Below are 113,308 nucleotides of genomic sequence, written 5' to 3' on the forward strand. Positions count from 1 at the left end.
CCTCGCGCAGTATATTTTGGATTTGCCGTTCTGATAAGCGATGACGCTGCCGGCGTTCGACACACGCAGCGGATACTGCGCGGCGTCAAGCGTCCTGTGCTGTACGCCGACCTGGGCGCGGATCGCTTCTTCCAGCGCTTCCGGCGTGCTGTCGAGCACGGCGGCGATGAAGACCATGGGGTGGGTGTCGTCGCTGACCATCAGGTCGAGCACCTGCTTGCCCCAGAGGGTGGCCTCGCCCTTGAACCAGAGCGCCCCGCCCTCCTGCTTCTTGGCCGGGCCGAAGGCGGTCGTCAGGTAGCTGTGGAAATAGACGTTCTCGAGCTGGCTGCGGCAGAGCAGCGCGCTGCCGATCACGGGGCCGAAGGTCGAGGGCAGCGCCCAGGCGCCGGTGCAGGCGAGCGCCAGCAGCGCGCCGGCCGCAGCGCGGCGCGACATCACAGCTTCGACAGCCAGTTGCGGTTGGCGGCGATTTTCGCCTTGGCCGAGGCCGGCAAGGCTTCGTAGCAGCCGGGATGCTGCTTGAGCGCCGCCTCGCGCACCTCTTTCTCGAGGCCGTTCACGATGAACACATAGACGGTGGCCCCTTCGCTGTTCTTGCGGGTGCCCATGTAACGAATCACTGGTTTCTCCTCTATCGACACCGCATTATGACACCTGCCGCGCCTGTGGGCAGCGCCGCAGCGGTTCAGGACGCCGCGGCACGCACCGGCCGCCAGGCCGTATTGTTGTGCTCGAGCCACGCATCGACCAGGGCGCGATTGTCGTGCTGCCAGGGATGGAAGGACGGCTTGAAGTAATCCAGCGCCGGTTTCGGCAGGTGCCAGGCCAGTCCATGACGGCCAAACCAGATTTTCAGCGCATGGCCCCAGGTGCGCGGCTTGAACAGCTGGCCGTCGCGGTGCAGGTTGAAGGCCGTCTGCAGGAAGGTCTCGAAGGCGAACATCGCGCTCACGTGCACGAACCACAGCACGCGGCGCCAGTAGCCGCCGCCGGCGGCGCGGTAGGCGTCGAAAGCCACGCCCTTGTGTTCGGTTTCCTCGACCGCATGCCAGCTCCAGACGGTGCGCATCGGTTCTTCGGCGCCGTCGAGCCACTCGGGATAGCGCAGCACGCCGTCGGCCAGCATGGCCGTGTGATGTTCGAGCGCGCAGGTGATCGCCAGGCGGTTGAGCACGCCCATGCGGTCGATGCGGCGCATGCGCTTGCGCGTGGCCGCCTCGCGCGTGTAGGGCAGTCCCTGGCGTTCGAGCTCGCGGTTGTACTGGACGTGGATGTGGCGGTGGGTCGCTTCCTGTCCGATGAAATCCTTCACTTCGGCACGCAGCTTGGGGTCGGTGAGGCATTCCTGCGGCACGGCGCGCACGGCGTCGATGAAGAGCTGCTCGCCGAGGGGGAAACTCATCGACAGGGCATTGAACAGCTGGGTGCGGTAGGCGTCGCCGCCATTCCAGTGGCGGCCGAAGCCCTGCGACAGGTCGACGGCGATTTTTCGGACAGTCAGCGTGGACATGGTGGTTCCTCTTCCTGGGCTGGGCGCGCCGTTCGGCGCCGGATTTTGAACGTTTATACCGCGATTTTGCACGTCTATCGGTTGGGCTGCACGCACCAGCCCGGTTTGACCTATCGTGGGGGCTCTGCCTCACAAAAACAACAGGGACACCCATGCATACCCGTACCAAGCACACCGCCCTCGCCGCCCTCTGCCTGTGCGCCGGTTTCGCCGGCATGCAGCCAAGCGCGGCCGACGAGCGCCGCCCGGTCGCCGTCGACAAGCGCCCCGTGGCTGCCTTCAATGCGATCGAACTGGCCGGGCCCTTCCGCGTCATCGTCACCGAGGGCGCGCCGCGCCTGGAATTGTCGGGCGATCCTCAAGCGCTGGCCGAGATCGAGACCGAGGTACGGGGCGGCACCCTGGTCGTGCGCCAGCGCTCGCGCACCAGCTTCGGCATCCATTTCGGCAAGCGCGAGCGGCCGGAGACGGTGGTGCGGATCGGCGCTTCCGGCCTGGCAAGCCTGGTCAACAAGGGCAGCGGCGAGGTCGAACTCGAGGCGCTCAAAGGCGAGCGTTTCGTGCTCGGTTCGCACGGGCCAGGCGACATCCGCGCCCGCGGCGGCGTGCGCAGCTTCGAGGTCAACAGCAGCGGCAGCGGCGACCTCGACCTGCGCCAGGTAAAGGCGAACACGGTCGCCTTGACGATGTCCGGCCCCGGCGACGTGCGCCTGGGCCCGGTCGAGAACGACCTGACGGCGCGCGTGGGCGGCTCGGGCGACCTGGAGGCGCTCGAATTGCGGCTGGCCCAGGCCGTGGCCAGGGTCAGCGGCCCCGGCAACGTCCGCCTGCACGGTACGACGCGCGACCTGCAGGCCGAAGTCACGGGGTCGGGCGATCTCGACGCCTGCGACCTGCAGGCGGAAAAGGTGACGAGCCTGCAGCGCGGGCCGGGCAACGCCTGCGTTGCCGGCAATATCCGCCAGTTCGAGGCCGAAGTGCACGGCTCGGGCGACCTGGAAGCGCGCGGCCTGCAGGCGCGCCGCGCCGTGCTGCGCATGAACGGCCCCGGCAACGCCACGCTCACCGGCAGCGCCGACGAGCTGCGCGCGAACCTCGACGGCTCGGGAGAACTCGACGCCGGCGGCCTGACGGTGCGCAGCGCCACGATCCACAGCGGCGGCCCCGGCGACGTGGCGCTGGCGCGCGTCACCGAGTCGCTCGACGCCGCCCTGCAGGGCTCGGGCGACCTGCGCGCCAGCGTCGACGGCAAGCGCGTGGCGCTCAGCATGCGCGGCCCCGGCAACGTCGAACTCGACGGCCGCGCCGAGCGCATCGTCGCCGAACTCTCCGGTTCGGGCGCGCTCCACGCGCGCCGCCTGACGGTGCGCCAGTCCGACATCCAGGTGCGCGGCCCGGGCAGCGCGGCCGTCAACCAGGTGCGCGAGTCCGGCGGCGAGCGGCGCGAGGAGCTGGTGCAGGTCGAGCGCGGCGGCGGCCGCCGGCGCGACTGACGCCTCCGCGGAGGCCGCCAGGGCGGCGTTGCAAGGCCTTGCTTGTACCCTCGTACTCTCGTACTGTCTTCGGCCTTGCGCCTTGCCCTGACGACCCCGGCGAACGCGTCTGATCCTCTGATCCTGGATGCTTCACCGCGGCGGCGCCGTCCACAGCGCGCGATAGGTCTCGGAGCGGTTGAGCACCGAGGCGTGCAGCTCGTCCAGCCGGTGCGGCGGCGGCCCCGTGGCGTGCCGGTTGAAGCCGCTGTAGCCCAGGCCCAGCCGTCCGCCCTCGACCGTGAACCCGTTGAACTCGAGGATGCTCGGCAGGAAATCGAAATGCACCAGCTGCCTGCGGTTGGGCGCCGGCGCGTTTTCACCGACGAAGGCGTTGAACAGCAAACGCTCGGGCAGGCGCTCGAGCTGGTTCGAGAGCGGATTGTGGCGCGCCAGGTGGTCGCCCAGGATCACGATCGTCGTGTCGCGCAGGTAGCCGCGCGCGGCGACATCGTCGACAAAGGCGGCGATGTCGGCGGCGGCGCAGCGGATCACCCCCGCGAAGCCCGCATGGCCGCGCCGCGCGCAGGCGGGCGACAGGTGGCCGCCCGGCTCGTGGCTGTCGACGGTGAGCAGGGTCAGGTTGAAGGGCCGGCCGGCTGCGTGCAGCTGGCCGAGCTTGTCGCGCGCACGGTGCAGCAGGTCGCCGTCGAACAGGCCCCAGCCATTCATGGCCCGTTCCGGCACACCCTGCCCCAGCCAGTCCTCCCGCCCCAGCACCTCGTGGTAGCTGTGCGCGCGCAGGAATTTTCCTTTGCCGGCAAACAGGGGCGAGCCGCCGCCCATGAACACGTTGCGGTAGCCGTGCCCGGCCAGGATGTCGCCGAGACAGGTCGCCCTGGGCAGGAAGGACTGCACCAGCTCGCCTTGCGTGTTCTCGTCGAAGACGGTGACGCGCTTGAGCGGCAGCGCGCACTGGGTTGCGACGATGGCGGCGATCGTCCAGCCCGTGCCCGGCACTTGCGGAAAGGCCTCGAAGCGGCTGGCCTCCAGCGCCGTCAAGGGCGCGATCAGGTCGCCGCCGAAGACCCGGGAATCGGCATAGCCCGCCTCCAGGCTTTCGACATAGATGAGGACGAGATTCTTCGGCCGCACGGCGTGGATGGCGACGTTGGATGGCGCCACGTAATGGCGGCCGAAATAGTCCGGCCCGGCGTTCGAGGCGAGGTAATCGACGATCGACAGCTGGTTAGAGCCAGAGGGTGCTGGCCGTCAGCAGCGCCGCCGCCGGCAGGATGGCGCGCATGCGAAAGGAAAAACGCCTGCGGCCGGACACCGCCCAGCGCTCGGCCGCCAGCACCAGCGGCAACAGCAGCAGCGGCGCCAGCACGCACCAGCGCACGAAACGGCGCAGCACAGCTGGATCCGAGGAGGCCAGCCCTTCCGCGCCGAACTGCAGGTGATAACTGATCTGGTCGATGTCGGGCTTGCCGAAATAGCGGTTGATCCAGTAGTTCGAACAGAACAGCAAGATGGCGACGAGATAGCTGCCCGTCCGGATCAGCAGGAAGGCCCGGTGTGTCGGGGAGCCGGTAAGAATCTTCATCGCTGGCCTGGTTTCGATAACCGAGCAATTTTCGATGGGCAACCATTTAAACGGGGTTCAAGGAAGTAAATCCGTGTTAGTCAGTTGTAAGCGTATTGATGACTTGCGCGCATGCGTGGCGTCACCGGACACGGCGGAACCAAATCGTGCGCGCGCCGTCGCAGGCAATAAAAAAGCACGCTGTCCGTGAAGACAGCGTGCTTTTTTGTACTCGGAGGGAGCTGCGCTAGCCGCTCGGGGCCGGCTCGGCGCTACGAACTCATCCCCGCACCGGCATCGAGGGCGCCATCAAGGTAAACCCCTTCAGCGGCAAGCGCATCGACACGGCCGCTGCCGCCAGCAGCAAGAAACCCGCGCTGCCGAAGGCGATCCAGTGCGTACCGAAGCGTTCGAAGGCCCAGCCGCCGAGCCAGGAGCTGAGCATGGCGCCGACCTGGTGGCCGAGATAGGCCGTGCCGTACATCACGCCCACCAGGCGCACGCCGTAGATATCGGCCAGCATGGCCGAGGAAGTGGCGATGCTGCCGGCCCAGACCAGGCCGCCGATGGCCGCGGCGATATACAGCTCCCAATGGGTGCCGACCACCAGCAGCGCGAAGAAGCCGAGGCCGCGCACGAAATAGATGGCGGCGAGGATGTTGCGGCGCGGCGTGCGGTCGGCCAGCCGGCCCAGCACCAGGGTGCCGAGGATGGCGACCAGGCCGATCAGCCCGACCCCGTAGGAACTGGTCATGGCGTCGAAGCCGTGATCCATCAGCATCGGCACGCCATGGGTGCCCAGCAGGTTCATGCTGAAGCCGCAGGCGAACAGGCCGAACACGATTTTCCAGAACGGCGCGGTACACATGGCGGCGCCCAGGCCCAGGCTGGCCTGTGGGATCGGCACAGCGGGCTTCGGCCCGGGCGGCGTTTGCTGCGGCACCAGATCCGTGTGCGGCGGCGCGTCCTCGCGGATGACGAACAGCGCCGCCGGCAGCGTGACCAGTGCAAATACGACGGCGAAACCGATCAGCGTCTGCTGCCAGCCCACGGCGGCAATCGCATAGGTGAGCACCGGGGTCAGCACCGCCATACCCGCCATCGAGCCGGTCGACAGGAAGAACAGCGCCATGCCGCGCTGGCGCGTGAACCAGCGGCTGATCACCGGCGTCAGCGCCACGGGACTGGTGAAGCCAAGGCCGAAGGAAAGGCAGATGCCGAAGGCGAACAGGAAGGACAAGGGCGTGCGCGCCGTCACCGACCAGACGGTGGAGAGGATCACGATCGCCGTCCCGAGCAGGAGCACGGCGCGCGTGCCGTAGCGCCCGACCAGGTAGCCGGCCAGCGGCATCGCCAGGCCGTAGCAGAGCATGCCGGCGCCGATGATCGAAGCCAGCAGGCTGCGGCTGAAGCCCAGATCCTGCGCCATCGGCAGGAAGAAGGGGCCGATCCCGAGGCGCATGCCCACGGTCAGCATGGTGAGCAAGGTGGCGGCGGCGACGATGTTCCAGCCGAAGTACCAGGGCAAACGGTTCATGGTGCGGTGTCGGGGCGAAGGCGGGCGAGCATGGCGGCGCCGATGGCGTGCTCGCCTGCGGCATCCAGCATGGCGGCGGCGCCGGCGACGTCGCGCGCTTCCCTGTTCTGGCTGAGCTTGAACTTGCCGTAGAGGCGCGTGATCTCGATCTCGATGCCGACGATGGCCTCCAGCAGCCCGTCGATGAAGCCGGCGGGCGCGTCGCCCATCTTCCAGGGCACCGGCTGGCCCGCTTCGTGGGTGCGCGTCAGGCGCGCGAGGACGCTGCGCACAAAGCGCTCGTCGTCGCGCACCCGGATGCGGCCATAGGCGTGGACGACCATGTAGTTCCAGGTCGGCACGTGCTTGTGGGTCTCGTGCTTGCTCGGATACCAGCTGGGCGAGATGTAGGCGTCGCCGGCGCGGAAGATGGCCAGCACCTCGTCGCCATCGGACACGTCCGCCCACATCGGGTTGGCGCGCGCCATGTGTGCGCTCAGCACGCCCCGCGCGCCGCTCGCGGCGTCGAGCTCGAACGGCATGTGGTTGGCGTCGAGGCCGGCCGCGCCGTGCGTGACCAGCGTGGCGAAGGGGTGCTCGCGCATGAACGCGTGCAGCACGTCGACGCGCTCCTCGTTGAAGTGGGCTGGTACGTACATCCCGGACTCCCTGTCTCGTTCTGGTTCTTGTTGAACTGCCATTATGCAGAAGATCGGGACGGTCGGCCCGGTTCTCCCCTTTTTACATGTCCGCGCCGTCGTCGCCCTGGGCCTCGCCCGGCACGTAGCGCAGGATGTCGCCGGGCTGGCAGTCGAGGCGTTCGCAGATCTTTTCCAGCGTCGAAAAGCGCACCCCTTTCACCTTCCGCGATTTCAGCAGGCTCAGGTTCTGCTCGGTGATGCCGACATAGGCGGCCAGCTCCTTCGATTTCACCTTGCGCTGGGCCAGCAGCACGTCGAGCTCGATCACGATGGCCATCAGACGAAACCCTCGTTGTCTTCGGCCAGCCGGCGCGCCGCATGCATCATCGCGGCGACGACGAAGAACAGGGCGCAAATCAGCACCAGCATCAGCTCCTCCGATGACACGCCGACCTTCACCTGCCGGGTGCCGGCGCCGAGCCCGAAGCGCCACACGAGCGCGCGCAGCGCCGGTTCGATCACCGTCAGCACCAGGGCGCCCAGGAGCGAAGCCGCGAAGGCCTTCATGTGGCCGACGGTGGCCAGCGCGAACATCCGCCCGCCGGTGCAGGCGCGCAGCATGCGGTCGATGCGCAGCAGCGCATGGCCGAGCAGCAGCAAGGCCGGCAAGGCGCAGACGGCGCCGGCCCAGCGCAGCCCGGGCGCCAGGCCCGCTACGGCGCCAGGTTCCATGCCGCGCGGCCAGAAGGCAACCGCGACCGCGCCCAGCTGCGTCGATTCGGGCAGGATCCAGGAGAAGAGGAAGTACATGAGCTGGAACAGCGCAAGTACGGCTGCCAGCACCCGCACCAGCCAGATATACCGGGTCATTGACTTATCGTTATTCATTAACTTATTATCGTTTTATAGTAATATTTTAATCAACTACAATCATTATAGCGGAGACTCCATGCGTACCTGGCTGCTGGCGGCAAGTCTGACCTCATGTGTGGTGCTGGCCGGATGCGCGCAGGTGCGCGTCACCGAGCGCCAGTTCTTTCGGCCCGATGCGCCGGGTGCCGTCAAGGAGCGCCTGGCCAACCCGGCCGTGCGCGCGCTGGCGGTGCCCGGCCAGGACGGCACGATGCTGAACGGCGTCCTGCTCGAGCAGCCCGGCGCGCACAACACCGTGCTCTACTTCGGCGGCAACATGTTCCATCTCGACCGCCACGGCGACCAGCTCCTGGCCATGCTGGCCCCCTGCGGCAGCAACCTGGCCGTGTTCGACTACCGCGGCTATGGGCGCAATGGCGGCAAGCCCAGCGTCGAGCACCTGCGTACCGACGCGCTGGCCCTGTTCGACGCCGTCAACGCGCGCCATCCCGGCCGCGTCGTCGTGCACGGCCAGTCGTTGGGCAGCTTCATGGCGGCCTATGTCGCGGCCATGCGGCCGGTGCTGGGGACGGTGCTGGAAACCACCGCCACCAGCGCCGAAGACCTGGTCGCCTCGAACATTCCCTGGTACGCCCGGCCTTTCGTGCGCATCGACCTGGAAGCCTCGCTGCGCCAGGTCGACAACCGGGTTGCCGCCGCCCGCTTCCAGGCCGCGAGCCTGGTCATCGTGGCCGGCCAGGACAAGATGACGCCGCCGCGCCTGGGCAAGCAGGTATTCCACGCCATCCCGCGCTCCGACAAGCAGTTGCTCCTGCTGGAGCAGGCCGGCCACAACGACGCCCTGCGCACGGACGCCGCGCGCAATGCCTACTGCGGCTTCGTGCGCGGACGTCAGCCATAAAAAACTGCTGCTCAACCATACCAGTTGCTAGCCAGCGCCGGCAGCACCTTCCCATAGCAGAAAAGACGCGCGGAAGGCGCCGCCAAGCGGGGCCCGCACGATAAAAACAATACCAATTAAATACCTGTTGACAGGCTCAACCCGCTTCCCTATAGTGCCCTGACCTCCCCCGGCACTCATATTTCCCATGATCGAATACCTCATCGGCGTCGATGGCGGCGGCACCGGCACCCGTGTGCGCCTGGCCGATCCCAACGGCGCCGAACTGGCGCAAGCATCCGGCGGCCCCTCCGGCCTCTCCCACGGCATCGACAAGGCCTGGGTCACCATTCTGGCCGCCATCGGCGAAGCCTGCGCCGTGGCCGACATCGGCTCCCCTCCCCTGTCCTCGATGGCGATCGGGCTGGGCCTGGCTGGCGTGCACAACAAGGACTGGGCGGCGCAATTCGTCGCCGCCGATCCGGGTTTCGCCGCACTCGTGCTCGACACCGACGGCTTCAGCACCCTGATGGGCGCCCATGGCGGCCAGCCAGGCGCGATCGTCGCGATCGGCACCGGCAGCGTCGGCGAAGCGATGCGGCTCGACGGCGCCAAGGTCGAAGTCGGCGGCTGGGGATTCCCGGCGGGCGACGAGGCGAGCGGCGCCTGGATGGGCCTGCGCGCGCTGAATCACATCGAACAGGTACTCGACGGCCGCGTGGCCGACGGGCCGCTGGCGCGCGACGTGATCGCGGCCTGCGGCGGCAACCGCGACGCGGTGCAGATCTGGCTCGGGCGCGCCAACCAGACCGCGTATGCGGGCCTCGCGCGCTTCGTCGTCCAGCATGGCGACACCGACCCGGTCGCGCGCGCCATCCTCGAACACGCCGGCCGCGAAGTGGCCAGCATCGCCGACGCGCTCGACCCGGGCCACACGCTGCCGCTGGCCTTGTGCGGGGGCCTGGGCGAAGTGCTGCTGGCCTGGCTGCCGCCCGACACCCGCGCACGCTGCCTGCCGCCGCAGGGCGATTCCGCGCGCGGCGCCCTGCTCATGATCGAACGCCACCTGGAGCGCACCCGATGAAAGGCAATATTCTCACGCCCGATGGCTGGATCCACGGCGAACTGCACTTTGGTGCGCGCATCGAGGCCATCGACGGCCAGCCGGCCGATCCCGAGGCCAACGGCGACGTCTTCATCCTGCCCGGCTTCATCGACGTCCACGTGCACGGCGGCGCCGGGCGCGACATGATGGAAGGCGGCGACGCGCCCCACGTGATCGCTGCCCTGCACGCCAAGCACGGCACCACCAGCCTGCTGGCCACGACCATGACGGCGCCCCCGGAAGACATCGAACGGGCATTGACTGCCATCGGCGCGGCCTGCAAGGAGCGCGGCCGCAATGAAGCGCGTATCCTCGGCGTGCACCTGGAAGGCCCCTACATCAACGCCGCCAAGCTGGGCGCCCAGCCGCCCTTCGCCAAGGAAGCGACGCTGGCCGAGATCGAAGCCTATGAGGCCCTGGCGCCGATGCGCGTGATCACGGTCGCGCCCGAGATCCACGGCCACCTGGAACTGGTGCGCCTGCTGGCCGACCAGGGCGTGCGCGTGCAGATCGGCCACACCAGCGGCTCCTACGAAGACGGCGTGGCCGCGCTCGCGCATGGCGCGGCCGGCTTCACCCACCTGTTCAATGCCATGCCGGGCCTGCACCACCGCGAGCCGGGCATGGTGGGCGCAGCGCTGGCGCATGCGCAGTACGCCGAGATCATTCCGGATCTGCTGCACGTGCATCCGGGCGCGATCAAGGTCGCCTTGCGTTCGATTCCCCACCTGTTCTGCGTGACCGATTCCACGGCGGCCGCCGGCATGCCCGACGGCGAATACATGCTGGGACGCCAGGTCGTCCACAAATGCATGGGCGGCGTGCGCCTGGCCGACGGCACCCTGGCCGGCTCGACCCTCACCATGGACGGCGCGCTGCGCAACCTGGTCAAGATCGGCCTGCCGCTGGCGGAAGCTTCGCGCCGCGTCTCGACCAATGCCGCCGACTACCTCGGCGAAACGCAGCGCGGCCGCCTCGCGCCCGGCTGCCATGCCGACTTCGTCGTGCTCGACCGCGACCTCAACATCAACGCCGTGTATATCGAAGGAGAAGCGCTGTGACCGCCCCCGAAACCTCACTCATGCTGCAGGAAGCCATGTCCGCCGGCGACTGCGTGGCCCTGCAACTATCGCAGGACGGCGAGCGCTATGCCGAACTGGGACGCACCCTGCGTTCGACGCACTTCCACAGCGCCGTCACGGTGGCGCGCGGCAGCTCGGATCACGCTTCCAGCTATGTCGCCTACCTGATCATGTCGCGCATGGGACGCCTGGTCACCTCGCTGCCGATGTCGCTCGTCACGCTCTATAAGTCGCCGCTGGCGACGGCGGACACCCTGGCGATCTCGATCTCGCAATCGGGCCAGAGTCCGGACGTGGTCGAGCCGATCAAGTATTTCCGCGACGGCGGCGCCACCACGGTGGCGCTGGTGAACGACGCCGACTCGCCCCTGGCCCAGACCGCCGCCTGGACGATGCCCCTGCATGCCGGCAAAGAGCAGAGCGTGGCCGCGACCAAGAGTTTCATCACGAGCCTGGTCGCCGGCGCGCGCCTGGTGGCCGAATGGCAGGACGACGCCGAACTGCGCGCGGGCCTGGCCGCCCTGCCGGATGCCCTGCGCGCCGCATCCCAGGTGGACTGGTCGGCGGCCATTGAGGTGCTGGCGCCGGCGCGCAACATCATGGTGGTCGGTCGCGGCATCAGCTTCCCGGTCGCGCTGGAAGCGGCCCTGAAATTCAAGGAAACCTCGGCCCTGCAGGCCGAAGCCTTTTCCGGCGCCGAGATCAAGCACGGCCCGATGGCGCTGATCGAGGACGGCTACCCGCTGCTGATCTTCGCCACCCGCGGCCCGGCGCAGGCCGGCCTGGTGGCCCTGGCCGCGGAGATGCGCGGACGCGGCGCGCGCGTGCTGCTGGCCGCGCCCGAGGACATCGCCGAGCGCGACCTGATTCTGCCCGTCGCGGCCACGCCCGACCTCGACCCGATCGTCGCGATCCAGGCCTTCTATGTGATGGCCGCCCGCCTGTCCAAGGCGCGCGGCATGGATCCGGATCGCCCGCGCCACCTGAGCAAAGTCACGAAGACCAACTAAGGCAACCAAGCAAACCAAGAAGATGCAGACTACCGACGAACTGAGGAAACTGGCCGGACAGCTGATCATGGTGCGCCTGTTCGGCACCGAACTGGACGCCGAGACCGCCGCCTTCCTGGCCCGGAACCGGGTGCGCGGCGCGTGCCTGTTCCGCCAGAACATGGTCGACGCAAGCCAGCTGACGCGCTTCACTGCCGGCCTGCGCGAAGTGATGGGCGGCGAAGCCCTGATCGCGCTGGATCAGGAAGGCGGCGCCGTGGTGCGCTCGACCTGGGTGCCGGCGCCGCCTTCGGCGATGGCGCTCGGCGCCGCGGACGATCCGATTCTTGCGCGCGAAGTCGGCGCCGCCGTGGCGCGCGCGGTGCGTTCGCTCGGCTTCAACTGGAACTTCGCACCGGTGCTGGACTTGAACAACAACCCGCACAACCCCGTCATCGCCGAACGCTCCTTCGGCGCCGACCCGGCCACGGCGACGCGCATTGCGCTGGCCTGGATGGAAGGCAGCGAATCCGAGGGCGTGGCCTGCTGCGTCAAGCACTTCCCCGGGCACGGCGACACCCACGTCGACTCGCACCGCGACCTGCCGACCGTCGACAAACCCCTGGCAGAACTGGAGCGCTTCGAATTCGCGCCGTTCCGGATGGCGGCGCCCTTCGCTCCCGCCATGATGACCGCCCACATCGTCTATCCGGCGCTCGACCCCGACTACCCAGCCACCATGTCGCGCCGCATCCTGAACGGCATCCTGCGCGAGCAGTGGAATTACGGCGGCGTGATCATCACCGACGGCATGGACATGCACGCGATCGCGCACCGCTACGGCGCCGGCCAGGCCGCCGTGCGCGCCCTGGTCGCGGGCGCCGACATGGTGATGGCGATCGGTTCGCGCGAGACCCAGGAAGAAACGATCGCGGCGATCGCCGCCGCCATCGCCGCGGGCGAACTGCCGCTGGCCGAGGTCGAGGCGCGCCTGGCGCGTCTGAAGCAGCTCGCGGACGCGCACCCGGCCGGCGGCGCGGCGCGGCCCCGTGCCGGCGTCGCCGCGGCCTCAGGCTGCGAAGTCGCGGTGAGCGCGGCACCCGGCGCCGACGAAGCCCCGATCTACAGCACCGACGACGCCGACCGCGCCCTGATGGCGCGCGCCTGGGCGCGCGGCCTGAGCAGCCGCGGCGCCGTGCGCCGTCCGCCGCAGGGTGCGCGCCTGCGCCTGGTGGCGCGCCAGGACGTGGTCAGCGACGGCGTCTCGGAAGCGGGCGTGCCGGCGGCCACCATTGCCGCCTCCCTCGCGCAGCGCTACGACGTCGAGCTGATGACCTTCGCCGATGCCGACAGCTTCGACTGGAACGCGCTGCCGCAGGACGGCCGCTTCACGATCCTCGCCTCGACCTCGCGCCGCCGCTACGGCGCCCACGTACGCGCCACCTGGCGCCCCGACTTGCACCTGGCCCTGTGGAACCCCTACCAGGCGCTCGACGTCGAGGCCCCGGCCCTGATGACCTATGGCTTCGCGGCACCGGCCCTGGCCGCCGTCAACGCCTGGCTGGCGGGCGAGATCGAGGCCACTGGCCATTGCCCGGTGCCGGGCTTCTAGACACCTGTCTCGGCATTGCGTTTCCGTGAATCAAACACGGTAACGCAATGTAACGCCGGCCCCGGCGCGCCCTCGCCTGCGGCACAATTGCGCCGCAGGGTTCCAGGCGTTTTATGGGACAATGTACGTTTGCCCAAGCTTGGCAAAATCACCATCTTGCCGCGGATTTGTACCGCTCATCTTTTTAGAAGGATCATTCATGTCCCAACTCCGCCTTGCTCGCCTGTGCCTGCTGCTGGCTGCCGTCGGCCTGAACAGCGCACCCGCCCTGATGACGAGCGCCCACGCCCAGAAGGAAGCTGCGCCTGCGGCCGCGCCGGCCAATACCGTGCGCCCCGAGCTGGCCAAGCTGCTCGATTCGAACGCGCTGCAGCAGCTGATCGCCGCCAAGAACGCGGCTGAGGTGCAGAACCGCATCACCCAGGCCGAAGCGATCGCCAACCGCACGCCTTACGAGAACTACATTCTCAACCGCATCAAGATGGCGCATGCCTCGATGACGGGCAACAACCAGGGCATCCTGACCGCGGGCGAGGCCGTCATCAGTTCCGGTTTCGAGCCGAAGGATTCGCAGGCGCGTCTGATCCTGGCGATGGGCAACATCCAGTTCAACGCCAAGAACTACGCGGCCGCCACCGAGCAGCTCAAGCGCTATGAAGCGACGGGCGGCGACATGAGCGAAGCCGGCCCGCTGCTGGCGCGCTCGCTGTACCTGAACAAGGACTACGCCGGCGCCAAGACCTACCTGCAGCGCTCGATCGAGCAGACCGAAAAGGCCGGCAAGACGCCGTCGCTGGAAGACCTGAAGCTGATGCTGAGCGCCGTCCACGAGAGCAAGGACACGGCCGGCTACGAGAGCACGGTGCACAAGCTGGTGCGTTACTACCCGAGCGACGAATACTGGAACGAACTGATCCGTGTGAGCGTGATCCGCAAGCCGGGCTTCAGCCAGGACAACTACCTGCCGCTGCTGCGCCTGCAGTTCGCCGCCACCAAGACGCTGCGCGAAGAGGACTACATCGACCTGGCCGAAAGCGCCCTGCGCGACGGCTTCCCGACCGAAGCGAAGAACGCGCTCGACGCCGGCTATGCCGCGGGCGTGCTGGGCAAGGGCGCCAACGCCAAGGCCCACAACGCGCTGCGCGCCCGTGCCGACAAGGGCGCGGCCGACGACGCCAAGAACATCGCCGCGGGCGAAGCCTCTGCCGCCAAGGCCAAGAGCGGCGCCGGCCTGGTCAACCTCGGCTGGGCCTACTCGACCATGGGCCAGCACGACAAGGGCATCGGCTTCATCCAGCAAGGCATCGCCAAGGGCGGCCTGAAGCAGCCCGACGAAGCCAAGCTGCGCCTGGGCGCCGCGCAAGCCAAGGCCGGCCGCAAGGACGACGCGATCAAGACCTTCGAGAGCGTCAAGGCCGGCGGCGGCCTGTCGGATGTGGCCCGCGTCTGGGTCATGTCGCTCCAGCAGCCGGCGGCGGGCGCGGCCCCTGCGGCCACCGCGGCCACGGCCGCGCCGGCAACCGGCGCCGTGACCACGGCGGCGCAGCCAGCGGTCAAGTAAGCTCCGGCTTCTGTAAAAGCAAGAGCGGGCGGACGCGAATGGCGTCGCCCGCTTTTTTATTGCCGCGACCGTTCGGCAGCGAACAGCGGCGCCGGCGCGCTTTGCCGATAATCGGCCTTCATCACAGGAGGTTGCATGGTATCGGTACGCACGGGGCAAGCGCCGCCAAAGCTGGAACGCGAGGAGTTCCGCCGCAAATTCATGGACGGTTTCTTCGACCCGGCCTACGCGCAGGTGTCGAGCGAACTGGCGGCAGTCGAGGAAGTGGCCTGGCAGGCCTACCTGGACAAGCGCAAGGCGCCACGCACGGTGAAAGCGGGCCCCGGCTTCGCCGATCCCGACTACGACCTGTCGATCGAATGGAAGGAAGCGCACGAGCGCCTGCTGGCGGCCGAACTGCACCAGAAGAACCCGGCCACGCCCAGCCGCATCCTCCTGATCAACGCCTCCGCGCGCAACGACGGCAGCTGCCCTGGCGAAATGTCGAAGTCCTGGCGCCTGACAAAGATCGCGCGCGACACGCTGGCCGCGGCCGGCATCGAGACCGACCTGCTCGACCTGTCGCGCCTGACCTCCGACTACGACCGCCACATCCATCCCTGTAAGGCCTGCGCCTCGACCGCCATGCCGCTGTGCCACTGGCCGTGCAGCTGCTACCCGAACCATGCCGAACGCCAGACCGGCGACTGGATGAACGAGATCTACGAGCGCTGGGTGGCCGCGCACGGAATCCTCATCCTGACCCCGGTCTACTGGTACCAGACCCCCTCCACCTTGAAACTCATGATCGACCGCCTGGTCTGCGCCGACGGCGGCAATGCCGACCCGAGTTCGACCCACGGCAAGGACGCGCATAAAGCCAAGGAGATGGAACTGGCCGGCTGGGACTACCCGAAGCACCTGGCCGGGCGCGCCTTCGGCGTCGTCGTGCATGGCGACGTGGCCGGGATCGAAGGCACGCGCCGCTCGCTGACGGACTGGCTGAACTGGATGGGACTGGTCGACGCGGGCAGCTTCGGCACCCTCGACCGCTTCATCGGCTATTACGAGTCGTATGCCGAGAGCCACGAGACGCTCGACCGGGATACCGATGTGCAGGAAGAAGTGCGCAACGTGGCGCGCGCCGTGGCCATGACGGTGGCCGATCTGCGCGCCGGCCGCGTGGTGCCGCCGTCGGCGAAGCTGAAGACGCCGCGGCCGAAATAGAAATAATGTAGGGTGGGCACTCCGTGCCCACGCGGAACTGCATGTGCATGTCGAAATGTGACGCCTGGCTGCGTGGTCTGGTATTCGCACGCTTTGCGGGTGGCACCGGTATAACCGCGTGGGCTCAGAGAGCCCGGTGAAACCGTGATCGATGCCATTGGCATCGATCACCCCTACAAATCAAATAGCGGTCAAGCCACCGTCCACCGACAACTCATGCCCGGTCACGAACGAGGATTGATCGGAGCACAGCCACAGCACCGCATTCGCAATCTCCGCCGGTTCCGCGAAGCGTCCCATCGGGTGTGCGGCGCGCAGTTTCTTTTCCAGGCTCGGCTCGCGCGTGAAGGCGCGCGCCAGCATCGGCGTGCGCACGGCGCCGGCGCACAGCGCGTTGATACGGATGCCCTCTTTCGCATGTTCGAGCGCCGCGCTCTTGGTGAGGCCGGCGAGCGCGTGCTTGCTGGCGGCATAGACCGACTGGCCGGGCGCGCCGACCGTGCCGAAGGCCGAGGACAGGTTGACGATGGCCCCGCTGCCCTGCTTGCCCATCTGGCGCAGCTGGTATTTCATCGACAGCCAGACGCCCTTGACGTTGACGTCCATGATGCGGTCGTAGGCGGCTTCCTCGCACTCGGCCAGGCGCGCGCCCTCCTCGAACAGCCCGGCGCTGTTGACGGCGCAGTCCAGGCGGCCGTAGTGGTGCACCGTCTTGTCGACCATCGTCGCCACCTCGGCCGCGCGCGTCACGTTGACCGGCACGAACAGCGCCTTGCCGCCGTTCTCGACGATCATCGCGGCCGTCGAATGGCCGCCGTCGACGGCGACGTCGGCCACCACCACCGCCGCGCCGGCGCGCCCGAAGGCGAGCGCCACCGCGCGACCGATGCCGCTGGCGGCGCCCGTCACCAGCACGACCTTGCCGGCGAAGCCGATGCCGGCCTGCTGTTGTTCCTGCTCTCTCCTGCCCTTCATGAACCGGCCCACCGTTAGATAATTCCAAAGAGCAACATTCTAACGTCCCGGGCCAGGTTTACCAAGTCATGGCGCTGCGCCGGGTTTCACCGCGGCCTTGTCCTGGTCGCCCGCCATCACCACCGACAGTTTGGCCGGATCGATCGCCTTGCGGAAGGCGGCGTTCAGCTGCGGCAGCGTGACGGCCATCAGCTTGGCCTCGAACTGGCGCGACCACTCGTAGGTGCGGTCGCGGTAGAGGTAGGACGTCCAGCCCGCGGCCAGCGCGCCGTCGTCGGCGCGGGTCTGCAGGCGCTGCTGCATCAGGCCGGACTTGGCGCCGGCCAGTTCGGCCGCCGTGAAGCCGTCCTTCACCGCGCGCGCCAGTTCGGCGCGGATCGCGCCGTCCAGGCGCTGCAGGTTCTGCGGCGCGGCGATGGCGCTGATGCCGAAGGCGCCGGCCCGATCCAGGTCGCCCGCTTCGAGCTGCGAGCCGCCGCCGTAGGACAGGCCGTCCTTCTGGCGGATGCGATCCATCAGGCGCGAGCGCAGGCCGCCCTCGCCGAAGATGTAATTGGCCAGCATCAGGGCCGGATAATCGGCGTCGTCGATGTTCAGGTCGAGATTCAGGCGCGCGGTATAGAAGCCGTTCTCCTTGTCGGGCGTGTTCAGCGTGGTCTTCAGGGGCGCGATCTCGGCGTGGCGGCGCAGCACCGGCGCCACGTTGGCCGGGGCTTTCCACGCGCCGAACAGCTCGTCGACCAGGGGCACGATGGCTTGCGCGTCGAAGTCGCCGACGATCGCCATCTCGGCCGGCACGCTGCCGTAGAACTCGCGGTGGAAGGCGCGCAGCTCGTCCAGGCGCGCCGCGTTCAGTTCGGCCAGGTCGTCGTCGAAACTGTTCGCGTGGCGCACGTCGCCCTTCGGGTACAGGTCGAAATGGCGTGCCAGCGCGCGCGCCGCCACCGCCTGCGGTTCGGCGCGGCTGGCTTCCAGCGCGACCAGCGACTGGCGCCGCAACTGCTCGAATTCGGCCGCCGGGAAGGCCGGCTCCTTCAGCACGTGCGCCATCAGGCGCAGGGCCTCGGGCAGGTGCTCGCGCGTGGTCTGGAAGTGGGTCGGGCCGCCGGCGATTTTCAGGCGGTCGAATTCGTCCGAGAGCTGCTCGCGCGTGTAGCGGCTGGTGCCGCGCATCAGCATGGCGCCGGTCAGTTCGGGCACGGCGCCCTTGCCGAACAGGTTCTTCTCGTCGCCGATGTGCTGGCGCAGATTGACCGTCACCGCCTCGCCGCGGTTCTTTTTCGGCAGCAGCGCCAGCTTCACGCCGCGCGCGGTCGTCAGCTGGGTGCGCTTCATGATGTTGTCCTGGGTCGGCTCGAAATCCTCCGAGACCAGGGTCGAACTGGTGGCCTTGAAATCCTTCAGTATGCTCTCGACGCTGGGCGCCGGCGGAATGGTGGCGCGCTGCGGCGCATCCTCGGGCAGGAAGACGCCGGTGACGCGGTTGTCGCGCCGGAAGTAGCGCTTGGCGACGCTTGCCACCTCTTCGGCCGTGATGGTCTTGATGCGCTCGCGTCCCGTGAAGAACAGGCGCCAGTCGCCCAGCGCGATGGTCTCCGACAGCGCCACGCCGACCCGCTGCGGATCGTTCAGGCTGCGCTCCATCTCGTTCTCGTACATGCGGCGGATGCGCGCCATTTCCTCTTTCGTCGGCGGTGCGGCGCCGAAGCTTTCGACCGCCTCGGTCAGCGCGGCGCGCACCGGTTCGAGCGGCTCGCCCTTCTTGAGCACCGCGCCCACGTATTGCAGGCCAGGCGCGTAGCCGGTCTCGCCGAAGGTGAACACCTGGCTGGCCTTGCCGGTTTCGACCAGTCCCTTGTGCAGGCGTCCGGTCGGCACGTCGCCCAGGATGGCGGAGGCGAAGGCCATCACGTCGCTGTCGTCGTGCAGGCTCGACGGCACCTTATAGCCGAGCATGACGATCTGGACGTCGCCCTGGCGCCGCACGGCGAAACTGCGTTCGCCGTCCTGGGTCGGCTCGACCGTCCAGAAGGCGGGAAGTTGGCGCCTGGGCTTCGGGATGGCGCCGAATTGGCGCGCGATCTTGGCGAGCGTGGCGTTCGCGTCGAACTTGCCGGCGACGAGCAACACCGCGTTGTCGGGCTGGTAGTAGGTGCGGTAGAAGGCCTGCAGGTTCGCCAGGCGCACGTTCTCGATGTCGCTGCGGTTGCCGATCGTCGAGCGCCCGTAGCTGTGCCAGTCGTAGGCCACGCTCTGCATGCGCTTGACCAGCACGCCGGAGGGCGAATTCTCGCCGCTTTCGAATTCGTTGCGCACGACCGTCATTTCGGAATCGAGATCCTTCTGTGCGATGAAGGAACCAGTCATGCGGTCGGCTTCCATCTGCAGCGCCCAGTCCAGGTTCTCCTGCGAGGCCTGGAAGACTTCGTAGTAATTGGTGCGGTCGAGCGAGGTGGTGCCGTTGAAATCCATGCCGCGGTCGGCGAACTGGCGCGTGATGTCGGGGTTCTTCTTCGAACCCTTGAACAGCAGGTGTTCCAGCAGGTGCGCCATGCCGGTCTCGCCATAATTCTCGTGGCGCGAGCCGACCAGGTAGGTGACGTTGACGGTGACCGTGGGCCGCGAGTTGTCCGGGAACAGCAGCACTTTCAGGCCATTCGCGAGCCGGTATTCGGTGATGCCCTCGACCGAAGCGCCGAGGGTGACGCCTTTCGGCAGCGCCGCCTTGGGCGCGGCCAGGACGGCGCCTGGGGCGAGGAAGGTACAGGCGGCAAAGGCGCCCGCGATCAGGTGCGCAGGGAGGCCGCGCTGGCTTCCCGGCAAAGTACGCGTCAAATTCATGTCATCCCGTCGGTTACGTGCGCCGCCTGCTGCGGCGCGCCAGCGGCGATGGTAACAGATGGTTGCGCGGAATGATGCCGCCACGCACTAACTTGGTGCATGGCGGGCGAGCTGACCAATGGCGGGTACGGGCTTAGAGCGCCTAACAAAACCGTCAGGGCAAGGCGCAGCGCCGAAGACAGTACGAAGGTACGACGAGGCGTTGCAACGCAGCCATGGCGGTTTTGTTAGGCGCTCTTAGTGTCTTGCGCGTTTCTCGTGGGCCTGCTGGTTGCCGCTGATCCTCGACAGGTCGCCCATTTCCTCGGCCAGGAATTCGAGCAGCGGTTTGATCACGTCAGCAGCGCTGACGATGCCGGCCAGCGCGCCGTTGCGGTTGACCACCGGCACCCGGCGGATGCCGCGCAGGCGCATATGCTCGATGGTCTGGTAGACGTCGTCTTCTTCGCCGCAGGTCAGCAGGTCGTCGCTCATGATGTCGCCCACCTGCAGGCTGGCGGGGTCGAGTCCGAGGGCGACGACCGAGACCACGATGTCGCGGTCGGTGAGGATCCCGACCGGAATGGCCTCGCCATCGTTGCCGTCGACCACGACCAGGTCGCCCACATGGTGTTGTCGCATCAAGAGCGCGGCGCCCTGGACGGTTTCGTCGCGGCTGCAGCTGATGGTTTGAACGGTGCAGATGTCGCCGATGTTCATGGTGGCCTCCCCTGGCGCTGTCGTCATCGCGGATGGACACGAGCGCGACACACGCGGCGTGCGCGTCAGTCCGTATATGACGCAAGCTAGTGAAGGAACGTGAGGCGCGTTTGATTTGTATCAAACGCTTGATCGAACTCAGGCCTTCTTATCGCCCGGCAGTTCGACGAAACAGGCGTCGACCACTTGCAAGTCGTTGTCCTTGGCGAAATTGACCACGAAGTGGTATGCCAGCGGTTCGGCCTTCTTCAGCTTGTTGTCGACGACCACGGCCTTGACGCCATTGACCATGGTCGGATGGACGTAGGGAGAGAACTGCAGGTGGGCGTGGCGGCCGCCGCTGCCTTCGGGGCGGAAGCAGGACATGACCCCGCACAGGCGCTCCGCCCAGTCGCTGGGACGGAACTGCTTGCCATTGCTGGTGAGGCCCAGGATGAAGAATTCGCCGGCGGCGCCTTCCGTCCCGGTATGCGGTAACTCGGCCATAGTGCTGCTTCGAATGCTGCGTGGAGGAGACGACGGGTATTATATCTTATAGAAGAGTTGGGCACGAGGCTTGTCTCGACAACTTTAAGATACGTGTGTCGGCGCCGCCTCAGCCCAGCCAGACCATACTCGACAGGAGTAGCAACAGGATCATCCATAGTATCAGGGCGCGCCAGACAAGTCCTACCGTGCTTTGCAGTGCGCGCAGGCTCGGCTCCTCGCCGGGCAGCACTTCGGTGTCGGCATCGCTCAGGTCGACCGTGGCGGCGTCGATCGGCAGCAGCTGGGGGGCGTTCTCGTTCGGGGTGCCCAGGCGCACGCCCATGGCGCCGCCGCCGGCGGCCAGGATGATGCCGCGCGATTCGTCGGCCCAGCGGTTGGCGAAATTGCGCCAGGCGTAGATGGCGTCCTCGAAATTGCCGACCACGGCAAAGGCGATGGCGGTCAGGCGCACCGGAATCCAGTCGATCCAGTAGAAGGCCTTGGCGGCGAACTGGCCGAAGGCTTCGTTGCGCATGTGCTCGGGTTCGTTCCAGGCGCGCGCCAGGTATTCCGACACCCGGTACAGCACGGCGCAGGCGGGCCCGGCCGGCATCAGGAACCAGAAGAACACGCCGAACACGCTGCGGTGGGTGGTGATGAGCGACTTTTCGACGGCGATGCGGGCGATCTCGCCGGCATCCATGCCGACCGTGTCGATGCGCGCCCACTCGGCCAGCAGCGTGCGCGCCGTGGCTTCGTCGCCGCTGCTCAGGGCGAGCTGGATCGAGGTGAAGTAATGGCTGTAGTGGCGGAAACCCAGCGTCAGGTAGACGATGGCGACGTTCCAGGCAAAGGCCAGGAAAACCAGGCCGAAATACTGCAGTACCCAATAGACGAGTGCGGTCGGCAATACCAGGATCGCCATCATCAGGAACCAGCCCATGCGGCCATTCTTCGGCTCGCCGGCATTGAACCAGCCTTCGATCCGCATCGCCAGGCCCTTGATGCCGCCGTAGACCTGGTTATCTGCGCGCAGCGGTTTCAGCTGCTCGATAATCAATGCGCACAGAATGGAAAAAAATGTCATGCAAGTCCTTCTTTTGTTATGGCAATACCACGCTGCCCGCTACGATAGCGCAGGTGATCGCCAGAATCAAATCAGGACTTGTAAGTATTGTTAAGCGTGCAAGAGTGAAAAAGCTTGCTACGAATACGGCGAGACGATTCAACGCCGCCATGCATCCTTGATCAGGCGCGCAGGAAGTGAAAGAGGTTGCGTAACATACCCGCCGTCGCCCCCCAAATGAAGAAACGTCCATAGGGCATTGCATAAAAACTGCGGCGCCCCTTCCCTTCCGGCAGCTCGAAGGACATGCGCTGGTGGTGCATGCCGTTCATCAGAAAGGCGAGCGGCACCTCGAAGATCTCGGCCACTTCGCCCGGATCGGCGGTCAGCTCGAAGGGCGGCCTGACCAGGGCGACGACGGGCGCGACGCGGTAGGCGCTGCCGGTAATGTAATCGGGCAGCACGCCGACGATGGAGACATGACGCCGGTGCAGGCCGATTTCTTCTTCCGATTCGCGCAAGGCCGTTTCGATCGGCGAGGAATCGAGTTCCTCGGCGCGCCCGCCGGGAAAGGCGATCTGGCCGGCGTGGCTGCTCAGGTGATCGGTGCGCAGGGTCAGCAGCACGTTCAGGCCCTCGGGCCGCTCGACGATCGGCACCAGCACGGCGGCGCGGCGCAGCTTGAAACCGTGCGTCATCCACGATTCGTCCGGCGTCTCCGGCTCCCAGCGCAGGCGCGCGCGGGCGAAGCGCGCGCGCAGGCCCTCGGCCGTCAGCAAGGCGGGATCGATGGCGGGCTCGCCGGCGATGGCGTCGACCGGCAGGCGGGATGGATCGAGATGCACCTTCACCAAAACGTTTCTCCTGGTTACGACCGGAAGCGGAAAAGAAAAAGGCATCCCGGGGGATGCCTTTTTTCTCGACAGACGCGATTACTGAGCGGCTGGAGCGGCTGCAACTTTGCGCTGTGGCAGCTTTTCTTTGATACGTGCCGACTTGCCCGAACGCTCACGCAGGTAGTACAGCTTGGCGCGACGCACGTCACCGCGGCGTTTCACTTCGATCGAAGCGATCAGCGGCGAATACAGCTGGAACGTACGCTCGACACCTTCACCCGACGAGATCTTGCGAACGATGAAGTTCGAGTTCAGGCCGCGGTTGCGACGCGAGATGACGACGCCTTCGTATGCCTGGGCGCGCTTGCGGTTGCCTTCGACGACGTTGACGCTGACGATCACGGTATCGCCTGGTGCGAAATCAGGAATGGCACGGCCGAGGCGCGCGATTTCTTCCTGCTCGAGTTGTTGAATCAGATTCATTCTTATGACTCCAAAAACCATCTTGCTGGCGCACTGAGACGCAGTCGCGTCGCCCAGTAGAGGATGGGGTTGAACGCAAAGGCAACATGCCCTTGTGTCTCGCACCGAATCGGTGCATTTTCCAGCTTACTCCGCAGGACGGAGCGTCGCCAAAAACTTTTCGTCGGCCGCTGTCAACTGGCCCGCTGCGCGGGCCTCCTCCAACAGTTCCGGCCGTTTCTGCCAGGTCGCCTCCAGCATGCGCTGGCGGCGCCATTTCGTAATCTCGGCGTGGTTCCCGCCCATCAAAACCGGCGGCACCGGCACGCCCTCGTACACATCGGGGCGGGTGTAATGCGGCGAATCGAGCAGCCCGTTGACGAAACTGTCCTCGACCGCCGAGGCATCGTCGCCCAGCACACCGGGCAACAAGCGCACGACCGCATCCATCAGGGCCATCGCCGGCAATTCGCCGCCGGAGAGCACGAAGTCGCCGAGCGAAATTTCCTCGTCGACCACGCGATCCAGCAAGCGCTGGTCGACCGCTTCGTAGCGGCCACACAGGACGACCAGGCCCGGCTCGTCCTTCAGCGCCATCGCACGTGCGTGCGTCAGCGGTTTGCCTTGCGGCGACATGAACACCACGCGCGGCGGCGGCAGACCCAATGCGGCCTGGCGCGCCTTGGCCGCATCGATTGCCGCTTCGAGGGGCTTGGCCATCATCACCATCCCGGGGCCGCCGCCATACGGGCGGTCATCCACGGTGCGGTGGCGATCGGTCGTGAAATCGCGCGGATTCCACAAGCTCAGGCCCCAGCGTTCCTGCTCGAAAGCGCGCCGGGTCACGCCCGACTGCGTCAATGCGGCAAACATCTCGGGAAACAAGCTCACGACGTCGAATTGCATCATGACCTCGCTTCAAGCGGATGGGGCTTAATAATCCAGGCCCCAGTCCAGGGTAATCTTTTTCGACTTCACGTCGACGGACTTGACGAACTGATCCACAAACGGCACGAGGCGCTCGGGCGCCTTGTCGGTTGCTGCCGGATCGCTCATGGGCTCGATGCGCAGAATCGACTGCGGACCGTTGCTCATCATGTCGATCACCTTGCCGAGGGCTTCGCCCTGCAGGTTCACGACATCCATGCCGATCAGGTCGGACCAGTAATACTCGTCTTCCTCGAGCGCGGGAAACGCGGCGCGCGACACATGCACGGCGACGCCCTTGAGCGCCTCCGCCGCGTCGCGGCCCGCCATCCCGACGAGGGTGGCGACCACGTCGCCGCCATGCATCTTCGCAGTCCGTACGGTGACGGAATGCAGGCTCGGTTTATCGAGCCACCAGGTTTTCACGTTCAGCAGCGCATCGGCGTCCGTCGAGAACGGCGTAACGCGGATGGCGCCCATGACGCCATAGGCGCCGGAGACATAGCCGACCTGGGTCAGGTCGTCCGGGGCTTGCGCCCCATTTGCAACTGCGGCAGCTGAATCCACTGAATCGGTCAAACCTGGAACCTTGCTTTAGGCTGCTGGGGTCTGCTGAGCGACCAGGCGAGCAACGGTTGGCGACAGTTGTGCGCCAACGCCTTGCCAGTAGGCCAGACGGTCAGCGGTGATACGCAGGCCCACTTCGGCGCCCGAGGCCATCGGGTTGTAGAAACCGATGCGCTCGATGAAACGGCCATCGCGGCGGTTACGCGAATCGGTTGCAACGATGTTGAAGAACGGGCGCTTCTTGGCGCCTCCACGAGCTAAACGAATAACGACCATAATATTTCCAAAAAGTTGTGCTGGACGGAGAAAGCCGACGATTATAGCGCGCAACGTCGGAGAGCGGCAAGCAATAATGATAAAACGCGGACGACGGGCGCGCAGTCCCGGCCGAATCGCGCATTATCCGCTATTTTTTACGCGACCGCTACCTCCCCCCCCACCCTGCATCCGCCGTGCCCTCCGCCTTGACGCGTTGATACATTGCATTTACATAAAAAGTAATGCTTTTGTCACGTTTATAAACGATACTTTCTGTTTTCGCGTAACACATTCGCGCCCTTTATTTCGGCTACTTCGTTCCGCTATTTCGTTCACTACTCGCTTCTGCATGGCACACAAGAACAAGACGCTCGCGACCGCGCTGGCGCTGACCCTGGGATCGCTGGGGGCGCACCGCTTCTACCTGCATGGCGGCGTCGACCGGATCGGCCTGCTGCACGTCAGCAGCCTGCCGATCGCCGGCCTCATCTTCAGCAATGCCCACACGCTGCATTCCTTTTATGCGCTGCTGCCACTGCTGGTCTCGGCCATCGCCGCCTTCATCGGCGCCCTGGTCATCGGCCTCACGCCCGACGACCAGTGGGATGCGCGCTTCAATCCCAACACGGGCACCCCGTCGCGCTCGAACTGGATCCTGGCCGTGCTGCTGGTGACTACCCTGCTGGTCGGCGCGACGGTGCTGATCGCCACCATTTCACGCCTGTTCGACCTGCTGTACACAGGCGGCGCCTACGGCTAAAGGCAGACGGCAAGCGCATCAGAGTCCGGCCGGCCAGCGGTACTTCGGCAGCACGGCGGGCGCGGCGCCGCTGACGATCACGATTTCCCTGTGCGGCACCAGCTCCAGCTGCGCCGGGTCGCCGGTATAGCGGGTCAGGCGCTCGTTCTCGATCAGGTAGAAGCGCACCGGCCCCGCCAGGCCCGCCGTCCCGTTCACGCCCAGCGGCTGGTTCCAGAGCGCGAAGAACTGGGCCAGCGTGTACTTCTTCGGCACGTCGGCCTCCATGTGCACCATGCCGATCACGTCGTGGGTATGCAATTCATAGGTGCAGCCGCTGCGGCCCACATTGTCCGGCAGCCCGAGCCGCGTTCCCTCCTTGTAGATCGAGATCAGCGAGTGCTGGTGGTAGTTGACGGTGCCGAGGCAGCCGACGCCGCTCACCGGCGCGCGGTTGGCCGGCGCCACCCAGGTGCTCCAGCCGGGCGTGTTGTTGATGGTCGCAGGGACAAGGTCGGTTGCCGTGGCGGCCAGCACGGGCTCCTGGGCGGCCGGGGGCGGCGGGCTCGGCTGGACAGGGTCGGGACTGGTGGCCACCGGCGCCGGATCGGAACCGCCGCCGCAGCCGGCCAGCACGGCCAGGGAAGCGACGAGAAGCAGGGGTAGCCGGGCGCTGCGCGCTGATATTGAAGTCATGATGGGCTCCAGGTATGGATGGGTGAAACGACTTTACGAACGCGGCCGTAATATTCCGCTTAACCTGGATCAAGCTCAGCGGCTTGGGCGCGTTTTGCGTCCGGACATGAAAAAAGCGGCCCGCAGGCCGCTTTCCAATACGCGGACGAGTCGCTCAGAACTGCTCGACGTCCAGCGCCAGCACGCCGGCACTGCCTTCGACGATCGCCGCACGCAGGCCGCCCGCACCCGACAGGATGTGGTCGGCGAAGAAGCGCGCGGTGGCGATCTTGGCGCGCAGGAAGGCCGCGTCGCCTTCACCGGCATCCAGTTTGCGCTGTGCGACCAGGGCCGCGCGCGCCATCTGCCAGCCGCCCAGCACGATGCCGGCCAGCTTCAGGTAGAGCACGGAACCGGCGAACACGCCCTTGATGTCCGACTTGACGTTGGCGACGACGAAGTCGACGACTTCTTCCAGCGCGGCCGAACCGAGTTCCAGCTGCTTGCGGATGGCCGCGAAATCGGCGCCCTGCACTTCCGCCAGCGCGGCTTGCGTTTCGCGTACCTGGGCGATGATCGACTTCGCCACCGCGCCGCCGTCGCGCACCGTCTTGCGGCCGACCAGGTCGTTCGCCTGGATCGCGGTCGTGCCTTCGTAGATCGTCAGGATCTTGGCATCGCGGTAGTGCTGGGCCGCGCCGGTCTCCTCGATGAAGCCCATGCCGCCATGCACCTGCACGCCGTCGCGGGCGACGTTCTCGCTCATTTCGGTCGACCAGCCCTTGATGACGGGCACCAGGTATTCGTAGACGGCCAGGTTGGCTTTGCGGGTGGCTTCGTCGGCATGGTAATGGGCCACGTCCGAGATGCCGGCGCCGACATAGGCCAGCGCGCGCGCGGCTTCCGTCTGGGCGCGCATCGACATCAGCATGCGGCGCACGTCCGGGTGGTTGATGATGGCCACCGGGCCGGCGGAACCCGCCAGGTCGCGCGACTGGATGCGCTCCTTGGCGAAAGCGACCGCCTGCTGGTAGGCGCGTTCGGCCAGGCCGATGCCCTGCATGCCGACGCCGAAGCGGGCCGCGTTCATCATGATGAACATGTATTCCAGGCCGCGGTTTTCTTCGCCCACCAGGGTGCCGATGGCGCCGCCGTGGTCGCCGAACTGCAGCACCGCGGTCGGGCTGGCCTTGATGCCGAGCTTGTGCTCGATCGAGACGCAGTGGGCGTCGTTGCGCGCGCCGGGCGTGCCGTCCTCGTTGATCAGGAATTTCGGCACGATGAACAGCGAGATCCCCTTCACGCCCGGCGGCGCGTCCGGCGTACGGGCCAGCACCAGGTGGATGATGTTTTCGGCCATGTCGTGCTCACCGTAGGTGATGTAGATCTTGGTGCCGAAAATCTTGTAGGTGCCGTCGCCCTCCGGCACGGCGCGGGTGCGCACGGCGGCCAGATCCGAGCCGGCCTGCGGCTCGGTGAGGTTCATGGTGCCCGTCCACTTGCCGGTGATGAGCGGCTCGAGGTACAGGGCCTTCTGCTCGTCGGAGCCTGCCGTCAGCAGCGCCTCGATGGCGCCGTCGGTCAGCAGCGCGACCAGCGCGAACGAGATCGAGGCGGCGTTGAGCATCTCGGTGCATGGGGTACCGACGAGTTTCGGCAGGCCCTGGCCGCCGAACTCCTGCGGATGCTGGATACCCTGCCAGCCGGATTCGCCGAAGGCCTGGAAGGCGACCTTGAAGCCGGCGGCGGTCGTGACCTGGCCGTCGTGCCAGAAGCTCGGCTCCTTGTCGCTCGGATGATTCAGGGGCGCGACGACTTCGCCGCAGAACTTCGCGTTCTCTTCCAGCACCGCTTCCACGGTATCGGTGGTGGCGTCTTCGCAGCCTGGCAGCTGGCTCACCTGCTGCAAACCGGCCAGTTCGTTCAGGACGAACAGCATGTCTTTGATCGGGGCTTGGTAGCTCACGATATCTCCTCAGAATTTTGGACGTAAAACAGGCCACGGCAGTCGGCATGTGCCGAACCAGCGTGGCCTGTGTGGTGCTTTTGTAGGGTGGGCGGGAAACCCGCCCACCCTACCTAAATCAACCGAGTTCCTGCACCAGCTGCGGAATCACTTCGAACAGATCGCCTACCAGGCCGTAATCCGCCACCGAGAAGATCGGCGCTTCCGGATCCTTGTTGATGGCGACGATGGTCTTCGAGTCCTTCATGCCAGCGAGGTGCTGGATCGCGCCCGAGATGCCGACGGCGATGTACAGCGATGGCGCGACGATCTTGCCGGTCTGGCCGACCTGCCAGTCGTTCGGCACGTAGCCGGCGTCGACCGCGGCGCGCGACGCGCCCATGGCGGCGCCGAGCTTGTCGGCCAGCGGTTCGAGCAGCTTGAAGTTGTCGCCCGAGCCCATGCCGCGGCCACCGGAAACGATGATCTTGGCGGCGGTCAGTTCAGGACGATCCGACTTGGCCAGCTCGCGGCCCACGAAGGACGACTTGCCGAAGTCCGCAGCGGCGGCAATCTGCTCGACGGCAGCCGAACCGCCGGTGGCGGCGGCCGCGTCGAAGCCGGTGCCGCGCACGGTGATGACCTTGACCGAATCGGTCGACTGCACGGTGGCGATCGCGTTACCGGCGTAGATCGGACGCTCGAAGGTGTCCGGGGAGTCGACCTTGGTGATTTCCGAGATCTGGGCCACGTCCAGCTTGGCGGCCACGCGCGGCAGGATGTTCTTGCCGTAGGCGGTGGCTGGCGCCAGGATGTGCGAGTAGGAACCGGCAACGGCCAGGATCTGCTCGGCCACGTTTTCGGCCAGGCCGTCGGCGAAGTACGGCGCGTCGGCGACCAGCACTTTCGAGACGCCGGCGATCTGCGCGGCGGCTTCGGCGGCGGCGCCGCAATTCGAGCCGGCGACCAGCACGTGGACGTCGCCACCGCACTGGGCGGCCGCGGTCACGGTGTGGTGGGTTGCGCCCTTCAGGGAGCCATTGTCGTGTTCAGCAATAACGAGTGCGACCATGATGTGTCCTATATTCTTTAGATGACTTTGGCTTCGGTGCGCAGCTTCTGCACCAGCGTGGCGACGTCCGGCACCTTGATGCCTGCCGAGCGCTTGGCCGGCTCGACGACCTTCAGGGTCTTCAGGCGCGGAGCGACGTCGACGCCCAGGTCTTCAGGCTTGATCGTTTCCAGCGGCTTCTTCTTGGCCTTCATGATGTTCGGCAGCGTGACGTAGCGCGGCTCGTTCAGGCGCAGGTCGGTGGTGACGATCGCCGGGAGGCTCAAGGCCACGGTTTCCAGGCCGCCGTCGACTTCGCGGGTCACGGTGACCTTTCCGTCTTCCAGCACGACTTTCGAAGCGAAGGTGGCTTGCGGCCAGCCCAGCAGGGCCGCCAGCATCTGGCCGGTCTGGTTCGAATCGTCGTCGATCGCCTGCTTGCCCAGGATGATCAGCTGCGGCTGTTCCTTGTCGGCCAGCGCCTTCATGATCTTGGCCACGGCCAGCGGCTCGGTGTCACCAGTCGTTTCGACCAGGATGCCGCGGTCGGCGCCGATGGCCATGCCGGTGCGCAGGGTTTCCTGGCACTGCGGCACGCCGACGGAGACGGCCACCACTTCGGTAACCTTGCCGGCTTCCTTCAAACGGGTCGCTTCTTCGAGCGCGATTTCGTCGAACGGGTTCATCGACATCTTGACGTTGGCGATATCTACGCCGCTGCCGTCGGACTTGACGCGGACCTTGACGTTATAGTCGACCACGCGTTTGACGGGTACCAGGACTTTCATAGGTGTGCCTTTGAAAAATTGAAGAGGTAGACTTTGGCTGAGGGCCTAGATTATAAGAGATAAACAGAATCAAGGCTGAATTAAAGCACGATCGTGCGATTTTTGGCTAGAGGGATGCTTCCAAAAATCGCGTTCGTCATGCAAAGGGAATGGGCGGGACATGACCTGCCCCGCCAAAGGCTGTGTTACCTGAGCGTTTTACTTGCGGCGCATCAGGAAAACGAACTCGCCATTGTTGTGCGAGTGGTGCAGCAGCGCGTTGCCGGTCTGCTTGGCAAAAGCCTGGAAGTCGCGCACGGAGCCGGTGTCGGTGGCCGTGATGCGCAGCACCTCGCCGGAGGCCAGTTCGGCCAGCGCCTTCTTGGCTTTCAGGATCGGCAGCGGACAGTTAAGGCCGCGCGCGTCCAGATCCTTCTGGAATTGAATCGTATCGGTATCGAGAATGGTGTCGCTCATCGCATGCCTGCTCAGGTGGTGATCCGGGGTGATACTGGTTGCATACTACTCCAATTCCCGGATTATGACGCGCCGCACCAAAATAGTCACACCTTGTTTCAATTTTGCAACCAAGTGCCTAGCGACATCACAAAGGACTTGCAAAATGGTCATCCCCGGTGCATGGACGCCAGATTGCAGTGCACAGTCGTAATGCGCCTTGGATAAGAGGACGAAAAAAAGCCGCCCTCAGGCGGCTTTCGATACCACGTCAACGGGGCTCAGGCGCGTTCGCCAACCCAGCCCGCGACGCCGGCCAGCGCGCCCGGCAGGCCCGACGGATCGGTACCGCCGGCTTGCGCCATGTCCGGACGGCCGCCGCCCTTGCCGCCCACCTGCTGGGCGACGAAGTTGACGAGTTCTCCGGCTTTGACCTTACCGGTCGCATCCTTGGTCACGCCCGCGATCAGGCTGACCTTGCCGTCCAGGACGCTGGCCAGCACGATGGCAGCCGTGCCCAGCTTGTCCTTGAGCTTGTCCATGGTTTCGCGCAGGCCGGCGACATCCGCGCCTTCCATGGTTGCAGCCAGCACCTTGATGCCGTTGACGTCGACCGCCTGGTTGAGCAGTTCGTCGCCCTGGCCCGCGGCCAGCTTCGACTTCAGCGCGGCCACTTCCTTTTCCAGCAGCTTGACCTGTTCCTGCACCTGGCCGATGCGCGAAGGCAGTTCGTCCGGGCCGGTTTTCAGGGCCGCGGCCGCGGCCAGCAGGCGGGCATTGGTTTGCTGCACCCAGGCCAGCGCGCCCTCGCCCGTCACCGCCTCGATGCGGCGGATGCCGGCGGCGACGCCGCCTTCCGACACGATCTTGAAGAGGCCGATGTCGCCGGTGCGGGTCACGTGCACGCCGCCGCACAGCTCTTTCGACGAGCCGATGTCGAGCACGCGCACTTCGTCGCCGTACTTCTCGCCGAACAGCGCCATGGCGCCATGCTTGACGGCGTCGTCAAACGACATGTGCTGCGCCTGGGTGGCGTGATTTTCCAGGATCTCGCGGTTGACGATCGTCTCGACCTGGGCGATCTGCTCCTGGGTCACCGGCGCGTTGTGGCTGAAGTCGAAACGGGTTTTATCGGGATCGACCAGCGAGCCTTTCTGCTGCACGTGGCTGCCCAGGACTTCCTTCAGCGCCTTGTGCATCAGGTGGGTCGCCGAGTGGTTGCGGATGGTGCGCGCGCGCTTGGCCTGGTCGACCTGCGCGTCGACGGTGTCGCCGACCTTCAGCGAACCCGAACGCAGCACGCCGTGGTGGCCGAAGACTTCGGCCTGGATTTTCAGGGTGTCTTCGACTTCGAACTCACCACCGGTGGCACGGATCAAACCGTGGTCGCCGACCTGGCCGCCCGATTCGGCGTAGAACGGGGTCGTATCAAGGACGACGATGCCTTCCTGGCCCGCTTTCAGTTCCTGCACCGAGACGCCTTCCGAGTACAGCGCCAGCACGTGGGTGTTATGCACCAGGGACTCGTAGCCGACGAACTTGGTCTTCTCGCCCGCGTACTCGACTTTCGCGGCCATCTTGAACTTGCCGGCGGCGCGCGCGGTCTTCTTCTGCTGTTCCATGGCGGCCGTGAAGCCGGCTTCGTCGAGCGTCACGCCGCGTTCGCGGCAGATGTCGGCGGTCAGATCCAGCGGGAAGCCGTAGGTGTCGTACAGGGTGAAGGCGGTGGCGCCGTCGAGGTTCTTGGCATCCTTGGCCAGCTGGGCTTCCAGGATCTTCATGCCGTTTTCCAGCGTCTCGCCGAAACGCTCTTCCTCGGCCTTCAGTACCTGGGCGACGCGCTCTTTCGCCTCCGTCAGCTCCGGATAGGCGGTGCCCATTTCGCCGTTCAAGTCTTCGACCAGCTTGAAGAAGAACGGACGGGTCTGGCCCAGCTTGTGGCCGTGGCGCAGGGCGCGGCGGATGATGCGGCGCAGGACGTAGCCGTGGCCTTCGCTGCTCGGGATGATGCCGTCGACGATCATGAAGGAAGCCGCGCGGATGTGGTCGGCGATCACCTTGAGCGAATTGTTCTCGATGTCCGTGGCGCCGGTTTCGCGCGCGGCGGCCTTGATCAGCGCCTGGAACAGGTCGATCTCGTAGTTGCTGTGCACGTGCTGGAGCACGGCGGCCAGGCGTTCCATGCCCATGCCGGTGTCGATCGACGGCTTCGGCAACGGGGTCAGGACGCCCGACTCGTCGCGGTTGAACTGCATGAACACCAGGTTCCAGATCTCGATGAAGCGGTCGCCGTCTTCTTCCGGCGAGCCCGGCGGGCCGCCCCAGATGTCGGCGCCGTGGTCGTAGAACACTTCGGTGCACGGGCCGCAAGGGCCGGTGTCGGCCATCTGCCAGAAGTTGTCCGAGGCGTAGCGCGCGCCCTTGTTGTCGCCGATGCGGATGATGCGCTCGCGCGGCACGCCGATCTCGTCCGCCCAGATGTTATAGGCTTCATCGTCCTCGAAGTAGACGGTGACGGTCAGCTTCTCGGGCGGCAGCATGTAGACCTTGGTCAGCAGCTCCCAGCAGTACTGGATGGCGTCGCGCTTGAAGTAATCGCCGAAGCTGAAGTTACCCAGCATCTCGAAGAAGGTGTGGTGGCGCGCGGTGTAGCCGACGTTTTCCAGGTCGTTGTGCTTGCCGCCGGCGCGCACGCAGCGCTGCACCGAGGTCGCGCGCGAGTAGGGGCGCGAGTCGAGGCCGAGGAAGACGTCCTTGAACTGCACCATTCCGCTGTTGGTCAACAACATGGTCGGATCGTTGCCCGGCACGAGGGGGCTGGACCGTACGATCGTATGGCCCTTGGACTCAAAGAACTTGAGGAACTTTTCGCGAATTTCGGAAGATTTCATGTTGGTGGGGGCGGAAGGAGCGCAGTGCGATAAATAAAGCAACGATTATAGCAGTCAGTGGTGACTTTATTTACACGCTCCCCGGACGAGGTTTTCGGGGGCTGGCGGCGCCGTTGCCGGAGACGATATCGGGGCGCATGATCGACGCGGGCATGCCCGCCCTACAGTTCGCGCGCTGCGGGGTTTCGTAGGGCGGGCATGCCCGCGTTACCTGCCGATGCGCTCCCTACCGCCCGATGAAATCCGGCCCAATCAAATCGATGCGGTCGGTACAAAACGCCTCCACGCCCCAGGACAGCAGTTCGCGCGCCCGCGCCGGATCGTTGACCGTATAGCAGAACAGCCCATACCCCGCCGCCCTCACCTCCTGCGCCAGCGCCGGCGTCAGGTGCTTGTGGTTGGTGTGGATCGCCACCGCCTCGACCGACTGTGCGCGCCGTTCCCAGTCCGGCGGCAGTTCGCTCATCAGGCAGGCGCGCGGCACCTGGGGCGCCACCTCGCGCGCCGATTCCAGGGCCAGCATGCTGAAGGACGAGAGCAGCGGCACCGCCGCCATGTCGCCGGCCGCGATCTCGTCCGCGAACAGGGCCGCGGCGATGCGCGCCACGGTGCCGCCGGTCTCGATGTCGTACTCGGGCGCAGGCTTGATCTCCATGTTCATCCAGACGGCGTGCGCCTTGCAGAAGCCGGCGAACTCGACGAACAACGGCACCGGCTCGCCCTCGTAGGCGCGCGCGAACCAGCCGCCGGCGTCGAGCAGCGCCAGCTCGGCCGCGTCGTAGTCGTAGACATTCCCGGAGCCGGCCACCGTGCGGCCGAGATAAGGATCGTGCATTACCACCGGCACGCCGTCGCGCGCCAGCATGATGTCGTATTCGATGGCGCGGTAGCCGCGCCGCAGGCCTTCCTTCAACCCAGCCAGCGTGTTTTCGGGCGCCAGCACCCCGCCGCCGCGGTGGGCCAGCACGCGCGGATAGCGCCAGGCGGAAGGAAGCGTCGTCATGCTAGCGGGCGAAAATGCGCGCGGACAGCCAGAGGAAGCCGATGACGTTGGCCGCGGCCGTGCCCCAGAACAGCCGCTGGAAGGAGGCTTTCGCCGTCTTGTGGCGCAGCCACTGCTGGGCCAGCACCCCGCCCGGCCAGCCGCCGACCAGCCCCAGCAGCAGCAAGGTGCGCTCGGGCGTGCGCCAAGCGCCATGGCGGGCGGCGGACTTGTCGACGGCATAGGCGACGAAGCAGGAGACGCTGGTGACGAGGTAAGCAATGGCGATCAGCCAGGGCAAGTCCCAGGCCAGCATGGCGCCCCCATACACGGCGGCAAACAGGAAGAGCGGTAAATAAGGCATCTCGTCAGCTTAGCGCGGCGGGCGCGCTTTTGCTAGCAGGCACCGATGCGGCTGTTTTATTTCCACTCGGTTCGATACCGTACCGAAGCGCGCAATCGTGCGGCCTACCCTCGTCGTTCACTTTGCGTTTCAAGCAGGAGGACGTCATGGCTTTCGATCTAGGAAATCTACTGCAGCAATACATGGGCGGCGCTTCCGGCGCCGACAACACCCGCGCCACGGAAGACTTCGAACGCGTCACCCAGGCCGCGCCGCGCGAAGCGGTGGCCCAGGGCGTGACCCAGGCCTTCCGCTCCGACCAGACCCCACCCTTCCCGCAAATGCTGGGACAGATGTTCGGCCAGAGCAATCCGAACCAGCAGGCGAGCATGCTGAACCAGCTGATCGCCGCCGCCGGCCCTTCGCTGATCGGCATGCTGGCCGGCCGCGGCGGAGCGGGCGGTATGGGCGGCGGCATGGGTGGTCTGGGCGGGTTGGGCGGCATGCTCGGCGGGCTCCTCAACGGGAACAACGACGGCCAGCCGCAGATCACGCCGGAACAGGCATCACAACTCTCGCCTGAGCAGGTGCAAGAGATCGCCCAAAAGGCGGAACAAGAGAACCCTGGCGTAGTCGAGCGTATGGGCGACTTCTATGCCGAGCACCCGAACGTCGTCAAGGGCCTCGGCGGCGCGGCGCTCGCGATTGCCCTGGCCCACATGGCGTCGAACATGCAACGCCGTTAATTTCGCTGTCACACCCACCAACAACAAAGGAGCATCACATGGGCATTCTGAGCAATATCTTCAACAAGATCTTCCCGAACTCGGATTCGGCCAAGAAAGCACAGGCGCAAGCCCAGGCTCAGGCACAGGCACAAGCCCAGGCGCAACGTCCAACGGCTCCGGCCGCGCCTACCGCCGCGCCCGCCGCACCGGCCGCGGCTCCTGCCCCGGCGGCAATGGAACAGGTCGACGTCGAAGCCATCCTGAACCAGAAGCTGCAAGCCTCGGGCCAGAACCTGAACTGGCGCACCTCGATCGTCGACCTGCTGAAACTGCTCGACCTCGACAGCAGCCTGCAGTCGCGCAAGGAACTCGCTGCCGAACTGAACTACACCGGCGACACCAGCGATTCGGCCTCGATGAACATCTGGCTGCACCGCCAGGTGATGAACAAGCTGGCGCAAAATGGCGGCAAGGTTCCTGCGGATCTGAAGGACTAAACGTCCCGCATGATGGTCTGGAGCCGGCACGCGCCGGCTCCATTCTCAATCGGCCAGGCTGGTATTGGCCGGGGTTCCGCACGCGAAACAAAAGCGTCCGAACGCATTCTTGCGCGCCGAGCAGCCGCCGCAGCGGTTGAACAGCCCGATGCCGCAATGCGGGCAAAAGTCGGTAGCGCCGTCCTTCAGATCGACCGGCCGCTCGCAGCCTGGGCAGACGCCTTTGCCCAGCCGGGCCAGGGCCGTGTCGTAGCGCATCGTCTGGCGCCGCTGGGCGTCGGGCAGCGCTTCGCTCTCCTTCTGGCGCGCCAGGTAGCGCTGCAGCGCATCGATCGCATAGCGTCCCGCCACCACGGTGAGGATGATTCCCACGATGTAACGCACATAGCCGCCGTAGCTCGGCAGGTAGGGCACGAGCTCGAAGAAGAAGGCGAACAGGGCGAAGAAGATGAAACCCCAGGCGAAGGGCCAGTAGACGCTCTTGCGCTTGTGCTTGAACAGCCAGCCGGCGATCAGCAGCAGCGGCAGGGTCAGCGCCAGGCGGTAGCCGAAGACGCGCAGCTCCTTGTTGCGGATGGCCTCGCCGTAGCGGGCCGCGGCCGGGCGCTCGAGCGCATCCCAGCGCGCCTCGGCCCGTTCGGCCTGCTGGCTGGCGTCGAGCATGGCCTGGCGCTGTTTTTCGACGGCGGCAAGCGCCTGGCGCTCGCTCGCCACCAGGACGTCGAGCGCCGCGGTACGCTGGATGAGTTCCTGATCCTGATCCGGTCGCGCCGTCGCCTGGCGGGTGGCGCGCCAGTTGTCGAAGCTGGCGCGGGCGGCGTTGGTGTTCGACTGCGCCACGTTGTGCTGTTGATTGGCCTGCTCGAGGTTCAGCCGCGCCGTGTCGCGCCGCTCCTCGGCCTCTTTCAGCTGGGCGCGCACGTTTTCCGCCTCGGCCGGATCCATGAACTGATTGAGCGTCAGTTCGGCTTCCACGTCCCACAGGTTGTCGACGATCTTCCCGCCCAGGCCGATCAGGAAGGCCGCGAACGCGAACGCCACCAGCCACAATGCCCGTTGCAACCACTTCTCGGTCAAGCGCAAGCCCTTGCTCATGATTCCTCCAGTCACTTAAAAGCCGATGTTCAAATGATACGACGGGACGCAGCTTGTCATGCCTCAAGGTCGGAAGCCAAGCGTGGGATGGAGAGGAGCGTAGAGCGATACCGGCGGGGGCGCACGGCGGGATGCGGGATGGCGCGCGCCACCCCGCAACAGAAAAAATCAGCTTAGAAGTAAGACAGGCCCAGTGCGCGGCGCACTTCATCGACCGTGCCGGCGGCCACTTCGCGCGCCTTCAGCGTGCCTTCCTTCAGCATCTGCAGCACTTGCCCCTTGTCCTGCGCGAACTCTTCGCGGCGGGCACGGATCGGGGCCAGCATTTCCTGCAGCACGCTGTCGAGGCGCTTCTTGACGATGCTGTCGCCCAGGCCGCCGCGCGTGTAGTGCGCCTTCATTTCTTCCAGCGCGACCTTGTCGGTATCGAAGGCATCCAGGTAGAGGAAGGCGACATTGCCTTCGACGTGGCCCGGGTCGGACACCTTCAGGTGCAGCGGATCGGTATAGACCTGCTTCACGGCGGCGCGGATCTGGTCTTCGCTGTCGCCCAGGTTGATCGTGTTGCCGAGCGACTTGCTCATCTTGGCCTTGCCGTCGATGCCGGGCAGGCGGCCGATTTCCGGCACCAGGGCCTTGCACTCGACCAGGATGTCCTTGTTCACCAGGCGGTTGAAGCGGCGCACGATCTCGTTGCACTGCTCGATCATCGGGATCTGGTCTTCGCCCACCGGCACCAGGGTCGCCTTGAAAGCGCTGATGTCGGAAGCCTGGCTGACCGGGTAGGTCAGGAAGCCGGCAGGGATGTCGCGCTCGAAATTACGCAGCGCGATTTCCGTCTTGACGGTCGGGTTGCGCTCCAAACGGGCGACAGTGACGAGATTAAGATAATAGAATGTCAACTCGGCCAGTTCCGGCACCTGCGACTGGATGAAGATCGTCGAGCGTGCCGGATCGATCCCGACCGCGAGATAATCGAGCGCCACTTCGACAACGTTCCGGTGTACCTTGCCGGTGTCATCCATATTGTCGGTGAGCGCCTGGGCGTCGGCCAGCATGATGAACTGGCGGTAGTCGTTTTGATAGGCAACGCGGTTGCGCAGGCTGCCCACGAAGTGGCCCAGGTGCAAGGGGCCGGTCGGACGGTCGCCGGTGAGGATGACGGGTGCGGGGGTGGTGCTTGGGGTGCTCATGGCATTTCCTAGTCAGTGCCCCGATCCGCCGCGCCAAAATAAAACGCCACCTGAATCGAGGCGGCGTTCATGTGAGTCACATCTTCTCGTCTGGGCCGCGCGTCGTCAGCGGCGCCACCAGTTGCAAAACGAGAAATGTGGATTGATAGATTTCATGGATGGCATGTTTGCAGGTTGACGACGCAATGTCAACCGCTACCGCAACGAGGGGGAGAGCGGAAAGCCCATCAGTGAAGGACAACGCCATGCAGTCTCGCATGCAATGTGCATGCGGCTTGCCTTGCGCAGTAGAAATCCAAACGGTCGATTTTTCCGAACTTTCTCTTTTCGGCGACCGTCTAAAAGTATTTTGTTGTTAAAATTTTAACAAGTGGTGAAATGATGAATAATACGAGCCCGAACAGCCAACCCCGCCCACTCGAACTCTGGGGCGGTCTCGAATGCACGGTCAACAGAGTGCAGGACGAGTACTTCAGCCAGTTGGATCGCAACGGCCACGCCCTGCGCAACTGCGACATCGGGCGCTTCGCAGCCACCGGCATCCGCGCCATCCGCTACCCGATCCTGTGGGAGCGCACCGCGCCCGAGGGCATCGACAAGGCCGACTGGAGCTGGCCGGACGAACGCCTGCCCGCCCTGCGCGACGCTGGCGTCACCCCCATCGCCGGCCTGATCCACCACGGCAGCGGCCCGCGCGACACCAGCCTGCTCGACCCCGCATTCCCTGAACGCCTGGCCGAATATGCCGGCGCGGTCGCAAACCGCTACCCTTGGCTCGAGTACTACACCCCCGTCAACGAACCCTGCACCACCGCGCGCTTCGCGGGCCTGTACGGCGTCTGGTACCCGCATGCGCGCGACGACAAAAGCTTCATCCAGGCCCTGCTGGTTCAGTGCAAGGCCGTGGTGCTGTGCATGCGCGCCATCCGCGCCGTCAACCCGAACGCCAAGCTGGTACAGACGGACGATCTCGGCAAGACCTACAGCACGCCCGAGCTGGCGGAAGTCGCCGAGTTCTACAACGAGCGCCGCTGGCTGGCATGGGATCTGCTGTGCGGCACCGTCGGCCCCGAACACAAGCTGTGGAACTACCTCACCGGCACCGGCGTCGACGAAGCCGAGCTGCTCTGGTTCCGCGACAACACCTGCCCGCCGGACGTCATCGGGGTGAACTATTACGTCACCAGCGAGCGCTGGCTGGATCACCGTCCGGAGCGCTATCCGCAGCACCACCGCGGCGTGGCCGACGGCATTCCCTGCGCCGACATCGAAGCTTCGCGCGCGCTGGCCACGCCGACGGCCGGCATCGGGCCCCTGCTCACCGAAACCTGGGAGCGCTACCGCCTGCCGATCGCGATCACCGAAGCCCACATCGACGCCAACCGCGAAGACCAGCTGCGCTGGCTGCTCGAGATCTGGCAGGCGGCGCAGGCCGCGCGCGCCAACGGCGTCGACCTGCGCGCCGTCACGGTCTGGTCGCTGCTGGGCTCCTTCGACTGGAACAGCCTCGTCACCCGCAACAATGGCTATTACGAGCCGGGCCCCTTCGACGTGCGCTCGCCCATGCCGCGCCCGACCGCGCTGGCCGCGATGATGCGCGAACTCTCCGGCGGGCAGCCGCTGTCGCACCCGGTGCTGCACGGCCCGGGCTGGTGGCGCCGTCCGGGACGCTTCCTGTGCACGCCGGTCGCCACCCCGGCCGCGCTCACGTCGATCGCCTCCGACGGCCAGCGCCTGATCGGCCGCAACCCGGCGCCGATCCTGATCACGGGCGCCACCGGCACCCTGGGCCGGGCGTTTGCCCGCCTCTGCCAGAAGCGCCACCTGGCCTATAAACTGCTGTCGCGCCACGACATGGACATCGCCGACCCGGCCTCGGTCGAACGGGCACTCTCCCACTACAATCCCTGGGCCGTGATCAACACCAGCGGCTATGTGCGCGTGGACGACGCCGAAAGCGACATCGAGCGCTGCATGCGCGACAACGCCGGCGGCGCCGCCACCCTGGCCGAAGCCTGCGCCCGTCATGGCGTCCATCTCACCACCTTCTCGAGCGACCTGGTGTTCGACGGCCGCAAAGAGCGTCCGTATGTCGAGAGCGATCCGCTCACGCCGCTCAACGTCTATGGCCGCAGCAAGGCCGAATCCGAAGCGGCCGTGCTGGCGGCGCATCCGGGCGCCCTGGTCGTGCGCACCAGCGCCTTCTTCGGCCCCTGGGACAAGCACAATTTCGTGACGCTGGCGCTGAACGCGCTCGAACGCGGCGAGGAGTTCGTTGCCGCCGACGATATGACGGTCTCGCCGACCTATGTGCCGGATCTGGTGCATACCTGCCTCGATCTCGCCATCGACCGCGAAGCCGGGGTCTGGCACCTGAACAATGCAGGGTCGGTCACCTGGTTCGAGCTGGCCCGGATGGCGGCGCAGAAGGCCGGCATCGATGCGTCCACCTTGGTAGCGCAGTCCGCGACCACGCTCGGCATGCCGGCGGCACGGCCAAGCTACAGCGTGCTGACCAGCGAACGCGGCGTGCTGTTGCCGACGCTGGAGAATGCGCTGGATCGCTACCTCGAGCTGCGCAATGTCGCCGATCCGGAGTACGACGAACTGGTCAAGACGGCCGAGACCCGCGTGCCGGCCGCCAGCGGCCATCGCCAGCAAGAGGAGACGCCGGCCGAAGCGGTGGCGGGCCAGGGCTGACCGTGCGACCCGACGCGGCGCGATGAGGCGGCACCGTGTGCACGCCTCATCGCGCCGCGTAGGTCTCCTTGTAGGCCTGCGGCACCTCGTAGGGCGCCAATCCTCCCATCAGCGCCGCCAGCACCAGGCTGGCAAGCAACACACCCATCCCCAACGGCAGGGCCACGATCAGTGCCCGCCCCGGCGGCGCCGCCCGCCGCGCCAGCGCGCAGCCCAGGTGCGCGAACACCGCCGCCAGCGCCAGAAAATAATAGGGTACGAAAAACAGCTGATACGGCCAGACCTGCAGCCCGGCGGCCGCGAAGTGGACGTTGGTGTCCAGATCCAGCACGGCGCGCCCGGCCAGCACGGCCGTCACGTGAATCAGCAGGAACAGCGCCAGGTAGGCGCCGGACAGGGCCTGCAGCCAGGCGAGCCAGCCGGGCCGTCCCCGCCACCCGGCGTGCAGCAGCCACAGGCCGCTGCCCGCCTGCCCCATCACGCACAGCAGCAGGAGCGCTTCCAGCAGCGGCTGGCGGTAGACGGCGCGCGCCGCCTCCATGAAGCGCAGGTGCGCCCCGATGCCGCCGATGGCCGCCGCATGGTTCACTACATGCAGCAGCACGAACAGCGTCACGACGATGGCGCAGCGCCGGTGCAGCGTACGCACGGTCCTCATGCAGGCCTCCGGGTCAGCTGCAAATGCAGAGGCGTGCGCGGGCGCAGCGTGATGTTCATCTCCGGTTCCGGCGGCGCCATCCCGGGCGGCACGGCCACCACGAAGCGCTGCAGGAACATCGCCGCGACCGTCGTCATCTCGGCCAGCGCCAGGTGCTGGCCCATGCACACGCGCGGCCCGGCGCCGAAGGGCATGAAGGCGCCGCGCTCGATGGCCGGTGCGCCGTCGGCGAAGCGCTCCGGACGGAAGGCCTGCGGATCGGGGAACCAGCGCGCGTCGCGCTGCATCAGGCCGAGCGGCACCGTGAACATGGTGCGGGCCGGGAACCGCCAGCCGCCCAGCACGACCGGCTGGCGCGCGCGGCGCGTCAGCAGCACCGGCGCGGCCGGATACAGGCGCAGGGTTTCCTGCAGCGTGCGCGCCAGACAGCCGAGCGCGGGCAGATCCTGCGCGCCCGGCGCCCTGCCCTGCAAGACGGCGTCGACCTCCGCGCGCGCCGCTGCCTGCGCCTGCGGATCGGCGGCCATGCACCAGGCCCACCAGGTGAGTGTCGCGGCCGCCGTCTCGTGGCCGGCCAGGAACGCCGTCATGCATTCGTCGCGCACCGCCTGCAAGGGCCAGTCGGCGGGATGGTCGAGGTGGAGCGTCAGCAGCCGGGTCAGCAGATCCGCCGGCCACTCGGGACGCGCCAGCGCCAGGCGCGCCGCCAGATGGCGTTCGATCAGGCTGCGCAGCACGGCCATCGCGCGGCGCTTGCCGCGCTTCCACGGCATCGCATCGGGCCAGCTCGCGGGCCAGTACATCTCCGCATTGCCGGCGACGGAGACGGCGTGCACGGCGCGTTCGGCCTGGCGCGCGTCGGCGTCGATTTCGCTGGCAAACAGCATGCGCAGGATGACGTCCATGCCGAGCGAAGTGAACGCGCTCTCGATCGGCCAGGGCGCGCCGCCGTCCTGCCAACTCTCGAACGCCTTGCCGGCCGCGGCGCCGATCACGGGCACGAAGGAGTGCACGGCCTTGGGCGCAAAGGCCGGCTGCAGGGCCTGGCGCTTGGCGCGCCAGGCGCCGCCCTCGGCCGTCAGCACGCTGTGCCCGTGCAGCTGCGACATCACGGCGATGCCGCGCTCCCAGCGATCCAGCGCCTCGTGCTGCCCGACCAGCAGTTCGCGCACCAGGCCGGGATCGGTGACGATCACCTGGTGTTCCGGCCAGATGCGCAGGTGGACGATGTCGCCATACTCCTCGCGCCATGCCTGCAGCGCGCCGGGCAGGTCGCGCGACATGCGCAGCAGCAGGCTCCAGCCCGTCAGGCCGGGCGGCGGCCCCGGCGGCCAGCTGCCGGGCGGGTGGGAAGGCCGCGCCGCGGCATCGGAGGCCGCGGCGTGGAAGGGGCAGGCGGAGGTCGAGGTAGGTTTCATATGTCCAGTGTCCGCCGCTTCGCCGCGCCGGTCTTGTACGCAAACGACATGACAATTTGACAGTACTTCCTTGCTATACTCGGCGTTCATGGACTCCGGACTTCCCACTTCGCTCCCCTGCCCGGCGCCGCTCGCGCGCGCGCCCTGCGCCCCGCGCGCACGCGGCGCTACCCATGAATGGCTGCGCCTGGCCCCGCCCGCGCTGCACGGCGCGCTCGTCGCCCTGGTCGGGCGCGACACGCGCCACCTGTCCCTTGACGATGCCCAGCGCCTCTCACACTTCCCCGCCTCGCCGCTGGTGACGCTGTCCTGGTTCCGCGACGCCGACGTCGGCCTGGTCGCGCGCGGCTCGGACGGTCCGCGCTGGCAGCCCTTCGGCGCGCGGGTGATGGTCTCCGGCACCTGGTCGCATCCTGCGGTCAGCTGGGCGCCCACCACCGGCTGCGGTTACATCGCCTGCTTCAATGCCGACGCGGCCCAGGCGCTGTTCGGGCTCGACCTGGCCGCGATCCAGGATCGCTTCGTTCCTGTTGAAAGCGCGATCAGCCCGGCGCTTGCGCCACATTTCGCAGCCTTGTGGGAAGCGCTGTCTGCTACCGCCGACGCCGAGCTGCTGCCGCTGCTGGAAGCCCACCTCACGCGGCGCTGGCAGGCTTTGCAAGGGCGCGATTCGGACGGCGCATCGCTGCGCCAGCTCGGGCGCCACTGGGTCGAGCGCCTGGCCTTCCAGGCCAGCCAATGGGCGCGCGTGCACAGCCCGCGCCACGTCGAGCGCCGCATCAAGTCCTTCAGCGGCCGCTCGCTGCGCGAGTGGAACAGCCTGGTGCGCACCGAGGGCCTGTTCTTCGCCGCGCGCGAGCGCTTCGACGCCGGCCTGCCCTTCGACTGGGCGGCGCTGGCGCAGGACGAAGGTTTTACCGACCAGGCCCACATGATCCGCACCGTGAAACGCATCACCGGCTTTTCGCCGACCGAATTCGCCGACCGCTTCGCCGCCGACGAATCGTTCTGGATGTACCGGCTCTGGGTCTGAGCCGCCACCGTTCCATCACCACTGCAAAGGCTTCTACCCGTGCAAGAGCAACACGCTTTCCCGTTTTTCCGGGAAATCATCCTTTTCCTGATCCTCGCCGGCATCCTCATCCCCACCCTGCAGCGCCTGCGCATCAACCAGGTGCTCGGCTTCCTGGCGGCGGGCGTGGTGGTCGGCCCCTTCGGCCTGGGCCTGTTCGCCGGCGAGATTCCCTGGCTGGCCTGGTTCACCTTCCCGAGCGGCCAGGGCGTGGCGATGCTGGCGGAGATCGGCGTGCTGTTCCTGATGTTCATGATCGGGCTGGAGCTGTCGGCCGCGCGCCTGTGGGCGATGCGCGCCTGGGTGTTCGGCGCCGGCACGCTCCAGGTGGCGGCCAGCGCCGCCCTGATCGGCGGCGCCCTCGTGCTGCTGGGGCAGCCCTTCGCCACCGCCGCCATCCTCGGCCTGGTGCTTTCGCTGTCGTCGACCGCGGTCGTGATGCAGCTGATGAGCGAGCAAAACAGCACCGGCAGCCGCCTCGGCCAGGCGGCCTTCGCGATCCTGATGCTGCAGGATCTGGCGGTGGTACCGATCCTGGTGGTGATCGGCGTGCTGGCGCGCGGCGGCGGCGACGATGCCACGACCCTGGTCTTCCTCGCCCTGGCGAAGGCGGGCGGCGCCATCGCCCTCATCTACGTCGCCGGCCGGCGCGTGATCCATCCTTTGTTCAAGGCCTTCGCGCGCCACCGCCAGCCGGACGTGTTCATGGCGCTGATCCTGCTCAGCACCTTCGGCATTGCGGGCCTGTCGGCGGCGGCCGGCCTGTCGATGGCGCTGGGCGCGCTGATCGCCGGCCTGCTGCTGGCCGAGACCGAGTTCCGGCACGAGGTCGAGCTGATGGTCGAGCCCTTCAAGGGCCTGCTCATGGGCCTGTTCTTCATGACGGTCGGGATGGGCATGGACACGCGCCTGATCGCCGCCGCGCCGCTCGCGCTGGCGGCGGCCGTGTGCGCGCTGGTGCTGATCAAGGCAAGCGTGGTGACGCTGCTGCTGCGCGCCGGGCGCCTGCCCTGGGGCCGCGCGGCCGAGGGCGGCCTGCTGCTGTCCCAGGGCGGCGAGTTCGCCTTCATCGTGCTCGGTTACGCCGTCACGACGAAGCTGCTCGACCCTGGCCTGGGCGCGCAGGTGATGCTGGCCGTCGGCCTGTCGATGTTCATCACGCCGCTGCTGGCGCGGCTTGGACGGGCGATCGGCGACGGCGGCGACCGCCGCGTGCGCGAGCGCGCGGCCCAGCACGACGAGAGCGCGCTGGCTGCACGCAGCGGCCAGATCATCATTGCCGGCTTCGGCCGCGTCGGCCAGCAGCTGGCCAAGCTGCTCACCGCCCAGGGTATTCCCTTCATCGCCTTCGAGAACGACGCCACCCTGGTGTCGAAGCTGCATGCGCAGGGCATCCCGGTCTTTTTCGGCAATGCCGCGCGCCCCGAGCTGCTGCGCCTGGTGAATGCGGAGCAGGCGCCGGCCATCGTGCTCACGATGGACAATCCCGCCTCATCGCTGCAGGCCGTGCGCGGCATCCGCCGCGACTTTGCCGACGTGCCGCTGTTCGTGCGCTCGCGCGACGAGCGCCACGCGCGTTCGCTCAAGCGCGCCGGCGCCACGGTGGTGGTGCCCGAGACCCTGGAGGCGAGCCTGCAGCTGTCCGCCTTTGTCCTCGAATCGATGGGCCTGGACGAACGCACCGTGGACGACATCGTCGACCGCGAGCGCGACCTGTTCGCCGAACAGCTCAACGACGCCGGCCTGCGCGAGCCGGGCCACCGCACCGAGAGCGCTTAGGCGAGCGCCTTTTCCGCCGTGCGCCAGCCCCACCAGGACGCTTCCTCGAACACCGAGAAGCCGGACAGGTCGGCATGCGCGAACAGGATCGGGCCGTCCAGTTCGCGCAGCGCGGCCAGGCCCGCATTCGCACGAAAGCCCGGCGCCGGGATCGCCATCGCATGCGCACGCAGGGTGATGTCGACGCGCTCGACGCAGGGCGCCAGGCGCCAGCCATAGACCGTCTGCAGATCGGCGCCGGCCAGCGCCAGCAGCTCCTCTGGCCGCGCCTTCTGCATCCACGCGCGCGCCTCGGCCGGATTGCGGTCGGACAGCGCGACATAGGCCGTGAACACGCTGCGCTCGGCCGGCTGCACGCGGATGTCCTGGTGGGTCGAGACCACATAGCCCAGGCCCGGCTCGGACTGCACCACGTTGTCCCAGGCCAGCGGCAGGTCGCCGTGGGTTTCATGTTCTTCGCGCGGCGCGGTCTTCATGACGAAGTTCGCCACCAACCAGGGCGCGTAAGCCGGCAGATCCCGCTTCGGATCGAAGCCGAAGCGCGCGATGCCCTCGACCACGCGCGCGGCGACGAACAGCGGCATCGCGCAGATCGCCTTCCTCGCCCTGACCAGGAAGGTGCGCGGCACGCCGTTCTCGAGCCGGAAGCACAGCGCCTCGACGCCTTCCCCGCTCTGCCGCACCGATACTGCCGTGCCAGGACGCCGTTCGATGCCCGAACGCGCGGCGATGCTCGCGACCAGGGGCGCCAGGCCGCCGGGCCAGGTCAGCACGGCGGCATCCTCGGCATTGGCCGCGTGGCCGCTGCGGCCGGCAAAATAATGCAGGCCGGCCCAGGCGGAGATGCGCTCGTAGCGCGCGCCGTAGTCGTCGCGGCAGCAGTAGTTCAGATACCAGTGCAGGCCGGGCGAGCGGTAAGCTTCCCGATCGAGCCAGTCCTTGAAGCTGATGCGGTCGAGCGCCGCGTACATGGGATCAAGCGAGGACAGCGCCGACGGGAACACGAACATGCGCCGCCCGTCGGCCCCGCGCTGCGCGCGCAGCCCTTCCATCGCGGCGAAGAAGCGGCGCTGTTCGGCCAGGTCGGCCGGGGCAGCGCCCGGGATCATGCTGTCCTGCCAGCGCCCGCCGGCCAGCAGGCGCTCTTCCGGCGCGTGCACGAGAAAGCGTTCGTCATAGGTCGGCCGCGCGTCCAGGTGGCCGTGGGTGATGACGCCGGCGTCGTGCAGCATTGCGCGCAGGTGCGTGGCCTCCATCGAGGGCAGCGGCAGGTAGTGGGCGCCCGTCGGGCATTCCAGATCGCCATAGCGCGCACCGGCCGCGTTGCCGAAGGCTTCCGGGCCGTCGATCATCAGGGCGCGCGCGCCCTCCTTCCCCAGCTTCCAGGCCGCGCTGACGCCGGCCACGCCCGAGCCGAGGATGAGGACGTCGGTCTCGAGCACCGTCGATGCTGCCGGCAGCGCGCCCCGGTCGCGCAGGAAGTGCCCCTCTGCGCGGCCCGGGTAGTGCAGGTGCGGTGCGATCTCCTGCCAGCGCGCGAAGCCGGCGGCGCCGCCCAGCGCGGCCAGGCCGGCGCCGCCGGCCGACACCAGGAAGGAACGGCGATCCATCAGCGGATCACCCCGTTCCAGTCCTGCTCGAACTCGTGCACCAGCGACTGCGTGTTCAGGCGGTTCGGCGCCATCGGGCGGCGCTGCATGTCCGGCGGGAAGCTGAACATGGCGCGCGTCGTGTCCGCGTTCAGGTAGCGCAGCGGCAGCGCATAACGTTCCGGCGGCGCGTACTGCGCCTGCGGCGAGGCCATGATGAAGCCCCATTCGCCGAACGAGGGCACGTACAGGTGGTAAGGCCAGGTGCGCATTCCCACTTCGCGCAGGGTGGCGTCAATCGTCCAGTAGGCGTTCGGCGCGAAATAGGGAGAGGTCGACTGCACCACGATCAGGCCGTTCGCAGCCACGTGTTTTTTCAGGATGCCGTAGAAGGGCACCGAATACAGTTTGCCGAGCGCGAAGCTGGACGGGTCGGGGAAGTCGACGATGACCGCGTCGTACAGGGTGTCGATCGTCTTCAGCCAGACGCCGGCGTCGGCGTTCACGACCTTCACGCGCGGGTCGGCGAAGGCATGCGCGTTGAGCTTCACCAGTTCCGGACGGGTGGCGAAAGTGTGGGTCATGGCCGGGTCGAGGTCGACCAGGGTCACCTCTTCGATGTGCTTGTAGCGCAGCACTTCGCGCAGCGCCAGGCCGTCGCCGCCACCCAGCACCAGCACGCGCCGCGCCCACGGCAGCTGCTGCAGCGCCGGATGCACCAGCGCCTCGTGGTAGCGGTATTCGTCGCGCGAGGAGAACTGCAGGTTGCCGTTGATGTAGAGGCGCAGGTCGTCCTTCCAGCGCGTGATCACGAGGCGCTGGTAAGGCGTCGTGCTCGAATAGACGATCTCGTCGCCGAACAGGCTGCGCTCGCCCCAGCCCACCATGCGGTCGGAGAGCATGAAGCCCAGCGCCAGTGCGAACAGCACGGCGCAGGCGCGCAGCACCCGTCCGCCCAGGTTCGCCAGTTCCGCGCGAAAGGCGTACAGCGTCCACAGCGCCACGCCGACATTGAGCATCCCGAACAGGAAGGCCGTGCGCACCAGGCCCAGATGCGGCGCCAGTACCAGCGGAAACAGCAGCGAGACGGCCAGCGCGCCGAGGTAGTCGAAGGTCAGCACCCGGCTCACCAGCTCGGCGAATTCGGTATTGCGCTCGTTCAGGGCGCGCATCACCAGCGGCACTTCCATCCCGACCATCATCCCGATCAGGAAGACCAGCGTGTAGAGCAGCGTGCGGAAGGGCCCGGCCATCCAGGTGAAGGCCATGAACAGCAGCGCGGCCGAGACGCCGCCGATCAGACCGACGGCCAGTTCGATGTCGATGAAGCGCCCCAGCACGTCCTCGTCGCGTACATATTTCGAGAAGTGGGCGCCGACGCCCATGGCGAACAAGTAGCAGCCGATGATGGTCGAAAACTGCAAGACCGAGTCGCCCAGCAGGTAGCTCGAGAGGGCGCCGGCGATCAGTTCGTAGGCCAGGCCACAGGATGCGACGACGAATACCGACAGTATAAGAATTCTTTTGGTCATGAAACGGCTTTTGTTCTAAGATCGCGGTGCGTCATCAAAAAGATAATTTTCTTGGGAGAATCTGAGTGCCCGCCATCCTAGCCTATCTGCTGCACCTCGCGACAGCCATCGCCATGGTCATGGCATTTTTTGTCGTGTACACGCGGGTCACGCCGTATGACGAGGTGCACCTGATCCGAGAGGGGAACGGCGCCGCGGCCCTGTCGCTGGGCGGCACCCTGCTCGGCTTCTCGGTGACCGTGGCCGCGGCCCTCACCTACACCGGCAGCTACTATCAGTTCATCGGCTGGGGCGCGGTCGGCATGATCGTCCAGCTGATGGTCTTCGTCGTCGCCACGCGCCTGCTGCGCATGTCGAAAGACCAGATCGAAGCCAACAACTGCGCCTTCGGCGGCCTGCTCGGCGCCATTTCCTTGTCCATCGGCCTCATCAACGCCGGCAGCATTTCCTAGCGACCGCCTGCCAAAGCCCCCATGGCGGCGTTGCATTGTCTTGCCGTACTAATCGCCTTGCCCTGGGGGCTTTGCCAGACGGTCGAAAACCTTATTGTTTTACGGAGTCCATCATGTCCATCGGTTCATTCATCAAGAAGCAGTTCATCGACGTCCTGCAGTGGAACGAAGAAGTCGACGGCGTCCTCGCCTGGCGCTATCCGATGCAGGACTTTGAAATCCAGAACGGCGCCGTGCTCAACGTGCGCGAATCGCAGATGGCCGTGTTCGTGGACGAAGGCCGCATCGCCGACGTCTTCGGCCCCGGTTCGCACACGCTCACCACGCGCACCCTGCCGGTACTGACCAACCTGAAGAACTGGGACAAGCTGTTCGATTCGCCTTTTAAATCGGATGTCTACTTCTTCAGCACGCGCCTGCAGACCGGCCGCAAATGGGGCACGCCGCAGCCGATCACGATCCGCGACAAGGACTTCGACATGATCCGGGTGCGCGCCTTCGGCATGTACTCGTATCGCATCGCCGATCCGCGCGCCTTCTTCACCGAGATCAGCGGTACGCGCGCCAGCTACACCCGCGACGAGGTCGAAGACCAGCTGCGCGGCATCCTGATGGCGACCATGGCCTCCTCGCTGGGCACGTCCAACGTCGCTTTCCTCGACATGGCGGCCAACCAGGCGCTGATGGCGCAGCAGGTGCGCAAGGATCTGATCGTCGCCTTCGCCCGCTACGGCATCGGCCTGGACGAATTCAATGTCGCCAGCGTCAGCCTGCCGGAAGAACTGCAGGCGGCGCTGGACGAGCGCATCTCGGCCGGCATGAAGGGCGGCCTGGGCGCCGACAAGATGGGCGGCTTCACCCAGTTCCAGGTCGCCAGCAGCATCCCGCTGGCGGCGCAGAACGAAGGGGGCCTGGCCGGCATCGGCGCCAGCGTCGGCGCCGGCGTGGCGGTCGGCCAGGCGATGGCGCAGAGCATGGGCGGCGCCTTCGCGCAGCCGGCCATGCCGGCTGCCCCGGCCGCACCGGCTGCCCCTGCGGCACCGGCGGCCGAGCCGATCGAGGAGCGCCTCGGCAAGCTCAAGGCCCTGCTCGACAAGGGCCTGATCTCCGCCGCCGACTACGACAGCACGAAGGCCGAGCTGCTGAAAAAGCTGATCGGTTAAGCGCGCGTCGATGCAGAACGTTTCCTGTCCTTCCTGCGGCGCACCGGTTCAATTCCGCTCGCACGCCTCCGTCATGGCCGTGTGCGAGTTCTGCCGCGCCAGCATCGTCAAGGACGCCGATGCCGTGCGCGACCTGGGCAAGATGGCGCAGGTGCTGGAGGATTATTCGCCGCTGCAGATCAATGCGGAAGGCGTGCACGCCGGGCGCCGCTTCACCGTGGTCGGGCGCATCCAGCTGCGTTATGCGGACGGGTTCTGGAACGAGTGGTACCTGCTGTTCGACGACGGCGCAGCCGGCTGGCTGGGCGACGCCTCCGGCCAGTACATGCTGACCATTCCGCAGCCGAACGGCTGGACGCGCTGGCCCGCCTTCGGCGACATCCTCCCCGGGAAAACCTACCTGATCGGCGACGGCCACTTCACCGCGGCCGACCGGCGCGAGGCCGACTGCATCGGCGGCCAGGGCGAGCTGCCGTTTCGCGTCGGAGCCGGCTGGAAGGCACGGGTGGCGGACTTCCGCCGCGAGCGCGCCTTCGTCACGCTCGACTTTTCCGACGGCGACGCGCCGCTGCTTTACAAGGGCTTCGCCGTCACCCTGCCCGACCTGAAATTCCAGCTGCTGCGCGACGCCGAGCAGATCAAGGATAGCGCCGGCAAGTACCGCGGCCGCGTCGAGTCCCTGCTCTGCCCCGCATGCGGCTTCGCGATCGGCTACCTGCCCGGCATGGCCAGCAACCTGGTCTGCCCGTCCTGCAGCACGCGCCTGGATGCGGCCACGCCGCAGGTGCAGGTGCTGACCAAGGGCGAACAGGCCGAGCGCCGTGCGATGACGCTGCCTCTGGGCGCGATCGCGAAGATCGGCGACAAGGCCTATCGCGTACTCGGCGCCATGGTGCGCATGGACGAGGAAGGCAGCGAGTGGAGCGAATACCTGATGTTCACGCCCGCGGGCGACTTCTTCTGGCTGGTCGAGACCGAGGAAGGCTGGTCGCGCGCGACGGTGCTCGACGCCTGGCCGCAGCCGGCCGAGCCGGATGCGCTCTCCGTCAGCCTCGACAAGATCGCCTACCGCCGCCTGTACGAGTACGAGGCGACCGTGACCTATGTGATCGGCGCCTTCAACTGGCGCGTGGCGCAGGGCGAGCGCGTGCGCGTGGCCGAATTCGAGCGCGGCACGGCGCGCCTGGCGGCGGAACGCACGCGCGAGGAACTGACCTGGACGCGCTCGACGCCGGTCGCCCTTGACCAGCTGCGCGCCTGGTTCGGCACGGCCGCCCCCAAGCAGGCGGCGCAGCCGGCCAGCGGCGCCGCGTCCGGCAAGGCCGGGATGTGGGACATGATCGGCCGCTCGGTCTTGTGGCTGCTCGGGCTGAATTTCATCCCACTACTGTTTAACTTCTCGGGCGTGTTCTTCCTTCTGGCCCTCGGCGCGCTGGCCCTGGTGCTGCCGCCCATGTTCGCGCCCTGGAAAGAATGAGCGCATGAAAAAATACTATGTCCTCTACGCCGTCGTCGTGGTTGCGGTGATCACCATCCTGTCCTGGGTGTCGATGTTCAGTTCCACCAGCAGCAGCAGCGGCGGCGGCGGCCGCTATTACGGCAGCGGCAGCAGCGGCGGCTATTACGGCGGCGGCGGTCACAAGTGAGCAGCGTTCACCGCCCGGCCGGTCTGCACCTGCTCGCCGACCTGCACGGCATCGCGCCCGAACTGCTGACCGATGCGGATCGCATCGACGTCTTGCTGCGCGAAGCGGCATTGGCCGCCGGCGCACGCATCCTGCACAGCCACTTCCACACCTTCGGCCCCGGCATGGGCGTGACCGGCGTGCTGCTGCTGGCCGAATCGCATATTTCGATCCACACCTGGCCCGAGGTCGGCTTCGCCGCGGCCGACATCTTCATGTGCGGCGCCGCGCGGCCGGATCTGGCGCTCGCACTGATCGAAACGAGCCTGCAGCCGGCGTCGCGCGAGGTGCGGATCGTCGAACGCGGCCGGCTATAATCGCCGCTCGACAAGCTTGGCGAAAACATCATGACCGAATCCGACAACGTAAAAGCTGCGCCCAAGGCCCTGGGCCATATTCGCGTGCTCGACCTGTCGCGCGTGCTGGCCGGCCCCTGGTGTGCGCAGAACCTGGCCGACCTTGGCGCCGACGTGATCAAGATCGAGCGCCCCGGCTGCGGCGACGACACGCGCGCCTGGGGCCCGCCGTATGCGAAGGACGCGAACGGCCAGGACACGGGCGAAGCGGCATACTACCTCTCGGCCAACCGCGGCAAGCGCTCGGTGACGGTCGATATCGCCACGCCCGAAGGCCAGGCCCTGATCCGCGACCTGGCGCGCCATGCGGACGTGGTGCTGGAAAATTACAAGGTCGGGCAGTTGAAACGCTATGGCCTCGACTACGAGTCGCTGAAGGCGGTCAAGCCGGATCTCGTTTACTGCTCGATCACCGGCTTCGGCCAGGACGGGCCGTATGCGCACCGCGCCGGCTACGACTTCCTGATCCAGGGCATGGGCGGCCTGATGTCGGTGACGGGCGAGCGCGACGAACTGCCCGGCGGCGGCCCGCAAAAGGCCGGCGTGGCGCTGACCGACCTGATGACCGGCATGTACGCGACCATCGCCGTGCTGGCCGCGCTGACCCATCGCGACCGTACCGGCGAAGGCCAGTACATCGACATGGCCCTGCTCGACACGCAGGTGGCGATGCTGGCCAACGTCGGCAGCAATTACCTCAACAGCGGCAAGGCGCCCAGGCGCTGGGGCAATGCCCACGCCAACATCGTGCCGTATCAGACCTTCGCGTGCTCCGATGGCCACATCATCGTCGCGGCCGGGAACGACGGCCAGTACCAGAAGTTCGTCGAAGCCGGCGGCCGCCCCGAACTAGCGCGCGATCCTCGCTTCGCGACCAATCCTTCGCGCGTTCAGCACCGCGACGTGCTGGTGCCGCTGCTGGCGGAGATGGTGGCGACCCGCAGCCGCGATGAATGGATCGCGCAACTGGAAGCGGTCGGCGTGCCCTGCGGGCCGATCAACGACGTCGGCGAAGTCTTCGCCAACGAACAGGTGCAGGCGCGCGGCATGGCGGTCGAGCTGCCGCACCCGAGCGCCGGCAAGGTCACGCTGGTACGCAGCCCGATGAAGATGTCGGCCACGCCGGCAACGAGCGACAAGGCGCCACCGCTGCTCGGCGAGCATACCGACGAGGTGCTACGCGAAGTGCTGGAACGGAGCGAGGAAGAGATCGCGGCGCTCAAGGCGCGCGGGGTGGTGTAAGCGGTGTGGAAAACGCCGGCCACGCGTGTTGCGTGGGCCGGCGGAAGCTGCTTAGTGCAGCTGTTTAGTGCAGCTTGTGCTTGAAGTCGGACAGCTCGGCATGCACGCGGGTGACGACCGCCTCCAGATGCGCCGGCACCTGCTTGCTGGAACGGCTGATCCGCTTGGCCTCGTCGCCCATGTCCTCCAGGCTGTCGACGCACTGGACGATGCGCGCCTCATCGTTCGACTGCATCACATCGCGCGCCTGCTTCACTTCACGCGCAATGCGCTCGATACAATCACGCATCTCGGGCGGCGTATCCTGCGACGCCCTGCAGGCCTGCTCGGCTTCACCGATGGTCTGCTGCAGATGGCTGTAACGTTGCTGGATTTCGTTGGCTTGCAGCATGATGACCTCCTGAACATAAAGAGAGCGGATCATTTTAGCGCTGGATCAGGATAAGGTGCGCGCCCCTGCATTATTGCTGACTAAGACTGCGACCGCCGTGCTGGTGACTGACGACCGGCCGGTGACAGCTGGACAAAGCTCATCAATGTACCGTTTCCATCTCGATAACCCCATGTCAGTGACTATGGCTTAGAATAATCAGCTGCGGTCAGATAGACAAATGCTCCGGTTGAGTTATTACAAATGAACCCGTGAACTTTTCCGCCGTTTTTTCAACCTCTCGTGTGCTTTGTATTACCCCTTGCAAAGCAACGACTATAAAAAAATATTATTGATATAAGACCAACGATATTTTTCCCATCTTTATCCATTGACTCACTAACCCTCTCTGATTCTCTGCGCCAACTTGGTTGAAACTAATCTTCTTAATCTCCATCCCATTGCCAGATTGTTTTCCCGTAATCAGAGTTCACGGCTGGAAATCGTTCGCCGCAATGAAAACGGCGGCGTGAATTCGCTGCAGCTGGGGAAAAATAGAACCCTTCTTTCATACATTGTTCACCAGCCATGGCACGCAAGGTCTCCAGTTGCGCTGGTTGCAGTTCAAACCTCAGGGTTTCATACTCATCCTTTACAAGCTCTACATAACACCACCGCGACGGAGCTGAAGTAAAGGCGTTGCGAGCAACCAGACTCGGGGCGAGCTCCGAAGTCTGTGAATCTTCAAAAAACGGATCACCGGTTAGGTCTTGGTTTGACTTATCAAGGACAAATTGAAGCATGGCTTTACCGTCCATCCATAATCCCGCCCTGCCAACTGCTGCTAGTGCGGCTTTTCCTGTGGCATTAAACGTCGTAGCGTCCAATAGCCGACCGCTGGATGAGCCAGTCCATGCAAATTGCAACGCCGCGTCGGGATTGTTCATTGACACGTACACGCCTGTCTTTGGCGGTAATTGGCCACTGTCTGCCGTAAGATCAGAAAGAACCTTTACTTTCGGTAGGACAGGAAATAGAGCTGAATGGCTTTGCCATGCCAAGGTCAACCCAAAGTCGTCCCACCTGGTCGCAGCCGTCGTTCGCTCCATCGTTTCGTCGATGTATCCTGCGTACTTGTATAGTTCTTCGAACATTTCATCAAATTGATTCTGCTCCATCGGGGTCGCCCACTGCATGGAGAATTCGCTAATAGCCCGGGCACACTGGTATGCACCTGTTTTGTGAAAGATGTTCGATCTTTGATCAGCAATGTTCTGTATGACGGACTGCTGGAACTCTCTTAACAAAGGCCAACCATTATTTGCCCAGTTTTCTCCTGTATTACGATTTCCCCATTGCTTACTTCGGAGATATACGTCTCGGCCTTCCGCATCGCTGGTATCGAGAACGTCCTCCACAAAAACTCTTAGCGCATGCACACGATCTCTTAGACCTTCGAGATAACTCAACGAAGCAAAGTGATACAGTAAGATAGCCTGCTTTTTCTGCCATTGGGATAGATCCATCATCAACCTCACATGCATGAATTTTTTAGTGAATATGGAATTCGGGGTGATAACGCGATTATTTTCCCAAAACCGTTGCTTGACCCGGCAGATGTGGAAGACCTATTCTTCCCGAGAAACCAGCCCCTTCGAAATCAGTGTATCCCTAGCCTGTGTCGAACGGCCCACTGATATTTGGATGGGTTATCGATTCACGAATCGATATATAATCCTTTTTTTGCGCACCAGAGAGCTTGTTAAATTCTGCTTGCGATATGGCGTTTCTCAAGATATTGTTTTGACCGCCTTTCAACTGATAGAACCGCACGACATCATTCCGAGGATCTGCTCGGGCAATGTTGAAAACGATCTGTTCCCACCCTCCTTCTAGATGAGATTCCGGCAGAGCGTCTTTAGTTTGCCCAGAAGCTGGGCCTTTCCAGACTTTAAGCGATTCCGCAGGGCGAATGTCGTAAATCACAAATTGACCATTTGCATTCCAATCAGGCCACACCGCGAGAAACTTACGCCACGCCGCTTTGGGATCAGACGAGTTTTGGATGTCATTGAAAACTTTTTCACTAACCCAGCAATCGCTCATCGCCCTGCTATTCGGGGATAAAATCCGGTACAACCGCGCCGGGCCTTTTATCTCAACGCTAACCAATTTATGAAAATACTTGATATTGCTATCCGTGAGATTTGGCCAACCGTCTTTCACCCTGGCATCAACAACCGGCCTAAACGAAGCAACTTTCGCTTGTGACCATTGCAAGGAGGTGCCATCATTGAGCCAGCTGGGGCGCGTTCTTTTATTACGCATTAACGAGATCGCTTTCGCCTCAGGCAATGTCCCTCTGAAATGCACATTTCTTACATTCACAATTCCCTTCTGCTGCTGTAGTGCTTCTCGTTCCAGCTTTATTATGACGGAGTCAAGTACATGTTGCACCGGCTTCAATGCTTCTGCCAGATATTTGTCTGCTAACAGCCGAATTTTTTTTTACTTCCGAAAGAGCCTGCTTCGCTTTACCGCCGAGAATTGGAACAAACTCTACTTTAGAACTCATTGCCTCAACTATACTAACAACCCTATCAAACGCAGACGTAAGTTCGCTTATTTTTAGCTTCGTTCGAACAACTTTTACTTCAGCAGCAAGCCATTTCAAAGCCTCATCGACTTTGTGTTCTTTTAGATATTTTTGCACTTGCCGTCGCCGTAGGAAAGAGATAATCCAGCTCATTGCCGCGTCGACTGCTTCCACTACCTTCTGCCCACCGGTGCGTCTAACAAAACCAAAAAATATTTTAAGTACGCCCTTCACCAGTGAGCCTAACGCTGGAAATAATCCAATAAGCGTCAGCACAAGTGCAACCCAGTTCCACACATCGGTATGATCCCGCGAAAGTTTGCGGCAGTTCGCTATCAGATCCCGCACATCGCATAGCTGATCAACCAAAGGAATCATGGAAATTCCAGCGTCTACCAAGATCTGAGACGTTGACCTGTCTTCGTTGAAATCGCCTTCGACAGCCTCCCAGAACCATACGAAAGGGTTTTTACTGAGCTCAGCAGGTTCACTATCGCCTGTCGCCCATGCCAAGGCGTCACGCATCTGGGTAGCATTTACGTCTGCCATAGATATCCTTTTTAAACGGATGGGGTTCGCCGTGAAACAAGCATCAACCGATGAGCTTCTCTAAAGGGTCGTGTGGCTGCTCTTTTGTCGGAGTGCGGGGCGCATACACAACTTTTTTTACAGGCGCATTCAGCACGTTCTGATGTAGCGCCTTGCCTTCCTTGTCAAGTGTTCCCGACAGTACTGTGCCTTTCTCAAAATGGATCTGGTAGTCGACCTCGGGTATTCCTTCAGCTAGCTCAGGATCCAGATAGTGCAGAGCAATCCAGTGTTTCGCCCCTTCGCTCAATTCGCCGGGCAGATTCGACAGATTCGCAGTTTTATTCGCCCCGCTGTCGAACAAATGTTTGCCTCCCTTCACCGAAAACTTCCCCGGACAAGCAAACGTAATATCCCCACCCTCGAGCGTCACCGCCGATTGCCCCGCCTGCAGCACGATCTTTTCCTTGGCCTTGATCTCGATGCAGTCGTTCACCGAGATCACCGTGATCTCCTTGTCCGCGATATTCTCCAGCCCATCCGTATGCGCCTGCAGCGACACCGGCCCGTTCGCGGCGATCGCCTGGATGCCGCCGGCATGGGCGAACAGGCTGGCCGCGTTGGCGGCGACCGTCGACACCGTGTGCGCCGCCGTCATATGCAAGTCCGATTGCGTCGTCCAGCAGAGCTGCTTGCCAGCGTAGATGACGGTGGAGGCCGGCGTGGCCCAGTTGATGCTGGCGGCGGAGTCCATCAACACGGCGGCCGAGCCGAACCTCTCGACCGGCTGCTCCCCATCGAGCCCGCGCGAGCAAACTTTTGCTTTCAATGCGGGCTGGCCGTTGACGGCACCCGCATGCTTGCCCTTTTTCTTCGGATCGATCTCGTCAATGAAATCCGACTGGGCCTGCAAGGCGTCCTTGCTGAACAGGGCCTGCTGCTGGGCGGCGGCGTCGCCCAGGGTCTTGCCGAGCGACCCGGCGCTCTTCAACTGGGACAATGCCTCGGCCGCGTCCATCTGCGTCGAGCTGACGCCGCAGCCCTGCTGCGCACGCGCGCTGGTCGAGAGCAGCACGCCCTCCCCGCCGCGCACGACGGCCCAGGCGTCGGTGCGTAGTTCGAAACCGCTGCCGCGGTTGGCGCCGCGCTGGGCGTAGCCGGGGGATTGCTGGATCAGGTAGCCGAGGTTGAGCTGGGTGGCGGCTGTGCTGGTGGCGAGGCGGGTGCGCAGTTGTCCTTGCGTGTCGTCGATCTGCCACTGGTTGTAGCCGCCGCCGTCGAAGTTATGGCTATGGATGCCCGACAGGGTGCCGGCGTGATCGACGCCGGAATCGACACCGGCCGCAAAAGGCGGCAGGTCCGCGCCGGTGAACAGCTGGGCGACGATGACGGGACGGTCGATGTCGCCTTCGATGAAATCGACCAGCACTTCGGTGCCGACGCGCGGCGTGAACAGGGTGCCCCAGTTGGGGCCGGCTAGCGCTTCGGCCACGCGCACCCAGGTGCCGGAGCGCTCGTCGCCCGGGGCGCAGCCGGTTTCGTCGGTATTGTGCGGGAGGCCGCCGGGATTCGGGCGGGCGCCGCGCTGCCAGGCGAACTGGATGCGCACCTGGTGGTCGCGCGTGGTGGTCGACACCGCATCGGCCAGGCCGACGACGCGTGCGCATTGCGGGCCCGGCGCCGTGATGGCGTGCGGCGCCGCCGTCAGTGCCGGCACGATGGCGACCGTGTCGCGCACGCAGCCGAAGCGGTTGCGGTAAGTGCCGCGCTCCATGCCTTGATTTGCCTGCGTGATGCCGGTGTCGAAATTGTTGCGCGCCTCGTGGCTTACCCACAGCACCGTGAAGGCGTTCTCACCGTCCGGATAGCGGTCGTGCTGTGTAAGCTGGAAACCATGGCCGGCGGCCAGGCGCCGTGCCGCGCCGCTGCCCTCGAACACCTTGTTCTCTCCTTCCAGCGCCTGCAGCATCAACTCGCTGTGCGTGTTCGCCTCGGAACGCGTGCCGGCGATGCGCTCGCCGCTGCCGTCGTACAGCCACAGGGTCGGCAGCTCGCCCGCATCGAGGTTGGAACGCTGCTCGCAGCCGGGGGCGAGCAGTTGCGCGGGATCCCAGCTGCTGATGGCGACGGCATTCGCGGCGAGGCGGCGGCGGGCGCTGAAGCCGTCGATGGCGTCGTCGCGTTCCGTGGCGCGCACACCGTGGAAGCGGATGATGTCGCCGCCGGGCATCGCCGGCGCGCTGGCGCGGCTGTCGAAGATGACAAGGCGGTGGCGCGCCTGCCCGTCCTCCTGCGATTCGTGTTCGAAGCGCCAGCTCAGGCCCTCCGACGCAAGCAGGCGTACGAAAAAGTCGAGATCGCTCTCGCGGTACTGGGTGCAGACGGCGCGCGTCGGCAGTGCCTGGGTGATGTCGAAATCGAAGGCGACCTGCGGGTAATCGGCCAGCAGTTCCGTGACGATCTCGCGCGCGCTTTGATCCTGGAAGATGTAGCTGTCACGCCGCAGCGCCAGCAGTGCCAGCGCCGGTTCCAGCCGCAGCCGGTAGCGCGCGACGCCGCCGTCGGCGCCGAGCCAGGCGGCCTCGGTGCAGAGGCCATGCCAGGCGCGCCGGCTGCCATCGGGCTGCAGCAGGCCGAGGGTGAGTTCTTCGCCGATGAATGTGTCGAGATCGAGGTCGGCCGAGGTGCTCAAGGCGTCGACCTCGAAGCGGAACAGTTCGTTGACCGCCTCGCGCCCGCTGAAGGCTTCGGCGGCCAGGCTTTCCGGCAGGCCGCTGTCCTGGCTGGTGGTGAGGATGATGAGCCGTGCATGCTGGCTCAGGCCTGTGCCGAACAGGCCGAGGGAAGGAAAGCCGGGCGCGTTCATGCGCACTCCTTTGTCCGGGAATCGAGGGCAAGCCTGATGCCTGCCAAAGATCGATGTTACCGAACTTAAAGAGCGCAAAGCTGCTCGCGGGCATGACCCGCATCAAAGCTTGGACGGCTTAGCCGGGCGGCGCCGCAGGCTCGGGCGGGGCCGCGGCCTCGAGCGGCGCCAGGCCGCGCAGGCGCAATGCGATCAGCATCGCGCCTGCCAGCACGGCGCCCAGCAGGCCGACGACGCCGGGCCAGCCGCCGTGCTCCCACACATAGCCGCAGAACCAGCCGACCACGCTCGAGCCCAGGTAGTAGAAGAACAGGTAGAGCGCCGAGGCCAGCGCCTGCGGTGCGCGCGCCCTGCGGCCAACCCAGCTGCTGGCCACCGAATGCGTGGCGAAAAAGCCAAAGGTATAGAGGCCGACGCCGGCCACCACCGCAAGCAAGTTGCCGAACAGGGTCAGCAGCAAGCCCGCAAACATTACCGACATCACCAGCCACAGCACGTTGCGCCGCCCCAGCCGGTCGGCCAGGCGCCCGGCCCACACGGAACTGAAGATGCCCAGCAGGTAGAGCACCGACAAGGCGCCGACCGCGCTCGGGCGCAGGCCGAATTCGGGGCCGAGCAGGCGGTAGCCGATGTAGTTGTACAGGCTGACGAAAGAACCCATCAGCAGGAAGGAGAGCGCGAACAGCCAGGGCAAACCGGCGTCGCGCACATGGCGGCGCGTGCCTTCGACCAGGCCGGCGAAGCCGCCCTGCCCCGGCCGGAAGCGCTTCGATGCCGGCAGGCTGCGCCAGAATTCCCAAGCCGCGTACAGGCCGGCCGCGCCCATCAGCCCGAGCGCCGTGCGCCACGACCAGAAGTCGCTGATGACAGAGGCCAGCACCCGCCCGAACATGCCGCCGAAGGCGCTGCCACTGATGTACATGCCCATCGCCAGGCCCAGCGACGCGCCTTCGATTTCCTCGCTCAGGTAGGCCATGGCCACGGCCGGCATCCCGCCCAGCATGAAGCCGAGCAGGCCGCGCAGGATCAGCAATTGGGTGTAGTCGCTGGTGAAGGCGGCCAGCAGCGTGAGGAGGCCGCCGCTGAGCATGGAGGCGGCCATCAGGGGCTTGCGGCCGAAGCGTTCGGACAGGATGCTCGAGACGAGCAGCGAGATGGCCAGGGTGGCGGTGGAAATCGACAGCGCCAGGCTGCTTTGCGCGGGAGTGAGCACGAAATCGCGCGCCAGCAGGGGCATCAGGGGCTGGACGCTGTAGAGCAGCGCGAAGGTGGAAAAACCACCGAAGGCCATGGCGCGGTTGATGCGCTTGAAATCGGCGCTGCCGGCGGCGATGGCGGGAGAAGACATGGGTGCGTCCTGGAACTCGACTGCCCATGATAGCTAAAAATGGCATGGGCCGTTGGAGAGGGTTCGGTTTGCGGAGGTGTGTTTACGACGAAGCGAACGTGCGGCCGAAGGGACGCAGGGTGGACGGGTTTCCCGTCCATGCGTTAAATGCGCCGCAACGCAAACGTCCGTGTGGGCACGGGGCGCCCACCCTACAACTGCCCATGATAGCCAAAAATGGCATGGGCCGCCGGCGCGTGCCTGGTACGCGGACGTGCGTTGAACGCGTGGACGGGAGACCCGTCCACCCTACGGGCAGCCGTAGGGTGGGCGCCCCGTGCCCACCGGTTTAAGGTCAGCCTTAGGGATACTCGGTATCCAGCTCCGACCCCGCATAGTTCTCCAGCTCGGCGATCAGCTGCGTCATCGGCGCCTTGGTGCGGATGCTCTGCAGCACCGTGCAGTGCTCGCGGTAGGTCTGCACGCGCTCGGCGATGATGGCGCGGTGCGGCGCGGGGATTTTTTCCAGCAGGGCCGCCCAGCCGGTCTCGTAGTCGGGATCGTTCTTGCGCACCGATTTCACGAAGCGCTCGAAGTCCTTCTGCCCCGCGCGCGCGACGATCGTGCCGCCGTCGACGGCGAAGATGACGGCCAGCGCGATCACGCCTTCGGCGTTCAGGTCGGGGTCGTTGACCGGGCCTTCGTAGTGGTGCTTGCGCAGCCACTTGGCGGCGTCGACGATCGCCTGCACGCTTTCGCGCTGGCGCACCTGGCCCAGGTAGCGCTCGTAGCCGCTCCAGGATTCGCCCGGGTCGGCGGTGCAGATGTCGACGAACAGCTCCTTCAGGCGGCGGCCCGCATAGACCGGGTCGTTGTCGTATTCGCCGACCAGGCTGTCCTCGGGCAGCGCGGCCAGTTCGCGGATCATGCGGAAGCCCGCCTGGAACACGTACTCGGCGCCGTCGTCGATGAGGATGTCGAGCGCGGTCTCGTCGCTGTCGTCGTCGCACAGGTGCTCGAGGCCGAGCGAGACGCCGCCCACGGTCAGCAGCAGCGCGCGCTGAATGCCTTCGGCGGTGCGGTCGTTGGTGAACTTCTCGGCCACCATCGCCGTGATGGACGCGAGCTCGTCGGCCAGGCCGATCGCCTCGTCGGGGTCGGCCTGGGCGGGAATCAGCTTGATCGCACGCACCAGGCGCGGCAGTTTTTCAATGACGATTGCAGGCAGCATCGATGGCGTTCCGCTCACGAGAAGATGTCCGAACCGATGCTCTTGCGCGTACTGCGCCTTGGCATGGTGCGTACCGACGGCACCTGCTTGCGCAGGCGGTACAGCAGGTCGCGCGTGCTGCGCTGCTGGAAGTCCGGGTCTTCGTCCGGATCGTCCGGGAACTCGGCTTCGGCCATCTCGTTGCTGTGCCTGAATTCCGGGAACAGCTCGATCAGCGAACGCTCCCAGCCGTCCTCGCTGGCCTTGGCCAGGTCGATCGCGAGCGGGATGATGTCGCTGTCGGACGAGGTCTGGCCCGTGACGTAGCGGCCTTTCAGGTTGATCTCGCCGGCCACTTCCATGATCTCCTTCGGCGCCAGCGACCACAGGATGGCGAACACGGTCGCGCCGTGGTCGGTGGCGGAGGCCTCGGCCAGCAGCTCGTGGCGGCGGTCTTCGTCGTCGGTGGCGTAGACCACGCCGTGCACGTGGTTGAACAGGCCTTCGGCGATGCGCTCGGGGTCGTCCTCGATCATGTTGTCCGGCCAGGTGGCGGCCATGTAGGCCAGGCTCTCGGCCCAGGCCTTGGGCGGCACCAGCATGGTCGCCAGCGACGTCTTGGCGCCGTCGAAGCCGGCCAGGTGCAGGGCCGTCACCTGCGGCGGCAGGGTCGACAGCACTTCGGCCACGGCATAGTCGCCGTGCTCATCGGCCGCCTGCGAGAACGCCTCTTCGGCGTGCTGCAGCGAGCCGGCCAGCACCAGTTCGCTGACCTGTTTCGTCAGGGCGGGCAGGTTGGCGCTTTTGTTTGCTTCATCGCTCATTCGCGTTCTCCTTCGCCGTCGAAGATCTGCGTGAAGTCGTCCGACACCATGCCGGATTCCTCGTCGAGGTCGTCGTCGCCCTCGTCGCCCGCGGCGAGCTGGTCGAGCGACTGGTCGTCGTCGTCCCAGCGGCCCTGGTGCTTGTAGAGGAAGGCGGTGATGATCGCCTGGCGCGCCAGCTCGGGGTGGTTTTCCGTCATCGACGCGTACATCGCCGCGCCGTCCTCGCCCGTGCACTCGGCCATGGCGAAGACTTTCGCGGGATCGTCGCCCTCGTAGTCGGCCGCTTCGCGCAGCAGGCCTTTCGGATCGGTGAACTTGATCTTGTCGACCAGGGCGAAGGCCATCAGGTTGACGTCGTCGATGCCGGAACCGCCGGCGTATTCCGACACCAGGGCGTCGACCATCATCTGGTAGTTCTTCTTGTTCGGCGGGTCGCCCAGCGTGCCTTCGATCTGGCCCTCGAGTTCGCGCGACTGGTAGGCAAATTCGGGATGTACTCTTTTCATATTCATGTCCTGTATGCGGTGGGTGCGGCCTGGGGCCGGGCGGCTCTGCGGCGTCAAGCCTGCAGCGTCACGCCGTTCAGTGCGAACAGCGAGCGCCACAGCTCGAAGGCTTCGGCCTCGGCGTCGAGCACGATGCGGTGGTTCACGCTCTGGTTGTATTCTTCGCGCTTGGCCGGATCCGACAGGATCTCGTAGGCCTTGGTCACGGCCTTGAAGCGCGCTTCCGCGCCCGGCGCGTCGTTGCGGTCGGGGTGGTAGCGCATCGCCAGCGAGCGGTAGACCTTCTTGATCTCGTCGTCGCCGGCATTCGGCGCGACGCCGAGGATCGCGTATAAATTTTCCACTTTGGAACTCTCCGGCTGGTGCCGAACGAACGGCAAAACGAGATTATCCTATAGAAAACGCCAACATGACAGCAAGGGCGGGACGCGCCGACCTCCCTCCCCCACCTTGCAAGCGGGCGAATGCGCCCCAAGTATGATCCCTGTATACGGGGCGAACCGTGCGCTCCACCACATAGGCGGGCCCTGGCAGGGCCGGCTGCGGTAAAATGCCGTTAACTTTACCTATTCAAAACACCATTCATGAGTAACGACAAGAACAAGGCGGCGGCCAATACGCCGCCGTCAACGCCTTCGTCCAACTTTCTGCGCGCCATCATCGACAACGACCTGGCCGCCGGCACGCACAAGCGCGAGGGCATGCCTCCGGTCATCACCCGCTTCCCGCCGGAGCCGAACGGCTACCTGCACATCGGCCACGCGAAATCGATCTGCCTGAACTTCGGCCTGGCGCGCGACTACGCCGGCCGCTGTCACCTGCGCTTCGACGACACCAATCCGGAGAAGGAAGACCAGGAATACGTCGACACCATCATGGATTCCGTGAAGTGGCTCGGCTTCAGCTGGGAGCAGCCTGACGGCCAGTACCTGCACTACGCCAGCGATTATTTCGACAAGCTCTACGCGATCGCCGAATACATGATCCAGCAGGGCGTCGCCTATGTCGACAGCCAGAGCGCCGAAGACATGGCGAAAAACCGCGGCAACTTCGGTACGCCGGGTACCAACTCGCCCTTCCGCAACCGCCCGGTCGAGGAATCGCTGCAGCTGTTCCGCGACATGAAGGCCGGCAAGTACAAGGACGGCGAGCATATCCTGCGCGCCAAGATGTCCGAGGACGCGATGTCCTCGCCCAACATGACCAACCGCGACCCGGCCCTGTACCGCATCCGCCATGCGCACCACCACCGCACGGGCGACGACTGGTGCATCTACCCGATGTACGACTTCACGCACCCGCTGTCGGATGCGATGGAGTCGATCACCCATTCGATCTGCACGCTCGAGTTTCAGGATCACCGCCCCTTCTACGACTGGCTGGTCGCCATCGCGACCGAAGGCGGTTTCTTCCAGCCCCCGGTGCCGCGCCAGTACGAAATGTCGCGCCTGAACCTGACCTATGTAGTCATGTCCAAGCGCAAGCTGCGCCAGCTGGTGGACGAGGGCATCGTCTCCGGCTGGGACGATCCGCGCATGCCGACCATCGTCGGCCTGCGCCGCCGCGGCTATACGCCGGAATCGATCCAGCTGTTCTGCGAGCGCATCGGCGTCTCCAAGGCCGACGGCTGGATCGACATGAGCACGCTGGAAGGCTCGCTGCGCGACGACCTCGATCCGAAAGCGCCGCGCGCGATCGCCGTGCTGCGTCCATTGAAGCTGATCGTGGATAATTTCCCAGAAGGCGAGTCGGTCGAGTGCAGCTCGCCCGTCCACCCGCACCATCCGGAAATGGGCGTACGCAGCTTCCCGTTCACGCGCGAGCTGTGGATCGAGCAGGAAGACTTCATGGAAACCCCGACCAAGGGCTATTTCCGCTTCACCCCGCCAACCGGCGACCAGCCGGGTTCGCGCGTGCGCCTGAAGTATGGCTATGTGGTCGAGTGCACCGGTTACGACAAGGACGAGAACGGCACCGTCACCGCCGTGCACGTGAAGTATTTCGAGGACTCGAAGTCGGGCACGCCGGGCGCCGATAACTACAAGGTCAAGGGCAACATCACCTGGGTCAGCGCCGCATCGGCCCTGGAGGCGGAAGTGCGCCTCTACGACCGCCTGTTCCTGGACGCCAACCCGGACGCCGGCGGCAAGGACTTCAAAACCCTGCTCAACCCGAACGCGCTGGAAACCGTCACCGCCTACCTCGAACCGGGCATGGCCGCGGCCCTGCCCGAGCAGCGCTTCCAGTTCGAGCGCCACGGTTATTTCGTCGCCGACCAGGTCGACTCGGCACCCGGCAAACCGGTGTTCAACCGCATCACGACACTGAAGGACAGCTGGGGCAAGTGATCGCCTGACGACGCCTGTCCAGCATCCCGCCCCGGCCCTGGCCGCGGCGGGATTTTTTTTGCGTCACGCGTTCCCACAACTAGCAGTACTGACAGGTTTCGTCTTATAGCCAACTAGAGGATTCTGATCCTAATCAAATAAGTCGGATATCGATTGGATGGCAATGAGGATGACGTCGAACCCGGTCAAGCGCATCAAGTCGATCAAGCTTGGTTCCTGGCTGGGCGCATTGCTGTCGCTCAGCGTCGGCGCCGGCCTCTACGTCAGTACCAGCCAGGCCATCGAAAACGATGCACGCACGCGCTTTGACCATATGGCGCGCCAGGTGCAGTCGACGCTCGACGGGCGCTTCAAGACCTATGCCGACGTGCTGCGCGGCACGGCCAGCCTCTTCCTGACGACCGACCAGGTCACGCGCGACGCTTTCCGGCGCTATGTGGCCGGCCTCGACCTGTCCCACAACTTCCCCGGCGTCGAATCGATCAACTTCGCCCATTACGTGCGCGACGCCGAGCGCGACCGCTTCGAAGCGCAGATGCTGCAAGACATCGACGGCCGCGGACGGGTCGCGGCCATCCGGCCCAAGGGGCGGCGCGCCGACTACACGGTGCTGAGCTTCGTCGAACCGGGAGCGGCCTGGCTCGACCGGGTCGGCGTCGATATCCAGACGAAATGGGGCGCCGCGATGCTGCTGGCGCAGTCGCGCGACACCGGCGAGGTGTTTTCCACGGGCGCCCCCATTCAATCGGGCTCGACCGTGATCGGCCTGTCGATGCGCTTGCCGGTGTACCGCGCCGACATGCCGATCCAGGACGTGCCCCAGCGCCGCGCCGCCTACCTCGGTTCGCTCGGGATCGGTTTCACTGTCGAAGGCCTGGCGCGCGGGGTGCTCGACCACATGCCGAAAACCGCGACGCGGCTCGTGATCTCGGGCATGCTTCCGGCCTCGAATCGTCCGGAAGCGACCGGAGCCTACCAGCGCACCGTGTTCTTCGACAACCGGCCGGACGCGGTGCCGGACGAGGAGGCCGAATTCCGGGCGCTGCTGCCGGTCGGCTTCGGCGGACGCGGCTGGGACATCGATTTCACGGTAAGCAAGCGCAGCCTGTATTCCTCGCTCGACAGCGCCCTGCCCTGGATCGCGATGCTGGCAGGGATGATCGGCACCGCCCTGTTGTACGCGCTGTTCCAGACGCTCAGCTCCTCGCGCCTGCGCGCCATCGGCATCGCCGAGGAAATGACCGGCGAACTGCGCGCCAGCGAAGCGAAGCTGCAGAAGACCAACGACAACCTGCGGCGCCTGGCGGCCCACGCGGAAAGCATCAAGGAAAGCGAACGCAAGCGCATCGCGCGGGAAATCCACGACGACCTCGGCCAGAACCTGCTGGCGCTGCGCATCGAGGTCGACCTGCTGGCCTCGCGCACCGACGCGCGCCATCCGCGCCTGCACACGCGTGCGCGCTGGATGCTCGAGCAGATCGACGCCACGATCAAGAGCGTGCGCCAGATCATCAACGACCTGCGTCCGAACGTGCTCGACCTGGGCCTGACGGCGGCGGTCGACTGGCAGATCGCCGAATTCCAGCGGCGCACGGGCGTGGCCTGCGAGCTGGTGTCGCACAACGACCTGCACGTGAGCGACCGCTGCGCGACGACGCTGTTCCGCATCCTGCAGGAATCGCTTACCAACGTCTCGCGCCATGCGCGCGCCACCAAGGTGCGGGTCGAACTGGCCGTCGATGCCGAATCGATCTCGATGACCGTCAGCGACAACGGCATCGGCTTGAGCAAGGCGGGCGGGCAAAAGCCGGGCTCCTTCGGCCTGGTCGGCATCGAGGAAAGGGTGCGCATCCTGGGCGGCAAATGCATCATCACCAGCGGCCCGAATGCCGGCACGACCGTCCACGTATCGATTCCGGCCGCGAATAATCTCCTCTCCGTCGGACACGCGCCGACACCCGCCCCCGTCGATCCGGCCTATTCCGATTTGTAGGCGTGAACGCGTCGGTCTTGTAGGCCTACTGCCCGTTGAGCTGTAGGCGTATTTGCGACAAAAATCTGTTGACGCGACTCAACTTGCGCAAAATCAACGATTTTCGGACGCTTGAGGTCGACAATCCATCTCAGTGCTTCACATCAACACTGCCGAGAAAGACACCTGGGGGGAGGACTGACCATTTGCCAGCACCACTACATCGACAGGCCGTACACCGATGCTAAATAACCGATGCAGTAGCCAAACAAAAGGATAGATCATGATCTCGAACAACGACTTCGCCCTCATCGCCGCTCTGGACTTGAACCCGATCAAAACCAAACTGATGCACAAGGAATCCGGCGAGGGCTGGTCCCTGGCTCAAACGAATGCCGTCGAAACCGAGTACCGCCGCTTCCTGTACCTGATGAAAGCCTTCCCGCATGTGCAGACGGCGCCGCGCGTGGATGTCGACACCTTCTGGCACTACCATATCCTGGACACGATGAAATACGCACGCGATTGCCAGCAAGCCTTCGGCTACTTCGTGCACCACTACCCTTACCTCGGCCTGGCGGGCGAGAACGACGCCGAACTGCAGCGCCAGGCAGGCGAGCGCATGCGCGAGCTGTACGAATCGACCTTCGGGGTGGAATATGTGCGGCCGCTGCGGATGGACGGCGCGCCGGAAGCGGCCGACGTGCAGACGGCATGGGGCCCGGGCGCGAGCAAGGCCGTCAACTCGGCCTGGTGTGCCGGCCCGGACGTGCCCCGGCCAGCAGCGGTGCAGACCGCCTGGTGCGCCGGCCCGGATGTGCCTTCGGCAGCGTCGGTGCAGACCGCCTGGTGCGCAGGCCCGGACGTCCCTTCGGCTGCGTCCGTCCAGACCGCATGGTGTGCAGGCCCTGACGTCCCTTCGGCAGCCTCGGTCCAGACCGCCTGGTGCGCGGGCCCGGACGTGCCTTCGGCAGCCGCTGCCCAGACCGCCTGGTGCGCCGGCCCGGATGTACCCGGCGCAGCGGCCGGCCTGGCGGTCGCCAGGGTGGGCGACGTGCGCACCGCCTGGTGCGCCGGCCCGGATGTGCCGAAAGCGGCCGAGGTGCAGACTGCCTGGTGCGGCGGCCCGGCCGTGGTCAAGGCTGCCTGATCCTGCGCTTGCTCCGGTGCGCCGGCGCCGCCTTCATGGCCGCCCGCGCACCGTGCTCTCTCAGGCGCCCGCCATTTCCTCTTGCGGCGCCACCATCAGCGCCCGCAGTTCGCGGATACTGTAGTCGCTGATCTCGTGCATGCGCAGCAGGATGGTCGCGCCGATCGGCAGCGTGTTATGGCGGATCTTGCTGATCACCGGCGGCGCCACTTCGAGCGCGCGCGACAGCGCTGCGTCGTTCTTCAGGCCGGTCTTTTCGATGATTGCGTCGAGGACGCGGTTGGGGTCGTACTGTGCGCCTTCCGGCAACCTTCTGATTGGCATCTTAATTCTTTCCAAATGTCACGAACCGTAGGTAATTTTTCACAATCTTGTATTTATCGTGAAAAATCTGCTCCGCATCCGGAAAACACACCGTTTATATGGTGAGTTTCCGTGATATTCAATGATAATGGGAAAGTTAGTTTTTGTTCAAGCAACTATCTGCGTGGGTCAGCTGTTTGATGAACAATCAAGGCTTTTTGTGCCGTGCGCGCAACTGCTGGCGGCTCTGGGTCTGCGCCTTGTTCTGCCTAGCTTCGAACAGAGCTACCGCTTCTTTCTTCGCTTGTTCGATGGTGCGCATCGCTTCGTGGTCGTCGTGCGCGACGAAATAATCGTTGGCCTGGGCGTCCACCACCAGCTTGATGGCGGCCTCGTCGTCCAGGTCGTAAATTTCCGTCAGCAGGGTCGTGATTTCGTCCAGGAATGCTTCATAGGTCAGGGTCGTCATGGTGTCGGTCTTGGTGAATGTCGTTTGGAAGGGCGTCATTATCACCTATTACTGCGAACCATTACTGCGCCAGCGGCCACTGCGCCAGCGCGTGGTGGACGTCAGGATAGCGCAGACGCACGCCGAGCTCGCGCCGCATGCGCGTGTTGTCGAGGCGGCGCGATTCCGACATGAACGAGAGCAGCATCGGCGAGACGGCTTCGCGCAAGGCGGCGCGCGCCAGGCGCGGCGGACGCGGCAAGCGCGCGGCGTCGGCCACGGCGTCGAAATAATCGGCCATCTTCAGGCGCGTGTCGTCGGCTGCATGGTAGACCCGGCCCGGCCGCCCACGGAACAGCGCCAGCGCGATGACGCGCGCCAGGTCGCCGGCCTCGATGTGATTGGTGTAGACGTCGTCCTCGGCGCGCAGCGCCGGCGTACCCTTGCGCAGGCGCTCCAGCGGCAGCCGCTCGCGCGCGTAGATGCCGGGCACGCGCAGGATCGCGGCGCTGCCGCCGGAGTGCACCGCCCAGGCACGCAGCACGCGTTCGGCGTCGACCCGGCGCGCGGCGCGCGCATTCTTCGGCGCCACGCCCCGCGTCTCGTCGATCAGCGCCCCGCCGCAATCGCCGTAGACCCCGCTCGTGCTCACATACACGAGGTGGGTGCCGGCTGTCAGGACGCGGGTCAGGTTGCGCGTGCGTGCATCGAGCGCGCCCTCGGGCCGCGGCGGCGCCAGGTGCACGGCCAATGAGGCCAGGCCGCGCAGACGCGCCAGGCTGGCCGGCTGGTCGAGATCGGCCAGCAGCGGCACCGCGCCCAGCGCGCGCAGCGCGGCGATGCGCTCCGGATCGCGCGTGACGGCGAACACGCGAAAACGCGCGCACAGGAAAGGCAGCAGGCGCATGCCAACATCGCCGCACCCGATCAGGAGCAGGCGCGGACGTGCAAAGGGAGGAAATGGCTTGTTCACGTGCGGATTGTAATCGAGCGGCGCCATCATTGATCGACGCGGCATGCTCCCGTATGATCGCGCAGTCTCTGCATACGGCTCCGATCGCAGCGGCAAATGACCCCTCCTTCCACCCGCATTTGAAAGCATCGCATGGCGCAGCGTCTCCTGGCCGCAATGGCCTTCTCCCTTTGTTCGATCCTGGCGCAGGCCGCCGCTGCCACCGGGTATCCGCTGCTGGTGGCGACCAAGGGCGGCGCGACCGCGTATTTCCTGCCTACCGTGCACCAGTCGAATGCGGCCATGGCCGCACGGCTCGCGGAAACCCTGCGCTGCCTGCCGGAGATCGGCGTGATCGCCACGGAAGTCGATTTCGAGGAAGCCAAGCGTGCCTTCGTGCTCAATTATTCGAAGGCGGAAAACGCCACGCTGAAACAGCAGTTCCCGGCCGACCTGGTAGCGCCGCTCGACGACTTGTCGGTGAAGGTCATGCCCACTGCATTCCCCATCAAGGGCGCGAGCGGCGCGAACAGCGCCGGCATCCATCCCGCGCACTATTTGTACTACCTGCGCGGCCGCGTGATGTATCACATCACGCGTTCGCGCGGCGTGAACCTTGGCGGCCCGGCATTCGAAGCGCTCCTGCACGATCACGCACGCAGCAGGCAGCTGCGCGAAGAAGGACTCGAAGGTGTGCGCGCCAATCCGGCCGCCTTTTTCGCCCTGACCCCGGAGGACGTGCGCGCGGAAGCGAATTATCTGCTGCGCATGGAGAAGGATCGCCGCCAGGCCGATGCCGCGTTCACCGCCTACACCGGTTTCTACTCCCTGTTCGAAGAAGGCGACTGGCGCAAAGCCGACATCCAGGCCCTGAACGACACGATGCGCGCCACGCAGTCGCCATCCCATGTCGCGTCTGTCGTGGTGAAACGCACCCAGGACATGATGGATCGCTTCGACGCCTTGCCGAAAACGGCGCCGGTGCTGGTGGCCATCGGAATGGGCCATTTCGGCAAGCGCGACGGGGTCGAGGCCGAACTGGCGGCGCGCGGCTACACCCTGAGCGAGCGCAGCGCCGGCTGTGTGCGCTAACCGGCGCGACAATCATGCGCAGAACATGCGGCGTGTAAAATAGCCGCATTGTTGGCCCGGCAAGATCCGCACGGCGGGCCGGGCGCCTTCCGCATTCACCATTCCAGAGATTGTTCCTTATGACGTTCCAGATCACTGTCCAGCCCAGCGGCACCCAATTCGCCTGCGAGGCCGACGAAACCGTCCTGTCGGCCGCGATCCGCGCCGGCGTCGGCCTGCCTTATGGCTGCAAGAACGGCGCCTGCGGTTCGTGCAAGGGCAAGGTCGTCGGCGGCGCGGTGACGCACAAGCCGCACCAGGCGCGCGCCCTGTCCGAGCAGGAGAAACTGGGCGGCATGTCGCTGTTCTGCTGCGCCTTGCCCGAAGGCGACGTCGTGATCGAAGCGCGCGAAATCGGCGGCAGCAGCGACTACCCGATCCGCAAGATGCCGACCCGGGTGCAGTCGATCACGCGCGCCGCGCCGGACGTGGCGATCGTCACCCTGCAGTTGCCGGCCGCCGAGGCGCTGGCCTACCGCGCCGGCCAGTACGTCGAATTCCTGCTCAAGGACGGCAAGCGCCGCGCCTACAGCATCGCCTGCGCGCCGAGCCTGGAGCGTCCGCTGGAACTGCACATCCGCCACTTGCCGGGCGGCCTGTTCACCGACCACGTGTTCGGCGCCATGAAGGAGCGCGACATCCTGCGCTTCGAAGGCCCGCTCGGCACCTTCTTCCTGCGCGAAGAATCCGACAAGCCGATCGTGCTGCTGGCCTCGGGCACCGGTTTCGCGCCGGTGAAGGCGCTGGTCGAACATCTGATGCACCTGAAGTCGACCCGCCCCGTGCGCCTGTACTGGGGCGGGCGCCGGCCGCAGGATCTCTACATGGACGAGCTGTGCCAGGCCTGGACGACGACCATGCCCGATTTCACCTATGTGCCGGTGGTCTCCGACGCCTTGCCGGAGGACGCCTGGACGGGCCGCAGCGGCTTCGTGCACGCGGCCGTGATGCAGGACATTCCCGACCTCTCGGGCTGGCAGGTGTATGCGTGCGGCGCGCCGGTGATGGTGGAAGCGGCGCGCAATGAGTACGTGGCGCAGTGCGGGCTGCCGGCGGAGGAGTTCTTTGCCGATGCGTTTACGACCGAGGCGGATCTGGCGCAGGACTAAGCCGTAGGGTGGACGGATCTTCCGTCCACGCGTCGTTCGTGCTCGGCGCCGATTTCGTGCCGGATGATCTCGCCGCCAACGATCACCGTGGGCGGCGCATGCGGTACGGTCGATCACACGGCGGTGGTGGAGCCGACCGGGATACCCGCGGTCAAGGACATTGGCCTCGACCACCCCTACGAGGCGCGGTCATCGCCCCGCATCGAGCCATTCGGCAGCCGCGTCCCGATTCAGGCACAATTGACGGCTTCTCGCCAGTCAATGTTCCTCCTTCATGTCCCTGCTTTCCTCGTCCAGCGGCCTGGCCGTCCTGCGTAACCGTAACCTCGCCTTTTATCTTTCCTCGCGCTTCCTCGGCACCCTGGCCGTCCAGATGCAAAGCGTCGCCGTCGGCTGGCAGGTGTACCAGATCACGGGCAGCCTGTTCGACCTCGGCCTGATCGGGCTGGCGCAGTTCGCGCCCTTCCTGGTATTGATCCTGTGGGCCGGCCACGTGGCCGACCGCCACGACCGGCGCAAGATCATCGTGCTGTGCATGCTGACCCAGTTGCTGGTGAGCGCCCTGCTGCTGGCATTCACCGCCAGCGGCAGCAAGGTGGTCTGGCCCGTGTTCGCGGTGCTGGTGCTGTTCGGCAGCGCGCGCGCCTTCATGATGCCGGCGTCGCAGGCCGTGCTGCGCAACCTGGTGCCCGACAAGGATTTCGGCCAGGCCGTGGCGCTCGGCTCCTCGACCTTCCATGTCGCCGTCATCACCGGCCCGGTGCTGGGCGGCCTGTTGTACGTGTTCGGCCCGACGACCGTGTACATGGTCTCGGCGGGGCTGTTGCTGATTGCTACCGTGCTGATGGCCTCGACGAAAAGCGCGCCCCAGGTGCGCAGCACGGCGCCCGCCAGTTGGCACACTTTATTGGAAGGCCTGCGCTTCGTGCGTTCACGCCCGATCGTGCTGGGCGCGATCTCGCTCGACCTGTTCGCCGTGCTGTTCGGCGGCGCCACCGCCCTGCTTCCGGCCTATGCGCACGACGTGCTGCACGCCGGCCCGACCGCGCTCGGCTGGCTGCGCACCGCCCCCGGCGCGGGCGCGGCCCTGTGCTCGATCCTGCTCGCCTTCGTGCCGCTGCGGCGCCATGTGGGCGCATGGATGTTCGGCGGCGTCGCCGTATTCGGCCTGGCCACCCTCACCCTCGGCTGGACGAGCGATTTCACGGTGGCGCTGGTCGCCCTCTTCCTGCTGGGCGCCGGCGACATGGTCAGCGTGTATGTGCGCCACCTGCTGGTGCAGTACGAAACGCCGGACGAGATCCGCGGCCGCGTCAGCGCCGTGAACGCCGTCTTCATCGGCGCCTCGAACGAACTGGGCGAATTCGAATCGGGCGTCACCGCCGGCTGGTTCGGTCTGACGCGCGCGATCCTGCTGGGCGGCGCGGCGACCCTGGTGGTGTCTGGCGTGTGGGCGCTGCTGTTCCCGGTGCTGTCGAAAATGGATCGCTTCCCCCACCACAAAGAGGAGGCGAAAAAGGCCTAGCGTACGGGACGCGTCAAAAATTACAAAAAGTGTAAGATCGGCTCCAAGATCTTTGATAAGGGAGCTATCTTTATGCAAATCAATGTTAACACTGACCGTACCATCGAAAAACACCAAGGCCTGGACGAGCACGTGCAATCCGTCGTGGAAGGCGCCATCGGCCGTTTCGAAGACCAGGTGCACCGCATCGAAGTTCACCTGAGCAATGAGAATGCCCAGAAAGGCGCCGACGGCGGCAACCGCTGCATGATGGAAGCCCACGTCACCGGCTATGCGCCGGTCGTCGTCAACGAACACGGCGTGAACCTGCACCAGGCCATCACCCAGGCCGGCAACAAGCTCAAGCGCGCGCTCGACAGCGCCCTGGGCCGCCTGGCCGACAAGGCCCGCCGCGAACCGGTTCCGATCGGCGATATCGACGGCGACCTGGCGCCCGAGCAGGACAAGAACCTGACCAGCGGCATGTAATTCAGGCCGCAATGCAGCACCGAGCGCGGCCCTGGCCGCGCTTTTTTTATCGCTCGAGCATTGCCCGCAGTTGCCGTAGATAGCGCAGTCCTTCCAGCGCCCGGCTGCCGTACCAGGACATCATTTCGCCGTCGACCAGCAGCACCGGTATGCCGAGCTGCTTTTCCAGCGCGTCCGCATGGGTTTCCGTAAAGCGGTAGGGTTCAGTCGAGAGCAAGACGGCATCGAGTCCGGCGACCAGTTCGTTCGACCAATGAAAACGCGGGTAGCGGCTGGCATCGGGCAGCGCCGCCACCGTCCAGCCGATCTCGGCCAGCATGCGCGCGATATACGTGTCGCTTGAGACGCTCATCCAGGGATCCTGCCAGATGCAGTACAGCACCGTGCGCGGCAGGCCCGCCGGCGCCGCCTGCAAGGCAGCAAGTTCGGCCTCGAAATCGGCGCACCAGCGCGCGGCCGCCTCTTCTGCGCCGAAGATGCCGCCCATCAGGCGCGCCAGCTCCAGGTTGTCGCGCGGCGCCAGCGGGTGCGTCACGACGAGATGGGGCACGAATTCGGCCAGCGCGTCTGCCGTCGGCTTCTCGTTCTCGTCGATGTTGACGATCACATGGGTCGGCGCCAGTTTGCGGATCTTCTCGAGATTCACGTCCTTGGTGCCGCCCACTTTCGGGATCGCGGCGACCGTGTCGGCGGGATGGATGCAAAAGCCCGTGCGCCCGACCAGCAGCGGCGCCAGGCCCAGGTCGCACAGCAACTCGGTAATCGAGGGCACCAGCGAGACGATGCGCGCAGCGGGCGCCGGCGCGTGCGTCGTGCCGAGGGCGTCGACGAGGGGATGGGTGGAGTCGTTCATGGCCGCTATTGAAACACTCCTGTTTCCGAAACGCCAGCGGGAACGCGGCGGCGAATGGTTTATCATGCAAGCTTATTTGCTGATTCATTTACTAATTTTTGTAGTATTCCAGCGATCACGCGGAGGAACGTCTTGAAACACATCGGATCATTTCGGGAGTCCGGCTACCCGGTCGAGAAGCTGGAGCTGTTTCGCGGCGCCGACATGCAGGCCGCCGCGAACGCGCTGGCCGATTGCGAGGTGCTGGAACTGAGCGCGGGCGAACCGATCGAAGACGCGGTGCGCGCGCGCCTCTACATCGTGCTGTCGGGCATGCTGGAAGTCGAGCACGACGGCCACACCGGCAGCGCGGACGGCAACGTCACCCGCATCCTGCCGGGAGAAAGCGTGGGCGAGCAATCGGTGCTGGACGACGCCGCCAACCTCGACGCCGTGCACGCAGTGGAAGACACGCGTTTGCTGGTCATCGAATCGAAACTGGCCTGGGAACTGATCGACCATTCGAACGCGGTGGCGCGCAACCTGCTGCGCCTGATGTCCTTCCGCATCCGCGCGGCGAATGCCATGCTGCGCCGGCGCCAGAAGCTGGGCGAGTTCTACCGCCAGCTCTCGCTGAACGATACTCTCACCGGCCTCTACAACCGCACTTGGCTGGCCGACATGCTGCCGAAACTCGTGGCCCGTGCCCGCAACCAGGGCAGCCCGCTGGCCCTGCTCATGGTCGACCTCGACAACTTCAAAAAGTTTAACGATACCCACGGCCACCTGGTCGGCGACGCCGCCCTGTGCGCGGCGGCGAACGTCATCCGCGACGGCCTGCGTCCATCGGATTTCGCGGTGCGCTATGGCGGCGAGGAATTGATGGCCGTGCTGCCGGAAACCAATGGCGAACTGGCCCACATGGTGGCCGACCGCCTGTGCCAGAAGATGCGCGAAGCCGTGCTCTTCCCCGACATGCGCGTGCCGATGCCGCACCTGACGGCCTGCTTCGGCGTGGCCGTGCTCGATCCGAACGGAAATGAAACGAGCCTGATCGAAGCGGCGGATGCGGCGCTGTACCGGGCCAAGGAAGCGGGCAGGAATTGTGTGAGTGTGTGAGCTGACGACATTGACGGAACGCGACCGCGCCCCGACAATCCGTGCCACGCTTGAAGCTTCAGCGGCATCCACAATAAAACGATGAGCACACACACTTTCCTCTGGCACGATTACGAAACCTTCGGCGCCCAGCCGCGGCGCGACCGTCCGGCGCAGTTCGCCGCAATCCGCACCGATGCCGAGCTCAACGAGGTCGGCGAACCGCTGATGCTGTTCTGCCAGCCGGCCAACGACTACCTGCCCGATCCGCAGTCCTGCCTGATCACCGGCATTACGCCGCAGCAATGCCTTGAGCTGGGCGTGCCGGAACACGAATTCGCGCGCCAGATCGAGGCGGCTTTTTCCGAGCCAAGCACGATCGGCGTCGGTTACAACACGATCCGCTTCGACGACGAGGTCACGCGCTTCCTGTTCTGGCGTAATTTGCTCGACCCGTATGCACGCGAATGGCAACACAATTGCGGCCGCTGGGATCTGCTCGACGTCGTGCGCATGACCTATGCGCTGCGTCCGGAAGGCATCGAATGGCCGACCCATCCGGACGGCCGCCCGAGCTTCCGGCTGGAAGACCTGACCCGCGCCAACGGCCTGACGCATGATGCGGCGCACGACGCGCTGTCCGACGTGCGCGCCACCATCGCGCTGGCGCGCCTGATCCGCAATAAACAGCCGCGCCTGTTCGACTTCTGCCTCGAACTGCGGCGCAAGGACAAGGTTGCCAGCGAAATGGGCCTGCACCTGGAGCGCACGGCGCGCCAGCCCTTCCTGCACGTGTCGGGCATGTTCCCGGCCGAACAGGGCTGCCTGGGCCTGGTCTGGCCGCTGGCCCAGCACCCCAGCAACAAGAACGAAGTCCTGGTCTGGGATTGCCGCCACGATCCGTCCGAACTGTTCGGCCTGGACGTCGAGACGATCCGCCAGCGCATGTTCACGCGCAGCGCCGACCTGCCCGAAGGCGTGACGCGCCTGCCGATCAAGAGCATCCACCTGAACAAGTCGCCGATGCTGGTCGGGAACCTCAAAACGCTGTCGAGCGCCATGGCGGCGCGCTGGGGCATCGACCTCGAGCAGGCGCGCGCCCACGCCCAACTGGCGGCAAGTGGCCCCGACATGGCGGCGACCTGGGCCCAGGTCTACCAGAAACCGGCGGCGGCCAACGAGACCGATGTCGACGAGGATCTCTACGGCGGCTTCGTCTCCAACAACGACCGCCGCAAGCTGGAATCGCTGCGCATGCATACCCCGGCGCAACTGGCCAGCGCCCGCCCCTCCTTCGAGGACGAGCGCCTGGCCGAGCTGCTGCGGCGCTACCGCGCACGCAACTTCCCCGAGACCTTGAGCGAAGAGGAAATGCAAGCGTGGGAAGAGCACCGCGCCGCGCGCCTGTTCGACGGCGCCGGCGGGGCGCGCACGGTGGATCAGTTGTTCGGCGAGATCGATGCGCTGTCGGAAACGGCGGACGAGCGCGCCGAGGAGATTCTTGGCGCCTTGTACGAGTATGTGGAGGCGATTGCGCCGAGCAGGTATTGATCGTTTGGCGTTCGACCCCGCGCGCATGCCCGCCCTACGTCATACCACTACCAAGAACCGTAGCCTACCGTAGGGCGGGCATGCCCGCGTTCACACGCCGATAATTGCCTGAAAATGCCTGAGCGACGGCGCATCGGCGCCATCGTTTATCCCCGATATCGGTTGATCTCGTCGCGCGTCTCGCGCGCCACGCGCCGCGCCGCCGCCGCGAAATCTTCCCCTTCCTGCGGCGCCGCATACAGGATCGCCCGCGAGGAACTGATCATCATCCCCGCCCCACCCGCCGTCCTGCCCGCACGCACGGTCGCTTCCACATCCCCGCCCTGCGCGCCGATGCCGGGCACCAGTAAAGGCATGTCGCCCACGATCGCCCGTACCTGCGCCAGTTCCTCGGGATAGGTCGCGCCCACCACGAGCGCGCACTGGCCGTTGCGGTTCCACGTCTCGGCCACCATGCGCGCCACGTGCTGGTACAGCGGCTGGCCGCCCACGTCGAGAAATTGCAGATCCGAGCCGCCCGCGTTGGAGGTGCGGCACAGCACGATCACGCCGCGGTCGGGCCAGGCGAAATACGGCTCGACCGAATCGGAACCCATGTAGGGGCTGACGGTCACGGCGTCCGCGCCGTAGCGCTCGAAGGCTTCGCGCGCGTACTGGTGGGCGGTGGCACCGATGTCGCCGCGCTTGGCGTCGAGGATCAGCGGAACGTGCGGATAGGTGGTGCGCAGGTAGCGGCAGATCTCCTCGAGCTGGTCTTCGGCGCCGAGCGCGGCGAAATAGGCGATCTGCGGCTTGAAGGCGCAGGCCAGGTCGGCGGTGGCGTCGATGATGGCCTTGCAGAACTGGACAATCGCGTCCGGTTGATCCTTCAGGTGGGTTGGAAAGCGTCCCAGGTCGGGGTCGAGTCCGACGCACAGGAGCGAATCGTTGCGGAGCCAGGCCGCGGAGAGTTTATCGATGAAATTCACGGCGAGCCCCCTTAATCATTGTGACAACAATGTCATTGCAAACCCTCTATTGTACCTGCCACGGGCCCGGGCCCAAGCGCCGGCCCCGGCCGCAGGCACGACTGTGCGACCGGATTCGAACGAGTCCTGTATATTTTTATTCATTCGACAACTCGCACCCGACAGGACATCATGACGTCTTCCGCATCGCCTTCCCTCTTTGCACGCTGGGCCCGCCTGCTGGCGGTCGCCACCCTGACCGGCTCGCTGCTTTCGGGCTGCGGCTACAACGACTTCCAGACCAAGGACGAGGCCACCAAAGCCGCCTGGGGCGAAGTGGTCAACCAGTACCAGCGCCGCGCCGACCTGATTCCGAACCTGGTCAACACGGTCAAGGGCTATGCCTCGCACGAGAAGGAAACGCTCGAAGCCGTGACGCGTGCGCGCGCCGCCGCCACCAGCTTCCAGATCACTCCGGAAGTGCTGAACAATCCGGAAGCCTTCGCCAAGTTCCAGCAGGTACAGGGCGAACTGTCGGGCGCGCTGTCGCGCCTGATGGCCGTGTCCGAGGCCTACCCGAATTTGAAGGCCGACACCAGCTTCCGCGACCTGCAGTCGCAGCTGGAAGGCACCGAGAACCGCATCACGGTGGCGCGCCAGCGCTACATCGCCTCGGTGCAGGACTATAACGTCACCGTGCGCAAGTTCCCGACCAACCTGACGGCGATGATGTTCGGCTACGAAGCCAGGCCTTCGTTCACGGTCGAGAACGAAAAAGCGATCTCGACCGCACCGACGGTCAACTTCGGCAAATAAGGATGACGGTCTTGCGTACCTTCTGGCTGTTGCTGCTTGCCTTCGTACTGGCGGCGCCGGCCCAGGCCCAACTGAAGCCGGTGCCGGCGCTGACCGCGCGCGTGACCGACCAGGCCGGCATGCTCGACGGCGGCCAACGCCAGCGCCTGGAAGCCATTCTTGCCGAGCACGAGGCCAAGAGCGGCAACCAGATCGCGGTGCTGCTGGTGAAGTCGACCGAGCCGGAAGCGATCGAGCAGTTCGGCATCCGGGTCGTCGAGGCATGGAAACTCGGGCGCAAGGGCGTCGACGACGGCGTGCTCCTGATCGTCGCGCGCGACAACCCGAGTTCGCTGCGGCGCCTGCGCATCGAGGCCGGACGCGGGGTGCAAGGCGTGCTGACGGATGCGCAATCGAAGCGCGTGCTGCAGGACGTCATCGCTCCCCACTTTCGTCAGAACCAATACTACGAGGGCCTGGTCGCAGGCGTGGGCGCGATTGCCACCCTGCTGAACCGGGAACGATTTCCCGAGCCGGCGCAGCAAGTAGGCCCGGCGGCAGGCAATGCAGGCAGTGAAGGAGGCGGGGTTGGTATGTTTGGCATCTTGATGTTGATATTCGGTTTCATGCTGGTGCGCTCGATCTTCAAGCCGCGCCGCCCGCGCCTGTCGCGCGGCGGCTGGGGCGGCGGCGCGACCGGTTTCATTCTCGGTAACGTGATCGGCAACATGGCCAGCCGCGGCGGCGGCTTCGGCGGCTTTTCCGGCGGTGGCGGCGGCTTCGGCGGCGGCGGTTTCGGCGGCGGCGGCGGCACATTCGACGGCGGCGGCGCCTCGGGAGACTGGTAATGGAACACGCACCGTTCGGACAGCGCCTCGCGCGCGTCTTCCGCCACTGGCGCAGCACCCAGGCCGACGCCCGCCGCGCCTTTCCCGAAGCGACCCTGGCCGCGGCCGCGCAGGCGATCACGACCGGCGAGCAGACCCATCGCGGCGAGCTGCGCTTCATCGTCGAAGCGGCCCTGCCTACCGACGAGGCCTGGGACGGCATCAGCAACCGCCAGCGTGCCCTCGCCCTGTTCGCCGACTACGGCGTCTGGGACACCGAGGACAATTGCGGCGTGCTCATCTACGTGAACCTGGCCGAGCACAAGGTCGACATCGTGGCCGACCGCGGCATCGACCGCAAGATCGACGCCGCCACCTGGCAGGCCGTGTGCCGCACCATGACCGAGGGGTTCAAGCGCGGCGACTTCCACAACGCGGCGCTGGCGGCGATCGAGCAGGTCAACGGCCTGCTGCGCGAACATTTCCCGGCCACGGGCGCGCGTCCCAACGAGCTGCCGGACAAGCCGATCATGCTGTAGGCGATGCACCACGGGCTGCCGCGGAGACAGGCCTGCCTTTACAATGGCGGCAACCAAACTCCGTGAAAGCCCACCATGAAACTCGCCGATAGAATCGCCCTCGTCACCGGCGCCAGCCAGGGCATCGGCCTGGCCTGCGCCCAGCGCCTGGTGCGCGAAGGCGCGCGCGTAATGCTGGCCGACGTACGCCCGGAAGTGGCCGCCGCCGCGGCCAGCCTCGGCGAGGCCGCGCGCCACTTCGTCGCCGACGTCAGCCAGAAATCCGATGTCAACGCCCTGTTCGAGGCCACTTTCGCCGCTTTCGGGCGGGTCGACATCCTCGTCAACAACGCCGGCGTCACGCACGCGGCCGACTTCCTCGACCTGCGCGAGGAAGACTTCGACCGCGTCATGGCCGTCAACCTGAAATCGATGTTCCTGTGCAGCCAGGCGGCGGCGCGCGACATGGTCAAGCGCCAGAGCGGCTGCATCATCAACATGTCGAGCGTGAATGCGGAACTGGTGATCCCGAACCAGGTGCCCTATGTGATCTCGAAAGGCGGCGTCAACCAGCTCACGCGCGTGGCCGCCATCGGCCTGGCCCAGCACGGGATCCGCGTGAATGCCATCGGCCCCGGCACGATCCTGACCGAACTGGCGAAGCAGGCGGTGCTGGCCAGCCCGGAAGCGCGTCACACGATCCTGTCGCGCACGCCGTTAGGACGCTGCGGCGAGCCGGAAGAAGTCGCCTCGATCGCCGCCTTCCTGGCCAGCGACGACGCCTCGTACGTGACCGGACAAACCCTGTATGCCGATGGCGGACGCCTGCCGCTGAACTACACGGTGCCGGTTCGCGAGTAGAGGAAGCTCTATGACACAAAGAGACAAGTATTCACGGTTCGTATGTCTGGTATCTGAATTTACAATTAGACAAATATATCGCGCCGCAACATAATCCACCTGTCTCCACTATTCTCCTCCAAGAAAATAGTTTTAAGCCCGCTCTGAAGCGGGCTTTTTTTTTGACTGAACAACTATCTCCTCTACAGCAGATAGATTGCTTTGCAGGCAAATCGTTCGTAGTAGAGCTCGAATGCTTGCGCTACGTCATATTCGCGTCACAAACCCTCCTTATACTTGGATTCATCTGCGGTACACGCAACCGATATGCCTGACTGCAGACAGGTGTGCAGTGCAAACGCGTTGCACACCCACCAAACATTGTCTCTTGGCCCGATCTTGGGTTGTGCCCACCTCTCTCTCCGGTGGGCATTTTTTTTTGTTAGCCCGTACCCACATTGCATTAATGTGAAAGTTGACCTTGAAGCCAGAGTGCTTTTGACTATGATGAAGTTCGCGCGCACGCAAGCGGGGTTGCCGGCATGATCCCAAGGCGGGCGCTGTATGAGACCAGACAAGGGAGCCGAACCGATGAATTTTCAAGCATCCGAACAGCACACCGCATACCCATCCGCCAGCCGACGACAATGTGATGACGCCGCTTGCCTGGTTCTGAGCGAACTCAATCCACTGGTGGTGCTCGATCACCTCGAAGACGAGCAGACGCCCTTGACCCTCCTCACCTTCGGCGGCGTGCGCGAGCTGTGTCCGAAGTGCCAGCGCAAGGAACTCAAGCTCGTCCTGCGCCAGACCTCGGTGCGCATGGCCCACCTGTTCTGCGCCGAATGCGAGAGCTGCTTCGATGCGCGCTATGCCGACGGGGCCCCGGCGCTGACCATCTGAAACGCGCCTGCCGCACCCGCCGTGCATGCGCGCGGCCCTACGCCGTGGTATGGTTGCCGTTTTGCCAGCTGGTCGACCATGCCGCGTTTCCTGTCCCCGCAGTTCCTGCTTTTCCTTCTGCTCGATCCACGCCTGAACAAGCTGCGCTATGGCGCCGCTCTCGGCATTTTCCTCGCCATCCTGGTGGGCGGCTCGATTCCCGGCGCACGCGCGCAGATCGGCGACTACGCGCCCGGCGTGCTCCTGCACTCGACCGCCTACTCGGTGCTGGCGCTGCTCTGGTTCACCGCCAGCCGCGGCAGCGCGGCCAGCCGCAGTATCGCCACCGTGCTGGCGATCGCCGTCATGGGTGCGATCGACGAATCGGTGCAGAGCTTCTTCCCCTACCGCGGCGCCGACGTGCGCGACTGGATGGTCGACGTCAGCTCGGCCGTGACGGTGTGCGCCATCCTGTGGCTGGTGCTGCCGAAGGCCTCCCTGCAACGCAGCTGAGCCCGGCTCGCAGCCCGTTTCCCCGAAAACACCCTCCTTGATCTGGCTCATGCCGCACACGAGTCGGCTGGAACGTCGTGCCCGTTTGCGCCTCTTACCGGAGTGGCAGACGTCATCGTCACGCATACCCACTGACAAAATCAAACGGAGGATCGATCATGAAACAACAACATCAGAGCGTGGTGCTGGCGGGCTTGCTGGCGATGGCGCTCGGCCTGACGGGTTGCGCGGCCATGCGCGGCGGCAGCGGCACGAGCGGCGATACGGGCAGCAGCAGTAGCAGCGGCAGCGGCACCAGCGGTTCGTCCGGCGCCACCAGCGGCAGCGAAGCGGGCGGCATGTCGGGCACGGGGGCCGGCACGAGCACCAGCTCGGGCACCTCGGGTACGTCCGGCAGCTCGGGCACCTCGGGCACGACGGACAGCTCGGGTACTTCGGGCACGTCCGGCACGTCCGGCAGCACGAGCAGCTACGACCAGTCCGGCACCTCGGGCAGCGCGGCCACCGGCAGCTCGGCCACCGGCAGCACGACCCAGGGCAGCTCGGCCGGCACCATGTCCGACACCGCCAGCAGCAGCGCCCAGGGCGCCTCTAGCGCCGGCAGCGCCACCGCCTCGAGCGGCAGCCCGAACAGCACGGTGGTCTCGATCGAACTGGTGCCACGCACCGCCGGCGGCATCAGCGGCGGCACGGTGGCGGGCGCGGCCGCCGGCAGCAGCGGCAGTAGCGGCGCCAGCGGCAGCTCCATGACGTCCGATCGCGTCTACCGCATTACCCTGCGCATGGACGACGGCAGCACCCAGGTCGTCACGCAGGAAACCACGCCAGATTTTCGTAGCGGCGACCGCGTGAACCTCAGCGGCGGCGCGATCGCCCGCTGACGCGCGGGTGCCCGGCCGGCCCTGTCCGCCGTTGGGGCGGGGCGCAAGCTTCCGGTTCGCCGCCGAACTGGGTGCCTGGAGGAGCGTGGCCCCGGCGCCGACTAGACCCGCTCGTTCAGTACACCCGCTCGACCAGATAGCCGCGTTGCGCCAACAATTGCGGCAGGCCGTTGTCGCCCAGCAGGTGCAGCAGTCCGACGCCGACGAAGAGCACGCCGCCCTCTCCCATCAGCTGATCGATCTGGGCCGCCATGTCCGGATTGCGCCGGCCGAGCAGCTTGCGGCGGGTGAACTCGGCCGTTTCCGAGGCGCCGGCGGTGGCGTCACGCAGCACGGCGTCGAGGGCGACGGCGTCGCCCGAACGCCACGCTTCGATGGCCCGGCGCGCCCGCTCGGCCAGGCTGCCGTCGCTCAGGCCGGCAAGGGTTTCGCGCAGGTAGCGTTCGGATTCGGCCGGGTTCATGCTGTCGAACAGGGCAAGCTGGAAGTCGGCGCTTTCCAGCTGGGCCACACGCGTGCCGCGCCGTCCGGCCCGGGCCAGGAGCGCGCTTTCCACGCCTTCGCTGCGGCGGTAGCCCTGCCGTTCCAGCGCCAGGCCGAGCAGCAGGTTGGCGAGCAGCCAGGGTTTCAGGTGCGCCACGCTGGCCAGGCTCACGCCCTCGCGGTGCAGGGCGGTGCGCAGGCGCGCGAGGGTGTCGGGCGCGATGTGACGCGCGATGCCGTCGCCCGGCGCATAGCGGCCGTGCCGGTCGAGCGCGCGGATGAAGTCGTCGTCCGAACGGGTATCGAGCTCGACCACGACATGGTCGGCCGCACGGAGGGCGCGCTCGGCCTCGGGCGCCATCGGATAGAAGGAGCGTTCGCCCACGTGGACGGTGCCGAACAGGTAGGCGACGCGGCCCCCGCCGCTGATGCGATAGAGGCCGCCGTGGTGGCGCGCGGCGACCGGCGCCGGGCCCGGCACGGGGTGGGCCGCTGCGGATGCGCTCGCGGAGGCACTCGCCGTGTGCGCCTCCGGCGTCTCGGGCGCTGCGGCGCACGCCGGATCGCCGGCGCCGGCGGCGACAAGCGCGATGAGTGCAGCCAGCGAGACGGCATGACGGCGCAGCGCGTGGGTATTCATGCGCTCACACGTTCAGCTGCAGGCCGGCGCCGCCGGCGCAGGGCTCGGGATGCCCGGCCGGGCCACCGCATTCATACTGCCTTTCATGATCCGCCGGCATGCGCAAGCGTCATCGAGCGCCCCGCCCCGGCCTGTGGACGCCGGCCAGGTGGAACGCCGGGCGCCCGCGTCCAGCCAGCTCAGCGCTCAGCTTGGCGGCGCCCGCCCAGCGCTCAGGACGGATCGAGATCCACGCCGCCTCCAGCCTTGACCGTGTTCGCCTGCGCATTGCGCGTCGCCGCCGAGATCACCTCGAAGGGCAGCTTCGGCGTGCGGTCGGCGTTGAGCAGGCCGTTGGCTTCCTGGAAGGTATCGGCGAACTGCGTGTAGCAGAAGCCGCTGAACATGAAGGTCTCGTTGACGACCTTCAGCAGACCGCGGTACAGGTTGTGGAAACCCTCGGCCGTGGTCGAGCGCGAATATCCCCAGGTGCCCTCTTCCGGCGTGCCCTTGGTGTCGTAGGCGATGCCGCCGAATTCGGTCAGCACGATCGGCTGGCCGCGGTGCGGGAAGCCGTCCAGGGTCAGGATGCGCCCGCCCGGACGCCGCTGGTCGAACAGGGTGCGCACCGGATCGCTCACTTCGTAGCGGGCCTTGAGCTTTTCCGGATCGCAGTCGTAGTCGTGGATGCCGAGGATGTCGGTGGCAGAGGCTTCCCAGCCGTCGTTGCCGATCACGGGCCGCGTCGCGTCCAGCGTGCGCGTCAGGTGGTAGAGCGCCTCGACGGCATTGCGATGCGCCTGCGTCAGCGTCAGGTTCGGCACGCCCCAGGACTCGTTGAAGGCGACCCAGACGATGATGCAGGGGTGGCTGTAGTCGCGGTCGATCGCTTCCGTCCACTCGCGCACCATGCGCGTGATCGCCTTCGGGCTGAAGCGGTAGGCCGATGGCATCTCTTCCCAGACCAGCAGGCCCAGCTTGTCGGCCCAGTACAGGTAGCGCGGATCCTCGATCTTCTGGTGCTTGCGCACGCCGTTGAAGCCCATCAGCTTGGCCAGTTCGACGTCGCGCTTGAGGTGATCGTCGGAGGGGCCGGTGAGGAAGGATTCGGGCCAGTAGCCCTGGTCGAGCACCAGGCGCAGCTGGTAAGGCCTTCCATTCAACATCAGGCGGTCGCGGTTGATCGCGAACGAGCGCAGCGCCGTGTACGAGCGGATGCGGTCGACGACGCGGTCGCCGCAGCGCAGCGTGACTTCGGCGTCGAGCAGCGTCGGGCGCTCCGGGCTCCACAGCAGCTCGTTACGCGAATCGTCGATGCCGGGGTCGGACAGCGCGATCTTGCGGTTCGCCTCGCCTCCCAGCAGCTTGTAGTGATCATCCGCCAGCAGGTGTTCGCCATGCCAGATCTTCACCTCGATGAACATGTCGTCGCGGATCTCGCCGCCGGCGAACACTTCGCAGCCGATCTCGAAGGTCTCGAAAATCGGCGTCCATTTCAGCTTGTGGATGAAGGTCTTCTCGACCTGCTCGACCCAGACCGTCTGCCAGATGCCGGTGGTGCGCGGATACCAGATCGAGTGCGGTTCCAGCAGCCAGTCCTGCTTGCCGCGCGGCTTGGCCAGGTCGGCCGGATCGTCCTCGACATACACGGTGACGACCTGCTGGCCGTCGGCCTTCATGGCGCGCGTGATGTCGGCCGAGAACGGCGTATGACCGCCCTCGTGCTCGGCAACCAGCTGGCCGTTGACCCAGACCCGCGCCGCGTAGTCGACGGCGCCGAAGTGCAGGATCGTGCGCCCCTCCGTCGGCATGACGGTGAACTCGCGCTCGTACCAGCAGACCCGGTGGAAACCGGTATCGGCGATGCCCGACATTTTCGTCTCGGGTGCGAACGGCACTTCGATTTCGTGCGTCCACTCGGCGACGTCGCCCGGCAGCTTGAAGCGCATCTCGTCGTCGAAGCAGAAGCGCCACTTGCCGTTCAGGCTGATCCAGTTGTCGCGTACCAGTTGGGGACGGGGATATTCAAACTGACTCATCGTTTTCCTTTCGTTCAGCTGCAGTCGTGCCAGGAACCGGGATCAGGAGCCGGCCTTGTCGTCCATTGCTGTTGTATTCGTCGAGTGCGGCCGTAGCCGCCTGTTGGGCCAGACCCGCCTTGCACAGCGCCACGCAGGCGCCGCCGAAACCGGCGCCGGTCAGGCGCGCGCCGACCACGCCCTCCTGCTTGCGCAGCAGCGCGCACAGTTCGTCGAGCTCGGGGATCGAGACCTCGTAATCGTCGCGTAGGCTGAAATGCGAGGCGTCCATCAATTCGCCGAAGCGCTCGGCCGAGATGCCGTTTGCCGCTTCCAGCACGCGCAGGTTTTCCTGCACCACGTGGCGCGCGCGCCGCCGCAGCGGCTCCGGCAGGGTTTCCACGCTGTCCGGATCGAGCACGTCGCGCAGCGCCGTCACGCCAAGCTTACGCGAAGCTTCCTCGCATTCGGCGCGCCGTTCGTTGTACTTGCTGCCGGCCAGCTTGCGCGCGATGCCGGAATCGATGACGATGATCTCGGTGCCTTGCGGCAGCGGCGCCAGCCGGTGTTCGAGCGTGCGCGCATCGATGAACAGCATGTTCGATTCGTCGGCCAGGCTCGAGGCCATCTGATCCATGATGCCGCAGTTCACGCGCGCAAATTCGATCTCGGCGCGCTGGGCGATGCGCGCCAGCTTGACGTCGTCGAGTTCGAAGCCGAGCATCTGGCGCAGCGCGCGCAGCGTCGCCACTTCCAGCGCGGCGCTCGACGACAGGCCGGAGCCCACCGGCACGTCGGTCGCGACCCAGACCCGCAGCGGCGGCACCGTCACGCCTTCGGCTTCGACCAGGCGGATGCAGCCTTCGATATAGCTGCCGAAGCCGGGCGGCGCACTGCCGTCCGGCGCGAAGGTGACGTTGGCGTCGAGCGTGCTCGAATAAAAATAGAAGTGGCCATCGTTGCTGGGACTGAGCGCCACCGTCGTGCGCTGGGGCGTGGCCACCGGCAGCATGTAGCCGTCGTTGTAGTCGGTATGCTCGCCCAGCAGATTCACGCGTCCCGGTGCGGAGGCATGCACCGCGGGCGGGCCGCCGAAGAAGGAATCGGTCGTCACCATCAGGTTTTCTCCAGCCAAAGGGGCCGCTGCCGGCCATGCACGGTCACGGCCGGCCAGCGCGGATCGAGGGTGAGGTTGTCCAGTCCCTGCGGGCCGAGGAGGAAGGTGTCCTCGATCTTCAGGCCCGCGAAGCTGGGGTTGAATGCGAAGGCCATGCCCGCTTCCAGTTCGGTCGCCGTGCTGGCGGTGGCGACGATCTCGCGCGCCAGGTAGCCGGTGATGCCGCCCTGATGGTGTTCGTCGATCGCGCCCTGGCGGTCGGCATGCTTGTAGGCGGCGGCGAAGGCGTGGTACACGGCCGACAGCGATTTGCCGGGCACCACGGTGGCCAGGCCCGTGGCCTCGACTTCCATCAGCGCCTGCTGTTCCTGCGGCGCTGCATTTCCACTCAAATTCGCAAAGCTCACGAAACGGGTCAGGTTCGCATACAGGCCGTGGCGGCGTGCGCAGAACACCAGCATCGCGCGTTCTCCGATCGGCTCATGCGAGGGCGTCGGATGGCGGTACGCCGGCAGGCGGCGCGCGCCGGCGGCCAGCACCAGGGCCGGATGGATGCCGCGCCGCCAGAGTGCCGCGGCGCCGGCCGCTGCCAGGTCGTATTCCGTCCACTCGGGCCGCGCGGCGGCCAGGGTGTCCGTCATCGCTTCGGCGGCCTCGCGCCCGAGCACACGGTAGCGCGCCTGCTCCGACTCCATCAGCACCAGGCGGCGCTGGCGCAAGGCCGTCGGCAAGGGCTGCTCGCTGCCGTGCGGGCGATCCGACAGCACCAGGCCGTCGCCCGCCACGCCGAGCAGGTAGCGCGTGCGCAGTTCGACCTGCGCCCAGGGCGTGACGTGGAAGGTGAAACCGGCCGGCACTTCCTCTTCGCGCAGGCGCGCCGCCTCGATCTCGTCGGTCAGGATGACGGCTTCGTCGCGCGTGACCAGCACCTCGGCCACGCCTGCTTCGGCCGTATGCAGCACCGCGCTCGAGCCGCCGGCGGTCGCCCAGGCGAACCAGTCGACGCCGCGCAGGCAGATCGCCGCGGCGCCCGTCGTCTCGAGGCAGCCGCGCAGCAGCGCCAGCTTGGCCGCCACTTCGGCGGCGCGCTCGGCCGCGCTCATGCGCCCTCCAGCGAGACGCTCACCGCCTGCAGTTCGGCCGCCGTATTCTCGGGCAGCACGTCCATCGCGAACATGCCGGCGCCCAGCTCGGTGCCGGCCAGGTATTTCAGGCGGTCGCGCGAACGGTAAGGCGGATAGAACTGGGCATGCAGCTGGGTTTCGGGATGCGCCATGCCGTCCGTGGGCGCCTGGTACCAGGCCATCAGGTAAGGGAAAGGCCGGTTCCACATCGTCTCGTACTTGAGCAGCACCGTTTTCAGGCAGCGTGCCAGGCTGGCGCGCTGCGCATCGGACAGCGAGGCGAAGTCCGGGCAGGGTTCGGTCGGCATTACCCACACCTCGTATGGGTAGCGCGCGCAGGCCGGTACGAAGGCGATCGCATGGTCGTCCTGGTACAGCACGCGGCGCCCGTCGGCCGCTTCGTTCTTGGCCATGTCGCACAGCAGGCTGGTGCCATGCTCCAGGTACCATTCGCGCTCCTGCGCCAGCATGCGCGCCGGTACTTGCGGCACGAAGGGGTAGGCGTAGATCTGGCCGTGCGGATGGTGCAGCGTCACGCCGACTTCGGCGCCGCGGTTCTCGAATGGCAGCACGTATTCGATGTGGGCATTCGCACCGATGCGGCGCGTGCGCTCGCCCCAGACCTGCAGCAGCAGTTCGATGCGCGACAGCGGCAGGTGCACCAGGGCCGTGGTCGGATCCTGGGTGAACACCACGACTTCGCAGTGGCCGTTGGCGGGCGCGGTCGGCACCGTCAGCTGCGGCGGATCGTGCGAGGCCAGCGCCAGCGAGGGAAAGCGGTTGTCGAACACGGCGATCTCGTAATCGCCCTGGGGCAGCTCGGTCGGGTTCGCGGGGTCGCGCGTCACGGCCAGCGGGTTGTACTCCGGCGGCGGCAGGAAGGTGCGGTTCTGGCGGAATCCGGCATAGGTCACCCATTCGCCGCGCAGCGGATGCCAGCGCAGGTGGGGGTTGGCGTTCATCGGATCCGGGAACGGGCTGGGCGCAACGATCCCGTCCGGAATGGGCTGGTTGCTGTAGAGGGTCAGTTGTCGTCCGTCGGGCTTCGTCAGTTCTTTACTGTGCATGGCATCGCTTCACGTCGGCAAATCACGGGCAAATACATGCGGCGCAGGCAAACAACATCCCTGCGACCACGGCTAGGGGGTGATCCTAACATGGCGTTTACGCCACATTTTCCGGGCGTAACGTATGTATTTTCCAACAGTTAATGACTCAGCGGAGCGCGGATGGGGGGAGCAAAGAGCGGGGCTGCTTCTCTCCTATGAAAACGCTAGCGATCGGCCATCTCGGCAAGGTCGCAGAGACGATTTTGTAGGCCTAAACCTACAAAACGATTGGAAGTATTTACGGGGTGCGGCAAGACAAACTCTGACAAGCCCAACAAGCGCGCCGGCCACCGAAAAGCATGCACGAAGTGCTGTGGCGGATGGGAAACGCCGGCGCATGACGCGCCGGCGTGCGGGATTACTTCGCCAGCTCGGCCAGTACCGCCGTGTACATCTGCAGGTTCAGCAGCAGCTGCTTGAGCGTGATGAACTCATGCTCCGAGTGGCCCGTGTAAACCTGGCCCGGCATGCCGGGGCCGAAGCTGACGGCATTCGGGAACAGGCGCGAATTGGTGCCGCCGCCGATCGCTACCGGCTTCGGATCCTTCATGCCGGTGAAGTAAGAAAACACGTTCATCAGGATCGGCAGCTGCGGCGCGTCCTTGCGCAGCCAGGGCTCGCTCGTCTTCACCGTGATGTTCGACAGCGCGATGTTCTTCTGCTGCCAGGCCGCCAGCGCCGCATTCACCTCGCCGGTGAGCTGCTCGATGCTCTTGCCCTGCGGGCGGCGCAGGTTGATCGAGACTTCGATGCCCTCGTCCTTCTGGCGGATCACGGTGGGCGACACTGTCATCCGGCCCATGAAGCTGTCGCGGTAGGCGATGTTCCCGAACTGTTCGCCATACATGCCGGTGCCCACCATCTGGTTCAGGTAGTTGACCGCGGCGCCGGCGCTCGTATTCGGCCAGCTTTGCACGGCCAGCGCATCGGCCAGCATCGCCACCGCGTTCACGCCGTCCTCGGGTTTCGAGGAGTGCGCCGAGACGCCGCGCGCGCGCACTTCCAGGTCGTTGCCATTGCGCGTGAACGTGTAGCGCATGCCTTCCTGCTGCGCGCCGCGCGCGCGGATCTGCGCCTCGATGGCGGCGCCGGCGTTGGCAATCGTCGCCGTGGCGTCTTCCGGAATCTGGCTGCCGAAGAAGCCGCCGCCGAAAGCGGCAATGTGCGCTTCGCCGGCCTGCGGCTGCACCGCGTTCGCCTTGGGGAAGGTGACGGCGATCGTGCCAGAGGCTTTCTCGGCCACCACCGCCGGATATTCGGCGTCGAGCGTGATGTTCATTTGCGGCGGCTCGTGGGTTTTCAGGAAGTCGACCAGCGGCTGCCAGTTCGATTCCTCGCCCATGTACACATACAGTTCGATGCGCTTACTGAGCGGCAGCTGCTGATCCTTCAATGCCTTCATCGCATACAGGGCGGTTGCGATCGGGCCCTTGTCGTCCTCGGCGCCGCGCGCCAGCAATTTACCCGGCTCGCTCGTCTGGTCGAGCACGAAGGGCGACTTCTTCCATTTCGACGGATCGACCGGCTGCACGTCGCCGTGGGTGACGATGCCGACCCGCTCCTCGCCCTTGCCCATGCCGACGATGAACACCCAGCCGTGATCGGCGAAGTCGAAACCGAGACGGCTTGCCTCACTTTTCAGGTAGTTTTTGAAAGCGATGTGCTGCGGATCCTGATCCGAGGGGATCTTCGGGTCGGCCACCGTATTGAAGCTGACCAGGCCGGCCAGGGTCTTGACGACGTCGGTGCGGTAGGTAGTGACGGCATACTTGGCGGCCTTGACGGCGGCCGGACTCGGCACGGCGGCGGCGCTTCCCTGGGCAGGTGCGGCAGCGGCCTGCACCGCGATGGCCAGCAACAGGCTGGCGAGGATGGTTCGTTTCATGTCTCGAAGGGTCTCCATTGCATAGGCGCAACGAGTCTAGCACAGGGTTCCGCGCCGCGTCCCCGCACACGGACGGCCCGCATTTCCGGTATCGTTGCTGTCAACGACAAGACCAACGAGGACTTCCATGAGCGACAAACTGGTGCGCCGCATCCACCCGGCGCTGCGCGACGACATCGGGGACCTGGTCACCCAGCGCCCCGTGCCCAGCCGCCACCTGGATCAGGTCGATCCCTTCCTGTTCCTGAACCACCACGGCCCGCAGACCTACCCGCCGCACAACCGCGGCCTGCCCTTCGGCCCGCATCCGCACCGCGGCTTCGAGACCGTCACCTTCATCCTCGAGGGCATGCTGACCCACAAGGACAGCGCCGGCCACGAGAGCATCATTCGCGCCGGCGGCGTGCAGTGGATGACGGCCGGCAGTGGCCTGATCCACGCCGAGATTTCGCCGCGCGAATTCCTGGAAACGGGCGGCCCGCTCGAGATCCTGCAGCTGTGGGTCAACCTGCCGCCGCACCTGAAGATGACGGCGCCCGCCTATATCGGCCTGCAGAAGGAAGACATCCCGGCGCTGTCCCTCGACGGCGGCCGCGTGACCATGCACCTGACAGCGGGCGAGTGGGAAGGCACACGAGGCCCGGTGAATTCGCTCACTGGCGTCTTCATGAGCACGGTCGCCTTCCAGGCCGGCGGGCGCCTGCGCGTGCGCGGCCTGGCGCAGCGCAACGTCTTCCTCTATGTCGTGCGCGGCGCGCTGCAGGCCGGCGTGGCCGACGACCGCATCAGCGCCTTCCACCTGGTCGAATTCGGCAGCGAAGGCGACGAACTCGAGATGACGGCGCTGGAAGACGCGGTGGTGCTGTTCGGCCACGCCGAGCCGATCGGCGCGCCGGTTGTCTCGCACGGGCCTTTCGTGATGAACTCGCGCGCCGAGATCGAGCAGGCGATCCGCGACTACCAGGCCGGGCGCTTCGGGCCGCCGATGTAAAGACGAAGGGGCGGTGCGCCGCGTTCGCGGCGGCTCGATTAGAGTGGACGAATCAGCCACTTCACGAGATCCGAGCATGCACGCAGCCCCCGTCGTCCCCCTCGTCGCCACCACGCGTGGCTATCCCGCCGCCGGTTACACGGTCGAAAACGTCCACGCCGGCGCCATCGCCGTCGTCAACCGCGACGGCCGCCTGCTGGCCTGGGCCGGCGATCCGCAGTACCAGACCTTTACCCGCTCGGCCCTGAAACCCTTCCAGGCCCTGCCCTTCCTGCTGTCCGAAGGCGCGGCCAAGTTCGGGCTGGCGCAGGAAGAACTGGCGCTGCTCTGCGCCAGCCATTCAGGCGAGGAAAAGCACCTGGCGGGCGTGCGCTCGATCCTCGGCAAGATCGGCCTCGACATCGGCCACCTCGAATGCGGCTGCGGCGTGCCCCTCTACTACGAATACAACAACCTGCCGGTGCCGCAGGACGAATCCTGGACGCCGCTGCACCACAACTGCTCCGGCAAGCACAGCGGCTTCCTGGCCTGGTGCCGCCACCATGGCGCGGCGACGACCGGCTATGTCGAGCCGGATCACCCGCTGCAGAAGGCGATCCGCGGCGCGCTCGCCGACGCCGCGAACCTGCCCGAGTCGAGCATGCCGACCGGGATCGACGGCTGCTCGGCGCCGAACTACGCGCTGCCGCTGGCGAGCCTGGCCCACCTGTACGCGCGCCTGGCGCAAGGCGAACAGGATGCGCGCCTGGGCCAGGCGCTCGGCCCCCTGTTCGACGCCATGACCGGGCGCCCCGACATGGTCTCGGGCACCGAGCGCAGCGACCTGGTCTTGATGACGGCGGGCGGCGGCGACTGGGTCGCCAAGATCGGCGCCGATGCGGTGCAGGCGATCGGCATCCGCTCGCAAGGCATCGGCATCGCGATCAAGATCGCCGACGGCAACAACCGCGGCCTGCACACGATCACCTACAACGTGCTCGATCAACTGGGCCTGCTCGACGACGCCAAGCGCGCCGTGCTGGAGCGCTTCCGCCAGCCGCAGATCCGCAATGCGCGCGGCACGGTGGCGGGCGACATGCGAACCCTGTTCACCCTGCAACGGGCCTGACACCATGCGCACGCTTCGGCTGATGCACCTGCTGGTGCTGCTGCCCTTTCTGTTACTCGGCGGCTGCGCCGCCACGCTCGGCCCCGACGAGGCGGCGGCGGTGGCCGGCAAGACCTATGTCGTCACCGGCGCCTCGAGCGGCTTCGGGCGCGGCGTCGCCCTGAAGCTCGGGGCCATGCGCGCCAACGTGGTGCTGGCCGCGCGCCGCACCGCCGTCCTCGAGGAGGTCGCGGCGCAAGTGCGCGCCGCCGGCGGCCATGCCCTCGTCGTGACTACCGACGTCGCCCAGCCCGAGCAGGTGGAAGCCTTGGGCGCGGCGGCGCTGGCGCGCTTCGGGCGCATCGACGTCTGGATCAACAATGCCGGCGTCGGCGCCATCGGCGAATTCGACAAGGTGCCGCTGGCCGACCATGCGCGCGTGGTCGACGTCAACCTGAAGGGCGTCATCTACGGCAGCCATGTCGCGCTGCGCCAGTTCCGCCAACAAGGCGCCGGCACCCTGGTCAACATCGGTTCGGTGGAAAGCGAGATCCCGCTGGCCTACCACGCCTCGTATGCCGCGACCAAGGCCGCCATCCTCGGGCTCGGGCGCGCGCTGCGCGAAGAACTGCGCCTCGGCGGACAAAGCCGGATTGCGGTCGCGACGGTGCTGCCCTGGGCCGCCGACACGCCCTTCTTCAACGTCGCGGCCAACTACACCGGACACGCGCCGCGCATGGCGCTGATGGACGATCCGGCCAAGGTGATCGACGTCATCGTGCGCGCCTCTGTGTATCCGCGCGAGGAGGTGCCGGCCGGCTGGAAGGCGCGCGCCGCCTACTGGTCGCACCGCGTCGCGCCCGACCTGGTCGAGCGCGTCTCGGCCAACATCGCGTATGCCGAACAGTTCGAAAAAGCCGGGCCGGCGCCGAACGGCAGCAATGCGATCCACCAGCCGCAGGCCGACGATGGCAGCGGCAGCCGCACCGGCGTCGAGGGCGGCGTGCGGGCGCGCATGGCGCGCGAGGATGCGGCGCGCAAAGCCGGGCCTTAAGCCACCAGCCGTCGGAGCATCGCGGCAAGCGGCTCCAGCACTTCCTTGTCCGTCCAGTAGCTGTTGTGCGAGAGCGGATTCCAGCTCTTGAGCATCCAGCCGATCGCTCCCTGCCCGGCATTGATGGTGCGGTCTTCGACCAGCGCACGGTAGCCGGCCGACAGCGGCTGCAGCGGCCAGCCGAGCACGTCGTCGGGGTCGTACAGGTTCAGCCAGTGGAAGCGCGCGGTCGGCGGCGCGATCGGCTTGATGTGCATCTCCTTGTGCGCGGCGACAAAAATCGGGATGTTGCAGCCGGTCGTCACCAGGGCGCTGCAGGTGCCCGCCGCCAGGAAGCGCTTTTCGCGCTCGCTCAGAAGGCGCCCGATCGCCACGCGCGACCAGCCATCGATGTCGCGCCAGACGCCGGCCTCGACCCGTCCGCCGCCCAGCGCCTTTTGCGCATCGTAGATGTAGCTCGACAGTACCTGGCAGCCGAGCGAATGGGCGAGGAAGACGACCGGAATGTCCGGCAGCGCCGGATTGGCCGCATGCGCGGCCAGCAGGGCGCGCGCGATCTGTCCCTGCGCCAGTTCGTAGACCGAGCCCGGATCTTCCTTGCGGGTCTCCAGTCCGGCGGCGTCGGCAAAGCCGAACAGCATGAACTTGCGCAGATCGTCGTAATGGACACGGCTGCCCCGCTCGACGCGTTCCCACACCAGCTGCTCGTTCGGCTGCAGGATGTCCTGGTAATACACCGCGTGAAAGGTGGCGCGCTCGCGCAGCGCGGGCCCCAGGCGGGTGCGCATCTCGCCGAACACGCCGGCGGCATAGTCGCGCGGCGTCTCGCCCATTCCGTGAACCGTGATCAATGCGACCTGGGGCATGGCGACCTCCGTGGATGTAAGAAACGGCCTCATCAATGAAGCGGATTCCTAACTCCAGCTTACCACCAGCGGCCTCAGCGTGGCGGGTGTCTCGCAGCCGACAACGCCAGTTCACATTTTTCCTTTACCGAATTTGTTATGGGAACTATAATTTTCTTAAACATAACTGCATTTGTCCAATTGTATGTACACGATTTCGTGCCGATCGCTTGCCGAAACAGTCCTTCCCGCATGCATGCGGATGGCAGCGATGCGTACGCGGACGGACGGCATCGGAGGGCATGCATGAACCCGCTGCTGTTTCCCGATTACGCAGAAGCGATCCGGAATCTCGACCTGGCCACGATTCGCAGCCCGGACGCGCTGCCCGAGCGCTTCCTGCTGGCGCGCGAGGGCAAGATCAGCATGCATTACATCCCCTTCGAGCATGTGAACCCGCGCGCGCGCGTCGTCGTGGTCGGCATCGCGCCCGGCTTCGTGCAGTGGAAGATTGCGATGGCCGAGGCGCAGCGCCAGATGGCGGCCGGCGCCGCGCAGGCCGAGGTGCTGCGCGCGGCGCGCCTGGCGGGCGCCTTCAGCGGCGCCATCCGCCCGAACTTCGTCGCCCTGCTCGACGCGATCGGCGTGCAGCGCTGGCTGGGCATCGCCAGCTGCGCCTCGCTGTTCGACGCCGACGCCCAGCTGGTGCAGATCAGCGCCATCCTGCGCCACCCGGTGTTCGTCGACGGCCGCAACTACAGCGGCACGCCAGGCATGGCGAAGATCCCCTTCCTGCGCGAGCAAGTGCTGCGCTATTTCGCCCACGAAGCGGCCCAGCTGCCTGACGCCCTCTACATTCCGATGGGCGGCAGCGTTGCCGAGGGCCTGGACTGGTTGGCGCGCGAAGGCGTGATCCGGCGCGACCGCATCCTGCACGGCCTGCCCCATCCCTCCGGCGCGAACGCCGAACGCGTTGCCTATTTCCTGGGCCGCAAGGAACGCGCCCTGCTCTCCTCGCGCACGAACGCGCGCCAGATCGACGCGGCCCGTTCGACCTTGATGGCGCAGATGCAGGCGCTCACCGAAAGTTAGCGGCTCGCTTCCGCCTGTAATATTCGCACCAGCGCCGCGATGTCGACCGGCTTGATCAGGTGGTGCGCGAACCCTGCTTCGCGCGCCCGTGCGCGGTCGCGTTCCTGGCCGTAGCCGGTGGCCGCGATCAGGATCGCATTGCGCGTTTCCGGCTGCGCGCGCAGCAGCGCCGCCAGGTGGTAGCCGTCCATGTCCGGCAAGCCGATATCGACCACCAGCGCGTCCGGTGTCTCGCGCGTGGCGCGCCGCAGCGCGCCGCGGCCCGTGTACTCGGCCATCACCGTGTGGCCCTGGGCGCGCAGCAGCATGGCCAGGCTGTCGGCGCCGTCGACATTGTCGTCGACGACGATCACGCGCAGCGGGCGGAAGGCTTGCGCGCCGGCGGCGCCCGCATGCAGCGAGGCTGGCGGCGCCGCCGCCGCTGCATCCAGCGCCGGCGGCTGCGCACCCGGCGCCGGCAGCGCGATGGTAAACACGCTGCCCAGGCCCACGCCCTCGCTGTGGGCACTGACCTCGCCGCCATGCAGCTCGACCAGCTTTTTGACCAGCGCCAGCCCCAGCCCGAGCCCGCCCTGCGAGCGCGCCAGCGTGCGCGCGCCCTGCGTGAACAGGTCGAACACGCTCGGCAGCAGGTCGGGCGGCATGCCCGAGCCGTTGTCGCGCACCTGCAGCCGCGCGCGGCCTCCATCGAGCGCGAGCGACACGCGGATGGTGCCGGCCGGCGGCGTGTACTTGGCCGCGTTGTTAAGGATGTTGGCCACCGCCTGGATCAGGCGCGTCGCATCGCCGCGCACCGTCAGCGGACAGGACGGCAGGTCGAGCTCGACCCGGTGCGATTTCTCCGCGATCAGGGGCTGGGTCTGGTCGAGCGCGCTGCGCACCACCTCGCACAGGTCGACCTCGTCCACCTGCAGCGTCACCAGCCCGCGCGTCACGCGCGAGACGTCGAGCAGGTCGTCGATCAGGCGGCTCATGTGCTTGACCTGGCGCGCGATGATGGCGCTGGCCTGGCGCACGCGCGGCTCGTCGCGGAACTGGATGCCGAGCAGCGCCGACGAGCTGCTGATCGGCGCCAGGGGATTACGCAGCTCGTGCGCCAGCATCGCCAGGAACTCGTCCTTCGTGCGCGACAGGCGCTCGGCTTCGACCCGCGCCGCGCGCTCGCTCTGCAGCAGCGCGTCGCGCTCGAGCGCCGACTTGCGCGCCACTTCGTACAGGCGGGCGTTGTCCATCGCGACGGCCGCCTGCGCGGCCACCCCGGCGATGATGCGTTCGGTGCGTTCGCTGAACACGCCCGGCTCGGGATGGCCGAAGAACAGGCCGCCCAGCACCGCGCCGGAACGCGCCACCACCGGCACGGCCAGGTAGCTGCGCACCGGCAGGTGGCCTTCGGGCATGCCGTGATGCGGCGCCGATTGCCCGTAGCGCGGGTCGAGGGTGATGTCGTCGCTGCGCACGATGCCTTCGTTCTGGAAGGTCGGGCGGAAGATGGCGGTCGGGCGAGGCGCATCAACATCAAAATGCGCGAACCTGGCGAAGGCCTCGCGCGGCGCGCCCGACACCGTGTAGAGCAGCAGGCTCTCGCCGCGTTCGTCCTGGGTGGTGTAGAAGAAGGCGCCGAATCGGGCGCCGCTCAGCTGGGTGCCGGCGTCCGTGATCGCCTGCAGCAGCATGTCGCCGTCGAGCGTCGAGGCCAGCGCCTGGCCGGTGCGGTTGAGCACCTCCAGGATGCGCGTCTCGTCGCGCAGCGTTTCTTCGACGCGGGCGCGGCGCACCGCCTCGCGCGTCTGGCGCGCCACGTCTTCCGCCAGCGCCACCTCGCGCGCGCTCCAGTCGCGCGGGCGCGTCTCGTGCAGGTAGAAGACGGCCGCCAGCCGGCCCGCCTCGATGATCGGCACCACGATCAGCGCGCGCACGCCGATGCTGGCATAGCCCGCCGCATAGGGCGCCGCCAGCGGATCGCTGCCGACGTCGTCGATCTGCAGCACCTGTCCCTGGCGCAGGCGGTCGATCAGCGCCGGGCCGAAAGCCGCCAGCGCACGCACCTCGCCCGCCAGGCTGGCGGCCTTGCCGTCGGTCCAGTCGCGCTCGACGGCCACTGTGAGTCCGGCCGCATCGATCTCGCCATAGCCGGCGCGCCCGACCGCCAGGTGACGGCCGACCAGGGCGCTGGCCGCCTGCATGACCTCGACCGGATCGAGCAGCTCGCGCAAGGCCGCGGCCAGCTTGAGCTGAAAGCGGTGCTGCTGTTCGGCCAGCACGCGCGCCGTGGTATCGGTCAGGATGCACACCACGCCGGCCACCTGCCCGCCTTCGCGCAGCGGCGAGGCCGACAGCGTGACATGGCGGCACGCCGTGCGCCCGCCGCGGACGACTTCCAGCGGCAGATCCTCGACCAGCGCCGCCTCGCCCGCCAGGCCGGCGTCAAGCACCGGCATCGCGCCGGCCCAGGCGTCGTCGAGCGCCTGCGCCAGGGGCTTGCCGAGGGCCGCTGGATGGCGCTCGCCGAGCAGGTCGACACAGGCGTCGTTATAGACCAGGCGCAGCTCCGGCCCCCAGGCGGCGAACATGGGAAAGCGCGCGCCCAGCATCAGGTCGACGGTGACGCGCATGGCATCCGGCCAGGGGCGGTTCGACGGCAAGGCGGCGCGCAACAGCGCCCGTACGCCCACACTGTCGGCGTCGAGGGGAGAGGCGCGCATCGCTCGGTTCATGCTTGGGTCGGCGCTCTTGATGGCACGTTGGAATCGGCGTGAGAATTATCCGATTATAGCGGCCGAAACCGTGCCAACACAGCGCCAAATGCGCAGGCGTGAACAGGTCATGCAGGGTGAATGAACCCCATGCGCGCGGCATGAAAACGGGCGCGGCGCGCCCGCGCCGCTTATTTACTTCTCGATTATTTGTCGACCGAAAAGCGGAAGCGCGACTCGGTGGCGTACACCTCGCCGGGACGCAGGATCGTGTTCGGGAAGGCCGGCTGGTTGGGCGAATCGGGGAAGTGCTGGGGCTCCAGGCAAAAGCCGCTGCGGTGCGCATACACCTGGCCTTTGCCGGCCAGCGAAGCGTCGAGGAAGTTCCCGCTGTAGAACTGCACGCCCGGCTCCTGGGTGAACAGTTCAAGCACGCGCCCGGAGCGCGGTTCGCGCACGCGCGCCGCGCGCCGCAATGCGCCGGGTTGCGCCTCGTTCAACACGAAGCAGTGGTCGTAGCCGCCGCCATTGCGCAGCTGCTCATGCGGCGCGTCGATGCGGGCGCCGATCGGCGTGGCGCTACGGAAGTCGAACGGCGTGCCCGCCACCGGCGCGAGGCCGCCCAGCGGGATCGAGCCGGCGTCGATGGGGACAAAGCTGTCCGCATCGATCGTCATCTCGTGATCGAGGATGCTGCCGCCGCCGGCCAGGTTGAAATAGCTGTGCTGGGTCAGGTTGACCGGCGTGGCGCGGTCGGTGGTGGCATGGAAGCGCACGACGATCTCGTTGTCCTCCGTCAGCGCATAGCGCACCGTGGCGTCGAGCGTGCCCGGATAACCCTGCTCGCCATCGAGGCTGCGGTAGTCCAGCACCAGCTCGTTTTCTTCGATGCGCGAACGCCAGAGCACGCGGTCGAAACCGGGCACGCCGCCATGCAGGTGGTTGGCGCCGTTGTTGACCGGCAGCGTGTAGGCCTGGCCGTCGAGCGTGAAGCGCCCGCCCGCGATGCGGTTGCCGTAGCGGCCGATCAGGGCGCCGAAATACGGGCTGTCGCCGCGGTAGGGGTCGAGGGTGTCGAAGCCGAGCGCGACGTCGGCCATGGCGCCGTCGCGGTCGGGCACGTGGATCTCGGTGATGATGCCGCCGAAATCGAGGATGCGGACGGTCATGCCGGCGCCGTTACGCAGCGTAAAAATGGAGACCTGCGCGCCGTCCTGCAGCTGCGCAAAGGGGGCTTGTTCGATGGCGGTGTGCACCTTGTCGCGTCCTCGTGAATGGCCGTTGCCGATGGCGTGATCCTAGCATGCGCGGCGCATCGGCCCGCGCCGCTTTGGCGCAGGGTGTGCGCCATGGAAAAAGGGCCTGCATGCGCAGGCCCTTCCTCCTTCACATCGCCGGCAAGGCGATCAGAAGGCTTCCCATTCGGCGTCGCCGCCGGCAGTCACGGTTTGCTTCGACGCCGGTTTGCGCAGCGCGGGCTTGCTCACCGCTGGACGCGCGGCTGGCTGGGCCAGCGCGGCGCGGGGCGCAGCAAGCGCAGGCTGGGCAGCCGTAACGGCCGCGTCGCCTGCGACCTGGAACACGCTGACCGCGCGCGTCAGGTTGGCGGCCTGTTCCTGCATCGAGGCCGATGCGGCGGCCGCCTCTTCGACCAGGGCCGCGTTCTGCTGGGTCACCTGGTCCATCTGGACGATGGCTTCGTTGATCTGCTCGATGCCGGCCGTCTGCTCGGCGCTGGCGGCGCTGATCTCGCTCATGATGTCGGTCACGCGGCGCACGCTCTCGACGATTTCCTGCATCGTCGCGCCGGCCTCGCCGACCAGCTTGCCGCCCGCCTGCACCGCCTCGGTCGAGTCGCCGATCAGGCCCTTGATTTCCTTGGCCGCCGCAGCCGAGCGCTGCGCCAGGTTGCGCACTTCCGAAGCGACGACCGCGAAGCCGCGGCCCTGCTCGCCGGCGCGCGCCGCTTCCACCGCCGCGTTCAGCGCCAGAATGTTGGTCTGGAAGGCGATGCCGTCGATAACGCCGATGATGTCGGCGATCTTGCCGGCCGAGCTGTTGATCTGCTCCATCGTGCCGACCACTTCGCCGATCACGCGGCCGCCGCGCTCGGCGACCGTCGATGCCGCCTCGGCCAGGGCATTCGCCTGGCGCGCATTGTCGGCGTTTTGCTTGACGGTCGAGGTCAGCTCTTCCATCGAAGAGGCGGTTTCCTCCAGCGAGCCGGCCTGCTGCTCGGTGCGGGCCGACAGATCGAGGCTGCCGGCGGCCACTTCGCCCGATGCGGTGGCAATCGTCTCGGTGCCGCTGCGTACCGTCAGGACGGTGCGCACCAGGCTTTCGTTCATGGTCTTGAGGGCCTGCAGCAGCATGCTCGTTTCGTCCTTGCCGGTGACCTCGATGCGGCTGGTGAGGTCGCCGGCGGCAACCGTGTTCGCCACTTCCAGCGCACGCGCCATCGGACGGGTGATCGAACGGGTGTTCCACCAGGCGATCAGGCCGGCCAGCGCCAGCGAGAGCAGGCCCAGGACGATCATCATCGTGCGGGTCGATGCGAAGGTGTCCTGGGCGTCGTGGGCCGTCTTGTCGGCGAAGCGCTTCTGCATCTCCAGCTGCTCGCTCACTGCCTGCTTCAGGTCGGACAGGATGGGACGCATCACCTCTTTCAAGTAGCGTGCCATCTCGGCCTGGTCGCCGGCGTTGATGATCTTGATCATCTCGTCCTGGCCCTTGACATAGCGCTCATTGGCGGCGGCCATACGATCGAGCAGCGCCAGCGCATCCGGGAACACCAGCGTCTTGCGCAGTGCGTCCAGGTTTTCCTGCGCCAGTCGGCGCGAGGCGCCAATCTCGTCGAGCTGTTTCTGGCGGTCGGCCGGATCGGCGGACAGGATCATGTTGCGTAGCGCGATGGCCGCATCGTTCACTTCCGACAGCACCGCGGTGGTGGCGACGATGTTGGGAACACGGCGTGTCGCCAGGTCGGCCGTGCCTTCGTTGACCCGGCCCAGCATGTTGATGCCGAAGACCTGGATGGCGATGAGAATGACGCACAGGGCGCCGAAGCCGAGCGCCAGGCGCTGGGCGATTTTCAGGTTTGCGAGTTTCATGGGATGCGCTATAAATGAAATGAATGACCGCATCATGCGGCAAGGGGCAATGCCTCGGTGGCGACCAGGCCCATGTCGGGCGCGGTCATGAGGCGTTCGATGTCGAGCAGGATCAGCATGCGTTCGCCGACCGTGCCCAGGCCATGCAGGCATTCGGCATCGATGCCGCCGCCCATGGCCGGCGCCGGACGCACCTGCTCCGGCGCCAAGGTGACGACGTCCGAGACGCTGTCGACGACCATGCCGATCACATGCCGGCCGATGTTCAGGATGATCACGACGGTGAAGCTGCCGTAGCCGGCGCTGCCCAGCTTGAAGCGCAGGCGCATGTCGACGATCGGTACGATCTGGCCGCGCAGGTTGATGACGCCCTTCAGCCAGGCGGGGGCGTTGGCGATGCGGGTGACGCTGTCGTAGCCGCGGATTTCCTGCACGGTCAGGATGCTGATGCCATATTCTTCCGCCCCGAGGCGGAACGACAGGACTTCGATGTCGCCTGTCTGTGTTGATTGCTCGACCACGTTGAAACTCCGAATGCGGTGCGGCCGGGATGCGGCCATACATGAGATTGAGGATCGCAACGGCTGAATTGCCGTACGGAAAGTATGTTACGGCGCGAGTCTGCTAAACTCGATGGCCAATTGTTAACGCGGCCAAAAAAAACGTGAATTCGCGCACCGGTTTGGCGCAAACGCGACACAGTTGATGCTCTAGCTACAGGCGTCCAGCTTTGCCCCGCCGCCAGCCCCCCACGCCAATCTGCTACAGTCACGACAGGCATGCATGCCAAGCGCATGGATGCCGCACCGACCGGCCCATTTGGACAGGAACCCATGCCAGCAGCCCGCATCCCCGCCGACGAACTCGAACGCCTGCAATTGCTCGAGGCGCTAGACCTGCTCGATACCGAGGAAGAGGAAGTCTTCGACCGCATTACCCGGCTGGTCAGCCGGCTGCTGAAAGTCCCGATCGCCCTGTTCTCGCTGGTGGACGAGAACCGGCAATGGTTCAAGTCGCACGTCGGCCTCGACGTGCGCGAAACGCCACGCGAGATGGCCTTTTGTGCCCATGCCCTGCTCGACGACCAGCCGCTGGTGGTTCCCGACGCGACCAGCGACGAACGTTTCGCGAACAACCCGCTGGTGACCGGCGCGCCCAACATCCGCTTCTATGCCGGCGTGCCGGTGCGTACCAGCGGCGGGCTGGCGATCGGCACCCTATGCGCCATCGACGAGCGTCCGCGCATGCTCACGGCCGACGAGCTGTGCATCCTGATCGACCTGGCCGATATCGTGCAGAAGGAAGTGCAGTACCGCGAACGGCTGGCCGTGGCCGGGCGCCAGATGCTGCGTTCGGAGGCCGTGCTCAGCGCCAGCGAGGCGCGTTTCCGCTCGATCTTCGATCTGGCCAGCATCGGCATCGCGCTGGTGTCGCCCACCGGCGGCTGGCTCAGCGCGAACGGCACCCTGAGCCGCATGCTGGGCTATGCGCCGGAGGAACTGCAGCGCCTGACCTTCCAGCAGGTCACCCATCCGGACGACCTCGACGCGGATCTCGATCTGCTGCGCAAGCTGGGTACGGGAGAGCTCGACCAGTACCAGCTCGAGAAGCGCTATATCCGCAAGGGCGGCGGCATCGTCTGGGTCAACCTGAACGTCAGCAGGAAGCTCAACGAAGCCGGCGAGATCGAATACTACATTTCGGTGATCCAGGACATCGGCGCCCAGAAGGAAGCGGAACACGCCCTGCATGCGCTGCATCAGGATCTCGAAGCGCGCGTGGCAACGCGCACCCTCGAGCTGCACGAGCGCGAGCTGGAGCTGCGCAGCGTAATCGATAACGCCAACGACGCCTATATCGGCCTGGACGAAGCGGGCATCGTGACGGTCTGGAACCGCGCGGCCGAGCAGACCTTCGGCTACACCGCCCTCGAGGCGATCGGGGCGCCGCTCGACCGCCTGATCATTCCCGAGTCCTTGACCGGCGCCCACCGCGAGGGCATGTTCCGCTACGTGACGACCGGGAACTCGACGGTGCTGGGCCGGCGCATCGAGGTGCCGGCGGTGCGCAAGGATGGGTCGCCGCTGATGGTCGAGCTGCGCATGAACGTGCTCGAACTGAAGGGACAGAAGATGTTCTCGGCCTTCCTGCACGATATCACCGAGCGCAAGGAAGCCGAGGCGCGGCGCGAATACGAAACCCGGCACGACATGCTGACCAACCTGCTGAACCGGCGCGCGCTGCTGGAAACCCTGCCGATCGCACAAATGCGCGCGGCGCGCACGGGGAAAAGCATGGCCCTGCTCTTCATCGACCTCGATGGCTTCAAGGCTGTGAACGACGACTTCGGCCACGACGCCGGCGACACCGTGCTGCGCGCGGTGGCCACGCGCCTGCAGGAAGTGATCCGCAAGACCGACAGCGCGTTCCGCCTGGCCGGCGACGAGTTCACGGTGCTGCTCGAAGCGATGAGCGACACCTTCATGGACGCGCGCCAGGTGGCGCACAAGATCATCGCCGAACTGGGGCGGCCGGTGGCCATCGCCGGCGCCTCGGCCAACGTGGCCGCGAGCATCGGCGTGGCCGTCTTCAGGCCCGACGACAGCGCCAGCGCCGAGGAGCTGCTCAGGGAAGCCGACCGCCAGATGTATGCGGCCAAGCGCGCCGGCAAGGGGCAGGTGTTTCCGCGCCCCTGAACCGGCGTCGGCCGCGAGGACGCCTCAGCGCTTGACGCGGCCGAAGGCGTCGCCCTCTTTCCAGCGCGGCATGTCGGGCGCGTTCGCCACCGCATAGCCCAGGTTCAGCGTGAACTGCGTCTGCTGCACCATGCCCGACAGATCCCAGTTGGCGTGGTAGTCGTCCGTCACCTGGTGGTAGTGGCCCTTGAAGCCGACCATCGTCGCGCTCGAATGCGCCTGGTCGTGCTCGAACTCGAAATGGCCGTCGCCCGAGAACACGGCCGATCCGACATTAAAGGCCGGCACGCCCGCCTTGGCAAAATTAAAATGGTCGGCGCGGAAGTAGGCGCCCGAGAGGTCGGGAATGGTCGGCGCCAGCTTCAGGCCCATCTTCTTCGCCACGCCGGCCGCCGTGCCGTACAGGCTGCTGCGCTCGGCGCCGGGCACGCCGATGTCCTTGGTACGGCCAACGAAATTCAGGCTGTCCAGGTTCAGGTTGGCCGCCGTTTTCGCCAGCGGAACGACCGGGTTGGCGACATAGGCGGCGCTGCCCAGCAGGCCCTGCTCCTCGGCCGCCGGCCACAGGAAGACCTGGGTGCGGCGCGTCGGCTTCTTCACGGCTTCGGCCGCCATCGCCAGCAGTGCGGCGCTGCCGGTGGCGTTGTCGACGGCGCCGTTGAAGATGCGGTCGCGATCCGCGGGGATGTTCTGGTCGATGCCGAAGTGATCCCAGTGCGCCGAGTACACGACGGCCTGCTCCTTCAGTTTGGGGTCGGTGCCCGGCACGATGCCGATCACGTTGAAATCCTCGACCTGGCGGATCGCCGACTTCAGTTCGACGTGGGCGCCGATTTTGAGGTCGACCGGCGTGAAGTCGCGCCGCTCGGCCTGCGCGCGCAGCTTGTCGAGATCGAAGCCGCCGGCTGCGAACAGTTCGCGCGCCGTGTCCTCGTGCAGCCAGCCTTCGATGCGGTTGCCCTTGCCCGCCAGGTGGAAGCGCTCGTGCGAGAAGCTGTTCGAGGGCACGCCCCAGGCATACGAGGCCGAGGGTGTGGTGTGGATCAGCAGCGCGCCGGCCGCGCCGCGGCGCACCGCTTCTTCGAATTTATAGAGCCAGCGCCCGTACCAGGTATAAGCCTTGCCGGCAAAGCGGTTCGGTTCCTCGTTTGTCGGCTGCGGGTCGTTGACCATCATGACGAGGATCTTGCCCTTCACATCGACACCCTTGTAGTCGTCCCATTGTTCTTCGGGGGCGCTCACGCCGTAGCCGACGAAGATCAGCGGCGCGTCGAAGGCGAGATTCGTTTGCCCGCTGCCGGTGCCGAACACGATGCCCTCGCCGATCTTCGGGGCGATGCGCTTGCCGCCGACGTCGAAACTGACCGCGCTGCCGGGCAGCAGGCGCGTGCCCTCGATGGCGACCTTCTGGCGATAGGCGCCGTCCGCCATGGGTTTCAGGCCGATGGCCGCGGCCTGGGTCTCGAGATAGCGCACGGTGAGCGCGCCGCCGCGCTGGCCGGTGCCGCGGCCTTCGAGCAGGTCGTCGGCGAGGAAGGACAGGTGGGCACGCAGCGCCGTTTCGGACACGGCGGGCGCTTGCTGGGCAAGCGCGGTGCTGGACAGGGTCAGGGCGGCGCAGCTGGCCGCGAACGTCAGGGGGCGAAGGCGCATCGGATGGTGTCGTGGGGTTGGTAATCCGCCATGTTACCCCAGCGCGGCACCCGCCGGGTCAGGGCGCGGCGGCAGGCGCGAGCGACTCCAGCGGCACGCGTTCCAGCGCCCGCTTGAGCGAATCGAAGCAGCGTGCGTCGAGCGCCGTGCCGACCGTTTTTTCCATCATGGCCAATGCCTGCGGCACGGGAATCGCACCGCGGTAGGGACGCTCGGCCGTGATCGCATCGAAGACGTCGGCGGTGGTGATGATGCGCGTCTCGATGTCGATCTGGTCGCCCGCCAGGCCGCGCGGATAACCGCCGCCGTCGAGCCGCTCGTGGTGGGCGCCGGCGATGCGTCCGAGCTCCGCGAAGGCCGAGATGCGGCCCAGGATCATTTCGGTGTAGGCGGCGTGTTCGCGCACGGCGGCCCATTCCTCGCGGTCGAGCGCGCCGGCCTTGTCGAGGACGCTGTTACTGACGCCGAGCTTGCCGACGTCGTGCAGCAGCGCGCCGCGTTTGAGCCAGCGGCGCCGCTCGGCCGGCAACCCGAGCGCTTCGGCGATCATGTCGGTGTACAGCGCCACGCGGCTGCTGTGGCCGCTCGTGTAGGGGCTTTTCGAGTCGACCACCTGGCCGAAGGCGGCGGCGATGTCGTCGAGGTAGTCGTCGTCGAGCGGGATCGTGTGTTCGGCCGGCTCCATCGCGAAGACGGTGCGGTCGATGTCTTTCGAGACCAGCATGTCCCAGAAGGCATCCCGCTTCGCCACGCGTTCGAAGGCCGCGACAAGGCGCGGATCGAACCAGCTGCCGGCACGGGCGCGCGCCTCCTTCAGGGCCGCGGCGCGGCCGCCTTCGGCGTGGAACACGTCCACCACCTGCGCGAGCAGGGCGATGCGCGCATAGACGGGAATCGCTTCTCCCGCCAGTTGCGCGGGCTTGCCCTTGCCATTGAAATGCTCGTCGAGGCTGTAGATGCCGTTCGCCACCCGCTCGGGAAAGCGCAGCAGGCGCGCGATCTCGGCGCCGCGCGAGCAGCGCGTCGTGATCATCTCCTGGGCGATCGCGGGGCCATCGCGCAGGATCGTCATCACGCTGCGGAAGCGCTCGGCCAGGCCGGCCTTCAGGCCGGTGTGCTTGAGCACGAAGCCCAGCACCTGCGGCAGGCTGTCGCCCACGGTCTTGAATTCGCGCTTGAAGCCGAGGTCGTCGGTCAGGTACAGCTCGCAGATGCGCGCCGCATTGCTGCTGCAGCCGAGATCCTTCAGCAGCAGGGTGTAATACAGCTCCCACAGCTGCTCCGGACTCATGCCGGCATCCGCCCCGATGTGCATGCCGATCCAGCAGACCCGCACGCAGTGTCCGGCCGGCTGGCCTTCGGTGATGTCGAGCGCGTAACTGAGGGAACCGATCAGTTCCGACAGCTTCAGGTCGGTCGGCGTGCTGGAGGCGGTGGGCGGGAAGCGATCCATGGCTCGAAAAATTGCCTAAATGAAAGAAACAATTGTACGCGGCAAGCAGCCTACGTGCGCAACGAAAGCCGGAATGCGGGCCGAAACAAGCGCGTCTGTCGTCAGGCCGCCACGGCATCCGGGGTTGGCGACGCATGCAGGCGCACCGACCAGGTCACGCCCAGCACCAGCAGCACGATGGCAACCGCTTCCAGGAGGCGCGGCCCCTGCGCGCGCCAGACGAAACCGTAGAGCATGGCCGACACCGTCTCGAACAGGATCAGCTGGCCGGTAAGCGTGACCGGCAGGCGCCGGCTGGCGATGTTCCACAGCTGGTTGCCGATCACCGAGGCGCCCAGCGCCAGCAGCCCGTTATACAGCCAGAACAGCAGCCAGTCGCGTCCCGGCGCGGACGGCTGCGTCACGCCGGCATGGGCCAGCCACAGCGCCAGTGCGCCGATCGGCAGCGCCACCAGGCCGCTGGCCAGGCCATACAGCGACGACCACTGGCCGCCGCTGAACTGGGGATTGCGCTTCAGGTAGCGCGCATTGTCGAGCGCATACCAGGTCCAGCAGGCCAGCGCGCCGCAAGCGCAGGCCAGGCCCAGCACGGTCGAGGACAAGGGCGCCCCGCCCGCCTGGGCGTGGCGGAAGGCGTCGATATTGATGCAGGCGATCGCCACGCCGATCACGGCAAGCGGCGCGGCCAAGCGTTTGAGCGGCACCGCACCGTGGTCGCGCCGGCCCAGCAGCGTGACGGCGACCGGAATCAGGCCGATGATGAGCGAGGTCGGCGCGACGCCGGCCAGTTTGACGCCCAGCGCCAGCAGCATGTAGTAGACGAGGTTGCCGCTCAGGGCCTGGCGCAGCAGGGCGAGGTAGTCGCGCGGTGCGAGCAGGCGCAGCAGGCGGCGCAGGCCGGGCAGCATCAGCCCGAGCGAGATCGCGCCATAGGCAGTGTAGCGGCCGACGGCCAGTTCGACCGGAGAGAAGTCGGGCAACAGCTCGGGCACGATGAACACCATGCCCCACAAGGCACCCGCCAGCACGCCGCACAACACACCCGTCAACACAATCGCTTCCCATCGCCAGCTGCGCGGCCGTTCGCCCCGCGCGAAACCACGATTGTGCCAGAGGCGGCGGGGCTGTGCCGGTGTTTCCCCGATGGGCCAACAGGAGGCGCCGCGCGACCGGCCGGGGCGACCGGCGTTACGGCGCCTTTGCACGGCAGAGGTGAGAGCCCTCCCCGCTTACCCCATCGACCTGCCTGCGCGACAGGGGGGCCGCCCAGGCAGGGTAGCGCGACAGCGGCTTACCTGTCGTCGTTCTTGCGGCTTTGCGAGCCGGCGCGTGCGTGCTGCTCGGGCGAGCCGCCCTGGGTGCCGCTCTGCTGATTGCCTCCGCCGGACTGATTACCGCCGTCGTTCTTGCGGCTTTGTTCGCCGGCGCGTGCATGCTGCTCGGGCGAACCGCCCTGGGTGCCGCGGCCGCCGCTTTGCTGGCTGGCCCCGCCGCCCGACTGGCTGTTGCCGTCGTTCTTGTGGCTCATCGAGCCGGCACGGCGTGCTTCTTCCGAAGTGAATTCGTGGGCATTGCCCGATGCGTGCGCGGCCCGGCCGCCTTCGCTGGCAATTTCCCGTTGACGTTGTGGATCCATCGAGGCGAAACCGCGGTTGCTGGTATCGCCGCTCTGCTGGTTGCCGCCCTTGTTACCGCCTTTGTTACCGCCCTGGTTGTTCGATGCCATCGTTACCTCCTGTCATTAAACGAAAGAGCAGCCGCTTGTCGGCTGGGACGATCATCCTAGTCACCCGAGGCCCTGCTTGCCACTAAATGCCACCCGTCGCCTTGTAGGAAAACGCCTTAGTGGGCTGTCAGTCAAGCCTTCCAATTTTGACGACAACATTGCTCTTCATGCCATCATTTGTCGTGAACGCGACCTTAACATCGGCGCCGGCCTGCACCGGCGCCAATCAGGTTCGCCAGCGCGTTCAGCCCCGCTGACGGCGGCGCGCAGCCATCACGCCGGCCATGCACAGGGCCGGCAAGAACAGCGCGAAGGTCGACGGTTCCGGGATGTCGGCGCTGATGACGAAGGTGTCGCCGACGGCCAGTCCGCGCGTGTCCAGGATCCAGTCGTTCTTGCCGTCCAGCGCCAAGGGGTTACCGAAGTGGAACTCGGCCCACTCCGGCGAAGCGAAAGCGATGTTGGCGTAGCCGGCGCCGCTGGCGACGCTGCCCAGCTTGCCGAAGGTCGGGGTCACGCTGCCGGCGGTGAGGAAGGAAATCCCTTGCAGGCTCAGATCGAAACGGCTCAGGGCCATGCCGCTCAGGTTGCGCACGAGGGCGTTCAGGCTCAGCGGGCCGGCCAGGTCTTGCGCTTCGATCTGGAAGCGAAGGCTGGCGTCGCCCAGGGTCGCCAGGTCGAGGTCAAAGGAGACCGCGCCCGGGGTGCTGTAGTCGGTGACGATGTTGCCGGCGGCATTATTCGAACCGAGCAGGAGCGCGGCATTGGCCGAGCCGAAGGACAGCGCGGCGGCGAGCGCGGCGACGTAATGTTTGAGGTGCATGATTTCTCCTTGATGGATGCTTACAGCGGGCCCTTGGCCCAAGGGCCGGCGATGGCAAAGGTGACGCCTGGCGTCTGGATGTTGACGAACAGGTAGCGGCCGGTTGGATCGAAACAGGCGCCGGCGAATTCGTTGGCGCGGTGGTCGCCCGCCAGGCCGGCCTGCTTGCCGGCGGCCTGCAGCTGGGTCGCGCTCAGCACGATGTTGTTTTTGGCGAAGATGTAGGCGTCGCCCTGGTCGGTGATGCCCATCAGGCGCTGGCCGAAGC

107 protein-coding genes (2 of these 107 running past the window's edge) are annotated in these 113,308 nt (G+C 66.2%); 42 read left to right on the top strand and 65 right to left on the bottom strand.

Features of this window, described 5'->3' with window-relative positions; all coding sequences use genetic code 11:
* The 3 genes from ASF77_RS21535 to ASF77_RS21545 form a co-directional block, all read right to left on the bottom strand.
* Window positions 1-438, bottom strand: the 5' portion of a protein-coding gene (locus tag ASF77_RS21535) for a hypothetical protein (protein WP_056344546.1). 27 nt of this gene lie to the left of the window's left edge; 438 of the gene's 465 nt are visible here — the first part of the coding sequence; its start codon is at window positions 436-438; its stop codon lies off the left edge, out of view.
* Window positions 438-623, bottom strand: coding sequence for a hypothetical protein (locus tag ASF77_RS21540; protein ID WP_056344548.1), 186 nt, complete (start codon window positions 621-623; stop codon window positions 438-440). The genes ASF77_RS21535 and ASF77_RS21540 overlap by 1 nt, the downstream gene beginning before the upstream one ends.
* A 65-nt stretch (window positions 624-688) precedes the next feature.
* A complete protein-coding gene (locus tag ASF77_RS21545) occupies window positions 689-1,513 on the bottom strand; it encodes a metal-dependent hydrolase (protein WP_056344550.1) in 825 nt (274 codons plus the stop codon).
* Between the two features lie 152 nt (window positions 1,514-1,665).
* On the opposite strand from ASF77_RS21545, the gene ASF77_RS21550 reads away from it, so the two are divergent.
* Window positions 1,666-3,006 carry a GIN domain-containing protein gene (locus tag ASF77_RS21550; RefSeq protein WP_056344552.1) on the top strand — a complete coding sequence of 447 codons (1,341 nt, stop codon included), beginning with the start codon at window positions 1,666-1,668 and terminating at the stop codon, window positions 3,004-3,006.
* A 132-nt stretch (window positions 3,007-3,138) separates the two neighbouring features.
* Here the strand turns inward: ASF77_RS21550 and ASF77_RS21555 are convergent, their stop codons facing one another.
* The 6 genes from ASF77_RS21555 to ASF77_RS24570 form a co-directional block, all read right to left on the bottom strand.
* Window positions 3,139-4,170 carry a sulfatase-like hydrolase/transferase gene (locus ASF77_RS21555; RefSeq protein ID WP_056344554.1) on the bottom strand — a complete coding sequence of 344 codons (1,032 nt, stop codon included), beginning with the start codon at window positions 4,168-4,170 and terminating at the stop codon, window positions 3,139-3,141.
* A gap of 64 nt (window positions 4,171-4,234) precedes the next feature.
* A complete protein-coding gene (locus ASF77_RS21560) occupies window positions 4,235-4,591 on the bottom strand; it encodes a hypothetical protein (protein WP_056344557.1) in 357 nt (118 codons plus the stop codon).
* 259 nt (window positions 4,592-4,850) lie between these two features.
* On the bottom strand, window positions 4,851-6,107 hold the full coding sequence (locus ASF77_RS21565; RefSeq protein ID WP_056344560.1) for an MFS transporter: 1,257 nt from the start codon (window positions 6,105-6,107) through the stop codon (window positions 4,851-4,853).
* Window positions 6,104-6,745, bottom strand: coding sequence for an FMN-binding negative transcriptional regulator (locus ASF77_RS21570; RefSeq protein ID WP_056344564.1), 642 nt, complete (start codon window positions 6,743-6,745; stop codon window positions 6,104-6,106). Before ASF77_RS21570 ends, ASF77_RS21565 begins: the two co-directional genes overlap by 4 nt.
* 82 nt (window positions 6,746-6,827) lie before the next feature.
* Entirely contained in the window at window positions 6,828-7,064 is a 237-nt protein-coding gene (locus ASF77_RS21575; protein ID WP_056344567.1) for a helix-turn-helix transcriptional regulator, read from the bottom strand.
* Window positions 7,064-7,597, bottom strand: a complete 534-nt coding sequence (locus ASF77_RS24570) for a hypothetical protein (RefSeq protein ID WP_056344570.1) — start codon at window positions 7,595-7,597, stop codon at window positions 7,064-7,066. The genes ASF77_RS21575 and ASF77_RS24570 overlap by 1 nt, the downstream gene beginning before the upstream one ends.
* A 79-nt stretch (window positions 7,598-7,676) precedes the next feature.
* On the opposite strand from ASF77_RS24570, the gene ASF77_RS21585 reads away from it, so the two are divergent.
* From ASF77_RS21585 to ASF77_RS21615, 7 genes are all read left to right on the top strand, one after another.
* Entirely contained in the window at window positions 7,677-8,501 is an 825-nt protein-coding gene (locus ASF77_RS21585; protein WP_056344572.1) for an alpha/beta hydrolase, read from the top strand.
* A gap of 187 nt (window positions 8,502-8,688) precedes the next feature.
* A complete protein-coding gene (locus tag ASF77_RS21590) occupies window positions 8,689-9,564 on the top strand; it encodes a BadF/BadG/BcrA/BcrD ATPase family protein (RefSeq protein WP_056344575.1) in 876 nt (291 codons plus the stop codon).
* Window positions 9,561-10,646: an N-acetylglucosamine-6-phosphate deacetylase gene (nagA, locus tag ASF77_RS21595; protein WP_056344578.1), complete on the top strand. Its 1,086-nt coding sequence runs from the start codon at window positions 9,561-9,563 to the stop codon at window positions 10,644-10,646. The genes ASF77_RS21590 and nagA overlap by 4 nt, the downstream gene beginning before the upstream one ends.
* Window positions 10,647-10,666: 20 nt before the next feature.
* Window positions 10,667-11,677: an SIS domain-containing protein gene (locus tag ASF77_RS21600; protein ID WP_056344581.1), complete on the top strand. Its 1,011-nt coding sequence runs from the start codon at window positions 10,667-10,669 to the stop codon at window positions 11,675-11,677.
* Window positions 11,678-11,699: 22 nt separating this feature from the next.
* Complete coding sequence (locus ASF77_RS21605) at window positions 11,700-13,268, top strand: glycoside hydrolase family 3 protein (protein WP_056344584.1); 1,569 nt, start codon at window positions 11,700-11,702, stop codon at window positions 13,266-13,268.
* A 199-nt stretch (window positions 13,269-13,467) separates the two neighbouring features.
* Window positions 13,468-14,829 carry a tetratricopeptide repeat protein gene (locus tag ASF77_RS21610; protein ID WP_056344587.1) on the top strand — a complete coding sequence of 454 codons (1,362 nt, stop codon included), beginning with the start codon at window positions 13,468-13,470 and terminating at the stop codon, window positions 14,827-14,829.
* Between the two features lie 135 nt (window positions 14,830-14,964).
* Complete coding sequence (locus ASF77_RS21615; RefSeq protein ID WP_056344591.1) at window positions 14,965-16,035, top strand: flavodoxin family protein; 1,071 nt, start codon at window positions 14,965-14,967, stop codon at window positions 16,033-16,035.
* Between the two features lie 180 nt (window positions 16,036-16,215).
* Here ASF77_RS21615 and ASF77_RS21620 read toward each other — a convergent pair whose 3' ends face one another.
* The 10 genes from ASF77_RS21620 to rpsP all read right to left on the bottom strand — a co-directional run bounded on the left by ASF77_RS21620 (window position 16,216) and on the right by rpsP (window position 25,152).
* Window positions 16,216-17,010: an SDR family oxidoreductase gene (locus tag ASF77_RS21620; protein WP_056344603.1), complete on the bottom strand. Its 795-nt coding sequence runs from the start codon at window positions 17,008-17,010 to the stop codon at window positions 16,216-16,218.
* Between the two features lie 66 nt (window positions 17,011-17,076).
* Entirely contained in the window at window positions 17,077-19,851 is a 2,775-nt protein-coding gene (locus ASF77_RS21625; RefSeq protein WP_056344608.1) for a pitrilysin family protein, read from the bottom strand.
* 237 nt (window positions 19,852-20,088) lie between these two features.
* Window positions 20,089-20,550, bottom strand: coding sequence for a CBS domain-containing protein (locus tag ASF77_RS21630; protein ID WP_056344611.1), 462 nt, complete (start codon window positions 20,548-20,550; stop codon window positions 20,089-20,091).
* A 138-nt stretch (window positions 20,551-20,688) separates the two neighbouring features.
* Window positions 20,689-21,036, bottom strand: coding sequence for a DUF3579 domain-containing protein (locus ASF77_RS21635; protein WP_056344614.1), 348 nt, complete (start codon window positions 21,034-21,036; stop codon window positions 20,689-20,691).
* A 109-nt stretch (window positions 21,037-21,145) separates the two neighbouring features.
* The gene (locus ASF77_RS21640) at window positions 21,146-22,105 is read right to left on the bottom strand and encodes a CobD/CbiB family protein (RefSeq protein WP_056344617.1); all 960 of its coding nucleotides are present in this window, start codon (window positions 22,103-22,105) and stop codon (window positions 21,146-21,148) included.
* 161 nt (window positions 22,106-22,266) lie between these two features.
* A complete protein-coding gene (locus ASF77_RS21645; protein WP_056344620.1) occupies window positions 22,267-22,938 on the bottom strand; it encodes a CoA pyrophosphatase in 672 nt (223 codons plus the stop codon).
* A gap of 78 nt (window positions 22,939-23,016) precedes the next feature.
* Complete coding sequence (gene rplS, locus ASF77_RS21650; protein ID WP_056344623.1) at window positions 23,017-23,403, bottom strand: 50S ribosomal protein L19; 387 nt, start codon at window positions 23,401-23,403, stop codon at window positions 23,017-23,019.
* A gap of 126 nt (window positions 23,404-23,529) precedes the next feature.
* Window positions 23,530-24,288: a tRNA (guanosine(37)-N1)-methyltransferase TrmD gene (gene trmD / locus ASF77_RS21655; RefSeq protein ID WP_056344879.1), complete on the bottom strand. Its 759-nt coding sequence runs from the start codon at window positions 24,286-24,288 to the stop codon at window positions 23,530-23,532.
* Between the two features lie 27 nt (window positions 24,289-24,315).
* The gene (gene rimM, locus ASF77_RS21660; protein WP_056344882.1) at window positions 24,316-24,876 is read right to left on the bottom strand and encodes a ribosome maturation factor RimM; all 561 of its coding nucleotides are present in this window, start codon (window positions 24,874-24,876) and stop codon (window positions 24,316-24,318) included.
* Between the two features lie 27 nt (window positions 24,877-24,903).
* Window positions 24,904-25,152 (bottom strand): 30S ribosomal protein S16, encoded by a 249-nt coding sequence (rpsP, locus tag ASF77_RS21665; protein WP_056344626.1) that lies wholly within the window; start codon window positions 25,150-25,152, stop codon window positions 24,904-24,906.
* Between the two features lie 331 nt (window positions 25,153-25,483).
* Here rpsP and ASF77_RS21670 point away from each other — a divergent pair, with 331 nt between their 5' ends.
* Entirely contained in the window at window positions 25,484-25,894 is a 411-nt protein-coding gene (locus tag ASF77_RS21670; protein WP_056344631.1) for an NINE protein, read from the top strand.
* Window positions 25,895-25,912: 18 nt separating this feature from the next.
* Here the strand turns inward: ASF77_RS21670 and ASF77_RS21675 are convergent, their stop codons facing one another.
* The 8 genes from ASF77_RS21675 to ASF77_RS21710 form a co-directional block, all read right to left on the bottom strand.
* Complete coding sequence (locus tag ASF77_RS21675) at window positions 25,913-26,569, bottom strand: hypothetical protein (protein WP_156648976.1); 657 nt, start codon at window positions 26,567-26,569, stop codon at window positions 25,913-25,915.
* Window positions 26,570-26,723: 154 nt separating this feature from the next.
* Window positions 26,724-28,514 carry an acyl-CoA dehydrogenase gene (locus tag ASF77_RS21680; protein ID WP_056344637.1) on the bottom strand — a complete coding sequence of 597 codons (1,791 nt, stop codon included), beginning with the start codon at window positions 28,512-28,514 and terminating at the stop codon, window positions 26,724-26,726.
* A gap of 118 nt (window positions 28,515-28,632) precedes the next feature.
* Window positions 28,633-29,565, bottom strand: a complete 933-nt coding sequence (locus ASF77_RS21685) for an electron transfer flavoprotein subunit alpha/FixB family protein (protein ID WP_056344640.1) — start codon at window positions 29,563-29,565, stop codon at window positions 28,633-28,635.
* Between the two features lie 17 nt (window positions 29,566-29,582).
* Complete coding sequence (locus ASF77_RS21690; protein ID WP_056344645.1) at window positions 29,583-30,332, bottom strand: electron transfer flavoprotein subunit beta/FixA family protein; 750 nt, start codon at window positions 30,330-30,332, stop codon at window positions 29,583-29,585.
* A gap of 198 nt (window positions 30,333-30,530) precedes the next feature.
* Window positions 30,531-30,788 (bottom strand): sulfurtransferase TusA family protein, encoded by a 258-nt coding sequence (locus ASF77_RS21695; RefSeq protein WP_056344648.1) that lies wholly within the window; start codon window positions 30,786-30,788, stop codon window positions 30,531-30,533.
* Between the two features lie 260 nt (window positions 30,789-31,048).
* Window positions 31,049-33,658, bottom strand: a complete 2,610-nt coding sequence (alaS, locus tag ASF77_RS21700; RefSeq protein ID WP_056344651.1) for an alanine--tRNA ligase — start codon at window positions 33,656-33,658, stop codon at window positions 31,049-31,051.
* 226 nt (window positions 33,659-33,884) lie between these two features.
* Entirely contained in the window at window positions 33,885-34,661 is a 777-nt protein-coding gene (ugpQ, locus tag ASF77_RS21705) for a glycerophosphodiester phosphodiesterase (protein ID WP_056344655.1), read from the bottom strand.
* A 1-nt stretch (window position 34,662) separates the two neighbouring features.
* Window positions 34,663-35,004: a DUF1294 domain-containing protein gene (locus ASF77_RS21710; RefSeq protein ID WP_056344657.1), complete on the bottom strand. Its 342-nt coding sequence runs from the start codon at window positions 35,002-35,004 to the stop codon at window positions 34,663-34,665.
* Between the two features lie 146 nt (window positions 35,005-35,150).
* On the opposite strand from ASF77_RS21710, the gene ASF77_RS21715 reads away from it, so the two are divergent.
* A complete protein-coding gene (locus ASF77_RS21715; protein WP_229445540.1) occupies window positions 35,151-35,729 on the top strand; it encodes a hypothetical protein in 579 nt (192 codons plus the stop codon).
* A 38-nt stretch (window positions 35,730-35,767) separates the two neighbouring features.
* Window positions 35,768-36,208 carry a DUF3597 domain-containing protein gene (locus tag ASF77_RS21720; protein ID WP_056344660.1) on the top strand — a complete coding sequence of 147 codons (441 nt, stop codon included), beginning with the start codon at window positions 35,768-35,770 and terminating at the stop codon, window positions 36,206-36,208.
* Between the two features lie 45 nt (window positions 36,209-36,253).
* Here ASF77_RS21720 and ASF77_RS21725 read toward each other — a convergent pair whose 3' ends face one another.
* A complete protein-coding gene (locus tag ASF77_RS21725; RefSeq protein ID WP_056344663.1) occupies window positions 36,254-37,303 on the bottom strand; it encodes a zinc ribbon domain-containing protein in 1,050 nt (349 codons plus the stop codon).
* 173 nt (window positions 37,304-37,476) lie between these two features.
* Window positions 37,477-38,496: a tryptophan--tRNA ligase gene (gene trpS, locus ASF77_RS21730; RefSeq protein ID WP_056344665.1), complete on the bottom strand. Its 1,020-nt coding sequence runs from the start codon at window positions 38,494-38,496 to the stop codon at window positions 37,477-37,479.
* 381 nt (window positions 38,497-38,877) lie between these two features.
* Between trpS and ASF77_RS21735 the strand changes: the two genes are divergently transcribed.
* The gene (locus tag ASF77_RS21735; protein WP_373961972.1) at window positions 38,878-41,196 is read left to right on the top strand and encodes a family 1 glycosylhydrolase; all 2,319 of its coding nucleotides are present in this window, start codon (window positions 38,878-38,880) and stop codon (window positions 41,194-41,196) included.
* A 46-nt stretch (window positions 41,197-41,242) separates the two neighbouring features.
* Here ASF77_RS21735 and ASF77_RS21740 read toward each other — a convergent pair whose 3' ends face one another.
* Window positions 41,243-41,854 (bottom strand): hypothetical protein, encoded by a 612-nt coding sequence (locus ASF77_RS21740; RefSeq protein ID WP_056344671.1) that lies wholly within the window; start codon window positions 41,852-41,854, stop codon window positions 41,243-41,245.
* The gene (locus tag ASF77_RS21745; RefSeq protein ID WP_056344675.1) at window positions 41,851-43,272 is read right to left on the bottom strand and encodes a cytochrome P450; all 1,422 of its coding nucleotides are present in this window, start codon (window positions 43,270-43,272) and stop codon (window positions 41,851-41,853) included. The genes ASF77_RS21740 and ASF77_RS21745 overlap by 4 nt, the downstream gene beginning before the upstream one ends.
* An 88-nt stretch (window positions 43,273-43,360) precedes the next feature.
* On the opposite strand from ASF77_RS21745, the gene ASF77_RS21750 reads away from it, so the two are divergent.
* The gene (locus ASF77_RS21750) at window positions 43,361-44,305 is read left to right on the top strand and encodes an AraC family transcriptional regulator (protein ID WP_056344678.1); all 945 of its coding nucleotides are present in this window, start codon (window positions 43,361-43,363) and stop codon (window positions 44,303-44,305) included.
* Between the two features lie 39 nt (window positions 44,306-44,344).
* Complete coding sequence (locus ASF77_RS21755) at window positions 44,345-46,123, top strand: cation:proton antiporter (RefSeq protein ID WP_056344681.1); 1,779 nt, start codon at window positions 44,345-44,347, stop codon at window positions 46,121-46,123.
* Here ASF77_RS21755 and ASF77_RS21760 read toward each other — a convergent pair.
* Together ASF77_RS21760 and ASF77_RS21765 are read right to left on the bottom strand one after the other, a co-directional pair.
* A complete protein-coding gene (locus tag ASF77_RS21760) occupies window positions 46,120-47,733 on the bottom strand; it encodes an NAD(P)/FAD-dependent oxidoreductase (protein WP_056344684.1) in 1,614 nt (537 codons plus the stop codon). The two genes, ASF77_RS21755 and ASF77_RS21760, sit on opposite strands and share 4 nt — an antisense overlap.
* Window positions 47,733-49,244 carry a polyamine aminopropyltransferase gene (locus ASF77_RS21765; RefSeq protein ID WP_056344687.1) on the bottom strand — a complete coding sequence of 504 codons (1,512 nt, stop codon included), beginning with the start codon at window positions 49,242-49,244 and terminating at the stop codon, window positions 47,733-47,735. The genes ASF77_RS21760 and ASF77_RS21765 overlap by 1 nt, the downstream gene beginning before the upstream one ends.
* A 65-nt stretch (window positions 49,245-49,309) precedes the next feature.
* On the opposite strand from ASF77_RS21765, the gene ASF77_RS21770 reads away from it, so the two are divergent.
* The 6 genes from ASF77_RS21770 to ASF77_RS21790 all read left to right on the top strand — a co-directional run bounded on the left by ASF77_RS21770 (window position 49,310) and on the right by ASF77_RS21790 (window position 54,142).
* Window positions 49,310-49,696: a DUF350 domain-containing protein gene (locus ASF77_RS21770; RefSeq protein ID WP_229445541.1), complete on the top strand. Its 387-nt coding sequence runs from the start codon at window positions 49,310-49,312 to the stop codon at window positions 49,694-49,696.
* Between the two features lie 113 nt (window positions 49,697-49,809).
* On the top strand, window positions 49,810-50,859 hold the full coding sequence (locus tag ASF77_RS21775) for an SPFH domain-containing protein (protein WP_056344690.1): 1,050 nt from the start codon (window positions 49,810-49,812) through the stop codon (window positions 50,857-50,859).
* A 10-nt stretch (window positions 50,860-50,869) separates the two neighbouring features.
* A complete protein-coding gene (locus tag ASF77_RS21780; RefSeq protein ID WP_056344693.1) occupies window positions 50,870-52,336 on the top strand; it encodes a DUF4178 domain-containing protein in 1,467 nt (488 codons plus the stop codon).
* A gap of 4 nt (window positions 52,337-52,340) precedes the next feature.
* Window positions 52,341-52,505, top strand: a complete 165-nt coding sequence (locus ASF77_RS24730) for a hypothetical protein (protein WP_200934220.1) — start codon at window positions 52,341-52,343, stop codon at window positions 52,503-52,505.
* Window positions 52,502-52,861 carry an adenosylmethionine decarboxylase gene (gene speD, locus ASF77_RS21785; RefSeq protein ID WP_056344696.1) on the top strand — a complete coding sequence of 120 codons (360 nt, stop codon included), beginning with the start codon at window positions 52,502-52,504 and terminating at the stop codon, window positions 52,859-52,861. Before ASF77_RS24730 ends, speD begins: the two co-directional genes overlap by 4 nt.
* Window positions 52,862-52,891: 30 nt before the next feature.
* On the top strand, window positions 52,892-54,142 hold the full coding sequence (locus ASF77_RS21790; protein ID WP_056344698.1) for a CaiB/BaiF CoA-transferase family protein: 1,251 nt from the start codon (window positions 52,892-52,894) through the stop codon (window positions 54,140-54,142).
* Between the two features lie 64 nt (window positions 54,143-54,206).
* Here the strand turns inward: ASF77_RS21790 and ASF77_RS21795 are convergent, their stop codons facing one another.
* From ASF77_RS21795 to ASF77_RS21825, 10 genes are all read right to left on the bottom strand, one after another.
* Window positions 54,207-54,533, bottom strand: coding sequence for a hypothetical protein (locus tag ASF77_RS21795; protein ID WP_056344701.1), 327 nt, complete (start codon window positions 54,531-54,533; stop codon window positions 54,207-54,209).
* A gap of 425 nt (window positions 54,534-54,958) precedes the next feature.
* On the bottom strand, window positions 54,959-56,041 hold the full coding sequence (locus ASF77_RS24455) for a hypothetical protein (RefSeq protein ID WP_156648977.1): 1,083 nt from the start codon (window positions 56,039-56,041) through the stop codon (window positions 54,959-54,961).
* Window positions 56,042-56,183: 142 nt separating this feature from the next.
* The gene (locus ASF77_RS24735) at window positions 56,184-56,978 is read right to left on the bottom strand and encodes a hypothetical protein (protein ID WP_200934221.1); all 795 of its coding nucleotides are present in this window, start codon (window positions 56,976-56,978) and stop codon (window positions 56,184-56,186) included.
* The gene (locus ASF77_RS24740; RefSeq protein ID WP_200934222.1) at window positions 56,953-57,657 is read right to left on the bottom strand and encodes a hypothetical protein; all 705 of its coding nucleotides are present in this window, start codon (window positions 57,655-57,657) and stop codon (window positions 56,953-56,955) included. The genes ASF77_RS24735 and ASF77_RS24740 overlap by 26 nt, the downstream gene beginning before the upstream one ends.
* 43 nt (window positions 57,658-57,700) lie before the next feature.
* A complete protein-coding gene (locus tag ASF77_RS21800; protein ID WP_056344705.1) occupies window positions 57,701-60,502 on the bottom strand; it encodes a type VI secretion system Vgr family protein in 2,802 nt (933 codons plus the stop codon).
* Between the two features lie 118 nt (window positions 60,503-60,620).
* Window positions 60,621-61,850 (bottom strand): MFS transporter, encoded by a 1,230-nt coding sequence (locus ASF77_RS21805; protein WP_056344708.1) that lies wholly within the window; start codon window positions 61,848-61,850, stop codon window positions 60,621-60,623.
* Between the two features lie 340 nt (window positions 61,851-62,190).
* The gene (locus tag ASF77_RS21810; protein ID WP_056344711.1) at window positions 62,191-63,060 is read right to left on the bottom strand and encodes a hypothetical protein; all 870 of its coding nucleotides are present in this window, start codon (window positions 63,058-63,060) and stop codon (window positions 62,191-62,193) included.
* Between the two features lie 14 nt (window positions 63,061-63,074).
* A complete protein-coding gene (locus ASF77_RS21815; protein WP_056344714.1) occupies window positions 63,075-63,863 on the bottom strand; it encodes a hypothetical protein in 789 nt (262 codons plus the stop codon).
* A complete protein-coding gene (locus ASF77_RS21820) occupies window positions 63,860-64,372 on the bottom strand; it encodes a hypothetical protein (RefSeq protein WP_056344891.1) in 513 nt (170 codons plus the stop codon). The genes ASF77_RS21815 and ASF77_RS21820 overlap by 4 nt, the downstream gene beginning before the upstream one ends.
* A 53-nt stretch (window positions 64,373-64,425) precedes the next feature.
* Entirely contained in the window at window positions 64,426-64,716 is a 291-nt protein-coding gene (locus ASF77_RS21825) for a DnaJ domain-containing protein (RefSeq protein WP_056344717.1), read from the bottom strand.
* A gap of 240 nt (window positions 64,717-64,956) precedes the next feature.
* Here ASF77_RS21825 and ASF77_RS21830 point away from each other — a divergent pair, with 240 nt between their 5' ends.
* The 3 genes from ASF77_RS21830 (at window position 64,957) to ASF77_RS24745 (ending at window position 69,842) form a co-directional block, all read left to right on the top strand.
* On the top strand, window positions 64,957-66,720 hold the full coding sequence (locus ASF77_RS21830) for a glutamine--tRNA ligase/YqeY domain fusion protein (protein ID WP_056344719.1): 1,764 nt from the start codon (window positions 64,957-64,959) through the stop codon (window positions 66,718-66,720).
* A 169-nt stretch (window positions 66,721-66,889) separates the two neighbouring features.
* The gene (locus ASF77_RS21835; RefSeq protein WP_056344722.1) at window positions 66,890-68,713 is read left to right on the top strand and encodes a CHASE domain-containing protein; all 1,824 of its coding nucleotides are present in this window, start codon (window positions 66,890-66,892) and stop codon (window positions 68,711-68,713) included.
* A gap of 262 nt (window positions 68,714-68,975) precedes the next feature.
* On the top strand, window positions 68,976-69,842 hold the full coding sequence (locus tag ASF77_RS24745) for a glycine-rich domain-containing protein-like (protein ID WP_056344725.1): 867 nt from the start codon (window positions 68,976-68,978) through the stop codon (window positions 69,840-69,842).
* A 60-nt stretch (window positions 69,843-69,902) separates the two neighbouring features.
* Here the strand turns inward: ASF77_RS24745 and ASF77_RS21845 are convergent, their stop codons facing one another.
* The 3 genes from ASF77_RS21845 to ASF77_RS21855 form a co-directional block, all read right to left on the bottom strand.
* Complete coding sequence (locus ASF77_RS21845) at window positions 69,903-70,166, bottom strand: hypothetical protein (RefSeq protein ID WP_056344729.1); 264 nt, start codon at window positions 70,164-70,166, stop codon at window positions 69,903-69,905.
* A 187-nt stretch (window positions 70,167-70,353) separates the two neighbouring features.
* Window positions 70,354-70,653, bottom strand: coding sequence for a hypothetical protein (locus ASF77_RS21850; RefSeq protein WP_307181925.1), 300 nt, complete (start codon window positions 70,651-70,653; stop codon window positions 70,354-70,356).
* A gap of 22 nt (window positions 70,654-70,675) precedes the next feature.
* Entirely contained in the window at window positions 70,676-71,500 is an 825-nt protein-coding gene (locus tag ASF77_RS21855; protein WP_156648986.1) for a sugar nucleotide-binding protein, read from the bottom strand.
* A gap of 198 nt (window positions 71,501-71,698) precedes the next feature.
* Between ASF77_RS21855 and ASF77_RS21860 the strand changes: the two genes are divergently transcribed.
* The 4 genes from ASF77_RS21860 to ASF77_RS21875 all read left to right on the top strand — a co-directional run bounded on the left by ASF77_RS21860 (window position 71,699) and on the right by ASF77_RS21875 (window position 75,778).
* Window positions 71,699-72,637: a TraB/GumN family protein gene (locus ASF77_RS21860; protein WP_056344734.1), complete on the top strand. Its 939-nt coding sequence runs from the start codon at window positions 71,699-71,701 to the stop codon at window positions 72,635-72,637.
* 119 nt (window positions 72,638-72,756) lie between these two features.
* Window positions 72,757-73,785 carry a CDP-6-deoxy-delta-3,4-glucoseen reductase gene (locus tag ASF77_RS21865; protein WP_056344737.1) on the top strand — a complete coding sequence of 343 codons (1,029 nt, stop codon included), beginning with the start codon at window positions 72,757-72,759 and terminating at the stop codon, window positions 73,783-73,785.
* Window positions 73,786-74,059: 274 nt separating this feature from the next.
* Window positions 74,060-75,310 (top strand): MFS transporter, encoded by a 1,251-nt coding sequence (locus ASF77_RS21870; protein ID WP_056344739.1) that lies wholly within the window; start codon window positions 74,060-74,062, stop codon window positions 75,308-75,310.
* 72 nt (window positions 75,311-75,382) lie between these two features.
* Window positions 75,383-75,778, top strand: coding sequence for an HPF/RaiA family ribosome-associated protein (locus ASF77_RS21875; RefSeq protein WP_056344741.1), 396 nt, complete (start codon window positions 75,383-75,385; stop codon window positions 75,776-75,778).
* A 46-nt stretch (window positions 75,779-75,824) separates the two neighbouring features.
* Here ASF77_RS21875 and ASF77_RS21880 read toward each other — a convergent pair whose 3' ends face one another.
* Window positions 75,825-76,631, bottom strand: a complete 807-nt coding sequence (locus ASF77_RS21880) for a helical backbone metal receptor (RefSeq protein WP_056344745.1) — start codon at window positions 76,629-76,631, stop codon at window positions 75,825-75,827.
* On the opposite strand from ASF77_RS21880, the gene ASF77_RS24460 reads away from it, so the two are divergent.
* From ASF77_RS24460 to sbcB, 3 genes are all read left to right on the top strand, one after another.
* Window positions 76,630-76,767 carry a hypothetical protein gene (locus ASF77_RS24460; RefSeq protein ID WP_156648978.1) on the top strand — a complete coding sequence of 46 codons (138 nt, stop codon included), beginning with the start codon at window positions 76,630-76,632 and terminating at the stop codon, window positions 76,765-76,767. The genes ASF77_RS21880 and ASF77_RS24460 overlap by 2 nt on opposite strands.
* Window positions 76,764-77,729: a GGDEF domain-containing protein gene (locus ASF77_RS21885; protein WP_056344748.1), complete on the top strand. Its 966-nt coding sequence runs from the start codon at window positions 76,764-76,766 to the stop codon at window positions 77,727-77,729. The genes ASF77_RS24460 and ASF77_RS21885 overlap by 4 nt, the downstream gene beginning before the upstream one ends.
* 81 nt (window positions 77,730-77,810) lie before the next feature.
* Window positions 77,811-79,259 carry an exodeoxyribonuclease I gene (gene sbcB / locus ASF77_RS21890; protein ID WP_056344751.1) on the top strand — a complete coding sequence of 483 codons (1,449 nt, stop codon included), beginning with the start codon at window positions 77,811-77,813 and terminating at the stop codon, window positions 79,257-79,259.
* Between the two features lie 146 nt (window positions 79,260-79,405).
* On the opposite strand, the gene pyrF is transcribed toward sbcB, so the two are convergent.
* Window positions 79,406-80,227, bottom strand: a complete 822-nt coding sequence (pyrF, locus tag ASF77_RS21895; protein ID WP_056344754.1) for an orotidine-5'-phosphate decarboxylase — start codon at window positions 80,225-80,227, stop codon at window positions 79,406-79,408.
* Between the two features lie 171 nt (window positions 80,228-80,398).
* Here pyrF and ASF77_RS21900 point away from each other — a divergent pair, with 171 nt between their 5' ends.
* The 7 genes from ASF77_RS21900 (at window position 80,399) to ASF77_RS24465 (ending at window position 85,462) form a co-directional block, all read left to right on the top strand.
* Window positions 80,399-81,022, top strand: coding sequence for a LemA family protein (locus ASF77_RS21900; RefSeq protein WP_056344757.1), 624 nt, complete (start codon window positions 80,399-80,401; stop codon window positions 81,020-81,022).
* A gap of 2 nt (window positions 81,023-81,024) precedes the next feature.
* Window positions 81,025-81,849 (top strand): YgcG family protein, encoded by an 825-nt coding sequence (locus ASF77_RS21905; protein ID WP_056344760.1) that lies wholly within the window; start codon window positions 81,025-81,027, stop codon window positions 81,847-81,849.
* Entirely contained in the window at window positions 81,849-82,367 is a 519-nt protein-coding gene (locus tag ASF77_RS21910; RefSeq protein WP_056344762.1) for a TPM domain-containing protein, read from the top strand. Before ASF77_RS21905 ends, ASF77_RS21910 begins: the two co-directional genes overlap by 1 nt.
* A 75-nt stretch (window positions 82,368-82,442) precedes the next feature.
* Window positions 82,443-83,207 carry an SDR family NAD(P)-dependent oxidoreductase gene (locus ASF77_RS21915; RefSeq protein ID WP_056344765.1) on the top strand — a complete coding sequence of 255 codons (765 nt, stop codon included), beginning with the start codon at window positions 82,443-82,445 and terminating at the stop codon, window positions 83,205-83,207.
* A 570-nt stretch (window positions 83,208-83,777) separates the two neighbouring features.
* Window positions 83,778-84,089 carry a hypothetical protein gene (locus ASF77_RS21920; protein ID WP_056344768.1) on the top strand — a complete coding sequence of 104 codons (312 nt, stop codon included), beginning with the start codon at window positions 83,778-83,780 and terminating at the stop codon, window positions 84,087-84,089.
* Between the two features lie 78 nt (window positions 84,090-84,167).
* Window positions 84,168-84,581, top strand: a complete 414-nt coding sequence (locus ASF77_RS21925; RefSeq protein WP_056344771.1) for a VanZ family protein — start codon at window positions 84,168-84,170, stop codon at window positions 84,579-84,581.
* A gap of 158 nt (window positions 84,582-84,739) precedes the next feature.
* Window positions 84,740-85,462 carry a hypothetical protein gene (locus tag ASF77_RS24465; protein WP_156648979.1) on the top strand — a complete coding sequence of 241 codons (723 nt, stop codon included), beginning with the start codon at window positions 84,740-84,742 and terminating at the stop codon, window positions 85,460-85,462.
* 115 nt (window positions 85,463-85,577) lie between these two features.
* On the opposite strand, the gene ASF77_RS21940 is transcribed toward ASF77_RS24465, so the two are convergent.
* From ASF77_RS21940 to ASF77_RS21965, 6 genes are all read right to left on the bottom strand, one after another.
* A complete protein-coding gene (locus ASF77_RS21940; protein ID WP_082493994.1) occupies window positions 85,578-86,585 on the bottom strand; it encodes a TraB/GumN family protein in 1,008 nt (335 codons plus the stop codon).
* A 212-nt stretch (window positions 86,586-86,797) separates the two neighbouring features.
* Entirely contained in the window at window positions 86,798-88,603 is a 1,806-nt protein-coding gene (locus ASF77_RS21945; RefSeq protein ID WP_056344780.1) for a glycoside hydrolase family 2 protein, read from the bottom strand.
* Complete coding sequence (gene galK / locus ASF77_RS21950; protein ID WP_056344783.1) at window positions 88,590-89,699, bottom strand: galactokinase; 1,110 nt, start codon at window positions 89,697-89,699, stop codon at window positions 88,590-88,592. Before galK ends, ASF77_RS21945 begins: the two co-directional genes overlap by 14 nt.
* Entirely contained in the window at window positions 89,699-90,802 is a 1,104-nt protein-coding gene (locus ASF77_RS21955) for a Xaa-Pro peptidase family protein (protein WP_056344786.1), read from the bottom strand. The genes galK and ASF77_RS21955 overlap by 1 nt, the downstream gene beginning before the upstream one ends.
* The gene (galT, locus tag ASF77_RS21960; protein ID WP_056344790.1) at window positions 90,799-91,890 is read right to left on the bottom strand and encodes a galactose-1-phosphate uridylyltransferase; all 1,092 of its coding nucleotides are present in this window, start codon (window positions 91,888-91,890) and stop codon (window positions 90,799-90,801) included. The genes ASF77_RS21955 and galT overlap by 4 nt, the downstream gene beginning before the upstream one ends.
* 400 nt (window positions 91,891-92,290) lie before the next feature.
* Window positions 92,291-93,817, bottom strand: a complete 1,527-nt coding sequence (locus ASF77_RS21965) for a dipeptidase (protein WP_056344793.1) — start codon at window positions 93,815-93,817, stop codon at window positions 92,291-92,293.
* Between the two features lie 127 nt (window positions 93,818-93,944).
* Here ASF77_RS21965 and ASF77_RS21970 point away from each other — a divergent pair, with 127 nt between their 5' ends.
* From ASF77_RS21970 to ASF77_RS21980, 3 genes are all read left to right on the top strand, one after another.
* Window positions 93,945-94,808 (top strand): pirin family protein, encoded by an 864-nt coding sequence (locus ASF77_RS21970; RefSeq protein ID WP_056344796.1) that lies wholly within the window; start codon window positions 93,945-93,947, stop codon window positions 94,806-94,808.
* A gap of 76 nt (window positions 94,809-94,884) precedes the next feature.
* Entirely contained in the window at window positions 94,885-95,916 is a 1,032-nt protein-coding gene (locus tag ASF77_RS21975) for an asparaginase (RefSeq protein WP_056344798.1), read from the top strand.
* 4 nt (window positions 95,917-95,920) lie between these two features.
* On the top strand, window positions 95,921-96,949 hold the full coding sequence (locus tag ASF77_RS21980; RefSeq protein ID WP_082493996.1) for an SDR family oxidoreductase: 1,029 nt from the start codon (window positions 95,921-95,923) through the stop codon (window positions 96,947-96,949).
* On the opposite strand, the gene ASF77_RS21985 is transcribed toward ASF77_RS21980, so the two are convergent.
* Window positions 96,946-97,815, bottom strand: coding sequence for a hypothetical protein (locus tag ASF77_RS21985; protein WP_056344801.1), 870 nt, complete (start codon window positions 97,813-97,815; stop codon window positions 96,946-96,948). The two genes, ASF77_RS21980 and ASF77_RS21985, sit on opposite strands and share 4 nt — an antisense overlap.
* A gap of 285 nt (window positions 97,816-98,100) precedes the next feature.
* Here ASF77_RS21985 and ASF77_RS21990 point away from each other — a divergent pair, with 285 nt between their 5' ends.
* Complete coding sequence (locus tag ASF77_RS21990) at window positions 98,101-98,886, top strand: hypothetical protein (RefSeq protein WP_056344804.1); 786 nt, start codon at window positions 98,101-98,103, stop codon at window positions 98,884-98,886.
* Here the strand turns inward: ASF77_RS21990 and ASF77_RS21995 are convergent.
* The 4 genes from ASF77_RS21995 to ASF77_RS22010 all read right to left on the bottom strand — a co-directional run bounded on the left by ASF77_RS21995 (window position 98,883) and on the right by ASF77_RS22010 (window position 105,249).
* Window positions 98,883-101,600: an ATP-binding protein gene (locus tag ASF77_RS21995; protein WP_082493997.1), complete on the bottom strand. Its 2,718-nt coding sequence runs from the start codon at window positions 101,598-101,600 to the stop codon at window positions 98,883-98,885. The genes ASF77_RS21990 and ASF77_RS21995 overlap by 4 nt on opposite strands.
* Before the next feature lie 185 nt (window positions 101,601-101,785).
* Window positions 101,786-102,835: an aldose epimerase family protein gene (locus ASF77_RS22000; RefSeq protein ID WP_156648980.1), complete on the bottom strand. Its 1,050-nt coding sequence runs from the start codon at window positions 102,833-102,835 to the stop codon at window positions 101,786-101,788.
* A gap of 150 nt (window positions 102,836-102,985) precedes the next feature.
* Window positions 102,986-104,689 (bottom strand): methyl-accepting chemotaxis protein, encoded by a 1,704-nt coding sequence (locus ASF77_RS22005; protein WP_056344809.1) that lies wholly within the window; start codon window positions 104,687-104,689, stop codon window positions 102,986-102,988.
* 32 nt (window positions 104,690-104,721) lie between these two features.
* The gene (locus ASF77_RS22010) at window positions 104,722-105,249 is read right to left on the bottom strand and encodes a chemotaxis protein CheW (RefSeq protein ID WP_056344813.1); all 528 of its coding nucleotides are present in this window, start codon (window positions 105,247-105,249) and stop codon (window positions 104,722-104,724) included.
* Window positions 105,250-105,522: 273 nt separating this feature from the next.
* Between ASF77_RS22010 and ASF77_RS22015 the strand changes: the two genes are divergently transcribed.
* Complete coding sequence (locus ASF77_RS22015) at window positions 105,523-107,385, top strand: PAS domain S-box protein (protein ID WP_056344815.1); 1,863 nt, start codon at window positions 105,523-105,525, stop codon at window positions 107,383-107,385.
* Between the two features lie 24 nt (window positions 107,386-107,409).
* Here ASF77_RS22015 and ASF77_RS22020 read toward each other — a convergent pair whose 3' ends face one another.
* From ASF77_RS22020 to ASF77_RS22045, 6 genes are all read right to left on the bottom strand, one after another.
* Entirely contained in the window at window positions 107,410-109,038 is a 1,629-nt protein-coding gene (locus ASF77_RS22020) for a M28 family peptidase (protein WP_056344817.1), read from the bottom strand.
* Between the two features lie 58 nt (window positions 109,039-109,096).
* The gene (locus tag ASF77_RS22025; protein WP_056344821.1) at window positions 109,097-110,491 is read right to left on the bottom strand and encodes an HD-GYP domain-containing protein; all 1,395 of its coding nucleotides are present in this window, start codon (window positions 110,489-110,491) and stop codon (window positions 109,097-109,099) included.
* Window positions 110,492-110,592: 101 nt separating this feature from the next.
* Window positions 110,593-111,543 (bottom strand): DMT family transporter, encoded by a 951-nt coding sequence (locus ASF77_RS22030; RefSeq protein WP_156648981.1) that lies wholly within the window; start codon window positions 111,541-111,543, stop codon window positions 110,593-110,595.
* Between the two features lie 239 nt (window positions 111,544-111,782).
* On the bottom strand, window positions 111,783-112,217 hold the full coding sequence (locus ASF77_RS22035; protein ID WP_082493999.1) for a KGG domain-containing protein: 435 nt from the start codon (window positions 112,215-112,217) through the stop codon (window positions 111,783-111,785).
* A 244-nt stretch (window positions 112,218-112,461) separates the two neighbouring features.
* Entirely contained in the window at window positions 112,462-113,040 is a 579-nt protein-coding gene (locus ASF77_RS22040; RefSeq protein WP_056344825.1) for a PEP-CTERM sorting domain-containing protein, read from the bottom strand.
* Window positions 113,041-113,060: 20 nt separating this feature from the next.
* On the bottom strand, window positions 113,061-113,308 hold the end of the coding sequence (locus tag ASF77_RS22045) for a PhoX family phosphatase (RefSeq protein WP_056344828.1). Its footprint extends 1,255 nt past the window's final position; only the last 248 of its 1,503 coding nucleotides appear in the window; its start codon lies off the right edge, out of view — the gene reads right to left on this strand; its stop codon occupies window positions 113,061-113,063.

The sequence above is a fragment of the Massilia sp. Leaf139 genome, from assembly GCF_001424165.1.
GTDB lineage: Bacteria > Pseudomonadota > Gammaproteobacteria > Burkholderiales > Burkholderiaceae_D > Telluria.

Coding starts and splice junctions, on each gene's coding strand:
- ASF77_RS21545 (WP_056344550.1), bottom strand. CDS start 1,513: ATGTCCACGCTGACTGTCCGAAAAATCGCCGTCGACCTGTCGCAGGGC.
- ASF77_RS21550 (WP_056344552.1), top strand. CDS start 1,666: ATGCATACCCGTACCAAGCACACCGCCCTCGCCGCCCTCTGCCTGTGC.
- ASF77_RS21560 (WP_056344557.1), bottom strand. CDS start 4,591: ATGAAGATTCTTACCGGCTCCCCGACACACCGGGCCTTCCTGCTGATC.
- ASF77_RS21565 (WP_056344560.1), bottom strand. CDS start 6,107: ATGAACCGTTTGCCCTGGTACTTCGGCTGGAACATCGTCGCCGCCGCC.
- ASF77_RS21570 (WP_056344564.1), bottom strand. CDS start 6,745: ATGTACGTACCAGCCCACTTCAACGAGGAGCGCGTCGACGTGCTGCAC.
- ASF77_RS21575 (WP_056344567.1), bottom strand. CDS start 7,064: ATGGCCATCGTGATCGAGCTCGACGTGCTGCTGGCCCAGCGCAAGGTG.
- ASF77_RS24570 (WP_056344570.1), bottom strand. CDS start 7,597: ATGACCCGGTATATCTGGCTGGTGCGGGTGCTGGCAGCCGTACTTGCG.
- ASF77_RS21585 (WP_056344572.1), top strand. CDS start 7,677: ATGCGTACCTGGCTGCTGGCGGCAAGTCTGACCTCATGTGTGGTGCTG.
- ASF77_RS21590 (WP_056344575.1), top strand. CDS start 8,689: ATGATCGAATACCTCATCGGCGTCGATGGCGGCGGCACCGGCACCCGT.
- nagA (WP_056344578.1), top strand. CDS start 9,561: ATGAAAGGCAATATTCTCACGCCCGATGGCTGGATCCACGGCGAACTG.
- ASF77_RS21600 (WP_056344581.1), top strand. CDS start 10,667: ATGCTGCAGGAAGCCATGTCCGCCGGCGACTGCGTGGCCCTGCAACTA.
- ASF77_RS21605 (WP_056344584.1), top strand. CDS start 11,700: ATGCAGACTACCGACGAACTGAGGAAACTGGCCGGACAGCTGATCATG.
- ASF77_RS21610 (WP_056344587.1), top strand. CDS start 13,468: ATGTCCCAACTCCGCCTTGCTCGCCTGTGCCTGCTGCTGGCTGCCGTC.
- ASF77_RS21615 (WP_056344591.1), top strand. CDS start 14,965: ATGGTATCGGTACGCACGGGGCAAGCGCCGCCAAAGCTGGAACGCGAG.
- ASF77_RS21620 (WP_056344603.1), bottom strand. CDS start 17,010: ATGAAGGGCAGGAGAGAGCAGGAACAACAGCAGGCCGGCATCGGCTTC.
- ASF77_RS21625 (WP_056344608.1), bottom strand. CDS start 19,851: ATGAATTTGACGCGTACTTTGCCGGGAAGCCAGCGCGGCCTCCCTGCG.
- ASF77_RS21630 (WP_056344611.1), bottom strand. CDS start 20,550: ATGAACATCGGCGACATCTGCACCGTTCAAACCATCAGCTGCAGCCGC.
- ASF77_RS21635 (WP_056344614.1), bottom strand. CDS start 21,036: ATGGCCGAGTTACCGCATACCGGGACGGAAGGCGCCGCCGGCGAATTC.
- ASF77_RS21640 (WP_056344617.1), bottom strand. CDS start 22,105: ATGACATTTTTTTCCATTCTGTGCGCATTGATTATCGAGCAGCTGAAA.
- rplS (WP_056344623.1), bottom strand. CDS start 23,403: ATGAATCTGATTCAACAACTCGAGCAGGAAGAAATCGCGCGCCTCGGC.
- trmD (WP_056344879.1), bottom strand. CDS start 24,288: ATGCAATTCGACGTCGTGAGCTTGTTTCCCGAGATGTTTGCCGCATTG.
- rpsP (WP_056344626.1), bottom strand. CDS start 25,152: ATGGTCGTTATTCGTTTAGCTCGTGGAGGCGCCAAGAAGCGCCCGTTC.
- ASF77_RS21670 (WP_056344631.1), top strand. CDS start 25,484: ATGGCACACAAGAACAAGACGCTCGCGACCGCGCTGGCGCTGACCCTG.
- ASF77_RS21675 (WP_156648976.1), bottom strand. CDS start 26,569: ATGACTTCAATATCAGCGCGCAGCGCCCGGCTACCCCTGCTTCTCGTC.
- ASF77_RS21685 (WP_056344640.1), bottom strand. CDS start 29,565: ATGGTCGCACTCGTTATTGCTGAACACGACAATGGCTCCCTGAAGGGC.
- ASF77_RS21690 (WP_056344645.1), bottom strand. CDS start 30,332: ATGAAAGTCCTGGTACCCGTCAAACGCGTGGTCGACTATAACGTCAAG.
- ASF77_RS21695 (WP_056344648.1), bottom strand. CDS start 30,788: ATGAGCGACACCATTCTCGATACCGATACGATTCAATTCCAGAAGGAT.
- alaS (WP_056344651.1), bottom strand. CDS start 33,658: ATGAAATCTTCCGAAATTCGCGAAAAGTTCCTCAAGTTCTTTGAGTCC.
- ugpQ (WP_056344655.1), bottom strand. CDS start 34,661: ATGACGACGCTTCCTTCCGCCTGGCGCTATCCGCGCGTGCTGGCCCAC.
- ASF77_RS21710 (WP_056344657.1), bottom strand. CDS start 35,004: ATGCCTTATTTACCGCTCTTCCTGTTTGCCGCCGTGTATGGGGGCGCC.
- ASF77_RS21715 (WP_229445540.1), top strand. CDS start 35,151: ATGGCTTTCGATCTAGGAAATCTACTGCAGCAATACATGGGCGGCGCT.
- ASF77_RS21720 (WP_056344660.1), top strand. CDS start 35,768: ATGGGCATTCTGAGCAATATCTTCAACAAGATCTTCCCGAACTCGGAT.
- ASF77_RS21725 (WP_056344663.1), bottom strand. CDS start 37,303: ATGAGCAAGGGCTTGCGCTTGACCGAGAAGTGGTTGCAACGGGCATTG.
- trpS (WP_056344665.1), bottom strand. CDS start 38,496: ATGAGCACCCCAAGCACCACCCCCGCACCCGTCATCCTCACCGGCGAC.
- ASF77_RS21735 (WP_373961972.1), top strand. CDS start 38,878: ATGAATAATACGAGCCCGAACAGCCAACCCCGCCCACTCGAACTCTGG.
- ASF77_RS21740 (WP_056344671.1), bottom strand. CDS start 41,854: ATGAGGACCGTGCGTACGCTGCACCGGCGCTGCGCCATCGTCGTGACG.
- ASF77_RS21745 (WP_056344675.1), bottom strand. CDS start 43,272: ATGAAACCTACCTCGACCTCCGCCTGCCCCTTCCACGCCGCGGCCTCC.
- ASF77_RS21750 (WP_056344678.1), top strand. CDS start 43,361: ATGGACTCCGGACTTCCCACTTCGCTCCCCTGCCCGGCGCCGCTCGCG.
- ASF77_RS21760 (WP_056344684.1), bottom strand. CDS start 47,733: ATGGATCGCCGTTCCTTCCTGGTGTCGGCCGGCGGCGCCGGCCTGGCC.
- ASF77_RS21765 (WP_056344687.1), bottom strand. CDS start 49,244: ATGACCAAAAGAATTCTTATACTGTCGGTATTCGTCGTCGCATCCTGT.
- ASF77_RS21775 (WP_056344690.1), top strand. CDS start 49,810: ATGTCCATCGGTTCATTCATCAAGAAGCAGTTCATCGACGTCCTGCAG.
- ASF77_RS21780 (WP_056344693.1), top strand. CDS start 50,870: ATGCAGAACGTTTCCTGTCCTTCCTGCGGCGCACCGGTTCAATTCCGC.
- ASF77_RS24730 (WP_200934220.1), top strand. CDS start 52,341: ATGAAAAAATACTATGTCCTCTACGCCGTCGTCGTGGTTGCGGTGATC.
- ASF77_RS21790 (WP_056344698.1), top strand. CDS start 52,892: ATGACCGAATCCGACAACGTAAAAGCTGCGCCCAAGGCCCTGGGCCAT.
- ASF77_RS21795 (WP_056344701.1), bottom strand. CDS start 54,533: ATGCTGCAAGCCAACGAAATCCAGCAACGTTACAGCCATCTGCAGCAG.
- ASF77_RS24455 (WP_156648977.1), bottom strand. CDS start 56,041: ATGATGGATCTATCCCAATGGCAGAAAAAGCAGGCTATCTTACTGTAT.
- ASF77_RS24740 (WP_200934222.1), bottom strand. CDS start 57,657: ATGGCAGACGTAAATGCTACCCAGATGCGTGACGCCTTGGCATGGGCG.
- ASF77_RS21800 (WP_056344705.1), bottom strand. CDS start 60,502: ATGAACGCGCCCGGCTTTCCTTCCCTCGGCCTGTTCGGCACAGGCCTG.
- ASF77_RS21805 (WP_056344708.1), bottom strand. CDS start 61,850: ATGTCTTCTCCCGCCATCGCCGCCGGCAGCGCCGATTTCAAGCGCATC.
- ASF77_RS21810 (WP_056344711.1), bottom strand. CDS start 63,060: ATGCTGCCTGCAATCGTCATTGAAAAACTGCCGCGCCTGGTGCGTGCG.
- ASF77_RS21815 (WP_056344714.1), bottom strand. CDS start 63,863: ATGAGCGATGAAGCAAACAAAAGCGCCAACCTGCCCGCCCTGACGAAA.
- ASF77_RS21820 (WP_056344891.1), bottom strand. CDS start 64,372: ATGAAAAGAGTACATCCCGAATTTGCCTACCAGTCGCGCGAACTCGAG.
- ASF77_RS21830 (WP_056344719.1), top strand. CDS start 64,957: ATGAGTAACGACAAGAACAAGGCGGCGGCCAATACGCCGCCGTCAACG.
- ASF77_RS21835 (WP_056344722.1), top strand. CDS start 66,890: ATGACGTCGAACCCGGTCAAGCGCATCAAGTCGATCAAGCTTGGTTCC.
- ASF77_RS24745 (WP_056344725.1), top strand. CDS start 68,976: ATGATCTCGAACAACGACTTCGCCCTCATCGCCGCTCTGGACTTGAAC.
- ASF77_RS21845 (WP_056344729.1), bottom strand. CDS start 70,166: ATGCCAATCAGAAGGTTGCCGGAAGGCGCACAGTACGACCCCAACCGC.
- ASF77_RS21850 (WP_307181925.1), bottom strand. CDS start 70,653: ATGACGCCCTTCCAAACGACATTCACCAAGACCGACACCATGACGACC.
- ASF77_RS21855 (WP_156648986.1), bottom strand. CDS start 71,500: ATGCGCCTGCTGCCTTTCCTGTGCGCGCGTTTTCGCGTGTTCGCCGTC.
- ASF77_RS21860 (WP_056344734.1), top strand. CDS start 71,699: ATGGCGCAGCGTCTCCTGGCCGCAATGGCCTTCTCCCTTTGTTCGATC.
- ASF77_RS21865 (WP_056344737.1), top strand. CDS start 72,757: ATGACGTTCCAGATCACTGTCCAGCCCAGCGGCACCCAATTCGCCTGC.
- ASF77_RS21870 (WP_056344739.1), top strand. CDS start 74,060: ATGTCCCTGCTTTCCTCGTCCAGCGGCCTGGCCGTCCTGCGTAACCGT.
- ASF77_RS21875 (WP_056344741.1), top strand. CDS start 75,383: ATGCAAATCAATGTTAACACTGACCGTACCATCGAAAAACACCAAGGC.
- ASF77_RS24460 (WP_156648978.1), top strand. CDS start 76,630: ATGGCCGCTATTGAAACACTCCTGTTTCCGAAACGCCAGCGGGAACGC.
- ASF77_RS21880 (WP_056344745.1), bottom strand. CDS start 76,631: ATGAACGACTCCACCCATCCCCTCGTCGACGCCCTCGGCACGACGCAC.
- sbcB (WP_056344751.1), top strand. CDS start 77,811: ATGAGCACACACACTTTCCTCTGGCACGATTACGAAACCTTCGGCGCC.
- ASF77_RS21900 (WP_056344757.1), top strand. CDS start 80,399: ATGACGTCTTCCGCATCGCCTTCCCTCTTTGCACGCTGGGCCCGCCTG.
- ASF77_RS21905 (WP_056344760.1), top strand. CDS start 81,025: ATGACGGTCTTGCGTACCTTCTGGCTGTTGCTGCTTGCCTTCGTACTG.
- ASF77_RS21910 (WP_056344762.1), top strand. CDS start 81,849: ATGGAACACGCACCGTTCGGACAGCGCCTCGCGCGCGTCTTCCGCCAC.
- ASF77_RS21915 (WP_056344765.1), top strand. CDS start 82,443: ATGAAACTCGCCGATAGAATCGCCCTCGTCACCGGCGCCAGCCAGGGC.
- ASF77_RS21920 (WP_056344768.1), top strand. CDS start 83,778: ATGAATTTTCAAGCATCCGAACAGCACACCGCATACCCATCCGCCAGC.
- ASF77_RS21925 (WP_056344771.1), top strand. CDS start 84,168: ATGCCGCGTTTCCTGTCCCCGCAGTTCCTGCTTTTCCTTCTGCTCGAT.
- ASF77_RS24465 (WP_156648979.1), top strand. CDS start 84,740: ATGAAACAACAACATCAGAGCGTGGTGCTGGCGGGCTTGCTGGCGATG.
- ASF77_RS21940 (WP_082493994.1), bottom strand. CDS start 86,585: ATGAATACCCACGCGCTGCGCCGTCATGCCGTCTCGCTGGCTGCACTC.
- ASF77_RS21945 (WP_056344780.1), bottom strand. CDS start 88,603: ATGAGTCAGTTTGAATATCCCCGTCCCCAACTGGTACGCGACAACTGG.
- galK (WP_056344783.1), bottom strand. CDS start 89,699: ATGGTGACGACCGATTCCTTCTTCGGCGGCCCGCCCGCGGTGCATGCC.
- ASF77_RS21955 (WP_056344786.1), bottom strand. CDS start 90,802: ATGAGCGCGGCCGAGCGCGCCGCCGAAGTGGCGGCCAAGCTGGCGCTG.
- galT (WP_056344790.1), bottom strand. CDS start 91,890: ATGCACAGTAAAGAACTGACGAAGCCCGACGGACGACAACTGACCCTC.
- ASF77_RS21965 (WP_056344793.1), bottom strand. CDS start 93,817: ATGAAACGAACCATCCTCGCCAGCCTGTTGCTGGCCATCGCGGTGCAG.
- ASF77_RS21970 (WP_056344796.1), top strand. CDS start 93,945: ATGAGCGACAAACTGGTGCGCCGCATCCACCCGGCGCTGCGCGACGAC.
- ASF77_RS21975 (WP_056344798.1), top strand. CDS start 94,885: ATGCACGCAGCCCCCGTCGTCCCCCTCGTCGCCACCACGCGTGGCTAT.
- ASF77_RS21980 (WP_082493996.1), top strand. CDS start 95,921: ATGCGCACGCTTCGGCTGATGCACCTGCTGGTGCTGCTGCCCTTTCTG.
- ASF77_RS21985 (WP_056344801.1), bottom strand. CDS start 97,815: ATGCCCCAGGTCGCATTGATCACGGTTCACGGAATGGGCGAGACGCCG.
- ASF77_RS21990 (WP_056344804.1), top strand. CDS start 98,101: ATGAACCCGCTGCTGTTTCCCGATTACGCAGAAGCGATCCGGAATCTC.
- ASF77_RS21995 (WP_082493997.1), bottom strand. CDS start 101,600: ATGAACCGAGCGATGCGCGCCTCTCCCCTCGACGCCGACAGTGTGGGC.
- ASF77_RS22005 (WP_056344809.1), bottom strand. CDS start 104,689: ATGAAACTCGCAAACCTGAAAATCGCCCAGCGCCTGGCGCTCGGCTTC.
- ASF77_RS22010 (WP_056344813.1), bottom strand. CDS start 105,249: ATGGCCGCATCCCGGCCGCACCGCATTCGGAGTTTCAACGTGGTCGAG.
- ASF77_RS22015 (WP_056344815.1), top strand. CDS start 105,523: ATGCCAGCAGCCCGCATCCCCGCCGACGAACTCGAACGCCTGCAATTG.
- ASF77_RS22020 (WP_056344817.1), bottom strand. CDS start 109,038: ATGCGCCTTCGCCCCCTGACGTTCGCGGCCAGCTGCGCCGCCCTGACC.
- ASF77_RS22025 (WP_056344821.1), bottom strand. CDS start 110,491: ATGGATCGCTTCCCGCCCACCGCCTCCAGCACGCCGACCGACCTGAAG.
- ASF77_RS22035 (WP_082493999.1), bottom strand. CDS start 112,217: ATGGCATCGAACAACCAGGGCGGTAACAAAGGCGGTAACAAGGGCGGC.
- ASF77_RS22040 (WP_056344825.1), bottom strand. CDS start 113,040: ATGCACCTCAAACATTACGTCGCCGCGCTCGCCGCCGCGCTGTCCTTC.